At 49.8% G+C, this 115,343-nt stretch carries 93 protein-coding genes and 6 pseudogenes (1 of these 99 running past the window's edge); 56 read left to right on the top strand and 43 right to left on the bottom strand.

Going from position 1 to position 115,343, the window contains the following annotated elements; all coding sequences use genetic code 11:
• A protein-coding gene (locus tag EL645_RS14660; RefSeq protein ID WP_126551214.1) for a thiolase family protein crosses the window boundary here: on the top strand, window positions 1–884 show its 3' portion. Its footprint begins 325 nt before the window's first position; the window shows 884 of its 1,209 coding nt (coding positions 326–1,209); its start codon lies beyond the left edge, outside the window; it ends in the stop codon at window positions 882–884.
• A 2-nt stretch (window positions 885–886) separates the two neighbouring features.
• Window positions 887–3,292 (top strand): 3-hydroxyacyl-CoA dehydrogenase/enoyl-CoA hydratase family protein, encoded by a 2,406-nt coding sequence (locus EL645_RS14655; protein WP_126551213.1) that lies wholly within the window; start codon window positions 887–889, stop codon window positions 3,290–3,292.
• Between the two features lie 237 nt (window positions 3,293–3,529).
• Here EL645_RS14655 and EL645_RS14650 read toward each other — a convergent pair whose 3' ends face one another.
• Window positions 3,530–4,642 carry an ABC transporter ATP-binding protein gene (locus EL645_RS14650; RefSeq protein WP_126551211.1) on the bottom strand — a complete coding sequence of 371 codons (1,113 nt, stop codon included), beginning with the start codon at window positions 4,640–4,642 and terminating at the stop codon, window positions 3,530–3,532.
• A 1,515-nt stretch (window positions 4,643–6,157) separates the two neighbouring features.
• Here EL645_RS14650 and EL645_RS14645 point away from each other — a divergent pair.
• Window positions 6,158–6,391 (top strand): hypothetical protein, encoded by a 234-nt coding sequence (locus EL645_RS14645; RefSeq protein WP_126551209.1) that lies wholly within the window; start codon window positions 6,158–6,160, stop codon window positions 6,389–6,391.
• Between the two features lie 259 nt (window positions 6,392–6,650).
• On the opposite strand, the gene EL645_RS14640 is transcribed toward EL645_RS14645, so the two are convergent.
• A complete protein-coding gene (locus EL645_RS14640; RefSeq protein WP_161977373.1) occupies window positions 6,651–7,580 on the bottom strand; it encodes a methyltransferase domain-containing protein in 930 nt (309 codons plus the stop codon).
• A 426-nt stretch (window positions 7,581–8,006) separates the two neighbouring features.
• Between EL645_RS14640 and EL645_RS14635 the strand changes: the two genes are divergently transcribed.
• The 3 genes from EL645_RS14635 to EL645_RS14625 are packed head-to-tail and all read left to right on the top strand — an operon-like array spanning window position 8,007 to window position 10,173.
• Window positions 8,007–8,603 carry a hypothetical protein gene (locus EL645_RS14635; RefSeq protein WP_126551205.1) on the top strand — a complete coding sequence of 199 codons (597 nt, stop codon included), beginning with the start codon at window positions 8,007–8,009 and terminating at the stop codon, window positions 8,601–8,603.
• Window positions 8,604–8,623: 20 nt separating this feature from the next.
• Window positions 8,624–9,232: a GAF domain-containing protein gene (locus EL645_RS14630; RefSeq protein ID WP_126551203.1), complete on the top strand. Its 609-nt coding sequence runs from the start codon at window positions 8,624–8,626 to the stop codon at window positions 9,230–9,232.
• An 11-nt stretch (window positions 9,233–9,243) separates the two neighbouring features.
• The gene (locus tag EL645_RS14625; protein ID WP_126551201.1) at window positions 9,244–10,173 is read left to right on the top strand and encodes a hypothetical protein; all 930 of its coding nucleotides are present in this window, start codon (window positions 9,244–9,246) and stop codon (window positions 10,171–10,173) included.
• A 152-nt stretch (window positions 10,174–10,325) separates the two neighbouring features.
• Here EL645_RS14625 and EL645_RS14620 read toward each other — a convergent pair whose 3' ends face one another.
• The 3 genes from EL645_RS14620 to EL645_RS14610 form a co-directional block, all read right to left on the bottom strand.
• Window positions 10,326–10,541: a helix-turn-helix domain-containing protein gene (locus tag EL645_RS14620; RefSeq protein WP_218031850.1), complete on the bottom strand. Its 216-nt coding sequence runs from the start codon at window positions 10,539–10,541 to the stop codon at window positions 10,326–10,328.
• A gap of 328 nt (window positions 10,542–10,869) precedes the next feature.
• Window positions 10,870–11,874, bottom strand: a complete 1,005-nt coding sequence (locus EL645_RS14615) for a GspE/PulE/PilB domain-containing protein (RefSeq protein WP_136625213.1) — start codon at window positions 11,872–11,874, stop codon at window positions 10,870–10,872.
• 301 nt (window positions 11,875–12,175) lie between these two features.
• Window positions 12,176–12,865: a response regulator transcription factor gene (locus EL645_RS14610; RefSeq protein ID WP_246035543.1), complete on the bottom strand. Its 690-nt coding sequence runs from the start codon at window positions 12,863–12,865 to the stop codon at window positions 12,176–12,178.
• 409 nt (window positions 12,866–13,274) lie between these two features.
• On the opposite strand from EL645_RS14610, the gene EL645_RS14605 reads away from it, so the two are divergent.
• Together EL645_RS14605 and EL645_RS14600 are read left to right on the top strand one after the other, a co-directional pair.
• The gene (locus tag EL645_RS14605) at window positions 13,275–13,661 is read left to right on the top strand and encodes a cytidine deaminase (protein WP_218031849.1); all 387 of its coding nucleotides are present in this window, start codon (window positions 13,275–13,277) and stop codon (window positions 13,659–13,661) included.
• A 321-nt stretch (window positions 13,662–13,982) separates the two neighbouring features.
• Window positions 13,983–15,119 (top strand): carboxylate-amine ligase, encoded by a 1,137-nt coding sequence (locus EL645_RS14600; protein ID WP_126551196.1) that lies wholly within the window; start codon window positions 13,983–13,985, stop codon window positions 15,117–15,119.
• A gap of 168 nt (window positions 15,120–15,287) precedes the next feature.
• Here the strand turns inward: EL645_RS14600 and EL645_RS14595 are convergent, their stop codons facing one another.
• From EL645_RS14595 to EL645_RS14570, 6 genes are all read right to left on the bottom strand, one after another.
• Window positions 15,288–16,739: an acyltransferase family protein gene (locus tag EL645_RS14595; protein WP_136625212.1), complete on the bottom strand. Its 1,452-nt coding sequence runs from the start codon at window positions 16,737–16,739 to the stop codon at window positions 15,288–15,290.
• Window positions 16,740–16,981: 242 nt separating this feature from the next.
• On the bottom strand, window positions 16,982–17,944 hold the full coding sequence (locus EL645_RS14590; protein ID WP_126551192.1) for an aldo/keto reductase family protein: 963 nt from the start codon (window positions 17,942–17,944) through the stop codon (window positions 16,982–16,984).
• A 132-nt stretch (window positions 17,945–18,076) separates the two neighbouring features.
• Complete coding sequence (locus EL645_RS14585; protein ID WP_126551190.1) at window positions 18,077–19,201, bottom strand: sigma-70 family RNA polymerase sigma factor; 1,125 nt, start codon at window positions 19,199–19,201, stop codon at window positions 18,077–18,079.
• A gap of 513 nt (window positions 19,202–19,714) precedes the next feature.
• Window positions 19,715–20,002: a hypothetical protein gene (locus tag EL645_RS14580; protein ID WP_126551188.1), complete on the bottom strand. Its 288-nt coding sequence runs from the start codon at window positions 20,000–20,002 to the stop codon at window positions 19,715–19,717.
• The gene (locus EL645_RS14575; protein ID WP_126551187.1) at window positions 19,999–20,394 is read right to left on the bottom strand and encodes a zinc-ribbon domain-containing protein; all 396 of its coding nucleotides are present in this window, start codon (window positions 20,392–20,394) and stop codon (window positions 19,999–20,001) included. The genes EL645_RS14580 and EL645_RS14575 overlap by 4 nt, the downstream gene beginning before the upstream one ends.
• Before the next feature lie 319 nt (window positions 20,395–20,713).
• The gene (locus EL645_RS14570) at window positions 20,714–21,493 is read right to left on the bottom strand and encodes a TspO-related membrane protein (protein WP_126551185.1); all 780 of its coding nucleotides are present in this window, start codon (window positions 21,491–21,493) and stop codon (window positions 20,714–20,716) included.
• A 375-nt stretch (window positions 21,494–21,868) separates the two neighbouring features.
• Here EL645_RS14570 and EL645_RS14565 point away from each other — a divergent pair, with 375 nt between their 5' ends.
• Both EL645_RS14565 and EL645_RS14560 read left to right on the top strand, forming a co-directional pair.
• Window positions 21,869–22,306: a hypothetical protein gene (locus EL645_RS14565; protein ID WP_126551183.1), complete on the top strand. Its 438-nt coding sequence runs from the start codon at window positions 21,869–21,871 to the stop codon at window positions 22,304–22,306.
• A 256-nt stretch (window positions 22,307–22,562) separates the two neighbouring features.
• The gene (locus EL645_RS14560; protein WP_126551181.1) at window positions 22,563–23,105 is read left to right on the top strand and encodes a DUF3159 domain-containing protein; all 543 of its coding nucleotides are present in this window, start codon (window positions 22,563–22,565) and stop codon (window positions 23,103–23,105) included.
• A gap of 863 nt (window positions 23,106–23,968) precedes the next feature.
• On the opposite strand, the gene EL645_RS39300 is transcribed toward EL645_RS14560, so the two are convergent.
• From EL645_RS39300 to EL645_RS14550, 3 genes and pseudogenes are all read right to left on the bottom strand, one after another.
• Window positions 23,969–24,133 (bottom strand): hypothetical protein, encoded by a 165-nt coding sequence (locus tag EL645_RS39300; protein ID WP_161977372.1) that lies wholly within the window; start codon window positions 24,131–24,133, stop codon window positions 23,969–23,971.
• Window positions 24,134–24,213: 80 nt separating this feature from the next.
• A complete protein-coding gene (locus EL645_RS14555) occupies window positions 24,214–24,939 on the bottom strand; it encodes a hypothetical protein (protein ID WP_126551179.1) in 726 nt (241 codons plus the stop codon).
• An 823-nt stretch (window positions 24,940–25,762) separates the two neighbouring features.
• Window positions 25,763–28,473: pseudogene (locus EL645_RS14550) on the bottom strand (valine--tRNA ligase).
• Window positions 28,474–28,933: 460 nt separating this feature from the next.
• Between EL645_RS14550 and EL645_RS14545 the strand changes: the two are divergent.
• Window positions 28,934–29,281, top strand: coding sequence for a hypothetical protein (locus EL645_RS14545; protein ID WP_126549266.1), 348 nt, complete (start codon window positions 28,934–28,936; stop codon window positions 29,279–29,281).
• Window positions 29,229–30,458: an ISKra4 family transposase gene (locus tag EL645_RS14540; protein ID WP_126549265.1), complete on the top strand. Its 1,230-nt coding sequence runs from the start codon at window positions 29,229–29,231 to the stop codon at window positions 30,456–30,458. The genes EL645_RS14545 and EL645_RS14540 overlap by 53 nt, the downstream gene beginning before the upstream one ends.
• Window positions 30,459–30,473: 15 nt before the next feature.
• On the opposite strand, the gene EL645_RS14535 is transcribed toward EL645_RS14540, so the two are convergent.
• The 5 genes from EL645_RS14535 to EL645_RS14515 all read right to left on the bottom strand — a co-directional run bounded on the left by EL645_RS14535 (window position 30,474) and on the right by EL645_RS14515 (window position 37,383).
• Window positions 30,474–30,896 (bottom strand): hypothetical protein, encoded by a 423-nt coding sequence (locus tag EL645_RS14535; protein WP_126551177.1) that lies wholly within the window; start codon window positions 30,894–30,896, stop codon window positions 30,474–30,476.
• A gap of 196 nt (window positions 30,897–31,092) precedes the next feature.
• The gene (locus EL645_RS14530) at window positions 31,093–32,736 is read right to left on the bottom strand and encodes a double zinc ribbon and FHA domain-containing protein (RefSeq protein WP_126551175.1); all 1,644 of its coding nucleotides are present in this window, start codon (window positions 32,734–32,736) and stop codon (window positions 31,093–31,095) included.
• 348 nt (window positions 32,737–33,084) lie between these two features.
• Complete coding sequence (locus EL645_RS14525) at window positions 33,085–33,531, bottom strand: hypothetical protein (protein ID WP_126551173.1); 447 nt, start codon at window positions 33,529–33,531, stop codon at window positions 33,085–33,087.
• A 411-nt stretch (window positions 33,532–33,942) separates the two neighbouring features.
• Complete coding sequence (locus tag EL645_RS14520; RefSeq protein WP_126551171.1) at window positions 33,943–35,154, bottom strand: WD40/YVTN/BNR-like repeat-containing protein; 1,212 nt, start codon at window positions 35,152–35,154, stop codon at window positions 33,943–33,945.
• A gap of 204 nt (window positions 35,155–35,358) precedes the next feature.
• Window positions 35,359–37,383 carry an ABC transporter ATP-binding protein gene (locus EL645_RS14515; protein ID WP_126551169.1) on the bottom strand — a complete coding sequence of 675 codons (2,025 nt, stop codon included), beginning with the start codon at window positions 37,381–37,383 and terminating at the stop codon, window positions 35,359–35,361.
• Between the two features lie 787 nt (window positions 37,384–38,170).
• Between EL645_RS14515 and glmS the strand changes: the two genes are divergently transcribed.
• Window positions 38,171–40,039, top strand: a complete 1,869-nt coding sequence (gene glmS / locus EL645_RS14510; RefSeq protein ID WP_126551167.1) for a glutamine--fructose-6-phosphate transaminase (isomerizing) — start codon at window positions 38,171–38,173, stop codon at window positions 40,037–40,039.
• Window positions 40,040–40,200: 161 nt separating this feature from the next.
• Here glmS and EL645_RS14505 read toward each other — a convergent pair whose 3' ends face one another.
• The 3 genes and pseudogenes from EL645_RS14505 to EL645_RS14500 form a co-directional block, all read right to left on the bottom strand.
• The gene (locus tag EL645_RS14505; protein ID WP_218031846.1) at window positions 40,201–41,409 is read right to left on the bottom strand and encodes a serine hydrolase domain-containing protein; all 1,209 of its coding nucleotides are present in this window, start codon (window positions 41,407–41,409) and stop codon (window positions 40,201–40,203) included.
• Between the two features lie 218 nt (window positions 41,410–41,627).
• A pseudogene (locus EL645_RS46230) lies at window positions 41,628–41,754 on the bottom strand (SWIM zinc finger family protein); the annotation flags it as partial.
• 188 nt (window positions 41,755–41,942) lie between these two features.
• Window positions 41,943–42,862 (bottom strand): annotated as a pseudogene (locus EL645_RS14500) (DUF5996 family protein).
• A 233-nt stretch (window positions 42,863–43,095) separates the two neighbouring features.
• Between EL645_RS14500 and EL645_RS14495 the strand changes: the two are divergent.
• Entirely contained in the window at window positions 43,096–44,208 is a 1,113-nt protein-coding gene (locus EL645_RS14495) for a carboxylate-amine ligase (RefSeq protein WP_126551163.1), read from the top strand.
• A 172-nt stretch (window positions 44,209–44,380) separates the two neighbouring features.
• On the opposite strand, the gene EL645_RS14490 is transcribed toward EL645_RS14495, so the two are convergent.
• From EL645_RS14490 to EL645_RS40940, 8 genes are all read right to left on the bottom strand, one after another.
• Window positions 44,381–45,454 carry an ABC transporter ATP-binding protein gene (locus EL645_RS14490; RefSeq protein WP_126551161.1) on the bottom strand — a complete coding sequence of 358 codons (1,074 nt, stop codon included), beginning with the start codon at window positions 45,452–45,454 and terminating at the stop codon, window positions 44,381–44,383.
• Entirely contained in the window at window positions 45,451–46,593 is a 1,143-nt protein-coding gene (locus tag EL645_RS14485; RefSeq protein ID WP_126551159.1) for an ABC transporter ATP-binding protein, read from the bottom strand. Before EL645_RS14485 ends, EL645_RS14490 begins: the two co-directional genes overlap by 4 nt.
• Complete coding sequence (locus tag EL645_RS14480) at window positions 46,593–47,600, bottom strand: ABC transporter permease (RefSeq protein ID WP_126551157.1); 1,008 nt, start codon at window positions 47,598–47,600, stop codon at window positions 46,593–46,595. The genes EL645_RS14485 and EL645_RS14480 overlap by 1 nt, the downstream gene beginning before the upstream one ends.
• The gene (locus tag EL645_RS14475) at window positions 47,601–48,596 is read right to left on the bottom strand and encodes an ABC transporter permease (protein ID WP_126551156.1); all 996 of its coding nucleotides are present in this window, start codon (window positions 48,594–48,596) and stop codon (window positions 47,601–47,603) included.
• Window positions 48,597–48,804: 208 nt separating this feature from the next.
• Window positions 48,805–50,487: an ABC transporter substrate-binding protein gene (locus EL645_RS14470; protein WP_246035365.1), complete on the bottom strand. Its 1,683-nt coding sequence runs from the start codon at window positions 50,485–50,487 to the stop codon at window positions 48,805–48,807.
• Between the two features lie 575 nt (window positions 50,488–51,062).
• On the bottom strand, window positions 51,063–52,355 hold the full coding sequence (locus EL645_RS14465; protein WP_218031844.1) for a glycoside hydrolase family 10-like protein: 1,293 nt from the start codon (window positions 52,353–52,355) through the stop codon (window positions 51,063–51,065).
• Window positions 52,356–52,500: 145 nt separating this feature from the next.
• On the bottom strand, window positions 52,501–53,145 hold the full coding sequence (locus tag EL645_RS40945) for an N-acetylglucosamine-6-phosphate deacetylase (protein WP_218031843.1): 645 nt from the start codon (window positions 53,143–53,145) through the stop codon (window positions 52,501–52,503).
• A gap of 62 nt (window positions 53,146–53,207) precedes the next feature.
• The gene (locus tag EL645_RS40940; protein ID WP_218031842.1) at window positions 53,208–53,693 is read right to left on the bottom strand and encodes an amidohydrolase family protein; all 486 of its coding nucleotides are present in this window, start codon (window positions 53,691–53,693) and stop codon (window positions 53,208–53,210) included.
• A gap of 466 nt (window positions 53,694–54,159) precedes the next feature.
• Between EL645_RS40940 and EL645_RS14455 the strand changes: the two genes are divergently transcribed.
• The 6 genes from EL645_RS14455 (at window position 54,160) to EL645_RS14435 (ending at window position 59,519) form a co-directional block, all read left to right on the top strand.
• Window positions 54,160–54,906, top strand: a complete 747-nt coding sequence (locus EL645_RS14455) for a GntR family transcriptional regulator (protein ID WP_126551154.1) — start codon at window positions 54,160–54,162, stop codon at window positions 54,904–54,906.
• Between the two features lie 85 nt (window positions 54,907–54,991).
• Window positions 54,992–55,924: an N-acetylmuramic acid 6-phosphate etherase gene (murQ, locus tag EL645_RS14450; RefSeq protein ID WP_218031841.1), complete on the top strand. Its 933-nt coding sequence runs from the start codon at window positions 54,992–54,994 to the stop codon at window positions 55,922–55,924.
• Complete coding sequence (locus EL645_RS14445; RefSeq protein ID WP_126551152.1) at window positions 55,921–56,739, top strand: BadF/BadG/BcrA/BcrD ATPase family protein; 819 nt, start codon at window positions 55,921–55,923, stop codon at window positions 56,737–56,739. Before murQ ends, EL645_RS14445 begins: the two co-directional genes overlap by 4 nt.
• Window positions 56,739–56,879 carry a hypothetical protein gene (locus tag EL645_RS39295; RefSeq protein WP_161977371.1) on the top strand — a complete coding sequence of 47 codons (141 nt, stop codon included), beginning with the start codon at window positions 56,739–56,741 and terminating at the stop codon, window positions 56,877–56,879. The genes EL645_RS14445 and EL645_RS39295 overlap by 1 nt, the downstream gene beginning before the upstream one ends.
• Before the next feature lie 30 nt (window positions 56,880–56,909).
• Window positions 56,910–58,532 carry a glycoside hydrolase family 3 protein gene (locus EL645_RS14440; protein ID WP_126551150.1) on the top strand — a complete coding sequence of 541 codons (1,623 nt, stop codon included), beginning with the start codon at window positions 56,910–56,912 and terminating at the stop codon, window positions 58,530–58,532.
• Window positions 58,533–58,568: 36 nt separating this feature from the next.
• Window positions 58,569–59,519 (top strand): GNAT family N-acetyltransferase, encoded by a 951-nt coding sequence (locus EL645_RS14435; protein ID WP_161977370.1) that lies wholly within the window; start codon window positions 58,569–58,571, stop codon window positions 59,517–59,519.
• Window positions 59,520–59,675: 156 nt separating this feature from the next.
• On the opposite strand, the pseudogene EL645_RS45425 reads toward EL645_RS14435, so the two are convergent.
• Window positions 59,676–60,699, bottom strand: a pseudogene (locus EL645_RS45425) (alpha/beta hydrolase).
• A 366-nt stretch (window positions 60,700–61,065) separates the two neighbouring features.
• Between EL645_RS45425 and EL645_RS45420 the strand changes: the two are divergent.
• Both EL645_RS45420 and EL645_RS40015 read left to right on the top strand, forming a co-directional pair.
• Window positions 61,066–61,245, top strand: a pseudogene (locus EL645_RS45420) (methylated-DNA--[protein]-cysteine S-methyltransferase); the annotation flags it as partial.
• Between the two features lie 35 nt (window positions 61,246–61,280).
• A complete protein-coding gene (locus tag EL645_RS40015; RefSeq protein ID WP_281276304.1) occupies window positions 61,281–61,568 on the top strand; it encodes a methylated-DNA--[protein]-cysteine S-methyltransferase in 288 nt (95 codons plus the stop codon).
• Window positions 61,569–61,847: 279 nt separating this feature from the next.
• Here the strand turns inward: EL645_RS40015 and EL645_RS14420 are convergent, their stop codons facing one another.
• The 5 genes from EL645_RS14420 to EL645_RS14400 form a co-directional block, all read right to left on the bottom strand.
• Window positions 61,848–63,395 carry a phospholipase C gene (locus tag EL645_RS14420; RefSeq protein WP_126551146.1) on the bottom strand — a complete coding sequence of 516 codons (1,548 nt, stop codon included), beginning with the start codon at window positions 63,393–63,395 and terminating at the stop codon, window positions 61,848–61,850.
• A 184-nt stretch (window positions 63,396–63,579) separates the two neighbouring features.
• On the bottom strand, window positions 63,580–64,065 hold the full coding sequence (locus tag EL645_RS14415) for a hypothetical protein (RefSeq protein WP_126551145.1): 486 nt from the start codon (window positions 64,063–64,065) through the stop codon (window positions 63,580–63,582).
• A 69-nt stretch (window positions 64,066–64,134) separates the two neighbouring features.
• Window positions 64,135–65,412 (bottom strand): nickel-dependent lactate racemase, encoded by a 1,278-nt coding sequence (larA, locus tag EL645_RS14410; RefSeq protein WP_126551143.1) that lies wholly within the window; start codon window positions 65,410–65,412, stop codon window positions 64,135–64,137.
• A 41-nt stretch (window positions 65,413–65,453) separates the two neighbouring features.
• Window positions 65,454–66,323, bottom strand: a complete 870-nt coding sequence (locus EL645_RS14405) for an SMP-30/gluconolactonase/LRE family protein (protein ID WP_126551141.1) — start codon at window positions 66,321–66,323, stop codon at window positions 65,454–65,456.
• 100 nt (window positions 66,324–66,423) lie between these two features.
• Entirely contained in the window at window positions 66,424–67,053 is a 630-nt protein-coding gene (locus EL645_RS14400) for a bifunctional 4-hydroxy-2-oxoglutarate aldolase/2-dehydro-3-deoxy-phosphogluconate aldolase (RefSeq protein ID WP_170207715.1), read from the bottom strand.
• A gap of 134 nt (window positions 67,054–67,187) precedes the next feature.
• Here EL645_RS14400 and EL645_RS14395 point away from each other — a divergent pair, with 134 nt between their 5' ends.
• Window positions 67,188–68,153, top strand: coding sequence for a sugar kinase (locus EL645_RS14395; protein ID WP_126551139.1), 966 nt, complete (start codon window positions 67,188–67,190; stop codon window positions 68,151–68,153).
• Between the two features lie 124 nt (window positions 68,154–68,277).
• Here the strand turns inward: EL645_RS14395 and EL645_RS14390 are convergent, their stop codons facing one another.
• A complete protein-coding gene (locus EL645_RS14390) occupies window positions 68,278–69,027 on the bottom strand; it encodes an SDR family NAD(P)-dependent oxidoreductase (RefSeq protein WP_126551137.1) in 750 nt (249 codons plus the stop codon).
• A 218-nt stretch (window positions 69,028–69,245) separates the two neighbouring features.
• Between EL645_RS14390 and EL645_RS14385 the strand changes: the two genes are divergently transcribed.
• The 6 genes from EL645_RS14385 (at window position 69,246) to otsB (ending at window position 75,568) form a co-directional block, all read left to right on the top strand.
• Window positions 69,246–70,028 carry a HipA family kinase gene (locus tag EL645_RS14385; RefSeq protein ID WP_126551135.1) on the top strand — a complete coding sequence of 261 codons (783 nt, stop codon included), beginning with the start codon at window positions 69,246–69,248 and terminating at the stop codon, window positions 70,026–70,028.
• Window positions 70,006–70,389 carry a DUF3037 domain-containing protein gene (locus EL645_RS14380; RefSeq protein ID WP_126551133.1) on the top strand — a complete coding sequence of 128 codons (384 nt, stop codon included), beginning with the start codon at window positions 70,006–70,008 and terminating at the stop codon, window positions 70,387–70,389. The genes EL645_RS14385 and EL645_RS14380 overlap by 23 nt, the downstream gene beginning before the upstream one ends.
• A gap of 374 nt (window positions 70,390–70,763) precedes the next feature.
• Window positions 70,764–71,753 carry an aldo/keto reductase gene (locus tag EL645_RS14375; protein ID WP_126551131.1) on the top strand — a complete coding sequence of 330 codons (990 nt, stop codon included), beginning with the start codon at window positions 70,764–70,766 and terminating at the stop codon, window positions 71,751–71,753.
• 550 nt (window positions 71,754–72,303) lie between these two features.
• Window positions 72,304–73,971 (top strand): amylo-alpha-1,6-glucosidase, encoded by a 1,668-nt coding sequence (locus EL645_RS14370; protein WP_126551129.1) that lies wholly within the window; start codon window positions 72,304–72,306, stop codon window positions 73,969–73,971.
• Window positions 73,952–74,479: an amylo-alpha-1,6-glucosidase gene (locus tag EL645_RS14365; protein WP_126551127.1), complete on the top strand. Its 528-nt coding sequence runs from the start codon at window positions 73,952–73,954 to the stop codon at window positions 74,477–74,479. The genes EL645_RS14370 and EL645_RS14365 overlap by 20 nt, the downstream gene beginning before the upstream one ends.
• A gap of 318 nt (window positions 74,480–74,797) precedes the next feature.
• Window positions 74,798–75,568 carry a trehalose-phosphatase gene (gene otsB, locus EL645_RS14360; RefSeq protein ID WP_126551125.1) on the top strand — a complete coding sequence of 257 codons (771 nt, stop codon included), beginning with the start codon at window positions 74,798–74,800 and terminating at the stop codon, window positions 75,566–75,568.
• A 141-nt stretch (window positions 75,569–75,709) separates the two neighbouring features.
• Here the strand turns inward: otsB and EL645_RS14355 are convergent, their stop codons facing one another.
• Complete coding sequence (locus EL645_RS14355; protein ID WP_126551123.1) at window positions 75,710–77,308, bottom strand: alpha,alpha-trehalose-phosphate synthase (UDP-forming); 1,599 nt, start codon at window positions 77,306–77,308, stop codon at window positions 75,710–75,712.
• A 750-nt stretch (window positions 77,309–78,058) separates the two neighbouring features.
• Here EL645_RS14355 and EL645_RS14350 point away from each other — a divergent pair.
• The 8 genes from EL645_RS14350 to EL645_RS14315 all read left to right on the top strand — a co-directional run bounded on the left by EL645_RS14350 (window position 78,059) and on the right by EL645_RS14315 (window position 87,865).
• Complete coding sequence (locus EL645_RS14350; RefSeq protein ID WP_126551121.1) at window positions 78,059–79,213, top strand: hypothetical protein; 1,155 nt, start codon at window positions 78,059–78,061, stop codon at window positions 79,211–79,213.
• 8 nt (window positions 79,214–79,221) lie between these two features.
• The gene (gene hisC / locus EL645_RS14345) at window positions 79,222–80,337 is read left to right on the top strand and encodes a histidinol-phosphate transaminase (protein ID WP_126551119.1); all 1,116 of its coding nucleotides are present in this window, start codon (window positions 79,222–79,224) and stop codon (window positions 80,335–80,337) included.
• Between the two features lie 197 nt (window positions 80,338–80,534).
• The gene (eno, locus tag EL645_RS14340) at window positions 80,535–81,860 is read left to right on the top strand and encodes a phosphopyruvate hydratase (RefSeq protein WP_126551117.1); all 1,326 of its coding nucleotides are present in this window, start codon (window positions 80,535–80,537) and stop codon (window positions 81,858–81,860) included.
• A 217-nt stretch (window positions 81,861–82,077) separates the two neighbouring features.
• Window positions 82,078–82,956 carry an alpha/beta fold hydrolase gene (locus EL645_RS14335; protein WP_126551116.1) on the top strand — a complete coding sequence of 293 codons (879 nt, stop codon included), beginning with the start codon at window positions 82,078–82,080 and terminating at the stop codon, window positions 82,954–82,956.
• A gap of 192 nt (window positions 82,957–83,148) precedes the next feature.
• On the top strand, window positions 83,149–83,760 hold the full coding sequence (locus EL645_RS14330; protein WP_126551114.1) for a hypothetical protein: 612 nt from the start codon (window positions 83,149–83,151) through the stop codon (window positions 83,758–83,760).
• A 186-nt stretch (window positions 83,761–83,946) separates the two neighbouring features.
• Entirely contained in the window at window positions 83,947–84,945 is a 999-nt protein-coding gene (locus EL645_RS14325) for an AAA family ATPase (RefSeq protein WP_371865674.1), read from the top strand.
• 6 nt (window positions 84,946–84,951) lie between these two features.
• Window positions 84,952–86,376: a DUF58 domain-containing protein gene (locus EL645_RS14320; protein WP_126551110.1), complete on the top strand. Its 1,425-nt coding sequence runs from the start codon at window positions 84,952–84,954 to the stop codon at window positions 86,374–86,376.
• Complete coding sequence (locus EL645_RS14315) at window positions 86,300–87,865, top strand: DUF4129 domain-containing protein (RefSeq protein ID WP_126551108.1); 1,566 nt, start codon at window positions 86,300–86,302, stop codon at window positions 87,863–87,865. Before EL645_RS14320 ends, EL645_RS14315 begins: the two co-directional genes overlap by 77 nt.
• Before the next feature lie 216 nt (window positions 87,866–88,081).
• Here the strand turns inward: EL645_RS14315 and EL645_RS14310 are convergent, their stop codons facing one another.
• The 4 genes and pseudogenes from EL645_RS14310 to EL645_RS14295 form a co-directional block, all read right to left on the bottom strand.
• Window positions 88,082–88,285, bottom strand: coding sequence for a hypothetical protein (locus tag EL645_RS14310; protein ID WP_126551106.1), 204 nt, complete (start codon window positions 88,283–88,285; stop codon window positions 88,082–88,084).
• A gap of 14 nt (window positions 88,286–88,299) precedes the next feature.
• Window positions 88,300–88,965: a hypothetical protein gene (locus EL645_RS14305; RefSeq protein WP_126551104.1), complete on the bottom strand. Its 666-nt coding sequence runs from the start codon at window positions 88,963–88,965 to the stop codon at window positions 88,300–88,302.
• A 71-nt stretch (window positions 88,966–89,036) separates the two neighbouring features.
• A pseudogene (locus tag EL645_RS14300) lies at window positions 89,037–90,847 on the bottom strand (reverse transcriptase/maturase family protein).
• Between the two features lie 548 nt (window positions 90,848–91,395).
• Window positions 91,396–91,602 (bottom strand): hypothetical protein, encoded by a 207-nt coding sequence (locus EL645_RS14295; protein WP_126551102.1) that lies wholly within the window; start codon window positions 91,600–91,602, stop codon window positions 91,396–91,398.
• 548 nt (window positions 91,603–92,150) lie between these two features.
• Between EL645_RS14295 and EL645_RS14290 the strand changes: the two genes are divergently transcribed.
• From EL645_RS14290 to EL645_RS14275, 4 genes are all read left to right on the top strand, one after another.
• Window positions 92,151–93,242, top strand: coding sequence for a M4 family metallopeptidase (locus tag EL645_RS14290; protein WP_126551101.1), 1,092 nt, complete (start codon window positions 92,151–92,153; stop codon window positions 93,240–93,242).
• A gap of 1 nt (window position 93,243) precedes the next feature.
• Window positions 93,244–93,549 (top strand): protealysin inhibitor emfourin, encoded by a 306-nt coding sequence (locus tag EL645_RS14285; protein WP_126551099.1) that lies wholly within the window; start codon window positions 93,244–93,246, stop codon window positions 93,547–93,549.
• Between the two features lie 374 nt (window positions 93,550–93,923).
• Window positions 93,924–94,487 carry a hypothetical protein gene (locus EL645_RS14280; protein ID WP_126551097.1) on the top strand — a complete coding sequence of 188 codons (564 nt, stop codon included), beginning with the start codon at window positions 93,924–93,926 and terminating at the stop codon, window positions 94,485–94,487.
• A 34-nt stretch (window positions 94,488–94,521) separates the two neighbouring features.
• On the top strand, window positions 94,522–95,352 hold the full coding sequence (locus EL645_RS14275) for an XdhC family protein (RefSeq protein ID WP_126551095.1): 831 nt from the start codon (window positions 94,522–94,524) through the stop codon (window positions 95,350–95,352).
• A 42-nt stretch (window positions 95,353–95,394) separates the two neighbouring features.
• Here EL645_RS14275 and EL645_RS14270 read toward each other — a convergent pair whose 3' ends face one another.
• Window positions 95,395–96,915: an MFS transporter gene (locus EL645_RS14270; protein WP_126551093.1), complete on the bottom strand. Its 1,521-nt coding sequence runs from the start codon at window positions 96,913–96,915 to the stop codon at window positions 95,395–95,397.
• Between the two features lie 312 nt (window positions 96,916–97,227).
• Between EL645_RS14270 and EL645_RS14265 the strand changes: the two genes are divergently transcribed.
• From EL645_RS14265 to EL645_RS14195, 15 genes are all read left to right on the top strand, one after another.
• On the top strand, window positions 97,228–98,505 hold the full coding sequence (locus tag EL645_RS14265; protein WP_161977368.1) for a sigma-70 family RNA polymerase sigma factor: 1,278 nt from the start codon (window positions 97,228–97,230) through the stop codon (window positions 98,503–98,505).
• 65 nt (window positions 98,506–98,570) lie between these two features.
• Window positions 98,571–99,629, top strand: a complete 1,059-nt coding sequence (locus EL645_RS14260) for a P-loop NTPase family protein (protein ID WP_126551089.1) — start codon at window positions 98,571–98,573, stop codon at window positions 99,627–99,629.
• Window positions 99,630–99,861: 232 nt separating this feature from the next.
• Window positions 99,862–101,112, top strand: coding sequence for a prolipoprotein diacylglyceryl transferase (lgt, locus tag EL645_RS14255; RefSeq protein ID WP_126551087.1), 1,251 nt, complete (start codon window positions 99,862–99,864; stop codon window positions 101,110–101,112).
• A gap of 238 nt (window positions 101,113–101,350) precedes the next feature.
• Window positions 101,351–104,506: an AAA family ATPase gene (locus tag EL645_RS14250; RefSeq protein ID WP_126551085.1), complete on the top strand. Its 3,156-nt coding sequence runs from the start codon at window positions 101,351–101,353 to the stop codon at window positions 104,504–104,506.
• Window positions 104,507–104,521: 15 nt separating this feature from the next.
• Window positions 104,522–105,790 carry a DNA double-strand break repair nuclease NurA gene (locus EL645_RS14245; RefSeq protein WP_126551083.1) on the top strand — a complete coding sequence of 423 codons (1,269 nt, stop codon included), beginning with the start codon at window positions 104,522–104,524 and terminating at the stop codon, window positions 105,788–105,790.
• Window positions 105,791–105,965: 175 nt separating this feature from the next.
• Window positions 105,966–106,631: a CpXC domain-containing protein gene (locus tag EL645_RS14240; protein WP_126551081.1), complete on the top strand. Its 666-nt coding sequence runs from the start codon at window positions 105,966–105,968 to the stop codon at window positions 106,629–106,631.
• A gap of 3 nt (window positions 106,632–106,634) precedes the next feature.
• Window positions 106,635–107,120 carry a molybdopterin adenylyltransferase gene (gene mog / locus EL645_RS14235; RefSeq protein ID WP_126554184.1) on the top strand — a complete coding sequence of 162 codons (486 nt, stop codon included), beginning with the start codon at window positions 106,635–106,637 and terminating at the stop codon, window positions 107,118–107,120.
• 4 nt (window positions 107,121–107,124) lie between these two features.
• The gene (locus tag EL645_RS14230) at window positions 107,125–108,039 is read left to right on the top strand and encodes a WD40 repeat domain-containing protein (protein WP_161977367.1); all 915 of its coding nucleotides are present in this window, start codon (window positions 107,125–107,127) and stop codon (window positions 108,037–108,039) included.
• A 177-nt stretch (window positions 108,040–108,216) separates the two neighbouring features.
• Complete coding sequence (locus EL645_RS14225; RefSeq protein ID WP_126551077.1) at window positions 108,217–108,717, top strand: hypothetical protein; 501 nt, start codon at window positions 108,217–108,219, stop codon at window positions 108,715–108,717.
• Between the two features lie 280 nt (window positions 108,718–108,997).
• Window positions 108,998–109,924, top strand: a complete 927-nt coding sequence (locus tag EL645_RS14220) for a phosphate ABC transporter substrate-binding protein (RefSeq protein WP_126551075.1) — start codon at window positions 108,998–109,000, stop codon at window positions 109,922–109,924.
• A 245-nt stretch (window positions 109,925–110,169) separates the two neighbouring features.
• The gene (gene pstC, locus EL645_RS14215) at window positions 110,170–111,135 is read left to right on the top strand and encodes a phosphate ABC transporter permease subunit PstC (protein WP_136625211.1); all 966 of its coding nucleotides are present in this window, start codon (window positions 110,170–110,172) and stop codon (window positions 111,133–111,135) included.
• A complete protein-coding gene (gene pstA / locus EL645_RS14210) occupies window positions 111,132–112,058 on the top strand; it encodes a phosphate ABC transporter permease PstA (RefSeq protein ID WP_126551071.1) in 927 nt (308 codons plus the stop codon). Before pstC ends, pstA begins: the two co-directional genes overlap by 4 nt.
• Window positions 112,059–112,123: 65 nt before the next feature.
• Window positions 112,124–112,345: a hypothetical protein gene (locus EL645_RS14205; RefSeq protein WP_126551069.1), complete on the top strand. Its 222-nt coding sequence runs from the start codon at window positions 112,124–112,126 to the stop codon at window positions 112,343–112,345.
• Window positions 112,346–112,534: 189 nt separating this feature from the next.
• Window positions 112,535–113,326 carry a phosphate ABC transporter ATP-binding protein PstB gene (gene pstB, locus EL645_RS14200; protein WP_126554182.1) on the top strand — a complete coding sequence of 264 codons (792 nt, stop codon included), beginning with the start codon at window positions 112,535–112,537 and terminating at the stop codon, window positions 113,324–113,326.
• A 22-nt stretch (window positions 113,327–113,348) separates the two neighbouring features.
• Complete coding sequence (locus tag EL645_RS14195; RefSeq protein ID WP_126551067.1) at window positions 113,349–114,086, top strand: response regulator; 738 nt, start codon at window positions 113,349–113,351, stop codon at window positions 114,084–114,086.
• Window positions 114,087–115,343: the final 1,257 nt, after the last annotated feature.

Raw genomic sequence — 115,343 nt, 5'->3', positions numbered from 1 at the left:
TGGGTGAGATCGTGATTGCAGGCGGCGTTGAGAGCATGTCGCGCGTTCCGATGGGTGGCTTTAATCCTAGCTATAATCCTCGCCTGGTGAAACAACAGAATGATAAAGATCAACAGAAATTGGCTGCCTCTGCTTACCCTCCCTGTGAGTTAGAGTATGCTTATTCTAGCTATCTGCCGATGGGTATTACTGCGGAGAATGTGGCCCGCGAATATAATATCAGCCGAGCTGATCAGGATGCCTTTGCCTTCCGCAGCCACCAGCGAGCGCTTGCCGCGACCGAGCAGGGTATCTTCCGCAAAGAGATTGTACCTGTCCCTCTGCCACGTGGTGGCTTTTTAGAGGTGGACGAGGGTCCTCGCCGCGATACTTCATTAGAGAAACTGGCGAGCCTGGAGCCCGTTTTTATCAAAGGTGGTAGTGTCACCGCTGGCAACTCCAGCCCTCTGAATGATGGCGCTTCGGCTGTGGTGATAATGTCGGCTGAGCGTGCCCGTGATCTGGGTATTACTCCTCTGGCACGAATCCGCACGATGGCGGTTTCAGGCGTTCGACCAGATGTGATGGGCATTGGACCGATACCCGCTGTACGCAAGTTGCTTTCACGCGCACACCTTGAGATTGACGATATCGATATCATTGAGCTGAATGAGGCTTTTGCGGCCCAGAGCCTCGCGGTAGTACGCACGCTGGGTATCGATGAGGAGAAACTGAATCCTCATGGCGGTGCCATCGCGCTAGGCCATCCACTGGGAAGCAGCGGCGCTCGCTTGATCGCTACCCTGCTCAATGATCTGCAGACAAAGGATAAGACGTTAGGTATCGCCACACTCTGTGTCGGTGGTGGTCAGGGTCTGGCCACATTGATTGAGAGGATGTCGTAGTCATGCCATATGCTATTCGTAAAGCTGCTGTGATCGGAGCAGGTGTGATGGGTGCAGCAATCGCAGCCCACCTGGCCAATGTGGGCATCCCTAGCCTGCTCCTGGACATAGTGCCAGCCGATGCCAAGGATCGCAATATTATTGCTCGCACGGGCCTGGAAAAGACGCTAAAGAGCAAGCCGGCATCCTTCTATAGTAAACGCGGCGCACAATTAGTCACAATTGGCAATATTGAAGATGACCTGCCAAAATTAGCTGAGGTCGATTGGATCATTGAGGCTGTAGTTGAACGGCCCGATATTAAGCAGTCGCTCTATAGCAAGATTGAACAGGTGGCGCGGCCAGAGACGATTATCACTTCCAATACTTCGGGCTTGCCCGCACATCTATTAGTTGAGGGTCGTTCAGAGAACTTCCGCCGTCATTTTATGATCACGCACTTCTTCAATCCAGTCCGCTATATGCGCTTGCTTGAATTGGTGCCAACCGCCGATACCGATCCAGCCTTGCTCCCATTTATGCAGCAATTTGGCACTGAGACCCTGGGTAAAGGCGTCGTGATCTGTAAAGATACTCCTAACTTCATTGCCAATCGTATCGGCGCCTATGGCTTTCTCTCGACCATTCAGCGTGCCCTCGACGAGGGCTATACGGTAAGTGAGGTCGATACAATCCTTGGCCCTAATATGGGACGCCCCAAATCGGCTGTCTTCCGTACAGCAGACCTGTCTGGCCTGGATACATTGATGCATGTGGCCAACAATCTGTATAAAAATGCCCCTGAGGATGAGCAGCGTGCTACCTTCCAGATCCCAGAGGTGGTGCAGGAAATTATCAACCGTGGCTGGCTGGGCGAGAAAAGCGGGCAGGGCTTCTACAAACGCGTGAAAAATGCCGATGGCTCTTCAACTATTCTGGAGTTAAATTTTAAGACCCTGGAATATGAACCACAACCCAAGCATCGCTTTGACTCAATCGGCAAGGCCCGCAACCTGGAGACGCCAGAACAAAAAGTGAGTGCTGTACTGAATGGTGAGGATCGCGCCAGCCATCTGGCTCGCGAGACTACCGCTGATGCCCTGATCTACGCTGCCAATCGTGCCCATGAAATCGCGGATAACATTGTGGATATCGACCACGCGATGTGCTGGGGCTTTAATTTTGATCTGGGTAGCTTTGAAACCTGGGATGTCTTACTCAAAGATCAGGCGCTCCTGGACAAAGTGTTTGCCCAGCGCGAATTGCCTGCTCTGGTACAACAGGTACGCAGTCAGGGAGATGGTACATTCTATCGCACGGTCGAGGGTCAGAAACAATACTTTGATTATCACACCTCTACCTACCAGCCAGTTCCAACGGCTCAGGGCGTCATCTCGCTCAGTGCCCTTAAAGCCAGCCCTTCATCCACTGGGAGTTCCTCGGTGGTGCGTGATAATGGTTCGGCTTCATTGATCGATCTGGGCGATGGTATTGCCTGCCTGGAGTTCCATACCAAAATGAACTCGATCGATGAAGGTATCGTTGAGATGATACATTATGCGGTCGAAGAGGGTTCAAAACAATTCCGTGCCCTGGTCATTGGTAACGAGGCGCCCGACTTCTCAGCCGGAGCTAATCTGTTCCTGGTTTTGATGGGAGCGCGTCAGGGAGCCTGGGATATGCTGGATGGGGCGATCACAGGGCTCCAGCAGGCCCACCAGCTCTTGAAGTATAGTCCGATCCCCGTTGTCGCGGCCCCAGCGGGCAGAGCGCTGGGTGGCGGCTGTGAGATGATTTTACATACCCACCATACCCGCGCTCTGGCAGAGTCATACATCGGCCTGGTCGAGGTTGGTGTAGGCTTAATACCTGGCGGCGGTGGTTGTAAAGAATTTTTGCTCCGCCATGGTGCTAACGCTGAGAGTCAGAAGCCTGGCAAATCGAGCGGACCCTTTACGCCAGCGCGGCGAGCCTTTGAGATTATCGCGGTCGCGACCGTTTCCACCAGCGCCACCGAGGCCCAGGAGCTGCGTTTCTTGCGCAAAACGGACGCAATTACGGTCAATCGCGATGTGCTCTTGCGCGACGCTAAAGCGGATGCCATCAAACTGGCGGATGCTAAAGAGGCTGGTACCTGGCAGCCAGTCCAGCCACAGATGTTGTTGCTCCCAGGTGCCGGCGCGCGCCTGGTACTTGAACAGCAGATCGAGGGTATGCTTCTGACAGGAAAGATCAGCGAACATGATGCCGTGATCGGCAATCATCTGGCCAGAGTCCTCACAGGCGGCGATTGTTCACCAGTTACACCCGTCACTGAACAATATGTCCTGGACCTGGAACGCGAAGCCTTCCTCAGCCTCTGTGGCACGGAGAAAACCCAGGCCCGCATCCAATCCATCCTGCAAGGCGGCAAAACCTTGCGCAACTAATAACCACTCACCAAAAAGCAGCGGCAGGCTTTATAAGGTCTGCCGCTGCTTTTTTCTTTTTATTGTGTAAGGTAGAAAATGCGCGCCACGCGCATTTTCTACCTTACACAATAAAAAGAAATCGGGCGCGCATGCGCACGTACGCAATAAAAAAAAAGCGACCACGCACAAAATTGTGCATGGCCGCTAAACACCCATAGTACGTTACTCCTCACGTCACATGGATGAAGATTCTTCTTAGAAAATAGACTCGCCGGTATCGGAGTCAAACAGGTGAATCTGATCGCTATCAACATACAGACGCACTTTGTTACCAGCAGCCACACGAGCACGTGGGTCCAGGGTAGCAACAATGTTTTTACCACCGGTGGTGAGATAAACCTGCAGCTCGTTACCGAGGTTCTCAACTACATCAACGGAAGCGTCAATGGCGGACTGTAATTCACCACTCTCTGCGCTAACCAGGGCGGCATCTTCCAGGTGAACTGGACGAATACCAAAGGTGAGGTTGCGGCCAGCAGCGGCACGAGCACGCTCAGCATAAATCTGAGGCACAGCTACACGACCGATGCCATCCAGGGCTACAATTGTGTTGCCACCCTCGGTAACAACCTTGGCCTCTGGAATGAAGTTCATTGCAGGGGAACCAATAAAACCAGCAACGAACATATTCGCAGGATGATCATACAGCTCTTGTGGGGAACCCAACTGTTGGATAATACCACCATTCAAGACTGCAATACGGTCACCCATGGTCATGGCCTCAACCTGGTCGTGGGTTACGTAAATCATTGTGGTCTGGATACGCTGATGCAGTTTAATGATCTCAGCACGTGTAGCAACACGCAGTTTCGCATCCAGGTTCGAAAGGGGCTCGTCCATCAAGAAGACTTGTGCCTCACGGACGATTGCACGACCCAGAGCAACACGTTGGCGCTGACCACCAGACAGCTCTTTTGGCTTACGTTTGAGCAACTGCTGCAAACCAAGGATTTCAGCGGCATCTTCTACACGCTTCTTGATTTCATTTTTAGGGAAGTGGCGCAGTTTCAAACCAAAAGCCATGTTATCAAATACAGTCATATGGGGATACAACGCATAGTTCTGGAAAACCATTGCGATGTCGCGGTCTTTGGGGTCTACACCGTTAACAATACGGTCGCCAATGTAGATCTCACCATCGGTCGGCTCTTCCAGGCCAGCGATCATACGCAGGCAGGTACTTTTTCCACAACCAGAAGGACCAACCAGGACGAGGAATTCTTTGTCTTGAACATCCAAACTGATGTCGTGCACAACTTCAACTTTGTTGAAGGTTTTGTAGACGTGATTAAAACGCACTTGTGCCATGAAGGACTACTCCTTTTCGCTTCTGTAACAGGCCCATTCCTGTTACCCCTCACATTATTAGAGAAGCATTCGCTTAATGCCAACATTGCAACTAATATCATATCAGCTGGGAGCCAATGTGGCTTCTTAACATCAATACATAAGCATATAGAGCATCGAAGCTCTTGCCTGGTAGATGTTAAGCATGAGTATACCATAACTTTCAGTGAAAGTGAAGTGTAGCGATACGCAAAATTCACTTTTTTCGTGCGCACCCATAAAACACCAATCACTATTTCACACAGCTATTAAATTCAAAACCCATACAAACAAAACATCTACATAACATTGCACTGCAAAAATATTACCCACACCACATTGCACTGCGAAAATATTGCCCACACCACTCCTTTTCCCCCAACCTCTTCTTGATCGAGGATGCAAGGGGCTGCAACCGCTCGCGTAACCAGGCCTCCAAAGCTCCCTCCCTGCCACTCCTTTTAGATCCCCAACCTCTTCTCAAGGGATGCAAGGGGCAGTTACTCCCGTAACCAAAGTCTCCAGAGCTACCTCCTGCTACTCCTTTCTCTCCTCGAGCGGGGATGTAAGGGGCACAGGTACTCCTGTGATCAAAGCCTCCAGAGCTACCTCCTGCTACTCCTTTGCCCCCAACCTCTCCTCGAGCGGCGTACAAAAGCGACCAGCCCCTTGACAGAGCCTTCTGATTTCCCTCCCTGCCACTCCTTTGCCCCCAACCTCTCCTCGAGCGGCGTACAAAAGCGACCAGCCCCTTGACAGAGCCTTCTGATTTCCCTCCCTGCCACTCCTTTTCCCCCCAACCTCTCCTTGAGCGGCGTACAAAAGCGACCAGCCCCTTGACAGAGCCTTCTGATTTCCCTCCCTGCCACTCCTTTTCCCCCCCAACCTCTCCTCGAGCGGGGATGCAAGGGGCGGCCAGCCCCTTGACTGGGGCCCGGGGGCTGTGCCCCGCCTCCTCCTCCCCTTCCCTCCCGCCGCAGGCGGAGAGGGAAGAGATTCCCCACATTTTTTAAGTAAATCGCATATCACAGTCTATATAAGTAGAGAGGATGTAAAGAAAATATTAAAATCAACCACAAAAGATAAAAAAACAAAAACTTTAAGTGTTACACAGGCTTTAGATGCTTTTATCAATTCCAAAAGTACTAAGAACCCTGTAACATTTTTTTGCATTTGTATTCACAACAAGAAATCTACATTTTATACAACAAACACATCTCAAAGAGCCTGGGATGTATTATTATGTAGCGCACTCTTGTAATTACAAAGCCTGTAAAGCGTAAAAATTATATGAAGATCATAATATTTTATGTAATTATTGGCATTTTACCACTAGACAAGAACAGACATCTTCGTGCATACTAGTGATGTGCATTGTTAATGTTGTTCTTACAAACGATGTACAATGTATTTACATCGCGAGTGAGTCTGTTGTACGGAACACAACATAGAGATACACTTACCCACGGGTTCAGGGTTAGGAAGGAAAGGGATAACATGCTTGGAGCACACGAACAGCGCAGTGAAGTCGCCCGCCTATTATCGCAGATTAGTGATGAATATGAAGCTGCACAACGTGGCCTCGCAGGTCTATCTTTTGGGATGTCGCAACATGAATTTATTACAGCACGCATGGAAAATATGGGCCAATTACATACCCAACTACAATCTATTGTGGGGGATGTCGCAATTGCAATGATTGCGGACCGCTTAAATACCATTCATTCGTAACATATATGTACATTCATTATAGATCATGACTATATATCCAATCCTTATGTCATGGCTGTGCCCTTACCAGTCAGACAGGTAAACACAGCTACACATAAGTTATATCTCTACGCTGCAATTTCCTCGCTCAACATGGAGGGTATCCCCCAACGGATACCCTTTTTTATATCCCCAGGAACGCTCTACGCATAAATAGGTAGCTCCCCTGACAGTTTGACCAAACTGTCAGGGGAGCTACCTATTTATGCGTAACATTATGTTAATCATTTGTTATAAAAAGCGGCTCTCTATGTGAGATTCCTGTATGCATATCTGCGTAAAAGCAGGGTTTCGCAGCATCCCACACGCCGGAAACCACAAATTCGGTCTCTTCGCTTTCAAAATCAGGCTGATCTAATACATTGTTGGTGTCATCTGTAAAACATTGTAACCAGTTTGTCACATCATCAGGAGACAAATAAGGAGCTCCTTCACATATGAACCACTCTGCGATACCATGGAGATAAAAACGGAAGTTCCTGGGCAAGGGGCTTCGTCGAACGATACGATAAGCCTTTTCTTCGACATTTTTATAACCAGCAGCTTGCAAGTAACCAGCAAGCTTTGAACCAACCCAGCTATCCTCATAAGCGTAACCATGATCTACACGTTCCGCTTCCCACAATAGTCTTGCCTGGAATACACGCTCTTGCAAAAAGGGATCGACCCCATGGAATTTCATAGTGCCAAAGTCAATATCTTTAATCACAAGGCGCCCCCCTGATTTTAAAAATGGGCCCATGGCAGCAAAGGTCGCTACTGGATCAGATAAGTACTGGCTAACATTGGCGCTAAAAATCATATCCGCCGCTCCCGGCTCAATCGGTAATTGTTCTAAAGTCGCTCGCTTATATTGTACTTGCTGACGATACCAGGTATGATTGCTCCTCCGTTGTGCGGTAACCAACGCTTCGGTCGAAATATCAATACCTAACACATTCCCTCCCAGCCCAATTTCCTGGGCGAGGAGCGAAGTCCACAATCCGGGGCCACACCCGGCATCCACAACAAAACTCCCTTCCTCTAAACGCAGGTCACGGATCATCTGACCACGCTCTTGAAGCTTACTCTGGTGATGCTTCACCAACCACTCAATTGCGTTTAGTGGGAGCCCACACTCATTGACATGTACAACATTGTTGACCGCCATCTTTTGCCTTATCCTTCCAGCCATCAAGGGTACTAGAGCCTATTAATTATTATTCGTGATGATCATTAATATACATGCTATATTATGAAAAAGCAATATATTGTTTGACATTGGAGTACTTCCGTTTAAACATTGTAATGTATTAGCGTTTGAGATTGAAAATATTAAAAATAATTAATACTATCCAAACGTTAAGAAAGGTGGGAGTTTTACAAGCACTGCTTATGCTTGGGAAGAGGAGCTAGATCAACACGGTTTTAACATGTTTATTATGTAGCATAAGTTACATATTCTATACTCTTAACACATAAAAAACCGATTAAAATTTTTCTATTTTGTATAACATTCTGTATGTCATCTATGTTATAATAGTAACCATGCTGCTCGTGAAAATTGTACTATTATAAAATACATAAGGAATATATCATGGGTAATGGGTCGGTCCCTGATGAACAACAAAAAAAGAAGCGTGGCCGTCCACCGGGCACTCGCCCAAAGGGGTCGGAAGCCACGGCTAAAAAGGGTGGACACCGCAATAAGATTGCGGCAAACTCCCCAACATACACTTCAACTAAAGAGTCTGTGACCAGCACTGCAAACGTGGAAGAAAAGTCTTTACAGGACGCGGATGATGATGCGGCTACACCTTTTAGCTTATTGCTGCAAACTATTATGCATCGCGATAGAGCGGAGTTGTCACGCGTAGCCAGAGAATTAGTAGTGGCGGAAAATACCGTTTATCGTTGGATGAATGGTACCTCCGAACCACGCACCACCCATTTAAAAAGGCTGCCCGAAGTCATACCTGAACATCGAACACAATTGATAGCCGCCATTAATCAAACCTTTGGCGAGATCCTGGGCACACCGGTGCTAAATACACGGGAAGTGAGTAAAGAGGTCTACCAACGCGTGCTGGAACTGGTCGCCAATAGCCAGGACGATGATACACGCTTCTGGCAAATTTCTGAAATCATTTTTAGCGATGCACTGGAACATTTAGATACCAATAACCAGGGTTAGCAATTACCTACGCCAAACTGATGTCAACCCATGAAGATGGTATTCATTCTTTGCGTGAAGTCAAAATGCGTGGCCATTCTCCCTGGCCCGATACAGTTGATAGCAAGGCCTTTTTAGGAAGTACAACATTGGTAGGCTCAGCCGCGGTTCTTCAACGAATCCAAGTGTGGAATGATATGGATGATAATCGTGCATTGGTAGAAATCGATGAACATGAGCATAGTGCCTGTGCCGTTCCCATCCTACGGGGAAGCTTGCTAGCAGGCGTATTGATAGCCTCCAGTACGCAACCAGATTTCTTCAAAGATCCTACTGCTTGCCAAGCAGTGACAGAATATGCCTTACTGATGGGAGTAGCGTTGTGCGATCGAGAATTTCATCCCTCAGCCCTCTTACATCTCAGGCCGATGCCGCCACTACACTGGCAACGGGAAGAAATCAATCGAACGTATCTAAATCGCATTATTGCTTATGCTCATAAGCATTCGACTTCACGTCGAGATGCCGAGTTTTGGATTCAACATGAGATGGAATTAGAGTTTGAGGACGAAGCGCATAGGATACTAGAACAACAGAAATTTGTCCATGAAATATCGAATCCATCCAATCGTTCACGATTCTTTGGATAGAGTAAATAATTATGCAAAGTTCCGATCAATCACCAGAAGAAAAACAGCCGCTGATCGATCAGCCTCCTGTTGCTGGTTATAGTACTTCAGAGGCCTCCGTTGATGCTCCAATTGCTGGAACACATGAACAGGGGCAGCTGAACATAGCTACGCCAGAGAAGACAGCTGCTACTGAGGACAGTGAGGCAATCCGCCAGGGGCAGATCTATCCGCCGCCACCTTCATTCTATGAAAAGGCGCTGGCACAATCGTCGTCTCCAGATGCTCCGTGGACGCCGGCAGAGCGCCCGGCTTCTCCTTCTATGCCACCTGCTCGCCCTGCTGTACCTCCCGAATGGCAGAGACAGCCTATGCCACCTGACTATGGTCCGGGATATCAACAGCCGCCAGCTGGTCATCAAATGCCACCGCCAGGCTATCCCGCCTATCCACAAGGACAGCAGTATCCTGGAGTGCAAGCACCACCTTTTGTACCGGGTCCGCCTCCAGTCAAGCAATCACGTAAATGGACCTGGATTCTCATTTCGGTGCTGGCCGTTGTTCTTCTGGCAAGCTGTGGCTTATGTGCCTGGGCTGGCTCTTCATTCATTGGCAACACATACAGCCAGGCATACAATGCCGTCATTAATGGTAACCAGTTGATCAGTGACTATTATAGTGCAGTTCAGAATAAACAATATACCCAGGCTTATAACTATTTGAGTCTCCCAAACACTTCGAGAGATCAGTTTATTGCCCAGGCCAGCCGGCAAGACGAACTCTATGGTCCGCTCTTGCGCTACACACCAGGCCAACCGCAAATAACCAACTATGATGGCAGTAACCTGGATAGCTTTTCCATTAATGTTGATATATCCCGACAAAAAAAGTCATACACGGCCCATCTAAAATTAAAACTTATTAATAATCAATGGAAAATTATCAGCTACGATCAGCTTTAACTGCTCTCAGCATCCCCACAAGAAATCATAAATGAAAGACGGGTCACCTAAAAAAGGTGACCCGTCTTTCATTTATGATTTCTTGTTTGTAAGTTCTCTATGAACGAGATAGGTATTTTCTGATATAACGTATAAAATGGAGAGATAAATAATTAATTAGCAGAATTTGATACCGTCGCCATAGGAACCTCACGCCCGACACAGGCACGGAGATCTTCGCGATAAAAGCGCCAGGTACTCCCAACCTTATGTCCAGTAAGCTGTCCTGACCACATGAGGCGATAAAGAGTTGAGCGGCTAACACGCAGGTAACTCATTGCTTCTTTGAAAGTCAGCAGAACATCTTCCTGAAGCATCTGTACGACCATGGATCCTCTCCTTAAAAATAAACTAATAAATAAGTGCACTTGACACTAACAATGTAGCGCTGAGAACATTACTAATGATGCTGTTATTGTCTCATTGCATGTTATAGTAACCAATGTTGATACGCTTTCATGTTAAGGAATAGTTGCGATCTGGTTAATTTTAATCGTAGCCTGGTTCGATATTCACTACCTACCAATCCACACGGCTCAGGATTTAACAACCTTCTTTGTTTTATTACTCATAACATGAAGTTTCGTAACGTTTCATTTTGCTCTATCGTGTTTTAGTGCTCTCTCCCTTCTTTTATTATATGATGTTAAGATTTTTTTACCAGCCGTCGGTCAATAAATTGTTCAGTTCCTGTTCTTCACAAGCCACAGGAAAAATCGAACAACCAGTCAACTCTTGTAAGCGTGCGATATTTGCGACATTAGTCGGTTCACGCATAGCGACAGTCAAACATTGTTGTTCCTGACCAACAGGTACACAACAGAGCTCACAGGCAACCTGATGGGGAATCAATTGGGTTAAGCGGTCTGGCAGAGCCCGCGGCAATTCCATATACGGTATCCGTTGTTCTCTGGCAGCCTCCTCGTGTTGTGCATAGCTTAAATAGATCGGCGAAAGCTCCACCACTGGCATCGGCTTGACACCTCGAATGTGGGCATTAATAGCCGGACGCAGGGTTAGTGTATATCTGGCATTCCCTAGCTGATAATAGAATTGCTCAAATGAGGCAATTGACCTGGGATATGTGGCCCCTCCGAGAGCAATCGTTGTCTCTCTCGTCAATGGTGGCTCTGTTGTTTCAGCCTGCAATAAACAGACGCTATGATAGATGCGCTCCAGAATCTTTTGCTTTCCTGCCTGATCTACTCCCGGGAAAATGATAGCGGCCCCCGAGGCCTCTTGAATGAATAAATTGTCATCTACACGTAGGACGCGCCGCACATGGGTCAGTACTTGATGTAATAGACCTGCCGCGACATGGTAACGTTTCCGCCGATAAAGTACCTCAGATTGAGGTGCCAGTGGAGGAGCTTCTCTCTGTACTATGTGCAGCAAAATGACACTGATTGGCTCCTGCACAGGTAAAAATTCGTTCAAGATCGCCAGAACTTTCTGGCTTAGCTCTGGTGAAACAGGTACGCGCTGATCTTCATCATAGCCCTCGTCCTGTCTTGCTATACCTGCCGGAAAAACTTTATCAAACACTACACATGTGCATGGCTCGCAGGCCGCCATGGCCGGATCAACACGACGTTTTAACCTGGATGAAAGCTGCGAGATATTCGATGCCTGAAGAGATACAGCTTTTTTCTTCTGCGTCATTCTACTGCCCACACTTTATTCTCTTCCTGGCATAGCCAGAGAGTATCTTGCTCATAACCATTACATTTGCACACACAGATACAAGAACATTGATGATGATTTAAGTATAGGCGCCATTTCTGTCGAAAAGCCTGGGCATTATGTTATGGTATGGTTAAAATGCTCTAGTTACGGTTAAGTTCCCACAAATGCCGCCTGGTTGCTAAAAAAATTGGCAAGGTTTTTAGTTCAAGTGCCAATAAGCATCCTGGACTTCCTTGCCATTGGGATGAGCGACTCTTGTGCTTGCACAAAAATCTGCTTATGGTTCTATAGAGATCGGCGCCGTAAATGTATAGCCTACACCTGGTACGGTCATGATATATTGAGGTGAATTAGGATCAGGCTCAACCTTCTGCCGTAAGTGCCGAATATGCGTCTTTACCAGGCCGGAATCTCCAGCCTCATCATAACCCCAGACTCTCTCGATGATCATATCTGTGGTCAGTACCTGGCCCGTATGCGAAATTAATAAATGCAATAGGCGACTTTCGGTGGGTGTGAGGCGTACTTTTGTTCCGTCACGGGTAACTTCGTGTCTCATTGCATCGAGCGTGACAGGCCCTACCGTGATTGCCGATGAGCCGGCTGGACCACGGGTGTTGGAAGCACGCCGCATCACTGCCTTAATGCGAGCCAGCAATTGCCGCGGACTAAAAGGTTTGCGCAGATAATCGTCTGCCCCCATTTCCAGGCCTCTTACCTCGTCATCTTCACGGTCGTGCGCAGTCAAGATCATTACCATGGAGTTTGTTTCGGTACGCATCTGGCGGCAAACTTCAAAGCCATCAAGCTTGGGCATCTGAATATCTAAAATTACCAGATCTGGTAAGGTTTCCCTCCATCGCTTGATCGCTTGTTCCCCATCAAATGCTCGGACAACATCATAGCCGTGGCCTTTGAGCCAGTAGCTTAGCATGTCTACCATGTCGCGGTCATCATCCGCCACCATGATTTTCAATTCAGCCTCCTACTCGTCCTACATTACAATACTAGGATGTACCGATATGCTATGAAAGCAATCGTCAATGCCGCTATGATCTTAGCATTGCCATATAAAAAAATAAGTTCTAGATATGTATCCGTTTGTAGTAACGGGATGGAATAAAGCTCAGTAACATTATGATACAAAATGGGCTATAGAACGACAAAATTATGTTCTATATCTCTCTATAAAACACCCCTGGTCATACTGAAGTAATGGATAGTAATGATCGGCTTGACGTAGGTTGGCAAAAGAGTTAGATTGTAGCAGCGCGTAAATATGCATCTGATGCATAGGCTTCTGTGGGCTTGAGAAAACAAAATGCTGAAACAGGAAAGCGAGCGCAATGAAGATAGGATAGAAAGATGAGTTGTTGATGGAAAAAGAAACGCTGTTAGCCCTGGCTCGCGAAACAGCTCGCGGAGCACATTGTCCTTATTCTCATTTTCGAGTGGGAGCAGCCCTGGTGGCAGATGGGCAGCTTTATGTTGGCGTGAATATTGAGATCTCTAGCTTTGGCCTGACTTTGTGCGCTGAGCGCTCAGCCCTTTCAGCCGCAGTGACGGCCCAGGCAAAAAATATTACTCAGATTGCGATTGCCTGTATCGATGCCCCCGCTGAAGCTCCTGACTATGAGCGTATGCCCTGTGGCGCTTGCCGCCAATGGATCGCTGATCTGGCCCCTCGAGCAACAATTTATATTGATGGCTGCGACCAGGATTTCCAGGTCTCAGATCTGCTGCCGTTTGCCTTCAAATTGTGATCGTTTTGTGCTGCTTTACCCCCTTGACATATATAGGGCCCTTGTGTACGCTATAAGTCCCAATACTTTTTTAGTGTAGTGCCTGATCTAGTGCAACCTATGCTTGAAAGCGTTCTTTCAGAGGTGCTTTTATGCTGGTCTGGCGCAAGCGCGCACAATGGCCGCTACAACCATACACTCTCCCGCCAGCGGTAGCTGCTGTTATCTTTTCTGCCGCAGCTTCTCACTTCCGTTTTTCCCTGGGTTCTTCTTCTCCTGTAGGCGGCCCCATGTATATTCGCTCGACACCTGCACGCTGATATTATCCGAAAGGAGAAAGCGATGTCACCACGTTTTACTCTTGGCGTCGAAGAAGAGTTTCAAATGGTCGACAAAAATACAGGACAACTGGCATCTCATGTGCATACCGTTCTAGATAAGGGCATTCCAATCTTTGGAGAGCAAATAAAGGCTGAGATGCTGCAATCCATGGTAGAGATTATTACAGTAGTATGTAAGGATATTCATGCTTTGCGTCAAGATCTGTCTGCACGCCGTATAAAGTTGGCGCAGATCCTGGAAGGTGAAGGGCTGGCGATGATCAGTGCCGGTACTCACCCCAGCGCACATTGGAGTGATCAACTACGTACTATCAATCAACGTTATGAGGAACTTGAAGATGAGTTCCAGGATGTTGGTCGCTCAATTTTGATCTGCGGCCTGCATGTCCACGTTGGCATCGATGATCATGAGCTGGCGGTGCCACTGATGAACCAATTGCGTACCTGGATTCCTCATCTGCTCGCGCTTTCTTCTAATTCTCCTTTTTGGATCGATCGCAATACAGGTCTCAAATCTTATCGCTCTATTGTTTGGAAGCGCTTCCCTCGCTCCGGTATTCCCAATCTCTTTTCTTCCACCACGGATTTTGATTGTTACGTATCTAGCCTGATGCGCAATGGCTGCATTGATAATGCCAAGAAGATCTGGTGGGACATTCGCCCTCATCCTTTCTTCGATACAATTGAATTTCGTGTCTGCGATATGCCCTCTACGTTCGAAGATACTATGGCGATCGCGGCTCTCTGTCAGGCATTGGTCTGCAAATTGACCTGGCTCTATGAGCATAATATGTCAACGACAGTGCTGCCTAATAACTATATCGAAGAAAATAAATGGAAGGCAGCACGCTATGGGTTGGACGCGATAATTGTTGATTTCCATCAAAATCGCCGCCTGACCATGCGTGAATCGCTACACGAGACGCTGGATTTTGTTGAGGATGTCGTAGACCAATTGGATATTCGGCGCGAAGTTAACTATCTTCGGGCCCTATTGGATGATCCCTATGGGACAGGAGCTGACCGCCAGATCGCGGTTTATGATGAGACGAAGAGCGTTCAGGCGGTTACTAATTATCTAATGCAACGCACGATGTTGCACTGCTCGCCGGACTCTATTGTGGGTACACCACAATAAGATAACCCTTTCTCGCTGCTTCCTACATCAGGATGCCAGTATGAGAAGATCGAGTATCTGCACCTGCCCTCCTGCATAGTGTCAGGCTGCATGCAAAATACTAGAAGACCGCGACGAGGCGGTCTTCCAGCATTTATCATGTAGAGATGGGGAATAAAGTTTGGCTGGTCAGGCTTTGTTATCAACAGCAATGCTTTGATGCCCTCTTGCGGCGACCTCTGCGGGCAATGGCTCTTCTGTGCCAGGAGCATATTTCTTCGGCCGCTCAAAACGTTTACAGATTTTTTCCCCCAGACGCATCCCAGGTATCTCCACGACCTTATAAAGCACAATCGACAATGGAAATGCCGTGATGAGGATCCATAACCAATCCACTGTAAATAACGCTGGCTGACCCCAGTTCAAGGGCTGAAATCTTGGCAAGCAATACCCAATAAACAGTAAGCAAATAGAGTAATGCCAGATATACAAACTATAGGAAATCAAGCCCGTCCAACGCAGCGGTCCCCATTCAAAGGGGCGTTTAAGCCAGGTCGCTCCATAGAGTAGACCTTGAATGCATAGTGCAAAACTGATGCCATAAAGGAGTGGTTGGAAAATATCTTTGTAATAGTACAGAGATTCTTTATAGGGGTCCAGAAAGTGTAACGTTTTGCCAGGAAAAAGTAGATAAAAGTGCCAGAGGCTGATCATGTATAGCAGGGTCAGTCCAAGTAAGAAAAGAAATGGGCTGAGACGACGGATCAGGTGGCTGAGACGACCAATGGGAGCAATAATGTGTGTGTAGCTATAGATACCAGCAACTAGCATGCCACTGGCAAAGACTTCATAGTCTTTGCCGACAGAACCATAGCTATAAAGTTTTAACTGTTCAAGCCAGAAGGGCGAGAAAATCTGGCTCAGCGGACCCTCTCCCCCAAGTACAATCATCCAGTAACGCGTTCCTACCCCATAAACAAACAGCAACAGTAGACACCCAGCTAGCTTTATTAAACGCCCGCGTTGCTTCCCTCTGCGCACCAGGCATGCGATTGCCAGCGCCAACCACGGCAAAACCAGATAATATTGAAATTCCAACGCCAGCGTCCAGAATGGTGCATTGACTAACTGAAAGGTTAGTGGAAAGTCCATGCGGAAAGTGATAAATAGCCAGACGGCGTGGAGATGGCTCCAATTGAGATATTCCGGACTTAGAAAGATGAGCATCAAGAATAAGGCAACATAATAACCAGGAAAAATGCGAAAAGCACGGCGAAGATAGAAACGTCTCACAGAAGGCCAGGGGGTATCCGTTAACATAGCACGGCAATAGGGCAGAAATAAGAGAAAACCAGATAAGACAAAGAAGAGTATTACGCCCGCTTCTCCAAAGAGCGAGGCCGCACTGGCAAATGCCCCCGGCCCATCTAGCGCTGGAGTCCATATGCCATTGAAACGGGCAATCAGATTCATGTGGAACGTGATAATTGACAGACAGGCAATCCCACGAACTCCATCCAGGACGGGAATGGAGTTTTTGTGCTTGCCATCATCCAAAAATTGGCTGATTGACTGGCCTGCGCTATGCATTCTCTGACCTATAAGCGCCAGGATTGAGGAAAAGCTGCGTTCATCTCCCACATCAACACCATCCACTCTTTTGTAACACACTTCTTGTGCTTTTTAGTCAGTATAAACCGTTTCTAAAATGCCATATTCAGACTGATTTATACACATTGATGTGTCAGGAACAGGGAGATGTCGGGGAAGGAACACGAATGAACCTGCTGTTTCAGTAATATCCTAAAACAGCAGGTCCATTCATGCGAAAATGACATTTAATATATTATTTATTGCTTGCTTATTTATGATCCTCGTCAATCTTAGTAATGTACAACGCCTTCAAGGATGGAGTCGATGCGTTGCAGATCACTGTCGCTTAGTTTGATATCAGCGGCCTTGACGTTCTCTTCAACCTGGGCTGGACGCGATGCACCAATGATAGTCGAGCTGACATTCTTCTGGCGCAGAATCCAGGCCAGAGCCAGCTGGCTGACTTTGTAGCCACCCTCATTAGCCAGTTTCTGCAATTCCTGAACCGCTGTCAGGGTTTTGTCATTCATCATGTCGCCCATGAAACCGTTGATCTGGCTGTTGCCCGCACGTGTATCGGCTCCAGGCTGCTGACCCGACTTGTATTTACCTGTCAACACTCCCTGCGCTAATGGGGAGAAGACAACCTGTCCAATACCTTCGCGCTCGCACAATGGGATCACATCACGCTCAATATAGCGATTTAACATGTTATAGATTGGCTGGTTAGAAACGATCTTGTCCAGATTCATTTCGCGAGCGGTGTAAACGGCATCGGCAATATTGGTCGCCGACCATTCTGAGACACCAACATATAATACTTTACCCTGGGTAACCAGGTCGTCCAGCGCACGCAATACCTCATCGATCGGGGTCTCAGGATCATAGCGATGGCATTGATACAGGTCGATATAATCAGTGCCCAGTCGCTTCAAGCTGGCGTTACACTGCTCGATGATATGTTTACGCGAAAGCCCGCGATCGTTAGGGCCATCGCCCATCGGGAAAAATACTTTGGTGGCCAGCACATATGAATCACGGCGATACTCGCTCAGTCCGCGTCCAACGACTTTCTCGGCTTCGCCACGGTTGTAAACATTAGCGGTATCAAAGAAGTTTACTCCGCTTTCATAAGCACGATGGATACAATCGATCGCGGTCTGTTCTTCGGTTGAGTTGCCGTAGGTCAACCAGCTTCCAAGAGAAACAGCACTGACTTTTACGCCAGCACGTCCTAAATGGCGGTATTCCATGAGTAGATATCCTTCTAGTATCATCACCCTGGCGGGCGATTCTTTGCCTCCTCTATGTGACGGAGGTTCTTACGAAGAGTTAATATTGTATCTTTTACACATACGATATAACAGGACTTTTAGATGCGCTTGCTAACCCCTGTAATACGTAAAAAGAGCTTTCCAGGCCGAGGTGGAAAGCTCTTTTACAGCAAAATATGCGCTGAAACATAATGATAAAAATAGGGCTACTGACAGCCAGGGAAATACATTACGCCCTGGCAAGTTCGCGTACCCCTCGTAGCGTTCTGGGTAACGTAGCTTGCGCAGCGCTTTAACTTCAATCTGGCGGATACGCTCACGGGTCAGACGAAAAATAGTACCGACCTCGTCCAGGGAGAGTGAGTGTCCTTCTTTAAGTCCATAGCGCATCTCTATAATGGTGCGTTCACGAGGACTGAGCACGGTCAGGGCCTGCTCGATCTGGGATTGGAGTAACTGGTTGGCGGTCTGGTCGATGGGAACAGTTGTGTTGGTATTTTCGATGGCGTCGGCCAGGTGATACTCTTCATCGTCAGCCATCGGGGCATCCAGGGAGATCGGCTGTTCGGATGCATTGAGCAATTCCACAATCCGCTCACGCGGTAAACCCATTTCCGCTGCAATCTGCTCTGGTAAGGGCTCAATCCCCTGTTCTTGATACATACGACGGGCAATGCGCTTGATTTTATAAATAAGTTCTACGACATGCACTGGAATATGAATACTGCGTGAATGTTCCGCAATCGCACGGCTGATGGCCTGCCGAATCCACCAGGTCGCATAGGTGCTAAAACGAAATCCTCGCTGATAATCGAACTTTTGCGTTGCCCGCATTAAACCAATATTACCTTCCTGGATGAGGTCCAATAATGGCAGGCCTTGATTTGAATAACGCTTGGCAATACTTACAACTAAGCGCAGGTTAGCCTCGATAAGATGTTGGCGCGCCCGCAGATCTCCACGTGAAACCCGCTCGGCTAATTGCAATTCTTGCTCAGATGTCAACAAAGGATACATACCTATTTCTTTTAAATATTGCTTTACGGCATCATCCACTGCCATACGCTGGTCTTCTTCTATATCTTGTAGCTCTTCGTCAGTATCATAGAAGAAATCTTTTTCGTCTTCTAGCGGAGCCTCATCAAAAACGACTTCTTTGGTCCGGCGTTTCTTTTCTACTTTTTCAGAAACCCGCGTCTCGATATTTTTTGTTGCGTTGATTGTTCTTGCCGCCATACCACCTAACTCCTTCTGATCACGCATCATAGTGCAATACACACAACTCCAAGAAAACTCTATTGCTGGCTACCTCCAGCCTATCTGTTTGAATAGGTAGACCTTCAATGTTTTGTACATTGCTCTCTCACTATTACTACTTTGCAAGAATCATGCCAAATCCTCTCGAAGGCGCACAATTATACAGATACTCATTTATTTTTTTGATAAAAAGGTGATCTCAGCACTGCTTATAAGCTTGATAAGCGGCGAAATATCTATTTCAAAGCGAGTAAGACTCCATCAAAAAATCGAAAAATGTATCGGCAAAAGATGAAGATATTTCTAGAAATGTGGAATTTCACTCATTAGACTGGAGCGAGGAAGCTTATGAGGATGGTTCGCGCCTGTGGCACTCAAAAATCATAGAGGTGTGGTAGAAATTGTGTATCTGCGCAATTTCTACCACACCTCTATGAAACCTGTGAGGTAAGCATCCCGAGACGGAATAACAATACAATATACTCTACAATATTAAAGGAAAGCCAGCACAGCAACGACAAAGCCATAGAGACAGAGCGGTATGCCGAGATAGTAGTCAGTGACAGCTGGCTCTACTGAGGATGGTAGATGCTGGATCATCACCAGCCCTTCCGCGGCTATCAACACCAGAAAATCTAATACCGAAGCGACGAGAGTCCATATCAGCCGCCACCGGCTCCGTATACGCGCCTCTTTATAAAAAATAAGTAATAGAATCAGTACAATAATTCCGATAATAAAGACGCCCACAAGTATCACGGCATCAACATTCGGGGTCAAAGTTGCGGAGAAGGTACCAAATAAGCCAAAGGCCGCCCAGAAAATACCCCATAGATAGAGAAGGCTGCTGATAACGGAACCAATGGTACTGCGTTCATTTGTGGTCTCAGGAGAGACAGGAACTGTAGCGGCAAAGTCATAGGCATAGGGGCGTTATTAGACATAGGATAGCCATAGTTGTTGCCTTGTTGTGGTGGAGGATAAGCCGCTAATATGTCTGGAGGTGGCGGCGGCGGCGGTACCAGGGTCTCACTCTTGACGGTTCTATACATTGACTGCGCAGGGGTTGTGTACTCGATAGTGGTATAATCATTATCCAGCGAGGCCCCGCACCGTTCGCAATACATACTTTCAGGAGCATTTTCATACTGGCAATTCTTACAACGCTTCATGCATTTCTTCTCCTCTATCATCCCTTTATCGCGTATCTAAAATATCACAGACCAGCTTACTTGAACAAACAAATATATTGCTCTGCTATTCTTTATTGAGATCAAAATAAAGGCATTGGTATACACATATATTACCTATACTGTTCTGCTTCCACGCTATAATGGCATACAAAGCAGAACAGTGAGGGGCATGCGCTTGCTCTTCAATATTATTTGCATACATTCTATAATAACGCACAAGTCTGGTAAAACTCCATTGGCCCATGCTATGTGCGTCCCTCTTATGCAAATGAGAGAAAGAAGAAAAAGAGACTATCGATTAAGAGTAAACTGGCGCCCCGGCCCAACGTAACAGGCTCTTTCTGCGTAGGGCAATCGTAAGGATAGTTGCCAGAATAATTATGACCATGATAGCGGCAGTAATAGTGATGGCAGGAGTACCGCTATTCTTGACCAGTATCGCTATATATGCCCAGACAATTACTGCCAGGAAAGCTATATCTACGCATGTCAGGCCCACATAAACAGCTACCGCCGTTCCAATCACCAGCAATATTGCTGTCCAGGCGATAGGACTGATGCCGGCACCATTCCAACCCAGATTAGCCAGCACTACGGCGGTATTAACGATGCTGGCAACTGTAATCCAACCCAGATATAGACCAAAGGGTGCGTTCAGACACCAGCTTTCGAGTGGCGATGCACTCTCTTTGTTGATGTTCGTCCGAATATAGATAACCAGTAACGAAAGCAACAAAATAGCCATCAGCAGCAGGCTCAGGTTTATCCGTTCATTCAGCCACACATATTCCCAGCCTACATTGGCAATACAGCTCAGTGCATACCAGTAACCGATACGCCGTAAACGTGGATTTGTCCTTTGTGCTGGCAACGCCTGATAGATAGCAAAAGCGATCAAACCCAGGTAAATAATGCCCCAGATGGCAAAAGCATAGTTAGCAGGGGTAATGGACACGGGATACTGTCGCGAAACTTCACCAACACTGCGCCCAAAGACATTACTGCTAAAAACATTTAGTAAAACGGTTGCAATAGTCACCACTACATTGATGATCTGCCTGGTAATATCTTTTGTCATATACAACTCTCCTTAACCCTGACCATTTATCAAATTTGAACCATCTACTTACATTGTTGATGCAAGAAATGGCCGGATCGTATAGCTTTGCAAAAAAACTACAGAAGGTCATCGACCAAAAAAACAGGGCAGATGCTTCTGGAGCTCATTTTTTGACTTATTAACCATAGATATTATCCAGGTTCGTGTCTTATTGCGTCATAGTAGTGTTTATTAGATATATTCCCTTGAATGTATACAGTCAGGAATATTGCTTGCTTGTACAATGAAACCAGGAACAATTGTTGTCCGTGCTAGCCATAGAAATACTTCCTATGGCCGAATTATTCCTTTCTACCTATCTCACCCTAAACAATCAGGGAGGTTGCACTGTATATGTCGGATCAGATGCTGGCAGAGGCGTGTCAACTCGGTGAGCAGCATAAACTGGATCAATTTGTAGTTACATTGAAGGTAGATTATCAGTCTTCTGATCTCTTTTATGCGCTCTATTTGAGCATGGCAATTCCAGGTATGATTATTATGCTCATAGTTGGTTTCATTTTTTCTATGAGCTTTGAAATGAGTAGCACTACCTACTATATACTGGTAAGTATTGTTTCTCTTCTATATCTATCCATTCTTTCGGTTAGCTGGTTACGTGACTATAAACCATTGCGTCTACCTTTTCGTCGCAACCTGCATGTACATATTTACACAGCTGGCATTGTGCGGATTCTAAATGGGCGGGCCGAGGTAATACGCTGGGAACAGATGAAGAAGGTGCACTATAAACGAGCCTCCAACGTCGGAGGAGTGAGCCCACATCAGTAGTTAAGATCTGGCGTCAGGATGGAAAGAAGTTTGTTTTTAATGCTACGATGAAACGAGTCGATATTCTGGGCCACTTAGCCGAACGTGAATATCTGAAACGTCAGTTAGAGACAGCCTCTACGCACGTGAAGAAAAATATGAGCCTCCACTAAATGGACATACGATATAGAGGGGTGTTGCCGCGCAGAAGGGTCCGTGTCATACTGTAATCAATATATGTTGTTCACATTGTCGGCAGTATAAAGGAGATTATGGCATGGCTAATGAACGGAGCACGCCCAGGCGCCTGAATTTTTCAAATGTTATTCCCAGCACCATTTTACAAACCATCGCCATCGATGTGGTCTTTCCCTATATGGTGTATCAACTATTTGCTGCTCGCCTGGCAGGCCCGGCAGCATTATTGCTGGTGGCCCTATTTCCTCTCAGCCATATGATATGGCAATACAATCAGCAGCGAAGTCTGGATCTGATCGCCCTGGCCGCTCTGTACGTAATATTCTGGGTCATGCTTGGTGCCCTGTTGCCAGATGTTTCTCCATTACTGGCAACAATTCTACATTATGTACTACCCATCGCTATTCTGGGGCTATTGACGCTACTCACACGCTGGATGCGTATGCCACTGCTCTTCTACATTGATCGTTATTGCCATGCCCATACCCCAGATCATATTGCGGACTATACAGATTATTGGCAGGAAAGCGCCGAATATCGCCAGCTGATTTTCCGCATGAATAACGTCTGGGGCTGGGACAACTTCTCCTTTCGCTCGTTGTGTTACTGCTCTTCCTGCTAATCCCGCTAGACTTCTCGGCCTCAACTATCCTGGTGGTCACCTGCCTCTTCTATATTGTGCTCACTATGTGGAGTGTGCAACAGGCAAATGACCACGCAGAGCAATGGGATAAGCTCAATAGCGAGCAAGATCCTCCTGCCTACGGGTCTTAATAGCATCTACTAAAAAGCATGAAACAATGGTCATTCAAGGGCACCGATGCAATGAAAGTCTGCTCATAAAATCGAAGACGGTATGGGTTCTCACCGAGCCTTTGTGCTAAACAAAGGCCCGATTCGTTAAATAGATGTTGTATTTGCTATTATTACAACTTTTAAATATTTAAAAAGTTAAGAATAATTAAACAAGAAAAATATAGATTTTTACTATAGCACATGTTATACTCTCATCGAGGGTTGGGGAAGAAGCAATTGCCACTTGTCACTACTACTTGTTCAAACCATCGTCTCCATTGCTCTTCGCTCATCCCATTTTTTAAAGTATCTGGTGTATAACGGTGTAGAATTTATAGTGCAGGGAAGGTTGGTAGGGAGTAATAATGGTCGTTAATATATGCGGAACGATGACACTTCCTCGTTCTCTGTAAACGAGCACGCAGAGCAATCCTGGTCTTCTGGAGTGTGTTGGGCTGTCATGGATGTGGGGTTATGCCGGGTGGATGGGATATGACAGCAAACATAGGTGATGTGAGGGGAAAGCAGGGGGGTATCCAGGGATTTTTGATTGCTGGACGTGGCTTTTCTTCCAAGGAAAGTTTGAAGGTTGGCTACAATTGAGGGTTGTGTGGTTGTGTGAGGGTAGCCAGTAACACCGTCCCGTTATCATAGTCAGGCCCACTGAATAAGCATTCAGTGGGCCTGATGCTATTTTGGGCAGTGGAATAAATCCTCTTCCAGCTGCTGCCAGGCAATCTTTTCGGCCTGCACACGGGTCATGGTGCGATTCTCCTGGGCCGCCAGGACAATCTGTTGTGTCACACGGGTTTGAAAAGTAATCAAAATAGGTAACTGCTGCTCATGTGACGGCATAACGCCTAAAGAAATATCCGATAATAAATAAAATTCGTTCTTGTCAAAAGCCAGGCACATCAATTCGACATACTTTTGAATTAAGGATAGATAGTTGGCGAGAAAAAATTCCTCTGGGTACTGGCAATGTAAATACCACCAACAGTCTGATTGGCCAGTAAGATAGGCGCTGCGACGACGCTCTTCACTTCATCAATCTGTTCATCAGGAAAGATACGCTGGATCTCTTCAGGACTCTGTAGGGGCGTTAGATGCCCCAGAGAGACCGCATAACCCACCAGCGATTCAGCACCGAAAAATTGCTGATGATATTCAACATAGGTACTCCAGGGCGGAGTACCTCTACCGTAAACCACACGCAAACTACGAATCTTCTGCCCTTCTGCTGGAGGGACACATTGCGCTACATATATCAACATCCCATCCAGATTGGGATCAAGCTGCTTCAACATCTGCTGCAAAATCAAATTACTTACATTTGAGGATCGCAGGTGCTGGGAGACGCTGACATATGCGGTCATGACCTGGACATAAAATGTGGCTGGGATCAACGCTGACTGCTCATCCTGTAGCATGTTTTCCTGATTAAGAAAGGGAAATTCTACTGCGAGCAACATCAATAGTTGTTTTCGATACTGGGGTAAGGCATTCAAGAGTAAACGTACATTCTGGGGGCGGGGATTGGTTTCACCATTAATCCAGCGTCTTAAAGTCATCGAGTTGATATTCAAGGCATCAAGTATTTTTTGCTGTTCCAGAGGATCGCTGGCCACTTTTCCAAGTAGTTCACGCCATGTTATTTCCATATTTTACCACCAGCAAATATAGTATTATGCGTTTCTATAGCACGCCGCTCAATCGTATGAGCATAGCCGCCAGGGGATTTAATGCGTTTCTTCTATGATGCTGCTCAAAAAGTCTGAGCTGTGGCGGCAAAGCTAGCCGCGACTTAGCGGCGTTTACGATTGCTTTTAGAGCTTGAGATATGCTAACACATTAGCTATAGCATATCTCTTATGCTGGTTAATAGTCAATATATGCTTCTGATGGATTAGAGCTTTTTAATTTTCCTCTTTGGCGCCTGCGGCGCCGGGTTGAACGTGTGGAGTGTGGTTGGTGGGCGGCTGCGGCCGCCCACCAACCACACTCCACACATGAGATAATGTACATATTGATGGCTCACTGCAAAGAAATATGACCAATTTTCATATTAGTTGACTTAGTTTGTCAATTTAGTCAAGAAAAACCTTGACAGACTGCCTTGCGATAGATTATGCTCTTAACAACAGAGAAAACTGATCACAACGTCGGAAGAAACAAAAAACAGCTATTGCCTGCTATTCAAATCTGAAAGGCATGTAGAGCTTTTGGGAGAGATGATCGTCCGCTCATGTGGATGACGGCATATCAGTGAAGAAGCGTAACGTGAAGCAGTTAAATGGAGTTGAGCCTGGTGAAGAACTGGAATTTTTGCAGATAGATCCGGTTCATGCTTGTGTCTCCTCTGTTCGTGCTTGTGTCTAATGGAAACGGTCAGAATGGCAACAATTGGAGGGTGCCATTCCGACCGTTTCTTTTGTCTACAAACCTGCTGAGACAATGAGATGCGAGTTGCTTTTCTACCTACAGCTACTTCAGGCTGGCCAGTTCCGCGCTACGGGCCTGGAGCTTACTGATGCGCTCTTCTTGCGCAACTAGCTTCTCACGCTCTTTCTCGACTACTTCGGGCTTAGCCCTGGTAACAAAGTTTTGATTAGAGAGCTTGCTTTTGATACGCTCAGACTCCTGCGTAGCCTGGGCTATCTCTTTCTCCAAACGCTCTAACTCTTTGCCAAGATCCAGCAAACCAGCCAGTGGTAGATAGATCTCTACCGCGCCTGCCAGCAGACTCATAGCCTGCTCAGGTTTCTGAGGCAGCTCTGTATGCAGTTGTGGCTGCTCGGTGCGTGCCAGAAACTCAATCAGCGGCGACTGAGCGGTGAACATCTCTACGTTGTTACCCACAGCCATGATGGCTGGAATACGACGTGCAGGCTCAACATTCATCTGGTTGCGGGCGTCACGGATCAAGGTGATGACCTGCTGGACCAGGTTGAATTGCTGCTCAGCCTCTTCATCTACAAAGGCCTCGTTATATTGTGGCCAGGGTGCGATGATCAGCGCCGAGGCTGGCCAGGCTTCCTTATTGGGCTCACTGAAATGATACAGATATTGCCAGACCTCTTCAGTCACAAATGGCATGAACGGGTGCAGGAGGCGTAGACTTTGATCAAGCACGGCGCGTAGGATCAAAGCAGTGTTCTGCCTGGCCTGCTCATCCCTTGCATCTGTACTTTAGCAATCTCTACATACCAGTCACAATAATCTGACCAGAAGAAGTCATTGATCTGGCGACCAGCTTCACCAAACTGGAATTCGTCGATCAGGCGTGTAACGGATTTCGTCAGGCGCGCAAATCGATTGAGAATCCAGCGATCGGCCAGGGTTTGTGGCTGCAGAGCGTCGATAGTGGGTATGCCACCACTGATGCCAGCGGTCGTCATGAGCACAAAACGTGAGGCGTTCCAGATCTTATTGGCAAAGTTGCGGTTACCTACGATGCGCTCATCGATCAATTTCATGTCGTTGCCCGGTGTACTGCTGGTCGCCAGGGTAAACCTTAGAGCATCGGTGCCAAATTTATCCATCACTTCTAATGGATCAACCACATTGCTCTTGGACTTACTCATCTTCTCACCTTTGGCGTCGCGCACCAGGCCATGCAGGTAGATGGTTGAGAAAGGCGCGTTACCCATAAAGTGGATGCCAGCCATGACCATGCGGGCAACCCAGAAGAAGATGATGTCGTAACCGGTCTCCATCACGGCATTTGGATAATAGCGTTGCAGATCGGCTGTATTATCAGGCCAGCCCAGGGTGCTGAAAGGCCACAACCAGGAACTGAACCAGGTATCCAATACATCTTCGTCCTGCCGAATCTGGGTGTTCCCACAATGAGGACAGGCGGTCACGTCTTCGCGGCTGACTGTCATCTCACCACAAGTATCACAATACCAGACCGGAATGCGATGGCCCCACCAGAGTTGGCGCGAGATACACCAGTCGTGGATGTTTTCCAGCCAGTCAAAGTAGGTCTTATTAAAACGTTCAGGGATGATTTTGATCTGACCATATTTGACTGCGTTGAGCGCAGGAGTGGCCAGGGGCATCATTTTAATGAACCACTGTTTCGAGATCAAGGGCTCGACTACGGTATCACTGCGTTGGCAGCGTCCCAAAGGAACTACGTAGTCTTCAACTTTAATGATCAGGCCCATTTTCTCTAGATCGGCAACCAGATTTTTGCGCGCCTCATAGCGGTCCTGGCCCATGTAAGGTCCAGCCTCGCTGGTCATTCTGGCATCGAAGCCAATTACCTGGACTCGTGGCAGATTATGGCGGGCACCAATTTCAAAGTCCACCGGATCATGAGCGGGCGTGACTTTGACAGCACCGGTACCGAAGCCAAGCTCAACGGCTTCGTCTGCGACAATTGGAATCTCACGCTCAACCACCGGGACAATCGCGATACGACCTATCAGGTCTTTGTAGCGTGGATCTTTGGGGTTGACGGCAATACCAGTATCACCAAGAATCGTCTCGGGACGTGTGGTAGCTACGCTGATATATTCGGTCGCTCCACCTGTCTGCCCATCCAAAGGCTTCAGTGGATAGCGCACATAGGTCAATTTGCCAGGCGTATTGACGTGGTTGACCTCAAGATCTGAGAGTGCGCTCATGCAGAAAGGACACCAGTTGATGATGCGCTCACCGCGATAAATTAGCCCTTCTTCATACAAACGTACAAAGACTTCGCGAACAGCTTTGGAAAGACCTTCATCCAGAGTAAAACGCTCACGCGACCAATCGCATGAAGCTCCCAGGCGACGGTGCTGGTCCTGAATGCGGCTCTTATATTGCTGCACCCATTGCCAGACACGCTCTAGAAAGGCTTCACGCCCAACTTTATGGCGATCGGTCCCTTCTTTCGCCAGCAAGCGCTCAACCACAGTCTGGGTAGCGATACCGGCGTGGTCCTCGCCAGGCACCCAGAGGGTTTCATCGCCTTGCATGCGATGATAACGAACCATAATATCTTCAAGTGTTGCCGTAATGGCATGCCCCAGGTGTAGAGCCCCGGTTACGTTGGGGGGAGGCATACTGATAACAAACGGCTTGCGCGAAGGATTGGGGCGGGGCTTAAAATAGCCGCCCTCTTCCCAGAAGCGATACCACCTGGCCTCTACCGCCTGTGGCTCATACGCCTTGGGCAAAGCTGCAACATCGGTGATCGGCGTTATCTCTGTTGTCTTTTCTTGCTCGATCATATCCACCTCTCATAACACATAAAAAAAGCCCTTCCCGTCAAGGACGAGAAAGGACGTAACTCGTGGTACCACCTTGTTTCAATCAACCGGTCTGCGCACACGTGTGGCGACCCTGAGGTTGATCCTCAGCAGTGCTGTATCGGGCACCCCCGTGGAAATTAGTTAGACCATTGGTTTCCAGGCTCACAGGCGACCTTCGTTTGCGCTCATTCCGAGGAAGACTTTCAGCCTTCGGATCTTCCCTCTCTAACGGGAGTCGCACCTACTCCTCCTGATCGTGGCCAGTATAAAATTATTGTTCATCTCAGTCTATCGAGTCGAGCTACAAATGTCAAGCCCATCCTACGCCTAGGGTGTCATTCATTTTTTTGCAGAGCCAAAATGGTAAGATAGAAACAGCTCAAACGCAAGGAAGAGAAAGGTGGGCACGATCATGAAGTCAGAAGACCTGGAGCAACGCTGGCAGCAACAAAGTCAAGAAGCCTTTCATACGCTTGCTCAATGGCAGAAGGAGCATCCCAAAGCCACCCTGGCCGAAATTGAAGCCGCCATTGATGCCCAACTCGATCAGGTACGGGCTCGCATCATTGAAGAGATGGCCCAAGCAGAGAGGGAAACCACCCAGCAGGGGCCACGATCGTGTCCGCAATGCGGCACACGCATGCATCAACGAGGGGCACGTACCCGAACCTTTCAAACACGAGGACAGCAAGAAGTGAACGTGAGCCGTGACTACCAGAGCTGTCCCGCCTGCGGATACAGCTTTTTTCCCCCTCGATGAGCAACTGCAACTGCCTCCCACCGCGTTGTTACCTCACGCCCATCAAAGTCTGGTTCGCTTAGGAACGCATCTGCCTTTTGGGCAAGCCGCCAAAGAAGTGCAGGCGTTGCTTGGCATTCGCATCAGTGAGGCTAGCGTCCGGCGCTGTACCTTGCAGGCAGGACAGATCGCCGAGGCGATCCAGAGCGAACAAGCCCATCCCGAAGCCGCCCGACCTCGTTTCCCTCTTCCTGCCGCTCCAGTGGTGGAGCAGATGGCGATGGGCAGTGATGGCGGGATGGTGCCCTTGCGCGGCGGGATCTGGGGTGAAGTGAAAATGGCCGTATTTGCTCAGGTGAACCCCTCAACAGCGAAAACCGAGCAGCATAGCTACTTTGCGCGGTTGGCGGATGCATCAATCTTTGCGGATCTGGCTTCGGCGGAAGTGACGCGGCGAGGGATCGCACAGGCCAGGCAGGTATGTGCCATCCAGGATGGCGCCGAGTGGCTGCAAGGCTTTGTGGATGGACATCGCCATGATGCGGTGCGCATCTTAGATTTTGCCCATGCTGCCCACTACCTTGGTCAGGTCGCCGAACAGGGACAACAGCAGGGTTATCATGTCCCTGCTCGCTGGCTCAATGTGGTTCTTCATGAGCTCAAACATGCGGGGCCAGAACGCATCATGAGGCATCTGCAGTGGTGGAAACGTGCTCGGCCGTTGCCCGCGGTCACCGATGCGCTCCGTTACTTCGGCAAGCGTTTGGCGCAGATGAACTATCCGCAGTTTCAAGCCCAGGGATGGCCCATTGGCTCAGGAATGGTCGAAAGCGCCAACAAAGTGGTGATGCAAGCCCGTCTCAAGGGAGCAGGAATGCATTGGGAGCCGGGCAATGTCAATCCCATGCTCGCCTTACGGGGAGAGATGTGTAACGAGCGCTGGGAAGAGAGTTGGCAGTATCAGCAACGCTGGCGCAACGATCATCACCATGGCCAACGACAGCAGCGAAGTCTCCAGCGACGCGCTCGCTGCGCGCAAGAACTGCGAGCGCTCATTCTGCACATCTGTTTGCGGTTGCCTTCCTCTACGTTTGCTCCACAACCTTCTTCTCGCAAAGGACGAACCGAGGGACAAAAACGCTGGGGAAGGCAAACCTTTTCGCATCGCATGCTTCAAGATGGCTCTGCAAAAAAATGAATGACACCCCTACGCCTAAGGGATCTCGCTGACAATGGAAGAGAGCAGGCTATCTTCAAATGTTACTTTGCCATACAAAAACCTGGCCGTCACATAACATCCCATCGCCAGGCCAACGATGGCTCCTCCGACCAATAATGGAAATAAAGGCAATGGTATCTGACCTATTAGCGATCCTATATACAGGGCAGCTATCAGCGGAACGCTACCCAGCAAAAATGAGCAGAGAAAGGCCAGTAAAGTGTAGACCAGATAATCCAACAAGATCAGCCACGCATTATAGCTGCGCGCCTCATCGGGTCTTTTTTCGGCCAGCAGCCGCAGTTTGCGCACCCGTTGCCAGAAAAAAGAGAGGGCCAATAAAATAGATATAATTAAAATAGTGCCACCGGTGAAATAAAGAAGCTGGTGTGTCTGTGGATCGGTAAAAACGTCCATGGCGTTCGTTATCCTTTACAAAGTAGGTTCGAGTCTTGCTCCCGATTTCCTATCCACAAGCATATCACACTTCTTCAATATAACAGCACGGCATGGTAGATTCGGCCCTCGCAACCAAACCTTTTCGCTAAAAGCAACAAAAAAGCATTCCCAGGGGCATCTTTTTGGCGGCTCCTGAGAATGCTTGCTAATGCTATTAGATCTTCTTGAAGGTACAGGTTATCTTACCGAATTGTAGCGTGTCTCCATCGTTGATGGGAGTCGGATTGTCAGGCTCCAGGCGCTTACCGTTGATGCGCGTGGAGTTGGTGCTATTCAGGTCAGTGAGTGTATAGCTGTCGCCTGAGCGTTCGATAGCTGCATGGAGACGCGAGACGGTGTCTGCACCATCAAATTTGCTCAGGTCCACTTCTGGCTGAACTCCACCCAGATCATGATCGTAGCGACCAACGGCGGCACGTTCACCACTCAGTAGGATCTGCTGTCCGTTGTTGCCAAATGTCAGTGCTCCCCAGGGTCCACTGAGCTGGGCTGGTTGGGCGGGCAGCGTCGGCTGTTGCCCGATAGCCTGTGAGGCTGTACTCGGCAGCGTTGGTTGTGTCAACGTATCCTGCTCAGCTTTGGCTGCATCCGGATTGGAGGGAATATAATATTGCTTCTGTGGCCGTGGCTTCTGCGGTGGCGGTGGGGTCTGGTGTGGTGTGCTGGGCACCATCGTCACTTTGGGCTGCGGCTTGACAGACGGATCTTGCGTCACCGGCGGCACATAGTATTGTTCGGGCGCCTGCTGCGGCTTAGGCTGGGCATCGGCCGGCGCTTGCTGGCTCGATGGCGTATAGTATACCTGTGGCTGCGGGACGGACGCCGGTGTCTGCGGCGTTGGCGGCGTATAAACAGGTGCAGGCGGCGGGGTATACGTCGGTGTCGGTGGCGGCGCTGGTGGTGTATAGGTTGGCTGCGGTGGCTGCGCTACCGGCGGCGTATAGGTTGGCGTTGGTGGTGTATAGGTTGGCTGCGGTGCCGGCGGTGTGTAGGTTGGCGGCTTAGGCGATGGGCCTGGCCTGGGTATCGCAGACTGAGAAGCTGAAACAGTAAAGGTTGAAGCACCACACTTCGGGCAGAAAGATGTACCCGCCTTCAGTTCAGAATTGCAGTTGGAGCAATAGACTCTAGGAGCCGCCAGGGCGCGCCCACAGCCTGAACAGAAGGTGTCCCCCGGCTCATAAGGTGTATTACAATTTGCGCAGCGTAAGCCTGATGCAGGGGCCGCTGGCACCGGTGCAGGAGATGGTGACGCTGCGAATGGTAACAGTTGCTGGGGAGCCTCTTCGACTACCGTGTTTGAAGGAATATAGTAAGGGATCTGTTGCTGGGGCTGATTTGGCTGTCCCCACTGCTGCTGTAACTGCGGCACAATATAAGAGGGGATCGGGCCAGCCTGAATCCCAGGCCGTTGCTGGCGCACCAGGCCATCTACTATATTTAATGCCTGATTACCCAGGCTTGCCTGGCGTAATGCACCTGCGCCCGCCGTTAAGGCCAGAGGCCAGAGTACAGGAAAAGCTACCAGTCCGACCGCGCCAACAGCTGCTTTGTCAACCCAGCGCTGCCGACCAATCATCGCCAGTACCCCACCCGCCGTACGCTGGATGGTCAGCGAGATTGCTGCCTGCATACCAATAATTGCCTCGAAATCACCGCCCTTTTTTAACTGAACCAGCATCTGGTCTCGATTGCCAAAATGCTGAGCCTGATAGCCCTGGGCAATATAGACGTTAGCGATGTCACTAGCTAATCGCTCCAAATCTATATCATCTGAATTATAAAAGCGGGCATCCATCCGTTATCCTCCAACGTAGCTTTACTTCGTTATCTGCTTGCATACATATAATCGTATGAGCACAGCCTCTTAATGGCTGATACGTCTCTCAAATTAGCCTGGTTTCTTCTAGCCTGGATAAACTTACTTTAAACACTCTATTCAGGCCGCTTACTCTTATCTACGCATGTGGTGGCTGAGAGTTGAACACTAGAAAGTAGATCTGCCCTCTTCTCGATAAAGTATAACATATATTTATGTTGTTGTAGAAAATGTGCGCAACACATTTTCTACAACAACATAAATAGCGTTTTTATGCTTATATTTCATGCCTGCAAAGCATGGAGAGCATGAAAATCAGGCGCATCCTTAGAATGTAGTTTCCTGGGCCTGAGCAGCCGTAGGATTGATCTCTACATTTGGATACTGCTGACGTACCAGGCCATCTAGCATGGAAAAGATCTGTCCGGCCAGGTTAAACTGGCGGAATGCACCAAAGCCAGCGGTGAATAGCAAAGGAGCTAGCACCGGGATAAAGACGCTGGCAGCACCTACAGCCAGTTTATCGATCCATTTCTGCTGCCCCACAGTCGCCATAATACCACCCGAAGTACGTTGCAGCGAAAGGGATAGGGCAGCCTGGAGGCCAAGTACAGCCTCGATATCGCTCCCCTTCTTAAACTGCACCAGCACATGGTCTTGATTGCCAATATATTGTGCTTTATATCCTTGAGTTTGATAAGCATTTACCAGATTATTTGCGAGAGACTCGATATTAACTTCCTGGTCGCGCAGGTTATAAAATCGTGCATCCATGGCTTGATCCTCCAATATTGCTTTTTCTATTCCATAAAGTATGCATGAGATAGTTTTTTAAAGTTCTTCCGTATCTATTTACGCTCTTCCGATCAGAAAGTTGGATATACTTTCTACATTATTATTCTGTGTCGATTCAGGCGCCCGGGCCACGCCTGCGGCGCGGCCCGGGTATTAAAGGGGTGTTGGGTGTGGGTGGCAGTCGCCACCCACACCCAACACCCCTTTAATAAACCCTATGCTGGCAATCACGAGATGCAAATCCACACCTCTAACCAGCTCTAGCTAGTTAACGAGCTGCAAGCGTACGCCTCTAATCAGTCTTTTTATAATGAAGCGCGAAAAATATGCCAGGCACATTTTTCGCGCTTCATTATAAAAAGAGGGTAGCAATACTATCGATAGTATTAACTAAGAGGAGGCACTGGTATCAACAACAGCCCAACTTTTACCCCCATCAGTGCTCTGGTAGAGTTGGGTGGTATCGGCTTTGGTGGTTGCAATAGCCCAACCATTGGTAGCAGAAACAAACTGCAGGTCTTCAATTTTGGCCACATCCCCTCCGAGCTGCGAGAGTCGGCTCCAGGTTTTGCCACTGTCATTGGTACTGTAGATATTACTCTCCTTAACATTACTACCAATGGCCCATCCCTGGGCAGCGCTGGTAAAACTGACGGTCGAGGTAATATTGGCATCAGGGGTGTTACCACTCCAGGTTTTGCCGCCATCATGGGTAGTGTAAATAACCACTCCCTGGCTGTTGTCAACTAGCTGCGCTGGCAAGATGCCATCGTTTTGATTGAAGAAGACTGGTGCAAAAGTACGGACAGGTCGCTCGTTTGGCAAAGTTAACTTCTGGGCAGTCCAGGTATAGCCAGCATCATTACTTGCATAGAAAACCGGGACTTTCTCATCAGGCGCATATCCTGTCACCCAACCCTGAGTCGTAGATTTAAAACCTATGCCAGTTTTTTCATTGTTAGCTGGCAGGGCACTGAGGCTGGCATTACTCGATTGGCCTGCGTTATCTATTTGATACCAGTTGTTTCCACCATCCGTGGTCGAGAAAACAGCCACTGGCTCGTTGTTGGCTTTGGCGCTGGCGGTTTTAAGCAGCAACCAACCATTCAGCGGATCAATAAAATTGATATTAACTACACCCTGGCCTGAAACTGGCAATGGAGACTCTAGCCAGAAATCACCGCCCGTGTAGGTGCGCCAGATTGATACTTTGTCATTAACCTGGGCTGTAATCCAGGCGTTCTGGGCGTCCAGAAAGGTTGCCGTGCTAAAGGTTGGTTGTGGAGCACCGGCCGTTGGGGTAATATCACGCCACTTTGCGGTTCCCTGGGTAGTGTGCAGTACACGCCCATCATGGGTAATAGCCCAGCCATTTTTTTGATCAAGCATATGAATAGTCTGCAAGGAGACAGCCTGACTGGGACCCGGCGTCGGTGTCGGCAGTGGAACCAGGGATGTGTTATTTGTATTCCCATTATCTGAAGAGCCGCAACCGGCCAGAGCAAGTAGTATACAAATGATAAACAGCCCAAAGGAGAACCGGGACCAGAGGATACGACCATTCCTGGCTCGCCATGGCTTACGATCACGTGAAGTGTGCATATGTTAATTCCTCTAGCTATAAAATATCATGTGTGGCTAATAGTAACTTCTCAGTATTGTATGTGCCATTCAATATAATTACAATGCTTCAGGAATGATATATAACAAACTAAAGCTGACTGAGATAAAGGCGATTAAAGCAAAGATGGCAAACATCCATTCAGGTATGCTTGCCATCTGTATTACAACTTATTGAGGATCTACTCAAGCAATCGTTTCTTCTTCTTCGGTTAGTGCAGGAGCTCCAAACTGTTCATTATAGAGGCGGGCATAGAGTCCACCCTCTTCCAGGAGTTCCTGGTGAGTGCCGCGCTCGACGATTTCTCCTCTGTCTACGACCAGGATGATGTCGGCCGAAAGGATGGTGGAGAGGCGGTGAGCTATGGCCAGTGTGGTGCGCCCCTTCATTAAAGGCTCCAGCGCGGCCTGGATCAAGCGCTCGGAATGGGTATCCAATGCGCTGGTGGCCTCGTCGAGGATCAGGATGCGTGGATTCTTCAGAATGACACGGGCAATGGCGATACGCTGTTTTTCGCCGCCTGACAGTCTATAGCCGCGCTCACCTACGATAGTATCATAGCCATCGGTCAGTTCCATGATGCGATCATGAATGGCGGCGGCCCTGGTGGCTGCGATCATCTCTTCATCGGTAGCATCTGCGCGCGCATAGAGCAAGTTCTCACGCACCGTTGAATGTAATAGATAGGTCTCCTGGGTCACGACACCGACCAATTCGCCAAGTGAAGATAGCGAGACATCTTTCACATTATGACCATCGATCTCTACCGCCCCGTCATCCACATCATAGAGTCTAGGCACCATATAGGTCATCGTCGTCTTACCTGCGCCGCTGGGTCCAACCAGTGCCGCCAGCTGGCCCGGCTTAATCTCAAAGGAGATATCTCTTAAGGTCTGGCGCGGCTCGTCTACTAGCTGCCTGCCTACTCCATTGGTAGCCTCTCCTAACGCTTCCAGTTTCATCGCTTCATAATCTGGCGCAACGGCTGTAGCAGAACGGCGGAAAGGATTCATGCCAGACCATTTGCCATTGCCATTTTTGGCTTCGGGCAAGGGCTTCAATACATCTGGTATATCGCGCTTGTAGGTAAATGAAACATTTTTAAAGGTTACGCGACCTTGCGATTTTTCGGAGGAGAGGCGGAGTGCATTAGATTTATCTTTAATCTCAATGGGGATATCAAGATATTCAAATATCCGATCAAAAAAAGCCAGCGCACCCTGTACCTCAACTTGCAGCGACATCAGTTGTCCGATGGGAAAGAAGATCCGGCTCTGCAAGGTGGTAAAAGCTACGATTTTACCAAATGTCATAAAGGGATCTTCATGCGAAATGATCTGCCAGCCGGCAACCAGGTAAACGACGGCGGGAATAATTGAGAAGAAGATGTTGATGGCCATAAAGAACCAGCGCCCAATCATCTGCTGGCGCACTTCCAGGTTGGTTAACTTCTGATTTTCTTTCTCGAACATCTCCTGGGCGTATTGCTGACGCCCAAAGGTCTTCATCAGTAGAATGCCGCTGACTGAGAGGGTCTCTTGCATCATGGCGGTCAGTGAGGCCATCGTTTGCTGCGTCTCTTTGCTGGTCGTGCGGCGGATATTGCCGACTTTAGTGGTGATCCAGAGAAAAAGTGGCAGGAGCCCCAATGAGATCAAGGTGAGCAGTGGACTGATCACCAGCATGGCGATAATCGTGCTTACCACGATAGAGATATTAGAAACTATGCTGGTCGCTGTATTTGTGACCACCGATTGTACACCATTGACGTCATTTGAGAGCCGCGATTGAATTTCACCTGTGCGCGTGGCGGTAAAGAAACGCAACGACATACTCTGCAGGTGCCGGTAGAGTCGATTGCGGAAGTCACGCATCACATTCTGGCCAATCATATTATTGAGATAAGATTGCCAGACCCCAATCATTCCAGTGATAATAGGGGTGATAATCATAATGCTCACGTAAATGACCAGCAAACGGAAGTTATTTTTGGCGATAGCATCGTCGAAAATGCGCTGAATTAAGAGTGGATTGACCAGGCCTAAGACGGTGGTTAATAGGATCGCGATCAATACCATTATGACTTGAAATTTATACGGCTGGAAGGCTTCTATAACGCGCCTGACTGTGCGTGCATCCGTTTTGCGCCCCCGCAGTTTCTGTTCCTCTAAATAAGAGGACATCCCACCACCCATACGATGAAATCCCATACCTGTTCTTCTCCCCAAACATAGATACTTATTGCTACATGATATGTCATCGATATAATATCGATATATCTATAATATATCGGTGAACACGAGTTTGTCAAGGCCCGCACCGCTAAACATCTCAACCTCTCAGGCAGCACTCATCCAAATGAGAGGCATGTTTTTATAGCGTGGTGCCGGGCTCAATACTAATTATTCTCTGGCTTATACAAAGTATAGAAGATTTTTTCCATGAGTGCACTGTCCAACAAGACGGTTTTTAACCCTGTTCATTCTAACAGTATCCACTCAATCGTATGGGTGCGGCTGCCTGGGAAGCATGATCGTTCATAAAAAATGATCTATTCAAATAACTGAGGTAGGGGCACAATTTTGGCTTCTGTGCATGGTTGGTAAAGGAAATAACACTATCTCCAATCGCCATAATAAAAAAGGCTCATCCCCAGGGACCTGCCTGAGTGTGCTACAAACACCAACCTGAACCAGATTTCCTAGTGTACACAACCTTAACCGAGCAAACACCCAATCTTAACCAGGGTAATGATATACTTGTTTACGTAATTATATGCAGATGTTTCTAGTAGCGCATGGGCCGGACTAGAGGAGGAAGTTCCGGTTGACGAGGAGGGGGCCGTTCGGAATTGTCAGCGGGGAGCCCCCAGGGTCGATCACAACCCTGAAAAGAGAACACACAACGCCTGCCGGTAACGACCAGGACAAACCGTTCTCAGTGATGTAGTAGAACAACATAGTTTTATTACTACAATGTAGAAAGGTACCCAACTCCATGTGCGGTATCATAGGATACGTCGGCTCAAAAGAGACCGATGTCACTTCCATATTGCTTGATGGCCTCTCCAAACTCGAATATCGCGGCTATGACTCCGCTGGTATCGCGGTTTTAAGTTCCACTGGTAAGATTGATCTCCATCGTCAGGCCGGCAAAATTGCTAATCTCGTTGCGACCGTTGATAATGGTTCCCGCCCCGGCGATAGCACGCTCGGTATTGGACATACACGCTGGGCAACCCATGGACGGCCAAACGATACTAACGCCCATCCCCATCCCGATTGCACTGGCAGCTTGACTGTTGTGCACAATGGCATTATTGAGAATTATGCCGAGCTGCGTCGTGAGCTACAACAAGATGGTCATATCTTCAAGTCCGAGACGGATAGCGAGGTCCTGGCCCACTTGATTGAGCGCGAATACTTTGGTGCAGCCGATCATGATTTAACCCTGGCTGTACGTAGCGCGCTGCAACATGTAACAGGCTCATATTCCATTGGTGTGGTTAGCCGCGAACATCCTGATCTGCTGGTCGGTGCCCGTTGCGCCGGACCATTGATCGTTGGACTGGGCGAAAATGAGCAGTTCCTGGCCTCCGACATTCCAGCCATCCTGAAACACACGCGCCGTATCCTGATCCTCGAAGAGGGTGAAGTAGTTGAGTTGCGTCCTGAGGGTGTTAAATTGACAACCTTGTATGGCACGCCAATTGAGCGCGAACCCATGACCATTGATTGGGATATCCAGGCGGCTGAAAAAGGTGGCTATCCACATTTTGTGATCAAGGAGATCAATGAGCAGCCTGATGCCCTGCGCCGCGCCCTGACTGGCCGCAGCCGTGATGGCCAGCTGCACCTGCCGGAACTTGAACGGATGGAACATGCGGGCCTGCTCAATAATATTCAGCGCATCCTTGTTGTAGCCTGTGGCACCTCCTACCACGCCGGTATGATCGCCAAGTACGCCATCGAGAAATGGGCACGTATCCCGGTTGAGACCATTACGGCCGCCGAGTTCCGCTACTGCGATCCTATTGTCGGACCCGAGACCCTCTGTATCGCTGTCACCCAGTCTGGTGAGACCGCCGATACGCTGGTCGGTATCCGCCAGGCCCGCGAACATGGTGCCCCGGTAATTGCCGTCACCAACATCGTCTCCAGCGCCATTACCCGCCTGGCCGACGCGGTCCTCTACTTGCAGGCAGGCCCTGAGATCGGTGTGGTCGCGACCAAGACCTTTGTTAGCTCGGTGGCGGTCCTCTACATGCTCGGCCTCTACCTGGGTCAGGCCCGTGGTCGCATCCAGGACGAGCAGATGCGTGAATTCCTGGCGGCCCTTGAGCAACTACCCGGACAGATCCAGCATATTCTCGATCAAGCCAATAGCGAAAGCGACATCATCGAACCACTTGCCAAACGCATGGCGGCCGTCAAAAGCATCATGTTTATTGGCCGTGGTGTTGGCTATCCCACTGCCCTGGAAGGCGCCTTAAAGCTCAAAGAGATCTCATACATCCATGCCGAAGGCTTCCCGGCCGGCGAACTCAAACACGGCTCGATCGCCCTGCTTGACAATGAAACGCCCCTGATCGGTATCGCCACCGCCTCGCATGTCTATGAGAAAGTGGTCAGCAACATCCAGGAGGTGCGCGCGCGCGACGCCTACATCATCGTCGTCGCCACCGAAGGAGACGAAAACATTCGCCAGCACGCCGACGACATCATGTATGTCCCGGCCACGCTCGAAGTCTTCAGTCCCCTGCTGGCCTCGGTACCGTTGCAGCTCTTCGCCTACCACGTCGCGGTCGCCCGTGGCTGTAACGTCGATCAGCCCCGCAACCTGGCCAAATCCGTGACCGTAGAATAAACCACAAGTCCATGGGCGCACATATGTAGAATTCTAATAAAGTGTTCCCATGTCCCATGAAAAGGGAGACACATAAAACACAATAGTAGTGTTTTATGTGTCTCCCTTTTTTACGTTTGAAGAAGGCTGCTATTTTGGAGTGAGTCCCCCATGGAGATATCTCAGTCGTCGATAGCCTGGTAGGCCAGAGTCCAGAAATTGATGTTGGGTGGGTTGGGGGAAGTCAGAAAGCATGGGGTCATGAGGATGGTGACCATCTCCTCTTTGGGGTCAGAATACCAGGAGGTGCCCATGCCGCCATCCCAGCCGTAGCGACCAGGTACCGATGCGATGTCATCGCGCCTGGTGAACATGGAGACGCCGAAGCCCCAGCCGTGGTTGTCAAAGAAGCCAGGAAACAGACTGGATACCGCTTTCTGCTCAGGCGTCAACTGGTCGGTTGTCATGGTCTCGATCGTGAGCCTCGATAGGATGCGCTCAATACCATGTTTGCCCTGCGCAAGCATCATCTGACCAAAGGCCAGATAGTCGTCAATGGTCGAAACCAATCCCCCAGCACCCGATGGAAAAGCAGGGGGCTGGCTCCATTGGCTGTCCGCAGCCTGGTCATAAACGACAAGCTCCCCACTCTCCGCATCGGGCCAGTAACTGGTCGCCAACCGATCAAGCGAGGCCTCTGGCACGCTAAACCTTGTATCCTTCATACCTAACGGCTCGAAGAGGCGTTTGCGCAAAAATTTCTCAAGCGGTTGACCCGAGACGCGTGCAACCAGCACACCCAGCACGTCCGCCCCTGTGTTGTACATCCACTGCTCACCTGGCTGATGCATGAGCGGGAGTTCGCCCAGGCGGCGCATCCACTCATCCGGCTCAGGCATCGTCGCTGGACTCGGCGGTCCCATGCCAATCTGCCGTTCGTTCGCAGCCTCCAGAATCGGACAGGTGTCTGGCGGTGACATTATCTGCCCGAATCCCATGCGAAAGGTGAGCAGGTCACGCACCGTGATTGATCGATGCGCAGGTACGGTATCATCCAGAGGTGCATCTAAGCGCTTCAACACCTTGCGCTCAGCCAGTTCGGGTAACCACCGCTCTACTGCTTCGTCCAGCCGCAGCTGGCATTCCTCTATCAGGATCATCGTTGCCGCGGCCATGATTGGCTTGGTCATGGAAGAAATGCGGAAGATGGTGTCGCGTTTCATGGGGACAGAATCATCGATCGACTTCTTGCCAATCACATCGACATGCACCTCACCCCGCCGACTGACGAGCGTGATCAGACCAGGTACTTCGCCACGCTCGATATAGCCGGACATGTAGTCGTGCATGCGAACGAGTCGCGCCCTGGATAATCCTGCTGTGTTGTCCATTACTTTTTCCTCCATCCTTTCACCTCAAGAGACGTCTGTTGCATGAGTATGGATATAACCGTGCCGTCAACAGCTACACTTGTCAATAAAGAAAGCGTAGCATGCCGATGACTTATGTTCTTCTTCAATCTTGCTTTTTCAGCTGTGGCTGGTCACGTTCACCCTGCATGCGTTGGAAATAAGCATTGATATGTTTCCTAGCCTCTTCGCGATAGGCTTTATTTCATTTGTTTATTTTTGGTGCGAACGCGCTCGTAGAATTCTTCCATGGTACGAATGAATGAGGTGTTTTTGTGCCAGAATGCAGGATAAGTCTCCTTGCTTTTTGATCATGAGCGCAGGGATTACTTTTAAATAACGCCCCAATCGTACTCACTAGACGTTGCTATGGAATTTTTTCGTACAGCATAGCATATCGACTCCATTATTGTCGAATAGCAAGCAAATTGATGTACTTCAGCGTTATTCTTGCGCTATTGCGTAATAATCCAGCCTGTGCGATAGAAGTATTCTTAATCATCCTCTATTCGCTTTTAGAGGGCCCGTTCCAGTGCCTGACGATCCCAGTGGGCGAGATTAGCGGCGGCGTCATAAGTGCTCTGGAGGAAATCCAGCAGCGCTTGCTCGGGATTGCTCTCCTGTCGCATGTCGTCGTAGAGGTAGAAGGTTTCGGCCATCTCGGGATTGTGAAAAGCTTTGGCTGGTCGAATGGGTACATTGTCGAGTCCAGCCGGTTCCGGGCCGCATAGGCATAAAATGCAGCTTTAGGCGAGCTGGCGATACCAGGCCAGAAACCACAACTGATGACCTCGTGTGAGTAGGCTTCACGGGTAATGCTATCCGCCCCTTTTCTTTCGGGAGCTTTCCTACCGGAGAAACGGGTGACGGCCAGATCAAAACTCCCCCAGAAGAAATGGACCGGACTACATTTGCCAATGAAGCGGCCACGAAATTCTTTAAAGATGGTATCGATCTGACATAATATGTGCCAGAAGCGTTCTACATACACTGCATCATAAGCATCATGGCTGAGATCCTGATTAAAGGGGATAGCATTCGGAATCTCACAGGGATGTAGATTGATAGTGACCTGGATACCCAGAGCATGCAGGGCAGCCATGAATTCCTGATAGAAATTGGCGACAGAACGTGGATATAATGGCAGTGTCTTGTTGCTGCCTTCGCTGGTGACGATCGACAGGTTGTGATCAATAAAATCAAAGGTAATCTCAAAATCGCCATGCTGATAGGGAATCGGTGATGTCGTCAAGCCGCGCGCACAGATATAGAGCGGTACATGCCACCAATGATTAACGGGCGGGCTTAATTGCAGGCGTACTTTCCCAACAATCTGGGTCCATAAATGCAGGGTCTCGCAGGTATCTTTCCAATCTTCAAATGGTAGGGCTGGCCATTTCTCAATGGTCGCATTCACAGGATTATTATTCTGCATAATTCCTCATTTCCTCCCAATCACAACAAACACAAGCTTTACTAGAATTATTCAGATACTGGTGTCCTAGCACGCATTAATCCTATCATATTTTTTGCTGCGACTTCTATACTCCATCCTCTACAATAAGAATAGAGCTTTTATCTCTACCTTATACTGTATACTTATTGGGCAGGGTTTCGTATTGTATGTAATATGTTCCTACCCATAATCGTTGCAAGGAGGCTTTGTCCATGTCCCTGCAATCTAATAACTTTACCATTGGCGTTGAGGAAGAGTATCAGATTATCGATCCCCATACACGTGAGTTAAGTCAGACAGCCCATCTGATTTTACCGAAGGCGCAGGCTATTTTAGGGGTTGAAACGGTTCAACATGAGATGATTTTATCTCAGATTGAGATCGCGACCCCTATTTGCCATTCATTGACGGAGGTACAGCATGAGTTGATGCGCTTGCGTGGTGGGATAATCACTGCTGCCAACAATGTAGGGCAGCAGATTGGTGCCGCGGGAACTCACCCTTTTTCGCAGTGGAATGAGCAGCAGGTGACCCCAAAAGAGCGCTATCGCACACTGATTGAGACATATCAGCAGTTGATTCGTGAACAGGTAATCTTTGGGTGTCACGTACATATCGGAGTAGAGGATCGGGAAATTGCAACCCAGATTCTCAATCATGCTCGTGCCTGGCTATCTCCGATTATTGCCCTGACCGCCAATTCACCATTCTGGTTGGGGGCCGATACCGGCTATCAGGATTACCGCACCGGCCTCTGGTGGACCGTGCCGCTGGCGGGTCCCCCTCCTTCTTTCGCCTCTTATGATGCGTATCGCGGGACCATCAAAGATTTAATTGAGACGGAGAGCATCGATGACGCGACCAAAATTTATTGGGACTTACGTCTTTCGGAGCGCTTCCCTACCCTTGAGTTTCGTGTGATGGATGTCTGCATGACCATTGACGAAGCAGTGATGGTTACTGGCATGATCCGTGGCCTGGTCCATACCTGCTATGATCTGGTGCTGCGGAAAATACCTTTTCCAGATGTCACAACTGACCAGTTGCGAGCAATGCATTGGCGCGCGGCACGCTATGGTCTGAATGCTCGCTTGATTGATATACAAGCAAAACGCAGTGTGCCTGCCCGACAATGCATTGAGCAGTTTCTGGCTTTTATACAGCCAGCCTTGGAGGCTGAGGGCGAATGGCACAGCGTCTCGACCAGTGCCTACCGGATATTGAGCGAGGGCAATGGCGCTCATCGCCAGTACGACATTTATCGCCGCACCGGCGATTTTCGTACGCTGGTGGATTATATCGTAGCCCAAACCAGTAGCTTTTAAAGCTGGCGCTCTTACCACTACCAATCTCCCGTCCACCTGAACAAAGAGCTACCAGCCAGAACCTGCCCTGCATTGCTCCGCTGGCAACGTCGGCACGGAGCATTTCTTATTTCTGAGCTATACCTCCCTCCCCTCTTTCTTACTCCAGCAAAAGACGAGAGCGGTATGTTGCTTATTTGCTTGCGGCTGACTGTGCTTCGCTGGCCGTTTCTTTGGTGTAGAGGAAGCAGTTGGTCCAATGACCGTTGCCCAGGTCGGTGCGCTGGGGAAATTGCTGCTTACAGATAGGCATGGCGTGCGGACAGCGTGGATGGAAGCGACATCCCTGGGGTGGGTTGATCAGGCTGGGAATTTCACCACGCGCCGCTACATCGGTCACGCCTTTACTTGTGATGCGATCAGGATCAGGAGCGGCAGACAGCAATAGCTGGGTATAGGGATGCTTAGGAGCCTGGATGATCTCTTCGCTGGGACCACCTTCAACCATCTGGCCGGCATACATTACCAGCGTATTCTCGGCGAAATAGCGGGCACTGGCAATATCGTGGGTGATAAACAAGAGGGCCAGGCGCTCTTCGTCTTTGAGTCGTAGCAACAGGTTGAGTATATCCAGCCGAATCGAGACGTCGAGCATGGATACTGGCTCATCGGCCAGCAGGACCTCTGGCTGGACCGCCAGGGCGCGGGCGATAGCGATACGCTGTCTTTGTCCACCACTCAATTGGTGTGGGAACTTCTGGATAAACTGTTCGGCCGGGCTCAAACTGACACGGCGCAGCAGGGCCAGTACCTGTTCGGTAACCTCTTCTTCGCTCCGCGCATGCCCAAACAGTTTAACCGGCCGGCTCAAGTGATAGCGTACATCGTGAATCGGGTTGAGCGAGCCGAAGGGGTCCTGGAAGATCAGCTGCACATGGCGCCGGTACTCGCGTAGGGCCGCGCTACCGCCTTTGAGGCTGATGGGAGCACCACGAAAACGAATGGTACCCGAAGTTGGATCATAGAGGCGCGCCAGCATACGAGCGACCGTAGTTTTGCCGCTACCACTCTCACCCACCAGGGCCGTGGCCTGTCCCGGATAGAGCGCAAAGGAGGCATCCTCAACCGCATGTACCACGCTGCGCGCCTTGAAGGGATTGCCACCATTGAGCGGAAATTCTTTGCGCAAGTGTTCAGCCTCCAACACGGGTCGGCTGTTATCCTCAAAATTGGGCAGTGAACGATGAGACGGATTCAAAGAATTCATTCGAGGCTCCCTTCCAGGCTGAGTTCGGCTAGCTTATCATAGCCACGTGCCAGGTCCGCCGTAGCAGGCATATGCCCGCTATAGGCTGGATCATACAGATGACAGGCAGCCAGTTGCTCGGGATCATCACTCGCAACGATACGCAGCGGTGGTGTGATCTCGCGGCACGCATCAAAGACAAAAGGGCAGCGCTCCTGAAAGGGACAGCCCTGTGGCAACATACGCAGGTCAGGTGGCGAACCCGGAATACCCGCCATAACCTTGCGTGGTCCATGCAAGGTCGGGAAAGAATTGAGCAGGCCATAACTATAGGGATGGCGTGGGTGCTGGTAGATATCTACACTTTGAGCCTTTTCAATCATAGTACCGGCATACATGATGGCGATCTTATCCGCCAGTTCGATCAGCAGGGAGAGATCATGGGTGATAAAAATCATGGCGGTCGAGATCTCTTTGCACAATCCACTGATCAACTGCAGAATTTCACGCTGCACCACCACATCCAGGGCCGTCGTTGGCTCATCCATGATGATCAGCTCTGGTTGCAGGGCCAGCGCGATCGCGATCACGGCACGCTGACGCATCCCACCACTCAATTCGTGAGGATAACTCCTCAAACGATCGGGGGAGATGCCAACCATTTCAAACAGCTCAGCCGCACGTCGCTTGCGTGAATCGACCTTCATATCTGGCCGATGCGTGGAGAGTACATCCATAATCTGATCACCCACACGCATGACCGGGTTCAAGGCATTCATAGCGCTCTGGAAGACAATCGAGAGCTCGTTCCAGCGAAAGGCGCGTAGCTCCCTCGGACTCAATTTTAAGATATCGATCGCGCCCTGCTCATTGGCCTGTTGCCCACGCCGGGGCAGCCGGGATATCACCACATCGCGCTTGGCCGGATAATAAAGAACCTCACCGCCGGTAATATAGGCAGGCGGGCGCAACAGGCGCGCAATGGCATAGGCCAGGGTTGATTTGCCACAACCGCTCTCGCCAGCCAGGCCCATTATTTCTCCCCGTTTGAGATCAAAACTGACCTTGCGAGCAGCATGCACCGCGCCGTTGGCCGCCAGGTAGTCAACGCTCAGCTCTTTGACTTCGAGCAACGTTGCGCTTTCTATAGCTGTTCCCATTATGCCACCACCTTTTTCTCTTTAACCAGCTTCGGCGTCTTTTCTTTACGCAGGCGCGGATCAGCAATTTCATCGATACCGAAGTTGATCAGAGATAAGCCTGCGCCCAGGACCGCGATACAGAGGCCCGGCGGGATAAACCACCACCAGAGTCCCGAGATCAGGGCATTGGCTTTCTGCGCCCAGTAGAACATGCCGCCCCAGCTGATACCATTGGGATCGCCCAATCCCAGAAATTCAAGTGAGGCCGAGGCCAGAATAACGTACAGGGTGGTGCTAACAAAGTTGGCGGCCACAATCGAGATCTCATTGGGGAAAATCTCGAAGAAAATGATGCGCCAGGTGGTCTCACCATTGGCACGCGCGGCAGTAACAAACTCACGGCTACGCATCGAGAGGGTTTGCGATCTCAGTACGCGCGCTCCCCACGACCAGCTGGTAAAGACAATCACCAGCGCGACGGTAGCGGGTCCGCGGGGAAAATACGATGCCAGGACGATCGCCAATGGTAACGCCGGTAACACCAGAAACACATTGGTGAGCAAGGATAGAATATCATCGATGAAGCCACCAAAGTAGCCGCTGACCAATCCAACGGTAATAGATAATAAGGTCACAGCGATACCCGTCGCAAAGCCCCAGAAAATAGAGGAACGCGTTCCGACGACCAGCTGGCTAAAGATATCCTGTCCGACCGCTGTGGTGCCCAGCCAGTGGGCCGCCGATGGCGCGGCCTGCGCATCATCAGATAACCGATTAGGATCGGTATGGATGAAAAAGGGTCCAAAGGTAGCCAGCAAAATAAAGAAGAGAACGATCACCGAACCAAGGGCGACCTTCTTATTTTTTGTCAGCTGGTACCAGACATTCTGCAATCCATTTCCCAGTCGCTCATACCAGGGGCGGCGCAGAGCTTTGAGCGTCGCGGCATCTGGCAATGGTGGCTGCCGCTTCCGCTTAAGACCATTGGCAGCCGATCCGCTGAATTGGGATGATGATGTACCCATTTAAGCGCTCCTCTCCTGACGTACACGTGGATCTAGCGCCACATAGACCAGATCAGCAATAAAATTAGCCCCCAGCACAGCCAGCGCGATAATCAAAAAGATGCCTTGCAATAGCGGATAATCTTGTCCCTGTACCGCCTGTAAGAGGGAGAAACCGATGCCAGGGTAAGAAAAGACGATCTCAGTCAATAGCTGGCCACCTACGATGGAGCCAATCGCCAGGGCAAACCCGGTTACATTGGGGAGGATGGCGTTACGCGCAGCATAGAGAAACATCACGCGCCCTCTGGCCAATCCTTTGGCATTGGCCATCAGGACATAATCTTCTGAGAGGGTGGTGATCATTGAGTTGCGCATAACCAGCATCCAACCGGCGATTGATGACAGCACGATCGTCAGGGCAGGCAGGATGGCATGATAGATGGCGCTGATGATAAAATCAGGGCTCCAGCCAATATCCAATGTGGTATCGTAGCCATCGGCGAAGGGGAACCAGTTGAGGGTGAAACCAAAGAAATAAAGGATAATCAGGGCCAACCAGAAATACGGAATGGCCGACAGAAAGGTCATCGCTGGCGAGAGTACGGTGTCTAATATAGAGCCACGCTTCCAGGCCATCACAATACCAAACAGACAACCGAGGAGGAAGCTGATCATGACAGCGACCGCGCCCAGGATAATGGTCCAGACGATGTTCTGGGCAATGATTGAAGTTACCGGGATTGGATATTGGACATAAGAAATACCAAAATCACCGTGTAACATATTGTTCAAATACTTGAAATATTGTATCCAGATTGAATCGGTGGTATTGACCCCAAAGGCTGCCTCAAGCGCTTTCTCAGCGGCCGGACTGATAGGACCGCGCCTCTCCAATCGCGTGAGCATCGCTTGTGCTGGATTTCCAGGAGCCAGGCGCGGGATAAAAAAATTGAGGGTGATCGATATCCAGATCGCCACCAGATAGAAGAAAATGCGACGAAACAAATGGCGCATTCTAGTACTCCTTTGACACGTAACGCGTTTGTTTCAACAATGAGTGCAACTTCATCAGCGTTGCTCGCATCGCACAGAAATATCTGGGAACTTTGCCTACCCTCATTGTTGATCAGGGGAAACGATAGCTAATTATTTCTTCGCCTCCCCTGCTCAATTAATGCGCCCTCCCTGTTGTTGACAAGAGGAAGGACGCAAACACGGTGTTTTAAGCGACTGGTTTTAAGTTAAGCACAACCATCAGGTTGTCAGGGGTTGAGTAAGCTGCACCAACGGCATAGGGATTATCCTGGTTGGGCCAGCCAGTGAAATGCTTGGTGCTGTACTCATACCAGGAAGCTGCATTCACCAGGGGAATGTTCGGCAGTTTGTCTGCGTAGATTTTTTCCAGTCCCATGATCGCCTGCTTCTGTTTAGCAGGATCGACAGTGCTGGAGTAGGCCTGCAGCAGTTTATCGGTCGCGCTGTCATTCCATTTACCCCAGTTGAAACCTTTAGGTGACAGATTAACACTGTTCAGATGGGTGTCGTACAGGTAGAACGGGGTAGGACCACCAAAGAGACCACCAATCAGGGCATCGAAGTTGCCATTGTTACGGGCATCGAAGTAGGCGGTATCCTGGATATCATCAACCGAGGCATCAATACCGGCATCTTTCAGGTTCTGTTTGATCACTGAAGCCATGGTCTCCCAGTCGGTCCAGCCATTAACCACCTTAATGCTGAAGCTCAGCTTCTTACCAGCTTTGGCATAGATACCGTCAGAACCCTTGGTATAACCTGCAGCCTGCAGATATTGATCAGCTTTAGAAATGTCAGCCGCGGACTGTACATTCTGGTAATTGGGGTCCAGGTAATCTTTCGCATTCGGCAAGATCAATCCAGTCGTGCTGGCGGGAGCGACATAGCCACTTTCAGCCTGCTTGGAGAGCTGGGAGCGGTCAATGGCGGCACTGATAGCCTGGCGCACATTAACATCATTGAATGGAGCTTTGGTCAGATTAACGTACAGGGTGAAGATATCAGTAGGAGCCATCCAATAATGGTTGTGGGCGGTATCTTTCTGCACATAGGTCTTGTCCAGGTCAGGAGCAAAGAAGCTGCCCCAGTCAATCTCGCCTTTCATCAGTTTCAGCTGCAAGGTCTGATTGTCTTTCACCGCTGGATATTGCAGTTCGTCGATCTGGATCTTATCGGCCTGCCAGTAGGTTGGATTCTTGGTGTAGGTCAATAATTGGGGCGAGAACCTGGCAAACTTGAAGGGACCAGTCCCCACGGGGTTGCTGTTATCGAACTTGGTCGGGTCAACGTTCTGGAAAATATGCTGTGGAACGATAAATGTCTGTCCGCCAATATACCATAACAATGGAGGGTTGGGGGTTTTGAAGTTCAGCACAACAGTATTGGCATCCGGAGCCGAGACGCTGCTCAAATAGGTCCACAGGCCTTTGGAATCGGCGGTTGGGTATTGTTTGAGCATGTTGAAGGTGAAGGCTACGTCCGCAGCGCTGAATGGCTTGCCATCAGACCACTTAACGTTATCACGGGTGGTGAAGGTCAATTGCTTCTGATCGGCGCTCCATTTGTAATCAGTGGCCAGCAGTTTGGTCACGGAGCCATCATTGCGGTTAAAGAAGAGCAGGGTTTCATAGACCATACCCTGAATACCTTCGTTGACCAGGGTAGGATTGTATGGGCTCAAAGCTTTGGTGAAGTCACCACCAACATGTGCGCCAATAGTCAAAATATGCTTCGTACTCGTCGAACCTGTGCTACCACTGCCATTTCCACAGGCGGCCAGGACGAGAGCCAGGATAATCAGGAATGAAAATAAAGCCATCCCGGCCTTGCTTTTCTTCCCAGCGATCGATGAGACTAAAGTTGGAGCCACGCTAAACCTCCTAAAGGTTAAAAGAACAGCGCGTCAAAGAATGATAAAACCATGTACTTCAGACAAATAATGAGAGAGATACTTTACGTTCTTCTCGCTGCTAGTCTGAATTATCGCCATTGACTATACAAATCCACTAGTCGTCTAGACTACTAGACCATGGGTGTGGCAAATAAAGCCACTCCAACAAACAATTCCTGTACCATCGGTCTGATTATGCAGTATATGCCAGATACAACTTTCGTTTATCGCGTTCCATCTGCATACATCCAACACTACCACTATAGCCAAAAGCTTATATGCGTTCTTTGTCTCCCCGGCATGAAACAATCTGGATGAAAAGCATACAAAAAATATACATTCAGGCTAAGAGAAATACTAGTGGTGTGTCTATGAAAAACATTACACTGAATTAACGACATTGTCAAGTCATCTAGACCACTAGACCAAAAATTCATCGGAATCAGTAATTCCGATGAATTTTTGGTCTAGTGGTCTATGAAAGATATTTAAAATACGTTCCACTGTAACTAAATTTCTCAAGCCAGGAGGAGATTTTATAGACTTGTCGAATTTCATGTAAGAGGTCCAGCAACGGGGTACTGATAGAATTCGTGACGGAGCCGATCCAGAATATCTAGAGGATTGCGCAAGAGGCTTTTTAAGCGAAAAAAGAGGCTACCACGGACCAGTTCATAGCGCTGATTAATCCTGAGTTGATCAGGCAATTGTTCAGGGTCGGCCCAGGCTCCGGTCCCGCCCGGGTTAATTTTGTAGGCTGCCTGCCCGATATAAAGTTGTACATGGCTCCCTTTAACCTCGTTGACCCACCAGCGTACCAGCGTTTCATAATCGGCCACCGTAAAGCCAATATTCCAATAAAGCTGGGGCGCAATATAATCGAGCCAGTTATGCTTGATCCAGGTCCGCGTGTCCGCATAGAGGCTATCATAATCCGTCACCGTCGCCCGGGTAGATGATCCAGTAGGATCGACTGCTCGATTTCGCCACACGCCAAAGGGGCTGATACCCAGAGCCACAGTTGGCTTTACCTGCTTGATCTGTCGCGACAGTTGCTGGATAAACTGGTTGATATTGTCGCGCCTCCAGTCAGCCTTGCGAGCAAACAGGTGAGCTCCATAGTGCAGATAAATGCTTTGATCGGGGAAATCCTGCTGACCCACTGGATAGGGATAGAAGTAATCATCCAGGTGCACTGCGTCAACAGCGTAGTTGTGTACAACCTCAACAATGCTGTTGATGATAAAATCGCGCACGTCCGGTAAGCCAGGATTATAATAAAGCTGGCCCCCATAAGTGACAAGCCAATCGGGATGCTGGCGGGCGGGGTTATTGGCAGCTAGCTTGAGCACATTCTCCTGGTTACTGACCCGAAAGGGATTGAACCAGGCATGGAAGGCCAGCCGGCGTTGGTGGGCCTGCGCGATCATAAAGGCCAGGGGATCATAACCAGGGTCCTGGCCCTGCGTGCCGGTGAGGTACTGCGACCATGGCGCATAATGGGAAGGATAGAAAGCATCGGCCAGCGGCCTCACCTGAACCACAACTGTATTTAAATGCAGCCCCTGTATCTGATCCAGTAAAGCCGTAAACTCCTGTTGTTGGATGGCGGCTGGCAAGCCCGGGCGTGAGGGCCAATCCAGATTAGCCACCGTCGCCAGCCAGACCCCACGCATCTCTGGTCGCCTGGCTGATGTTTTCGCAGGCATGACCAGCAGGGCTGGCCTTTGGACTACGATGGGTAACATAGGCAGTACAGCCAATGGTCCATGCAGTAATATAAAACCCACTACAATGCCTGCTAAAATACAGATCTGCGCCCGGATTAACTTTTTCTTCCACCACATAGCCCCTCCAACCTCCGCTCTTAATACCACATTACAATAAGTTGTCCTTATCCTATACTAGCCACTAAAGCAAAAAAAACGAGCTACCAGGTTGGAAACAAATTATATGCACTGGTAGCCCGTCTATTAGTTATATCGGTATATTTTACTGGATATTTAAACGTTGGCGCCAGGCATCGGTAGCATAGCTAATCTGACCCCGACAGATAGTTGCCTGCAGCTGCAAGGAGCGATCATAGATAACCAGGTCGGCATCGTAGCCCACTTTGAGTAGACCTTTATGGTCCGCCACATGGGCTGAGCGGGCGGGATTAAACGATAGCATACTGGAAACCTCAGATAGCGAGACGTGGGTAATTTCTAGCATGTTGCGTAGAGCCTGGTCCATGGTCAACACACTACCGGTCAGGGTTCCATCAGAGAGACGGGCGGCTCCACAAATAACGCGCGCTTGCTGCCCCGCAAATTCGAAGGTCGCATCGGCGATGCCAGCTCCAGCCAGTGCATCGGTCACCACAATCGTACGCTGTGGTCCAAGCATGCGCACTAAAATATCCATCATTGCGGGATGCACATGCACGCCATCACTGATCAGCTCACCCAATACTTGCTCGGCTTGCACGATCGCGGCCAGAGGGCCTGGATTGCGGTGTTCAAGCTGGCGCATCGCGTTGAAACAATGTGTGGCATGGGTAATACCTAGCTGGATTGCTTCGCGCGCCTGGTCATAGTCACTATCGGTATGGCCAATGCTAACGGTCACGCCAGCCTCTACCAACTGTCGAATCATGTTATGTGCCCCTGGCAATTCTGGCGCCAGCGTAATCAGTTGTAGGTGCCCATGTGTAACTTCTAAAATATGTTCAGTCTCTTTTTCGTCAGGAATACGCAACCAGATCGGTGATGGGCACCACGCTTTTTAACACTGATATAAGGGCCTTCCAGGAAAATACCTACCGGCTCAGCGCCAGGCTCACACAAATGTTGCCTGGCCTGCTCAATCGCGGCTACAGCCGTCTGCAATTGTTCTTCAGGCAAGGCATTTGGCGTCCCAACTACAGTTACCAGAAAAGAGGTTACACCAGTCGCTGGAATCCAATGTCGATATGAGTCAATCTCTTCCACATCGGTCGTGTGTAGATTGAATCCACCACCACCATGCGTATGTACCTCAATAAACCCTGGCAGAATGATACTATCTGTGGCATCGACGATCTGCGTCTCCTGGCTATCACTTTGTTCTATGGCCTGGATCTGCGCACCGTCAACAACGACATTTCCTCGCTCAACATCCATTGTTGCATCTACAAGGTGAGCACCATGTAATGTAAACCGCATTGAGTTTCCCTCTTTTCACAGACTTTCTCTTCACGCGCACACTTTACTCAGCATGCAAAAACATGTAAGCCTCCAGTGGTCTATACAATATGCCAATTATACCACTTCTCTCTTCTTATTCTACCCTGCTCTAGCAGAAAATTCATTACTAAAATCTTTATTTCGTCTATTTTATCATTGCAAAAGAGCGCACCGAAACGTGATGCCAAAAAATTGATTTTTTAAAGTTGCGTCTCAAACCTTGACGTTTGCGAGAATATCTGTGATTATCTAAGATAGAGATGTGGTATAGACGATATACCAATTATACCAGCATGTCTTTGCTCATGGGAGCATCTACGGTCGCCTATGCCTGGCGCATAGGGACAAAATAGCTATTCGTTGCCACGGTACTGCCGTTTTGTGCGTATCTGTTACGATAGAACAGTATGTCGAAACAGAAGCACCAAAGGATTGGAAACAATACATGAGCACAGTTTTTCGCAAAGGCCCTCTACCTCGCTATTACCAGTTGAAAGAGATTATGCGCGAGAAAATTCGCCTTGGAGAATGGAAACCAGGAGATCTAATTCCTTCTGAGCGTGAGCTAGGTGAGCAATATGGCATCAGTCGCATGACTGCTCGCCAGGCCATTACAGAGTTGGTGAACGAGGGTCTTTTTTACCGTGAACAGGGAAAAGGGACCTTTGTGAGCCGCCATAAGATTACCCAGCAGTTGATCCATCTGACCGGGTTTACGGAGGATATCCGCGCCCGTGGCCAGCGTCCAGGCACCAAGGTTCTGGCCGCTAAGATGTGTCCAGCTGATGAGACGACGGCTGAACGCTTGCGCATCAAACAGGGACAGCCCATCTTTTATCTACAACGCCTGCGCCTGGCCGATGGCGAACCGCTGGCGGTCGAGATCTCCCATTTGAGCTTTATGGGGTGCGAAAGGCTGCTAGAAGAAGATCTGGAACAGAATTCTCTTTATCGCTTGTTAGAGACGCGCTATGGATTGCCACTGGTAGAGGCGGAGCAAGAGATCGAGGCGGGTCTGTTTGATGAGTCCTCGGCCCAGTTGCTAAAGGTGCCCGTCAATAGTGCCGCACTCTTCACACGCCGTACCACCTACACCGAACGAGATACTCCCATTGAATATGCCCGGGCTATGTATTGTGGCAACAAATATACCTACTATACAAACCTGAAACGCGAACAGTTGATGCCTTAAGCAGCGACTGTTCCCGCGATCTTTTCACTACACCACGGGAATCACGATTGCTCATTGTGACTTTTTTCATAGGGAGGTGAATAACATGTCTGACTTACCTCATCCAGATGGAATGCCCGCTATTAGCGCCCTGGCCACCGAGACCAGTAATCCGGCCACCACTGACATCGATCGCATGAGTCCATTAGAGATTGTTCAGGCCCTTAATGCGGAGGACGCGAAAGTGGCGCGGGCGGTTGAACTGGTGCTGCCGGCCATCGCACAGGCTATCGAGGCGATCGCAAAACGCATGCGTCAGGGCGGGCGCCTGATCTATATCGGTGCTGGCACATCGGGCCGCCTGGGTATCCTGGATGCCTCGGAATGTCCCCCTACCTTTGGCACTGCGCCAGATCAGATTGTCGGCTTGATCGCTGGTGGACCCATTGCGACCGCTAATGCGGTTGAAGATGCTGAGGATAGTCCCGTGGCTGGCCAGGCCGAACTGGAACAATTGCGCCTATCGAGCACCGATACAGTAGTTGGGATCGCGGCCAGTGGTCGCACCCCCTATGTATTGGGAGCCATTGAGTATGCCAGAAGCCAGCACGCACTGACCATTGGCATTGTCTGTAATCAAGCCTCTCCCCTTGAGCAGCAGGTAGATATTCCCATTATTCCCCTGGTCGGACCCGAGGCGATCACAGGTTCGACCCGCCTGAAATCTGGTACCGCCCAGAAAATGGTTCTGAATATGCTCAGCACAGGCACTATGGTTCTGCTCGGTAAAACCTATGGCAATGCGATGGTCGATGTGATCGCGACCAACTATAAGCTGGAGCAACGCGCCAGCAGCATTGTCCAACGGGCAACTGGCCTGGACCGAGAGCAGGCGACGGCCCTTTTGCGCGCCACCAACGGGGAGACAAAAACGGCGATTGTCGTTGGTCGCTTACATGTCTCTCCCGAGGTCGCGCGCGAACAACTGGCGGCCCATGATCATATCTTGCGTACCACACTTGAGGCAATGCAATCATGACGATGTATGACGATACTCCACTACAGGCTACCACTTCGGCTGAAAGCTATTATTTAGGGGTAGATGGTGGGGGCAGCAAGACCCTGGCGGTACTGGTCAATGCACAGGGCGAAGAGGTTGGACGTGGCCTGGCCGGTAGCTCGAATTATACTGGCGTGGGATTAGAGAGTGCCGTCTCCAATATTTATGCGGCGGTTCAACAGGCCCGCAACGTTCTCGATCCTCACAGCCCAATCGCGAAGGCCTGGCTGGGTATTTCTGGGCTCGACCGGCCAGCCGATCACGCCGCGCTAATTCCGCTGTTGAAGGACCTGGCGGCAACGGTCTATCTCACAAATGATGGGGAACTGGGATTAAGTGTGCTACCTGACGCCGTCGGTGTGGTGTTGATCGCGGGTACGGGCTCTATTGCGCTGGGTCGCAATGCAAGAGGCCTGACCGGCCGCGCTGGCGGCTGGGGCTATCTACTGGGTGATGAGGGAAGTGGCTATGCACTGGGCATCCAGGCCTTACAGGCCGCCGTCCGCGCAGCCGATGGTCGCGGACCGAGCACGATCCTGCTGGAACGTATTTTGCAGTTCTGGCAGTTCCAACAGCCCGAGGAGCTGATTGGCGCAGTTTATCTCAATACAGATAAAGCGCAAATCGCGCGCCTCTCAACCTGCGTCTTGCAGGCCGAACGCGATGGGGATGCGCTGGCCAGCGCAATAGTGCAGAATGCGATCACCGAATTGGTGCTGGTAGTTAGAACGGTCGCCGCCAAACTTGATTTTACAGTTGAGCAAGCCTTGCCCTGGCATTGGGTGGAGGATTAGTGCTTAACGAGACCAGTTTTCGGACCCGCTTCCTCGATCAATTAGGCAAAATACAACCGGTAGGCCCGTTGGTCCACATTGAGCAGCCTGCCTTGAGCGCGGCCCGCACAGTGATTCATTTAACCGGCTTCCAGAATTAGATTCGTGTATAGACAAGGAAGAAACAAGCTATGCAACATCTTACCGATGGTCTGAGCCTTGAAGAACAGATCGGCCAGTTATTTGTGGTTGGATTTCCCGGCCCAACGGTGACCCCTGAGATCATTGAGCTGATCCAGCGTTATCACGTAGGCGGCATTGTGCTATTTAAGCGCAATCTGCAAAATATACAGCAGATTCAAGAGCTGACACAATCGCTGCAGCGGATAGCACGCGCGGCCGGCCAGCGCTATCCGCTCTTGATCAGTATCGATCAGGAAAATGGCATGGTGCGCCGCTTTGGCGATAGCACGACCGTTTTTCCGGGAAATATGACGCTGGGAGCAATCAATTCGACGGCATTGACGCGCGAGGTGGCTCAGGCCACGGGTCGTGAATTGAAGGCCCTGGGCATCAATATGAATCTGGCCCCGGTAGCGGATGTCAATAATAATCCGGCTAATCCGGTAATTGGTATCCGTTCATTTGGCGAAGATCCACAGCAGGTAGCCCAACACATAGCTGCAATGGTTCAGGGCTACCGCGATACTGGCGTGATTACCAGCCTGAAACACTTTCCTGGCCATGGCGATACCGCCGTCGATTCGCATCTGGCCCTCCCCAGCCTCCCTTATACACTCGAGCGCCTGGAGAGCCTGGAGCTCTTACCATTCTATGAAGGGATCAAAGCCGGGGCAGACAGCATTATGATAGGACACCTCTATCTGCCTGCATTGATGCCAGCTAATGAGATGCTGCCAGCGACGGTCTCGCCCGCCATTGTACGTGAGCTCTTGCGCCATAAACTGGACTATAAAGGACTGATCATTACTGATTGCATGGAGATGAATGCGGTTGCTGAAACCATTGGCGTTGAACGTGGCGCGCTCATGGCCCTGCAGGCGGGCAATGACCTGATATTGATTTCGCATCAGTACACACGCCAGAAAGGTGGCATAGAGGCCACCAGGCAAGCGCTGGAAACAGGTGAGCTGGCAGTACAGGATATTCAGGAAGCCTGTGAGCGTGTCTTAAAGCTGAAACAGCAACTGCTCTCATGGGATGACCTTCCGACAGCTGAACAGCTGGCAACGATTAGTCGGCCCGACCATCTTGAGTTACGTGATCGCGCCTATGCCCTCTCTACGACCGTGGTACGCGATGAACAACAGCTCCTACCGCTTGCTCTTAATCCAGATCAACGTGTGCTTGTAACTATCTTACAGCCATCCACCTATACCTTTGCAGCCGATAAAACAGAGGCCACCCAGTCATTTGTAACAGAACTGCGCAAACGACATGCGAATATAGAGAGTTTGACTATTACAGCACAAAATGTTGTAGAAACCATGCAAGGGATTGACCAGAAGGTTAGTGATTTTGCTATGATTATAGTAGTGACAGTGAATGCAAATCTGGATCGCTATCAAGGAGATTTTGTCCGACACTTGCTGCAATACGGAAAACCTGTCGTGGGACTGGCTGTTTATAATCCATACGATTTGCTGGCCATGCCTCAGCTGGAAACCTATCTGGTTACATATGAATGTACACCACCGGCATTGCTAGCGGCGGCGCGCGTGCTCTTTGGCGAGATTGTCGCCCAGGGGCAACTTCCTGTTAGTATCCCTGGCTTGTATGCTCTGACTTCGTAATCTACTGCTTAGATCATGCTAGATAGGACACACAAAATGCAAGTCACAACTGAACACATTCAGCATTATGACGCGAACCGCGATGCTGCGGACGTCTATGCGCTCTGGCAAGCTGCCCTCTCATCTGTATGGCCTCTGACTCAACCACGCTTGCAAAAAGTGCTTCATGGAACCGAACCGCAGCATTTTGTGGCCCGCATCAACGGCCAGATCGTTGGTTTTGTTGCCACATTCAAACGCTCCTATGGTGCAGAAAAAGTAGGGCAACTGGCCGCCCTGCTGATTCATCCAGATGCACATAGACAAGGGATTGGTAGCGCGCTACATGATGCGGCCCTGGATCATTTTCGCTCCAGTGGCCTGAAGTCGGTACGCCTGGGTAGCGTCAGTCCACGCTTCTGGTGCGGTGTACCCGATAATCTTCCTGCTGCCATGGCCTTCTTTCAAGCAAAGGGCTGGGATCTCTCCGCTACTGTCTATGATCTGGCACAGGATTTGACAGCATATCGGACCCCTGAACGCATCATTGAGCGTTTAAACACGGAAAAAATCACGATTACCAGTGCAAAGAGCCAGAATGTTACGGATGTGCTGACCTTTGAGGCTAAACATTTCGCTAACTGGCTCCCTCAGTATGAGCAATGTGCCGACCTTGGTGATTATCGTGACTTGCTGGTGGCACGGGATGAAGATGGTCGTATTCTGGGTACGCTGATTATGTACTCACCCCAATCACATCCTGAACGCACCGATATGATCTGGCAGGATCTACTGGGAGAGACCGCCGGGGCCATGGGAGCCGTGGGCGTCGCCGAAAGCGAACGAGGGCGCGGCATCGGCCTGGCCCTGGTGGCCGGCGCCTCAGAAGTGTTGAAAGAACGCGGTGTGAAGAACTGCTTCATCGACTGGGTTGAATTAACCGATTTTTATGCCAAAGTTGGCTACGACAAGTGGCGCGCCTATCATCCCTGCGTGCGCGACATTTAAGTTACTGGAAACGGCAAGAAAGCCAGTAAAAAAGCTGGAGACACATCCTTGTGCCTCCAGCCTCGGGACTTGAATTCCGATAAGAGCATTCAATCCCCTATCGGTAGAGACGGATAGAACTTAGCTTGTATCAAAGGATCACCAGCTAGCACTCGGCTATGGAGTCAGCCGTTCCGCCAGGTACTTCAAGCTGATGGGATAGCGATATTCGATGGCGGAATGGGTGCCATCAAATAGCTCAAAGGAGACCTCGTTCACGCCGAGCTGCTTCAACACTTTATAGAATGCCCTGGCTCCCAGGTCCAAAAAGTATTGGTCTCGATTGCCAGCATCGATATAGATGGCCTTCATGCTACGCAAAGCATCTGCATGTTGCGGGCCATGCGCACCGGGTCCCAGGCCAGCCAGCGTTCCCACACCTCTGGAATCAGTTCCCCGGTCTCTAAATCATAGGGCAAGTGTACAGTGCCATCCGGATCAGCTGAATAACAGGCGGCCATACACCAATCGTTCATAGGCGCTTCATCACCTGGTTGGGTGAATGGGATACGATTGCGGAAGCTTTCCCAGAATTTCTCGTAGGAACCTTCATAGCGGCTCTGCAAGGTACGAATAGAGTGGCGAAAATCTGGTAAATAGCACATCTCAAACAAAGCATCGCCAGCATGTGTAGCCAGTCCGCCCCATAGATCGGGACGCAACATAGGCGTGATCATCGCGCCATAACCACCACTCGATTTACCGGCGATCCCCGATGCTCACGAGCAGGCAGGGTACGATAATGGGCATCGATCCATGGCACAATCTCATTACAGAGATAGGTATGATATTTCCCGGTCGCTGGCGAATCCACAAACTGACTACCGCCATATGAGGTCCAGCAATCTACCCATACAATAATACAGGGGGGCGCCTCTTTACGCGTAAAGAGCTCATCGGCCAGTTCAGGAAAATTCTTGCGAAATGCCGAACGATTGCGCCACATATCCAGCTGGCCCGTCAGCCCCTGGATCATATATACCGAGGGGTAGCGCCGTTCTGGCTCCTCATCATAACCGGGCGGCAAATAAATCCATAATGGACGCTGATAGGGATCGTGTAATGGATTATCTTTGAGGACCTGGCTCTCAAACACTACTTCATCAAAACGCCCGCTCAACGGTGCGGACCATGGCAACATAATATTCTCCTCTCATAGGTGCGTCTGTCACCTGTCACTAATTTCGTTATTATCTGTTCGACGCATATCCCCTTAAGCATAACATCCTTGCCTTAGCTCTGACAAAAAACGGGTCGAGAGCAGGGCTTTTTCATGTTCCTCTTTGGCGCCTGCGGCGCCGGGTTGGGAGTGTGGAGTGTGTTTGGTGGGCGGGCCGTGGTCCGCCCACCAAACACACTCCACACATGAAAGAATGTCTATCTTCTCGCTTGCTCGTGATCTCTGGACGAACATCAAAGCTTATGTCTGTATCCGAAAACCGCCAGCCACTATTTGATGTGTGAGGTATGATGAAGGCTACCAACCATCTTTGAAAGGCAGATACAGATGAAAGAACTACGCTACGACACACTCGACTCCCCGATTGGAAAGGTTGTGCTGGTAGTTGATGGAGAGAGGCTATGCTCCTTAGACTATTCAGATTATGAACAACGTATGCTAACCCTGTTACGGAAGCGCTATGGAGAGGTCCAGTTGACACGCGTTGCAGATCCCTGTGGTTTTAGTAGTCAGCTCCGCTCATATTTCGCAGGCGACTACCATTGCCTGGATACAATTCCAGTGAATACGGGAGCACAACCTTTCAACAAAAGGTCTGGTTGGCCTTACGTACCATTCCAGCCGGGACCACAAAGACCTATGGACAGCTGGCTATGCAGCTGGGTAAACCAACAGCCTATCGCGCAGTTGGGGCGGCCAACACCCTTAATCCTGTCGCCATTGTACTGCCCTGCCACCGTGTCATTGGCGCCGACACCTCTCTAACAGGCTACGCCGGCGGCCTGCAACGCAAACACTGGCTCCTACAACACGAAACCAGAAAAATCTAAAAACATACGGCCCGCGCCAACAGCACTCATACTCTATTTCTTCTGTTGGCACAAACCGTACGCTCGGCGTACTGTTCTCGCCAATAGCGCTCATACTCTATTTGTGTGCTGCAAGCAGTGCGCCGAGCGCACTGCTTGCAGCACACAAATAGTTGCGGGCGCGCCAGCGCACGTCCGCACAGCAGCGATACACCTAACTATGAATACAAAAAAAGGCCATATCCATGTTAATGATGGATATGGCCTTTGATAGAGCGCATCATACTTATTGACGCAACCTTAGCGGCGCGTGGGCTTCCCTGTTTGTGGATCAAGGAAAAGATTGCGATCATCCCCATCGCGATGTGCTGAGAAGTCAAACATGTTTGACAAACTACCAGCGATCGAATCGAAAGATTGATCACCGATGCGACCCAGCTGCCAGTTGTCTTCGATAAATTTCAAGATCGAGGACTGGTCAGTAAGTGTGTTATCGACGAAGTTCTGTTTGGCATATGGTGAGATCACCAGCAAAGGCAGGCGTGGGCCATAGCCACAGCGACCAGTATAAGCACCAGCTTTAGGTGTGCCACACTGTCCAGCTCCGGTTAAGGCATCGTTAGGATCATTAGACTGGCTCAAGATTGGTCCCATGACATGGTCGTACCAGCCATCGGAGTCATCATAAGCGATAACGACTGCGGTATTTTTCCAGGTAGGCAGCTTCTGCAAGCGATTGATGGTATCCACCACAAAATGCTGCTCATCCAATGGATCGGAATAACCAGCATGGCCATCCTGGTAGGCAGCGGCCTTCAGGAAACTGACCTGAGGCATATGACCAGCATCAGTAGCAGCCCAGAAGTTCTGCAGATCATACTGATGGTTTGCCTGGTCAGTTTTACCAATCATCGCAGTGGAAGTTGGTGGCAAATGCTGTGGATTGGAAGTAGATTTGTAGTATTGGAATGGCTCGTGGTGAGGAATATAATCCTTTACAGCGGTACCACCAATATTGTTATGGGTCGTGCCACAAACTACTTGTCCATTAGCGCTAGAGGATGGTGCGAAACCGCCCTCAAACCAGCCCCAGGTAACGTTTTTCGCATTGAGCAGATCACCTACGTTGGTGCCAGACATGGCAATGGTTGTGCCTTTGGCAGAGCAAGCATCATAGGTTGGATCACCATCGTTCAGGAAAGTACCATTGGAGGTCACCGGGTAGCCAGGATAACCGAAGTCTGCTGGCGTTGCACCATGGGTCTGTCCAGAAACCAGGTTCAGAGCACCAGGGGTCGAAGGGCCAAAGGTGGTTCCAAAGGAGTTATCGCTCATGGCATAGTGCTGGGCGTAGTTCCATAAACCAGTGACGGTGTTGCCGTCGTAATAATCCATAACAATAGATTTATCTTTACAACTTCCACCACTTGCCGACTCCACAAATTTATCCATTAAACCGCGGTCAAAGGCCTTCTGCTCATCCGTGTAAGCATGATCCTGGTCACAGGTCAGAGCCTGTGAGCGATCCAGGCGCTGTGGGTTGGCCGCATTAGGATTGTTGGTAAGCAGACCACCCGTTAAACCATTCACTGTTGGCGTATTGTTTGCTGCCTTAAAAGTAGGCTCGCCAGCAGGATTGGTGGCATTAGGATATGTGCCAAAATAGTGATCAAAGGACACATTTTCTTGAAACAAAACAACCACATGCTTAATTGGTGTGGTTGTTTTTGCCTGTACAGCGGCATCCACAGGCGTGGGGCTCGAGGCCGCGTTAGCAGCAGCGACGCCACCCACCAGCACCGATCCTAGAGCCAGGATGGTAGCTGTTGTGCGCAAAAATTTAAACATTAATACATTATCCCCTTTTTTTAAATAGTATTACTTTATTCTATAGGGGCTCTACCAACAAGATGATAACATTCAATTATTAACTAAATGTAAATTCATGTTAATTTGTGCTTAAGTGTTCGCAATATTATATATTTATATATTTTATGTAACTTTTTTAGGCAATGCCTCTATTTTTGCTTCATTATGGTTGATTGAGGTGAGGTTTTGCGCCTGCGGCGCAAAACCTCAGGGTTGTGGTGGTGTGGATGGAAGCAGGCGGCCGCGGCCGCCTGCTTCCATCCACACGGGCAATTGAGGATAGGGGTACCTGCGGCCGCCTGCTTCCATCCACACGGGCAATTGAGGATAGGGGTACCTGCGGCCGCCTGCTTCCATCCACACGGGCAATTGAGGATAGGGGTACCTGCGGCCGCCTGCTTCCATCCACACGGGCAATTGAGGATAGGGGTACCTGCGGCCGCCTGCTTCCATCCACACGGGCAATTGAGGATAGGGGTACCTGCGGCCGCCTGCTTCCATCCACACGGGCAATTGAGGATAGGGGTACCTGCGGCCGCCTGCTTCCATCCACACGGGCAATTGAGGATAGGGGTACCTGCGGCCGCCTGCTTCCATCCACACGGGCAATTGAGGATAGGGGTACCTGCGGCCGCCTGCTTCCATCCACACGGGCAATTGAGGATAGGGGTACATATGGATATGGAGGCTGTTCACATACCCATATGCTGTTCTGCAATTATGCAGGGGTGGTTGGGGCCGCTACGTATGGGACCATCACGGGGCCTTCGGGGAGGATGGCGATGGTGGGTTGGGGCCCGTAGCGTTGAATGAGCTGGTCAAGGGTACCCTGCAGGTCTGGGGCGGGCAGTAGTTGGGCAGAGTGTACGACTTCATTGGGCAGACTGGAATGCAGATAGACATCAGCTTGAATCTGTACTAGAGCCTGCTTCTGAACCTGCCATTGATCGTGCATCTGGAAATCCGGCTGGTTGATCAATTCTAGTAGTGCAGCCGGATTGTCACGCATCTGTAATAAGGTTTTGAAGTTACCATGTTCGGGCAGGCCATCCCGGCACTCGGCGACGGCAATGATGGCTCCTCCCTGGCGTACAATCTGGGCTGCTGCCGTCATGCCTTTGACGCTCTGATAAAGATTCTGGTCGAGCGGATAGCCATTGTTGCTGGTAATCACAATATCAAAGGGTTTATCGACTGCTTGTGTGGCTGTGCGCGCAACCTCGGCACAACCGACATAATGGGCTCGAATATAGTCGCCAGCAAAAACTCCGGTGATATGCCTCTCCAGATCCAGCGTTACATTGACCAGGAATTCTGGTGGGCACAGTTTGACTGCATCTTGAATGCCCTGGTGAATGGGATTCCCTTCCAGCAAAGCCCAGGTCGAATGTTGATCTCCAATCAGGGGCGCGCTATGCAGGGCCTGGATGGTCTGGATACCGGCCAGGCCGGGAATAATCCCCTTTGGACCGCCAGAAAAACCAGCGAAAAAGTGGGGCTCAATAAAACCGGTGACGATCCGGAAGTCAGCTTCCAGATAGCGCCGATTCACCCAGATAGGGACACCAGATGCGCTGTCTCCCAGGGAGACTAATTCCTCCGGAGCAAAAGCATTGTGATTGACTATCTCAATGCTGTCTACAATCTCTTGACCCAGCATCCGGATCAACTCTTCACGTGTGTTGGCCCGGTGCGAGCCGGTACCATTGAGGATGACTATCTGGGAGCGGGGAATAAAAGATAGCTCTTCCAGCAGCCAGGGCACGATACGCTCGTTGGGAGTGGGGCGTGTAATATCCGAGATAACAATGGCCACATGATCATTTGAGCTCAACCGCTCTGATAGCGGAACGCTGGCAATCGGATGGCGCAATGCCTTGAGGAACGTTCCTCGCTCATCTTCCAACGGAGGAATGGGATGTGAATGTAACACTAGCGCCTGCTCTGGCACGGTAATGGTACGAGCAGCACTTCCATATGGAATCTGGACACGCATGAGCAATCCTCTTTTCAGCTATGCAAAGCCTATGAGCATACTTAACCGGCGAATTTATATTTGGCCAATCCCTTAACTTCAACCTTGACGCGAAAGAGATCACCCGACAGTGGATAAGCTGCTCTCTGATCCTCTTCTGGCAAGGCGGAGGTGATATACAATTCATCCAGATACTGGCCCCCAAAGGCCGGAGCGGTTGGACGCAATACTGGTAGCTGAATAACCTGGTCAACCTGGCCCTGCGGATCATAGCGCACCACTTTGGACCCATTCCAGTAAGCGCTCCAGATATAACCCTCGCTATCCACGGTCAGTCCATCCGGATCACCTTCTTCAGCTGGTGTTTCGACAAAAATACGGCGATTAGAGATAGTCCCAGTCTCAGCATCAAAATCATAGGCTACGATGGTATAAGTTGGTGAGTCAGTAAAATACATGGTTCGATTATCGGGACTCCAACCAATACCGTTAGAAACGCCAATATCGGTGATCATCGCATGTACAGAACCATCTGGATCTAACCGATAGAGCGTGCCACGCTCCTGCACATTCTCTCCATCAGCCATGGTACCAGCCCAGAAACGTCCACGGCAATCGACGGCACCATCATTGAAGCGCAGGTCAGGATTTTCTCCGAAAGGGCGAGCGATATAGGTAAGTTTCTTTTCCTCTTCATCCCACAGTGCAAAGCCTTTTTTAGTGGCCATGACCAGGCCACCAGAGGTTCGCAATGCCAGCACGCCAATCGGTACACCGACAGGAATAACATCGTGCTTATCTGACAGCGGGTCCAGTCGATGATAACAATCATTTTCAATGTCCACCCAGTAGAGGACCTGTTCATCTACACTCCAGACAGGTCCCTCCCCCAGTTTATTTCGACATGGTAATATATGCTCGACATTGCTCATGGTGCGACATCCTTTCAACCCCAACGCTGACACGAGATATAAAATCAATAAAATTAATAAAGTTAGCCGTGCTTAAGATATTCAGGCGAGCTCATTTGAATTATTGACATGCCTCACTATACTGGCGTGCCAGTGTGGTCAGTCCAGCCCAATCTTTGTTATTAACGATCTCTTTGCTAACAAGCTGGCTACCTACGGCTACAGTATAAGCACCAGCCTTTAAGAAAGCAGCACATGTCTGCAAATTAACGCCCCCGGTCGGGACCAGTTTGAGATCAGGCAATGGAGCCAGGACGTCTTTGAAATAAGTCGGTCCCAGTTGACTGGCTGGAAAGACTTTGACCAGGGAGGCACCAGCCTTCCATGCGGTCCAGATCTCGGTTGGGGTATAAGATCCACACACCACCGGGATAGCATGTTCTTTGCCCTTCTCAATCACATCCAGGGCCAGGATCGGTGTGACGAGGAATTGCGCACCGGCATCAATAGAGGCCTGCCCCATCGCTCCGTCCAGGACCGTACCAGCACCAACGATTAAGCGCTCGCCAAACTCGTGCCGCACCTTTGTAATGACCTCGTTGGCCTGCGCATTGGTCAACGTAAATTCAAGCGTGGTAATACCACCCTCTAGTAACGCGCCGCTGATCTCAAGCGCATCCTCAAGGTTATCTAAGCGTACAATAGCGATTGGCATACGAGGTTTAAGGGTTTTTATGCTTTGTTGTGACATAACAACAGTCCTTTTTTGTAGTTGTCTTCTGCAGTTAACTCATTATATCATGTACAAAAGTGTATCTAATCTGCTATGGGTTTGATGCTGGGCTTGGGGGAATAGAAGTAGATGTTAAAGGAAGGTGGCAGACTATGCCGGTAGATGTTGTTAGTTTCGGTGAAACGATGTTTCGCCTGACCACGACTGGTGGTAGCAGGCTTGAGATAGCACCAGCCTTGAATATTTATGTTGGTGGTAGCGAATCCAATACGCTGGCTAGTCTGGCCCGTCTCAATTATCGAGTCACATGGCTGTCAGGCTTGCCCGATAACCCAATGGGAAAACATGTGGAGACTGAGCTACGCAGTCATGGCATCGATACTGGCGCCATTAGCTGGGCGTCCGCGACTGCACGCCTGGGTACTTTTTACGTTGAGGAGGCACCGCTGCCACTTGGACTACAGGTCTACTATGATCGTGCCAATTCGGCCTGTGCCCTGATTGATCCTGAGGCGGTTGCATACAACATGGTAGATGAGGCACGCATGCTCCATCTTACGGGCATCACGCCGGCGCTCAGTGCCAACACACGGCAAGTTTTTCAGCGATTGCTGGAACGGGCTCAGGCCAGACAGGTACCACTCTCATTCGATGTCAATTACCGCGCCAAACTCTGGTCGCCAGGCGAAGCAACCAGACAGATTGAGCAGGCCTGCCAACAGGCGCGTATCCTCTTCTGTGCCAGCGCCGATGCCAGTGAGCTATGGGGCTTTCACGGGAACGCCGAGACAGTTTTACATCAGATGGCTGAGCGCTTTGGAATCGATAAGACGCTGGTATTAACTATGGGAAGTGAGGGGTCAGCCCAGCTAGACCATGGGAAATATGCCCAGGCAGCCATCTTCCCTACCGAGGGCAAGGCTCGCTTTGGTTCGGGGGATGCCTTTGATGCGGGTTATCTTTATGCATATCTGGGTGGGCCACTCTACCAGGATCTGGCAGCCCAACGCGGCAGCGCTGGTCTTACCCCCTCGAATTCGGCAACGCCCTGGCTACGCTTAAACGCTGCACCCCGGGCGACATCGCCATCTTTACCCCGTCCGACATTAAAGCCCTGATCCAAACAGAAACCAACAAACGCTTCCGCTAAAAGCACTTGTATCGCACCGGGCACAAAGCCTGGTGCGATACAAGTGCTTTTAATACTTCTTCATACATTTTTCGAGTAGTTAAAAAATAATATTAGCGATCCTGGCCGGTGGGGCGGATCAAGATCTCGTTGACATTGACACGCTCAGGCTGGGTTACAGCATAGACGATCGCAGCAGCAATATCTTCACTCTCTAAGGGGGTCAGCCCTTGCAACCACTCACCCTGCTGTTTTTTGGCATTCTCATCGGTAATATGGTCAGTCAATTCAGTCGCCACAGCCCCAGGCTCAATCACAGTCACACGGATATTATTTTTATAGCTCTCCTGCCTTAATGCCTCTGAAAACGCTACCACCCCCCATTTAGTGACATTATAGACGCCGCTACCAGCCCGCGCGACCCGGCCTGCCACGGATGAAATATTGACGATATGGCCTCTATTTTGTTCTTTCATAATAGGCAAAACAGCATGTGTGGTATACATCAGGCCCATGACGTTGATGGCTACCATACGGCGCCAGTCTTCAGTATTGGCACCATCGATCTGGCCCAGCAGCATCACACCAGCATTATTAACAAGGATATCGATACGGCCCAGCTTATTTTTGACATGTTTAACCATCTCTTTGACCTGCTGCTCGTCAGCGACATCTGCTACGATTGGCAAAGCCTGGCCACCAAGATCATGAATACGGTGAATAAGTTCCTGTAGGCGATCTCCACGTCGTGCCACCACAGCTACATGTGCTCCCTCGGCTGCCAACGAGAGGGCAGATGCTTCGCCAATACCTGATGATGCTCCGGTGATAAGGGCAACTTTACCCTGTAGTGAGTTTGCCATATATTATTGTAAACCTCTTCTGTACAGAATATATTCTCTAGCCTTTTAAATTCATCCATTGGATATATAGCTATAACACGAATAGAAGACGACAAAAGTTCACTGAGGGGATCAAATTAGGATACTTATCTCATTGGAACAGCTAGCTTTCTGTTATCTAGCAGATTCCAGTATGTTTTCGGCGTACAGATGAGGCAAACCTATGCTAGAATAAATATATGCTGAGAACAATTACCGCCACACGCTACGTGACCCCATTGCGAGAAGGAGGATCACTGCCAGCAATTGTAGAGGCCGATGACGATGGACTATATGTCCTGAAGTTTCGCGGCGCCGGTCAAGGCCTGAAAGCTCTGATTGCTGAACTGGTAGCAGGAGAAATAGCTCGCGCCCTGGGGCTTCCTGTCCCCGAAATTGTCTTTATGGAACTGGACCCGGTGTTGGGTCGTTCGGAACCTGATTTTGAGATTCAGGAGTTGCTGAAAGCAAGCGCGGGCCTGAACCTGGCGCTGGATTTTCTGCCGGGCGCCCTGGCCTTTGACGCCCTGGACACCGTCGATCTAGATCCACTGCTGGCCTCCTCTATCGTCTGGTTTGACGCCTTTGTGACCAATGTGGATCGCACACCCCGCAATACGAATATGCTCTGGTGGCATCGTCGTCTGATGTTGATTGATCATGGAGCCTCTCTCTATTTCCATCACGTCAACGCGGATTACATGGCACGTAGCCGCATCCCATTTACTACTATTAAAAGCCATGTCCTATTGCCGGTAGCAAGCAAGCTAGCGGAAGCTGATCAATCGGCAAGAAACCAGCTAGCAGCCGATCAGCTCAAAACGATTATCGATCTGATCCCAGAATCCTGGTTGGAACAGGATGCGACCTTTGCCACACCAACACTCCATCGACAAGCATATCTGAATTATCTGCTGGATCGCCTGGAGCATTCGTCAATCTTTGTAGAGGAGGCCCTGCGTGCCCGCGACCAGCTCATATGATTATGCCATCATCCGCATCGTGCCCGGCGTCGAGCGCGGTGAATGTATCAATGTAGGGGTGATTTTGTTCTGTCGCACTCGCCGCTTTCTAGGAGCCCGCATCCATCTGGATGAGGCTCGCATTAATGCGTTCGCACCTCACTTAGATTTAAAGGCGGTCCAGATTCAACTTGATCATCTACTACTTGTCTGCTCAGGCAAAGAGGGGAGCGGCCCCCTTGGTCAGCTTTCTCAATCTGAACGCTTCCACTGGCTGGTCTCGCCACGAAGCACAATTATTCAAACCTCGCCAGTCCATTCAGGACTCTGCCAGCAGCCTGAAAGCGCACTCGATAGCCTGCTACAAAAATTGGTGCTCTAAGCATCTCCAGCATGCACACGAGATTTCTTCCGGGCTTTTTACTGTTCGGCCAGAGAGAGCACTAACAAGCGATAAGGGATCCATTATTTCAGATGTGGAGTGTGTGTGCTCGGCGGCCGCAGCCTCCTCCCTCCTGCAAACATGGAGAGTACGAGCAAACGAGAAGATGCCCATTCTTTCAGGTGTGGAGTGTGTGGTGGGCGGCCGCAGCCGCCCATCACACACTCCACACGCCCAACCCGGCGCCGCAGGCGCCAAAGAGGAACATTAAAAAATCCTGAGATTTCTTTTGTCGATTTGGCATTGTCCTCTACTCTGCGATAAGCTATAGGGAAACGATGATGATAGGATGCAATTCCAGAAAGGACAATGAAATGCATTATCGTGCACTTGGACGCACAGGTTGGAATACCTCTGAGATTGGCTTTGGCTCCTGGGGTATCGGTGGCGATGCCTGGGGACAAACAGATGATACCACCGCATTGGCGGCTTTACATAAAGCGATCGATGAAGGTGTCAATTTTATTGATACTGCCGATGTCTATGGCGATGGCCATTCGGAACAGCTGGTGGCCCGGGTACGCAAGGAGCGCAGCGAGCCTTTGTTTATTGCCACCAAAGCTGGTCGCAGACTGAATCCGCATGTGGCCGCAGGCTATAACAATATTCAGAACCTAAGAGGCTTTGTGGAACGCAGCCTGCGCAACCTGGATGTTGAGGCATTGGATCTATTACAACTCCATTGTCCACCATCTGAGGTCTATGATATCCCAGAAGTCTTTGGCCATCTGGATACCCTGGTTCAAGAAGGAAAACTCCGCAACTACGGCGTCAGCGTTGAGAAGGTTGAAGAGGCACTTAAAGCTATTCAATATCCTAACGTGAAAACGGTACAGATTATCTTCAACATCTTCCGGCTCAAACCCGCTGAAGAATTCTTTGCCGCCGCTCGTGAGCGTAACGTTGGCATCATTGTGCGCGTCCCACTGGCCAGTGGTCTCTTGACCGGCAAATTCAAGGCAGATACGCAGTTTGGCCCCAATGATCATCGCAATTACAACCGTCACGGTGAATCCTTTGACCAGGGCGAAACATTCTCTGGCGTTGATTATGAGACTGGCCTGCAGGCAGTCGAGGAATTGCGCGACCTGGTTCCAGAAGGGACCACGCTAGCCCAATTCGCCTTGCGCTGGATTCTCATGTTCCCTGAGGTTTCGACCACTATTCCGGGAGCTAAAAATCCAGATCAGGCCCTCAGCAATACCCAGGCCTCAAATCTGGCTCCTCTGAGCGACGAGACAATGCGCCGCATCCAGGAGCTCTACGACAGCCGCATCCGTGCCCAGGTTCATTCTCGCTGGTAAACCAGTCATTGCTGCCATTAATGTTAGCTCATCAATGGCAGCACACTTTTCAGCTCCAGCTATCCGAAATGCAGCTCGATTCCACAATTAATCTAGCTATATGTCAAATCCGCATACTCGCTTTATATATGCAATCTTATTTCTACCAGATAGCCAAATCGTTCCAGTGACTACCGCTATAATTCATAGCCCGACTACACTATGGTACTATAAGAGATACTAAATGTCCTAATACTATGGACTATGAATTACTCTCCTGCTGTATAGTAGTAGGTAGCATGAGGTACGATAAGTATCAAAGGGTACTTAAACATAGAGGTAGAAGTACACCCACAGCGGCTTCACCAGGAACCGTGACAGGGAGGCAGAGACGCCCCGAGATGCATGTGCATCCTATACTTTTTCTGGACACATCGCATTTCCTTTGGTGCACCCCCTTTGTGGTAGACCTCTCAGTGTAGCAAGCCAACGCGCCACTGTTACCCATTTTTGCATTTCACCCACACTAATACGTGGGCATTTTCATTATTACTAGGTAGGGAAAACTGTCATGATAGATGACAAAATGCATGTGGCCCTGCTACCTATCGTTGAAGGTGAGCAGGTACAATCAGAGGCAATCAAGCTCATTGAGGAAAAAGAACAGGTTAATGCAACATCGATTACGCTTAAATGCGGGGATAGTTTTCTCCTCTTAGATGTGTGTGGTGACCTACTCTCGACACGCCAGGAAATGGGATTGTTCCGCCATGGGACGCGTTTCCTGCGTACATGTAATCTCTTTCTGGAAGGGAAAAAACTGGTTGCTCTTTCACATCAAACCTCGCAGATGAGCGACGCATGTCATATCGATCTCACCAATATGCCACTACAATTGACAGCAGATACACTCCTGGAACAGGGTGTGGTACATGTGGATCGCTTTATCGATTTAGAACAAGATTATCTTAAACAGACTTTTACTATTACCAATTTTCATACTACCGATCTCTCTCTTACATTGAGCCTGGCGGTGGGAGCCGATTATTGTGATATGTTTGAGGTACGCGGGACTGTACGTGAGCAGCGTGGTGTGCAGCAACCGGTCAAAATTGGTCAGAATGGTATGCAACTTAGCTACCAGGGACTCGACCAGGTAATGCGTTCTACGGCAATTCAGGCATCCCCTTCACCATCATCAGTGCAAGCAGACCAGTTGGACTGGAAATTACAACTCAAACGTGGTGAGCCGGTAGAGATTACCTTGCTATTACACCTGGATGAGTCGAGTCAGGAAAAATTAGCGACCGCTCAGGCCGCCACCCTGTGGCGCGAAACTGAGCATCCCACCATCGAGACCGATCATCCTTTCTTTAACCGCTTGCTGGAGCGTGGCATCCAGGACCTTATGATGCTGAGCACGATGACGCCTTATGGCTATTATCCTTATGCAGGTATCCCCTGGTTCAATTGTCCTTTTGGACGCGATGGTCTGATTGCGGCCCTGGAATTCCTACCATTGTATCCACAGGTGGCTCGCGGCACCCTGGCCCTGCTGGCTGCCTATCAGGGTACCAAAATCGATGCATTTACAGATGAAGAACCTGGTAAAATTCTGCATGAATTCAGAAAAGGTGAGATGGCCGCTTGCCGTGAGATTCCCTATATTCCTTACTATGGAACGATTGATGCGACCCCACTATTCTTAATTTTGTTTGAAGCCTATATGCGCTGGACCAATGATACGGTCTTTTTAGATCAGCACTGGTCTAACATCCAGGCGGCAATCGACTGGATGACCAACTATGGGGACCGCGATGGAGATTCGTTCCTGGAATATCGCCGTGCGGCCAAAACAGGCCTGGGCAATCAGTGTTGGAAAGATGCCTGGGATAGTATGTCGCATAGCGATGGACGGCTTGCCGATGCACCGCTGGCGGTATGTGAGGTCCAGGGCTACGCCTATGCCGCTTACCGCGCAGGGAGCTATCTGGCGCGCCGCACCAATCGGCAAGAAATGTCCCAGGATTGGGACCAAAAGGCCGAGACATTGCAGAAAAACTTCCTGGAACACTATTGGTGGGAAGCCGAACAGAGTCTCTATATGGCACTGGCCGAAAATAAAGAGCCATGCGCTGTGGTATCCTCGAATGCTGGACAGTGTCTCTGGAGTGGTATTCTGCCTGATGATAAAGCCCGACAGGTCATTGAGCGCCCTGATGCGCAAGGATATGTTTAGTGGCTGGGGTATGCGTACCCTCTCAACCCAGGCCGCCCGCTATAATCCTTTGAGCTATCACAATGGCTCGGTCTGGCCCCATGATACGGCCCTGGTTGGTACCGGTTTTGCTCTTTATGATGGTAAAGAGGAAGCAGGCCAGTTGCTTAAGAGCCTCTTCGATGCCAGCCAGCATTTCGCTGACGCCCGACTGCCTGAGCTCTATTGCGGTTTTGAGCGCCGCGAAGGCTATGGCCCGACCCGTTATCCGGTCTCTTGTTCACCTCAGGCCTGGGCCGCTGGCGCACCTGTTGCCCTGCTCTTCTCTTTGCTAGGCTTGCATCCCAATGCCGCTGAGAGCCGCCTGACCATACATCAGCCGACCCTACCAGACTGGCTTACCAGCCTGGAGATCAATGGCCTCTCTGTAGGCTCACAACGCCTGCATCTACGTTTCAATCGCCAGGGTAGCCAGACCGATGTCTCTATCGGCCGCGATAACTCCGTCGATGTGCGCGTTCTTTACTAATATCCATCACCACCGCATCTGAGGGATAGTCAGGAGTGGTGCATATTTCAATTATATGCACCACTCCTGACTATCCCCCCTCTCTCTTTTCTTTAGTGCAAAAAAGTGCTCCTCCTCTCTCTTTTCTTTAGTGCAAAAAAAGTGCGCGCTGCGCACTTTTTTTGCACTAAAGAAAAATCGAGTGCGAATGCACCCGCCCGCCTCTATGCTCGGAGGCTCCATTGACAAACTTCAGCTAGATCAGACATAGTAAGCAAGAATAGTCAGTATTCATCAGCCTATATACATGCATATAAACTAGAAGATGGAGAAGATGCGATGGTATCAAAGGATATCTCCCACGTGCTCAGTCAACATCCCCTTGGATTGGTATTTGATATAGATGGTACATTAAGCCCGATTGCCCCGACACCCGATGAGGCACATCTCTACCCGGAGGCCGCACATTATTTACAGCAAGCCAGCCAGTTTGCGCATGCCGGCATCATTACCGGCCGAGCCGTAGCAGATGGGGCGCGCATAGTCAATGTAGAGGGGTTAACTTATATAGGGACCCATGGGCTGGAATGGTGCGACGGATTACCAGGCACACACAAAATAGAGCTGATTCCAGAGGCGGAACCATATATACAACCAGGTAAGGAGCTGCTGGACCTGGCCGAAAAAGTACTGGTACCTCAGATACCAGGCTTGATTGTGCAACGCAAAAGTATCGGTGGAACGCTACATTATCGTCTCGCCCCAGATCCAGAGCAGGCTCGTGAAATAATCCTTGAGGCGCTAAAAGAGCCTGCTGCCAGATTGCATATGCATATCGACGAAGGCAAACGAGCGGTTGAAATACTTGCACCGCTCACAATAAATAAAGGGAAAGCGCTCCGTCGCTTCGTCGAACACTTTGCCTTACAGGGAGTCATCTTCGCTGGTGACGATCGAACAGATCTGCACGGTATGATAGAAATTGAACGACTACGCCAGGACGGCTATGCCACCCACGGAATTGTGGTCCAACATCCAGATACACCGCCAGCGCTCCTCGAACATGCGGACACCATTGTCCAGGGGTTGAGGCGATGGTGGAGCTATTGAAAAAAATAACCATCGACATCAGTAGCCAGAAGGCTTAGAACTCTCATACGGAGGCAATCGTAGGGGTACCATTCAGGTACCTCTACAGTTGCATCGCTATACATCAGTTTTAGCAAGCACTGCTATTATCAGTGACACACACTAGGCCATATTGGCAACGATGGGTGTGCCTGAGGTAGGATCGATATTTGATGATACAACAGGTGTTGGTGCGGTGCTTGAAAAGACGCGCTCCAACAACTCATTGATATCAGAAATCTGTCGAGCCATCCATACGTTTAGATCACTGCGTTCAACCGCCTGGCGGGCCAGGGTTGCCTTCAAATGTCTCTCTTCAGCTGGCAAAGTCAAAGCCTGATATAAAGCCTGAGAGGTTTCGAAGATATCGGTTGGAGAGGTAGGAATAGAACCCTTGGCCAGTTGCTGAAATGCTCCAGCAGTACGTGATAAGACCAGCACCCCATCACTCTGATTGACAGCCGGACCTTCCTTAGCAACCAGGTTCATGCCGTCGATGATCGGATTAACGAGCAGCACATCATAATACTGCATCGCGGCCAATGCTCTTACACGGTCATTACCAAAGAATGCCTGGATGGGCGTCCATTCTTCCGTACCATATTTATTGTTGATCTCCTCAATTATCGCACGCACATCTCCGTCGAAACGGCGATAAGTGGGGAGGGTCTGGCGCGAGGGCACCAGGAAGGCGAGGAAAGTAACTTTCCCATGTAGTTCTGGATGTTTCTCAAGCACATCTTCATAGGCTTGAAAGCCGCGTACAATGTTTTTGGTTGGCTCAACACGATCAACCCGCATAATGGTGTAGTCACAAAGTAATTTCTTCATTTGCTCGGCCGCCCGGCGTCCAGCAGCACTGTTGACCACACGGCGCTCTTCCGAGACCGAAATTGAGATAGGATATGACCTCGTCTGGGTACGATGCCCCTGCCACCAGATCGCTCCTTCCTCGAAGTCCACTACCGCCCCATCTAAGAGGGTGCGAGCCCCTTCCAGGAAGTTGCGCGCATCGCGCTCGGTCTGAAAACCGATGATATCGTTACCAACCAGACCACTGTAAATGGCCTGGGCAATATTGCTGGGTAAGAAATGCCAGCAGCGCACGTCCGGCCAGGGGATATGGATGAACTGCTGCATAATAATGGTTGGGTGCCGCTGGCGAATCATCAGTGGCGCCAGATAGAGATGATAGTCCTGCAACATCACGACAGGCACGGTATCTTCACTCTCGATCTCGACACAGACAGCATCAGCGATAGCCTGGTTGGCCACGGTATACCCGTTCTGCCAGGCATCCTGTAGCTGGTCTGCTGAAGCGGAATCCTGCGTAGGATCATACATATAGTGTTGCAGAAACCAGAGCAGCTCATTACTGATTTTTTCATAGTGTTTACGGTATGCTTCTTTAGATACAGAAACATAGCGCAGTTGCATTTTTTGACCAGGGATAGGCGATTGTAGAATGCCATTATTCTCTTGCTGGGCTTTCTTCACAGCCAGGCGGTCCCCATCAGTCATGGTCATTGCAACCCACGAGACCTCCATACGGTTACCGGCATCAATCAATGCCGTCACCATACCGCCAGCACCGCGCCTCGCTTTAAGCGTCTTATCTTGCTTGAGCTGAAATTCAACTGGACCTCGGTTTGAAGCAATGATCAGACGTTGAGCGTGCGATAACTGCGGAGGAGGGACCTTTGTCGTCTTCCGCGTGGGCATGGGTATATCCTTTCTAACAGGTGTTTACTGTTCTTGTCTTCGGTACCGTGTATCGATTGGCTCAAAAGTCCATCGCTTCTTTTAGAGGTCTGTACCTCTCTCTGACACGGTTTGACCTACTAACAAACCTAATCATGCATGACGGAGCTATGCAAGTCCCCAAGAATAATGTTACCATACAATAAAGCAGAATGCCTAGGCTCTGCTTGTGATGGCCTTCTAACAGATTTATGGAGACAACACCTGAAGTCTCTTTTGTGATCTAACTGCTCCCAGGCTTTATTTACCTCATGGCAGCGTTGAGTTCTCACACATGACACGAATGATAGGCAGTTAATCGACTCAATTTTTGTTGCATGTTTGTGCGTTTTGATTTCCTTACTCTAAATAAGACGCATTTCATCCACAAAAAATTGCTCGTCACGGTTATCCTCATTTAGACAAGATGAGACAATAGTCCCACCTATATCAAGACTCGACGAAGTACTCGTTTTGATTAATGAAAAGCGATCAGGATGTTGGTTTACCTTATCTCCGGCTGCCTGATATTCTCAATTGTCGCTATTCATGTCGTATATACTTATTTACTGGTAACCCTTTATCAGATACTATATAGATATAACCCATAACTACTATCCGTTGAGTAAAACTTTGCGGTGCTATGGGGCATCATGCTAGAATTGCCCTGCGAGAAGCAGAGAGAATTACGTGTTTTACCTGACCCGTGGCACTATTGAGAGGAGCGCAAATTTGGAAGAGACGACCGGTAGGAAATGGTTTTGGCGTATACTGGATTTCATCAATCCGTTGCGCGATCCCAGCCTCACTGTCGCAGCCGTACTAACTTTTATTGAGGAGGCGGGACAGCAAAACCCATGGTATATCATTATTGTTATAGCGCTCGTCAACTGGTTAGCGGTGCGTGGTATTGTCTGGCTGGTAGTAAATTTTACATTTGCAAGCGTTTTTATTGGCCGCCGCGTCTGGTGGTCTATACAACATCCACACCTCGCCTGGCGCATCCTTGATGCGGTCGGGCATGAGGAAATTGTCATTGGTGGAAACTCTGGCATGAGCGATAGTATTATGCTACAAGATGGCACGACCATTATGAGCCCTTTGTTGGGTGCGAATGGAATTCATGTCATCGGCGAATTGCCAGCTGGTACTGAGCTGCCTATGCTAGGTATGCCCGGTGGCCAGATGCCAGGCGAAGGTATGCAGCCATTTAATGGCTCAGGATTCTTTCCTGGAGCACATGATTTCTCTCCCAATGGCTTCGCAGGTCAACCCGCGATGAATTATCAGCCCGGGGCAAATAACACTTATAATAACGAATTCGTAAGTACTCAGAGTACCGATGGTTTGCCACAAAGCTTTTCACAACGACCCTCACAAGAGGAGGAACAGTTGCGTCAACAAGTGGCTGCTTTCAACCGTTTATTAGAGGACTGGATTCAATTCACCGAAGAGAAATGGCGTACCATTAGTGATAGCCAGCTAGGCTGGAAGCCACTACGTGGTCGCTGGGGCAACTGGGATGATATCTTCCAGGACGCCTATGCAGCTAAAACCTCCGATCCGATGGCGGAGGCGGCTCAATTGGCTGGTGAAGCTACTGCCCGTCGCTATGAGACGTCAAAGGAAAAAGGTTCGGCAGCATCTGCTGTCGCCTGCTTTATGCGCGATATGATGACTTTACGTCGGGGCTTAGATATGATCCAACAAACAACAGAGCAACGCCCGGAGACTCCGAAAGGGCAACCTTCGGTTCAGTCTTCCCGGCAGTTCGGTGGAACGAACAGTGGCTCGCTCATGAATGGTTCGACTGGCAATACTGCGGCTCGGAGCTCACTTATTCGTCGACCTGCACAGATTTTTGTGGACGCCGACTCTAAAAAATAGGACAAACCATGTATACGTATTCCCCTCGTCCTGTTCACGTGCGCCCAGAATTGGACCGAATGGCTGAATATATACCTGGTGAGTCTCAGGAAACATTCAGTGCACGTACAGGAATACCAGTCGATCAGTTAATTAAACTGAACGCAAACGAGAGTCCATATGGACCCGCACCCCAGGTGGTGGCCGCTTTAGGCAATCACTTTGCTTACAATAATTATCCCGATACAGACTCGCGCGCTCTAAAAGAGGCGCTCGCTGAGTATACGGGTGTTGATAGCCGTCATATCGTGGTAAGCCACGGTAGCAATGAGCTGATTAATCTGCTCTGGCATATCTTTCTTTCCGTTGGTGACAACATTATCTGTTGTCCACCAACGTTCTCTCTGTATACGTTCATCACGACATTCTGTGGTGCGTATGTGTTAGAGGTGCCACGCACAGATGATTATGAGGTGGATGTTGAGGCCATTATTAAGGCCCTGACCCCTGAAACCAAAATGATCGTCCTTTGCTCACCGAATAATCCAACGGGCAACCCTGTCAGCGAACAGGATATTCTGGCTTTGCTGGATACTGGTCGCATTGTGATGGTCGATGAAGCCTATACCGAGTTCTCGGATAATCCTGGTGGCCTGGCCCATCTGGTACCTCAGTATCGCAATCTGGTCGTGATGCGAACATTTAGCAAATGGGCTGGCCTGGCCGGTCTGCGCATTGGCTACGGCATCTTCCCAGAGTGGATTGTTTCGTATATGCGCCGCGCCCAATGCCCATTTGAGGTCAATATGGCCGGTCATATCGCGGCCATCGAAACACTTAAAAATTTGGATTATACCCTTGACAAGGTACGCTTGCTAAAAGAGGAACGGGAGCGCCTGTTCCAGATGCTGGCTAAACGTCCGTATCTGCGCCCCTTGCCTTCACAGGGAAATTTCATCTTAACCGAGGTAGATGTGGAAGAAGTGCGGATGGAACGCATTAAACATGCCGTTGAATCACGTGGCGTTATGCTTCGCTATTTCAATCATCCCTACTTGAGCAATTTTGTCCGCCTGACCGTGGGACGCCCCGAACATACAGACCTCATTGCCTGTGCCTTAGACAACATTGATGAACATGTATAAAAACACTTATAGATAGAAATCAAACCCTATCATCATCCATAGAAGAAGAGATAATCTGCACGGCATAGCTGTGCAGATTATCTCTTCTTCTATGGATTTAATACCCTTGCTCAACTCCCTCTCTGCGATGTACAATAGCCGCGCAAGGATGTGCAGAAAAGTGCACATATATGGTTTTGTGGAGGAAATTACTATTTATGCCATACAATACAGACGATCTGACGACTATTGAGGCTGTCACTGCCCGTGAAATCCTCGATTCACGTGGTAATCCAACCGTGCAGGTTGAGGTACTTTTGATGGGTGGCGCACAGGGCACTGCAGCGGTGCCGTCAGGCGCATCAACCGGTGCCCACGAGGCCGTTGAGCTACGCGATGGCGATAAGAGTCGCTATGGCGGCAAAGGGGTCCTGAAGGCGGTAGCTAATGTTCAGGATACGATCGGGGATGCCCTGGTTGGATTGGATGCCACAGACCAGGCAACAATCGATGATGTGATGATTTCATTGGATGGGACTCCTAATAAGGCGAATTTAGGGGCTAACGCGATTCTGGGCGCTTCTCTGGCGGTGGCCAAGGCGGCTGCACAGGCACAGCAGCAGCCGCTCTATCGCTATCTAGGCGGCGTTTCAGCACGTACCTTGCCTGTACCAATGATGAATATCCTCAATGGTGGCAAACACGCCGATAATTCGACCGACTTCCAGGAATATATGGTGCTCCCCATTGGCGCGTCTTCTTTCCATGAGGCTTTACGCATGGGTGCTGAGGTTTATCAGGCACTTAAAAAGGTACTGCATGATAAAAAGTTGAATACAAATGTCGGCGATGAGGGTGGCTTCGCGCCTTCCCTGGGCAATAATCGCGCCGCATTAGAAGTACTGGTAGCCGCTATTGAGACCGCTGGCTATAAACCAGGTAAAGATATTTATCTGGGTATGGATGCCGCTGCTACCGAACTGTACGAACATGGCAAATATTCCCTGGCTCGCGAAGGTCGTACCTTATCCTCTAAAGAGATGGTGGACCTCTATGAGCAGTGGATCAATGAGTATCCTCTGGTAACCATTGAAGATGGCCTGGCTGAAGATGACTGGGAGGGCTGGTCCCTGTTCCGTCAGCGCGTCGGCAATCGGGTTCAGATCGTTGGTGATGATCTGTTTGTCACTAATACCGAACGCTTGAAACGTGGTATAAAAGAGCAGTCCGCCAATTCAATCTTGATCAAGTTAAATCAGATTGGTAGCCTGACCGAGACCCTGGATGCGATTGAGATGGCTAAACGGGCACAGTTTACCGCTGTCGTTTCACATCGTTCTGGTGAAACTGAGGATACAACCATTGCTGACCTAGTAGTGGCCACCAATGCCGGTCAGATTAAAACTGGAGCACCTGCACGCAGTGAGCGCGTCGCCAAATATAATCGTTTGTTAGTGATTGAAGATGAACTGGGTGCTGAGACAGCTCGCTATGCTGGTTATAGCGCCTTTTATAATGTTCCTGAGCTCTATGCTAAAGCCTAGTATCGTGAACATTGTGTCCAACGTACAGAGTACTCTTTCTAAAAAGAGGCTCTGTACGCTACGCTTCAGATGCGCTATAGTATTAGGGGGCATATGGGCAACCACAGGTGGACGAGGGCAGATATAGCAGTTATCGCATGACCATCCATGGCCTTCGATCTATCCTCGCCCGTCTGTGATCGCCCGCTCACGATGAACGCAACTAAAGAGAGGATTTATGGCAAGCAATACATCTGACGTTCTGGGTACACGCGAACGACGCTCGGGACGTTCTGTTCACTATAACATCAGCTACCTGCTACAGGGTGCAGAATATGGCACAGATGGCGCGATCGTGCTTCTGCATGATATCCCGGCGGGGGCTTTTACCTGGGAAAGCATTATGGGCCAGCTCGCCGGATTACAGCGCGCAGTCTATGCCTTCGATATGCTCGGCTTCGGTCAGTCGGAACACCCCTGGCCCGCCGATACATCTGTCTGGGGACAGGCAGACGTGCTGACTTATTTGATTAAAGATCTCCAGCTTACCAATATTGTGCTGGTCGGTCATGGTCTGGGCGGTGGTGTTGCTCAGGTACTGGCAACGCGCCTGTTACGCGCTCAGACACAGGCACTGGTACTGGTCGATACGAACTGCTACTTGCATACGTTCGCGGAAAACTGGCCATTGACAGAGATGGAGAAGCGCCGCGATTTCGATGCTCCCCACAATACTGATTTAGCGGATTTGATTAAAGATCTGAGTGAGACCTTACCCCGTGCCACTGTTAACCCCAGGGCCTTTGCTGAGGTCATCAAGGATTATATTGAGCCCTGGAATAACAAGCTCGGAAAAGAAGTCCTCTTCCAGCAGGTGCGCAATCTTATTCCTTACTACCTGAACTCGGTCTCCAGCGACCTGCGCACATTAGGCAAGCCAACCCTGATTATCTGGGGTGAGAAAGATGAGCAGACGCCACTGTCATATGCTGAGCGCCTCCATCGCGAAATTCCACAGTCCCAACTGGTTGTGCTCCCCAATGCAGGCCACCTTTCCTTGTTTGATGCTCCCGACGGGGTTGCGAATGCCCTGGTCGACTTTGTAAAAAATATCTAACACCAGATCAACAAGCAAGCCCCCGCTTTTGGCCAAAAGTGGGGGCTTGCTTTCCATCCCTCTTTTCTATCTTTAAGGCAGCCCCATAAGTATATTCTTGTATCATTATGCTTGCATTACTCGCTGCAAATCAGTATAATGAACAACGTATATGAAAGGGTTTTGAAGGGATTGTAGAGGGGGATTATATACATGCCACGTCTGAAGAAAGTATCACTGATTAAAGCGACCGCTAGCACGAGCGGGCAACAGCTACCACAGATACCAGTCACTACTGATATGCTACCACCATCATTGCTCGCTCCCGTGACCGGTGAGCTTGAGTCACCAGATATATATCCGCTTTTTAGTACACTACCGACCACGGATAAGGGGATTCCCAATGTACAGCTTGAGCATGTGCGGAAGGTGCTAGCACAAACATGTCCACAGCCAGTGCCCATCACAACACATCAGCCACCAGCATCTCGCTGGCAGACACTCTTCGCAGGCAAACCAATCGCCCTTGCCGGCAATACACTCCTGCTAGGCTTTATCAGCTATTTGCTCTTCCGGCATCAACGTGCTTATCTCTTTCTATCCTGGTATATGCTCCTCTTGCTCTGGTCGTATCTGACCTTTAAACCGGTGCGCCTGCTCTTTGCGCAGGGGATACAGGGACTGCGCCTGCTCAGGCAGCAACCCGCCCCATCTGCCGAGCCGGCCTCAAAAACCTATCGCTCCGAATATATGCGTCAGTTGCAGGGCGATACAGCCGCTTATATGCAAGCCCTACGCGGCTTGCACAACAAAGAAAAACGCTAACAGAGGCGCTGCTGATCATTTCTTCTAACTATTTCTGGACCACTGCAGCATTTTCATGTTACACTTGTATAACTATAGCAGTATCTCATTATTCTCTGAAGAAACCAGCCATTGAGATAGCAATGAATGCTCAAAGCTTCTTGTGATGCAAGAGGCTTTTTGGCTCATATAACCAAGATTGGAGCTATGGGAATGGGAAATGAGGCTTTTGTTCCGTCATTGGCCACCGTTCGACAATATGCGGAACAGATTCGTGCCAATGTTGCGCGAGTAATTATAGGCAAACTTGATGTTATCGATCTTTTATTGGTGGCGCTCTTAAGCGATGGCCATGTTTTGCTGGAAGATGTACCAGGCATGGGTAAAACAGTGTTGGCCAAGGCGCTGGCCCGTTCGTTGGGCGCAACTTTTCAGCGCGTCCAGGGCACACCAGATCTGCTCCCGACCGATATCATTGGCGTTAGCTACTATGATCAAAAACAGAATGAGTTTGTCTTCCGCAATGGTCCGCTTTTCGCCCAGATTCTCCTGGTCGATGAGATCAATCGTACTACTCCACGTACCCAGTCGGCACTACTGGAGGCAATGGCCGAGAGACAAGTCACAGTCGAGCGTGAGAGCAAACAACTGCCACGCCCTTTCCTGGTGCTGGCAACGCAGAATCCAGTCGAACTTGAGGGTACCTTCCCGCTGCCTGAGGCTCAGCTCGATCGCTTCCTTTTACGGGTGCAGATGGGCTATCCAGAGGAACAGGAAGAGCAGGAGATCCTGCATCGCTTTAAATTAAACGAGCCACTGGATACGTTGCAGCCGGTAGTGAGTGCGGACGAATTTGTGGCTTTGCAGCGTGCGATCCGCGGGGTCCAATGGCAGCCAGAGGTTGAGCGCTATTTACTGGCCATTGTGCGTGCGACACGCCAGCACGATGCCATTCAATTGGGCGTTAGTCCCCGGGGCACACTGGCACTGTATCGAGCTTGCGAAGCTTACGCTGCTATCCAGGGACGTGACTTTGTACAGCCAGATGATATCAAGTATCTGGCGCCCTTTGTCTTAGGTCACCGCATCTTGACGACCAATCGCAATCGCATGCGTGGCCGGCGTAGCCAGGAAATCATTATGGAGATTGTTCAGGCGATCGAGGTCCCGGTTGAGACTATCGCGTCACCGCCAGCTACAAGGTAGTTTTTCATGAGCATAGAGGAAGAGACACGTCTACAAGCAGATGAATCGACCAACCAGTTGCTCAAAAAGCGGCGGCCCTGGTATTACCTGGCACTGGGCTTAATTGGCCTCAGTGTGATTACGCGCCAGCCGTTAATGGTGTTGGCCGCTATTTTTACCTTCCTGGTAGGTTTTGTCCCAGAGATCTGGTATCGCTATTCATTAAAGCATCTCTTGCTGCGTCAGAAGGTTGATCACCAGCACCTCTTCTTTGGAGAACAGGTTACACTGTCTGTTACAGTTGAGAATCGCAAATTTCTACCACTTCCCTGGCTGCAACTGGAAAATTCGATCTCGCCTCCCTTGACCGTAGCAGGCACACGCAGTAGCCGATTACAGACAATCAAGCGTGATACCTTGATCAGCACCTGGCTGCTCTGGTCATATCAGCGTGTCACACGCCGCTATCGAATGCGCTGCCAGGCGCGCGGCTTTCATCTCTTTGGTCCTATTCACCTGAACTGTAGCGATCCCTTTGGCTGGCTGGAGCGTGAGATTGTCTTGCCAGTCAATGAAACGTTACTGGTCTATCCATTGCTGGCTCCCCTTGAGAGTCTGGGGCTTCCTTCGGTATTTCCAATGGGCGAATATGTGGGTTCACGTCAGTTGTTGGAAGATCCGCTCTGGTTTGCTGGCAACCGCGAATACCAATTGGGAGATGATCCACGCCGTATCGATTGGAAGGCAACAGCTCGCGTGGGTGAACTACGTAGCAAGATTTATGAATCGACTACCGAACGTCGTCTATTGATCCTGCTCGATACCTGGACCTACTCAAATATACAAAAGGGGATGGATGAAGAGTTGCAGGAATATTGCATCTCTGCCGCCGCTTCTCTGGCCACCTGGGGATTGGATGAAGGCTATATGGTTGGTATATTGACCAATAGCTCGATGATTACAGCCGACCATACAAACAGTACAGATGTGAATACCGATCAGGTACTCGATGAGGAGGCTGCGCGCAAATCTAATGCCACTACCATCTCCCCGCCGGGTGTCAGCATTCCCTTTGCCCGCGACTATACGCAGTACGAACAGGTTTTAAGTACCCTGGCCCGGCTGGTTCCTACGTATAATACCCCGATTGAACGTATGATTGAATTGGAAGACAATATGTTCCAGCAAGGTACCACCATCTTATTGATCAGTCCAGTCAATACGCTGAGTGCTAATACTATCAGCTACCTGCAGGAACGGCGGCGCCACGGTACGGCTGTCGCCATCGTCCTGGCTGGCGATCTGGAAGCGGGAAAAGAAATTCCTGATACCGAAAATCTAGTTACCTATAGCATTGGAGGAAAGGAGCAATGGCATGAGCTTATCCAGGCCATCGGCGACGGAGGGAACACAACCGTCGGTACCAGCGCGCGTAGCCTCCAATTGGATTGAATTTTTTGCGGTTCCCATAGCTTCAGCACTAATGGAAGCCCAACCCATCTACCTGGTATTACAGCTATTTTTTACACGCTTAACATTGAGCATTAATTATCTCGATGTTGGTAGCATCACCCTCCTCTTGTTACTGTTCCATTGGTGGGCTATCTGGGGCTATTATCGACGTGAACGGCGTGGTGAACAACTGGATTTTCAAGTTGGGATGCATGTTACCTGGTTCGATGTGTTGGGTATAGCTCTGGGACTACTGATCCTGGCTCTGAGCCGCTATTATGCGCTTGGGGATACATTAACGGTAATCATGATAATTATCCTGACCGGCTGGGCCTGGAAAAGAGGCGTTGATCGGGCCAGAGCTGGCTTCAGTGAAGATCAATTAATCCTCTTCTTCAAACTTGGTCTGGGCGCCATCATGGTTGTGTTGCTCTTTTCTCTGCTGGGAGATATTGGCTCAACCTATAGCTTGAATGATGAATTGCTCAGAGATCTTCCCATCTTCTTTCTCTCGGGCTTTGTAGCGCTCTCCTTTACCCGCATCGGGGCGGCCCGCAGAGAACAGGCCAAACATCCACAGGCAGCTATTCAAGAAGGTACAAACAGGTGGGTGGTCGCCCTGACAATTACCTGGTTTGTCCTGATTGCATTGTGCGTCGTCCTGGAAATCCTACCTAATGATGTATTGATCATGCTACTGAGTCCCCTCTGGTCATTGATCGGATGGCTGGCTCAACTGCTCCTGCTTGTGATCAATTGGATTATCTATGGGTTTTTCTTTCTTTTAAACTGGTTATTGAGCGGCTTCCCACACCTGCTGGGTGGCGCGCTTACGCCACAACAAGCAGCCAAACAAACATCCAGTGCCCACAACATACTCACTAACAAACACCAACCACCAGCATCGCCAACTACTATGTTGATCTTGCGCCTCCTTGTCATTGCTATCGCAGTAGCGATCTTGATCACAATCGTACTGGTTGTCAGAAATAAACAGAAAAACACCCCGGAAAATACATTGCTGGAAGAAGAGGAGGTGCGTGAGGGGTTAGACATGCAACAGATTCGCAAGGAGCGGCGGCAAGAACGGCGGCGTCAATTGTCAGGCACTAAACTGGCCCCGTTAGAGCCCGATTCGGTACGAGTACGCTATCGCTCATTTTTGCAATCCATGGCCGAAAAGGGAGGCGATTTCGCTCACCGCAACAATGAGACGCCTGGCGAGTATCAAAAACGCCTGTTATTGCTGGCCGAACATAAATTGCCTGCCAATACTGCCGAAACTCCATCTGATCCCGCCATCCTGAATGAATTCACCCATGCCTATGCTCGGGAACGCTACGGAGGGCAAAAACCGCTCGACGAGCAGCAAAGCTACTTACGCCAGTGGGTCCCCCACTTACTACAAAGGCTGGCAACCCACCTCAACCCGCCACCCCAGCCCACCCAAAAACGCCCCTACCAGCCCTCCCGCTGGGGCGAAGATTAATATTTTTATTGCATTATTTGGGGATGGGGCTAATGCCCCCATCCCCAAATAATGCAATAAAAATATTACCTATATTATAATGCTTTTTCATATAAAATGTGCTTTGCACATTTTATATGAAAAAGCATTATAATAAGAAAAAAAATCGGGCGCGGATGCGCACGCACGCAAGCAAAAAACAAGGTACTCGACCATTGAACATGGTCGAGTACCTTTCTATGCCACACCAGGAAACCTACGCTCCTGATATTTTACCGGGCAGGATTTAGAGCCCTGATTATATACCTCTACTGAACGCATATACCTATCATAGAGGCGCTCAAGCTCATGGGTCGAGGCTCCTTGCTGCTCAGCCTGCACTAATTCATACCACCTCTGTTGCATACGTTGATGAGCATGCTCTAGTTCAGCTGGGGTCATGGGTATCTCTTCCTCTAGGAAGCCTTGTTGTTCTGTTTCGACTCCCTATATTCTGCGGTCAACTGCTGGATCATCTTACGAGCGCCTGCATAACTCAAGGTGGCAGTTTCAGCTGGCAAAGACTTGCCGAGATGATCACATAATTTACGAATACTTGAGAGCTGCTGCTCTGTCGCATTAACCGGTGCCTCGTTCTCAGCCGGCTGACGATTATTGCCATTAGTGTTATTGCTCTGCCCATTCCCGTTCGCACCATTGCTAACCGGGCGTACAGAAACTAATGAGGGATTATGTCCACCTGAGCTGGCCCCGTTAGAGGCGGTAGCAGGTTGGCGCTCAACCGGGCTATCAACGATGCGGTGAGCCTCTTCCCATTCATCGCCGGTGAACTGGGTCCCATACCCGAGCGCGGCCAGGGCACGACCAATAGCTCCCGTCTCAGCTTTTTCAATAAAGTCGCCAAAACTAGCAGCCTTTTCGGATTTGGTTCCGGTGGCCATACCACCCACCCCATCCTTTACTGTAGCACGGAAAACACAGAAGCCTTTGGCCTGCTTGGTGACTTTCTCACTGCGTCGCCGCTCAGCATTCCACACGTAAGCATCTTCTTCGGTCTCGCGATCCATATCCAGGTGGTAGAGTAGATAGCTAACGAGTTGCCATTTCTGGTACTTTTTCAACTATCCCTCCCCGAACCGTGCTTGCGACTTTCACCGCACACGGCTCTCTAGTATCATCACATTTTCTGTGTTCATGAGCTTGATTTTTGTCGTTTCATTGGTCGTCCAAATGTAACGTCCAAATGACACGTTCGACAGAGGATCATTGTTTTTCTTTTTCTGGCACTCATGAATTTCACCCATGCGGGCTTTTCTCGTCCTGTATATTGTTGCAGGTCGCTTAATTTCCGTATATGGTGAACTTCAAGATCTTCTGTGGAAGCACAGTGCTCACACAGTTGCGCTTGGAGTCTTTTTTCTAGCTCCGTACGTCCAGCGTAAAGTTTCTTTGGATTATCCTCTAAGGTTGCCTTTATATCCCATATGAGCGGTATTCCTCCCCATATTGCTATGAGAGGATCTTTTCCTTCTCTGGGTACGATTACTCGTAACCCTTTGTAGGTTTTATCTCCAACCACTATATCCGTGCCAAACTTGTCATATATCTGATTCACTGAAACCTTCAGCTTGTGTGCTAACGTCTTTGTGAGCGATGTTTGCATCACCCATTTTAGATAGTTAAGCGTATGCAAGTTATGGGCAAGTTTGTAGTAGTTTACTATTCCCCGATATTCCAGTTGATATTTGGTGATAATGTCATAGACACTATCCTTAACTATCTCTGGTCGGTGAGTAGCTTTTCCATATTTCATATACCGTTCACTGTACTTATTTCTTACGCCATGTGGTATTTCTAGCGATATCTGTCCATTGATGCTTCTGCGATTAACTGGAACTCCGTCTCTGACTTCAAAAACTCGCTTGCCATCAGTTTGATTGACATGTATCTCATACCCAAGAAATTTTGCTTTTTCACTCTTCGCATGTGTGATGAGTGTTTTGGCGTCAGACAATTCCAACTTGAGTTCCTCATGTAGGAATTCTTTAACGTCTTTTTTAATTTCTTCTGCTTCCTCTTTTGGTCCGCAAAAACCAAGTAGGAAGTCATCGGCGTAGCGTACATACCGTAAGCGTCGGAAATTCGGATCATACACATCCTTGGAAGGTAGCTTCTGATACCGCTTTTTAAGTAGCGCGGATTTTTCCCCTTCACCGCGTTTCTTAGCCCTACGCGCACGTCGTACTTCGTTTCGGTAAACAGGGTTTGGTCGCCGTTGTTTACCTTTTGTGTACTTTGGGATAAGTGTTGTTTCAACATACTTATCTAACTTGTCTAGCAGCACGTTTGAAAGTATTGGACTAATTATTCCCCCTTGTGGTGTACCACTCAGGGTTCTATTGAATTTCCAATTTTCCATGTATCCTGCATCAAGCATATTTTTGATAAGTTGTATTATTCTCCCATCATGGATTTTCTCTTGAAGTGTTTTCAGGATTAACTCATGATTGAGTCTGTCGAAACATTCTGAGATGTCTCCCTCAATGAACCAATTGGTTCCCCGCCAGTCGTAGTGTATTTCTCGTAATGCTGTATGGCATCCACGTCCTGGTCTGAAACCATGTGAGTGATCAGAGAATTGTGGCTCGTAATACGCTTCAAGTATGGAGCGAACTACTTCTTGAACCAATTTATCTGACCATGTAGGCATGCCTAATGGCGTTTCTTCCCATTTTGTTTGGGTATGTAGACCCGTTTTACTGGCGTCCATTGATAACGTTCATCTCGAATAACTTTGATGATTGCGTCAATTTTTTCCAGAGACATACCATCTGCGGTTTCATCTGTTATACCTGGTGTCATGGCTCCTGCATTACAATAAATTTTTCCGTAGGCTGTGAGGTACAGATTCCGATTGAATAACTGTCGATACACACGTTCTACGGGCAATCCTTTTTTGCCTCGCTCATGAATAAGTTCCAAGTATGCTCTAGTTTCCTGCATTACGCATCCCTTTGCATTTGTGAACTCACTGATACCTACCCTGCTAGCCATTATCAGTGGCTAACTCTGGCCCTTTTTCAAGGGCTGCTCCTTCGCCATGTATCAGGTTTTCCCTGACTCGGACTACTACGAGGGTTCCGTTGCCATAGGACTCGCGTCCCTTAGACAATCCTGCATTTACACACATTAGACGTTTAGTACGTTTAGGTGCCCATTTCGTTCCCTTGAACTACCTCACTGGTAGTCACTCACCGTAGAGAGCGTTCCGTCAGAATGCTCCAATCTGACGTATTTCCACATTTATCATGTGTTTTAACGGTGTCATCGTCTACAGATATGCTGCGATGGATGACCGATTCATCGTTGGAAACTTGGGTTCAATCAATCCAGACTTCACCATGCGTACAGGACTTGCGGATCTTCCACCTACATATCTTCAGTGTCATCCGCTTTCCCAACATGCTACTTTCCCTTTTATCTTTCGACTCCAGGTAGGTTGGGTGTCCTTGAGGTCATTTGCCCTCAACCCCATCTCCTTTTGGAGAAATCTAATATGTGCCGAAGCAGCGCACGAGCATCTCTGTTTCGATCACGCCATGGGGAAAGGCAGAACGGAACCAGACAAGCCTCCATTGGACGGGCAAATAGTCCTTTGACGTTTGACCGGACCTGATTTGCATAAGATGTTCGTTAGGATTGAAAACACGGGTCGTTGTCTGTTCTTCTTGAACTTGCCCGTTGGTTTGATCGTCCATACTATGCTCCTTTTCGAAAATTTGTTCTACTATTCTAGAACACAAGACCTATATTGTCAAGTGTCTTTTTATGCCACCCGGTGTCAGACATATGAATATTCTTTTTTGGTATGGTGGAAATGGTAGTAAGCAAGCAAGATCTTTTTTTTTAGTATCGATCTGTGCCATTTTTAGGAATAACTGGGATATAATGAGAAGAGGGAAGCTTTTTTGTCTCCTATTTATAATGGCAATGGGAAACAAGATTTATTGCGTCTCAGTTATACTTGTAGTAGAAGCATGGATAGGCTGTTTTTGTATACAGTTTCACACCATTTCTTAATGCAGCGCAAAAAGTGTTTGAGCGCATAAGGGATGCCTGAGCTTCTCGTACTGTAGAGACCCTGTAGCAAACTTGTAGGTGCCGGCGCTTGAAATATCAATCGCGGGGGGAGTACTACTCTCTCCTGCGTATTTGTATTTGTAAGCGACATGGCTCTGTAGTACACATAGTGTTAACTCGTGGATGCTTGGCAAGAAGACGTTGTGAGAAAAAAGGAGACACTATAATGAGACAATCGATATCTCATCGTTCAATTTTTTATATTCTCCCGCCGCATATGTTGACCTCACTGGCACAACATGGCACTCCAGAACAGCGAACCATGGCCTTGCAAATGCTGGGTCACGATCACTCTATCCGTACAGTGCGTATGGCTCAGGGACTGCTCAGCAGTAAGTATGCTGGCGCACGAGCATCGCTTAACACCGATAATGCGCTCCAGCGTACCGTTTATGATGTTCATGGCTCTATGCACCTCCCAGGCGAGTTGGAACGTGCAGAAGGACAGCCTCCCGTCCAGGACATCGCTGCCAACGAAGCTTATGATGGCATCGGCTGGACACATGCATTATACCTGCAGATCTATGGCCGCAATTCAATCGACGACGCGGGCCTACCATTGGACGCCTCAGTGCATTATGGCACCCAATATAATAATGCTTTCTGGAATGGCGAACGCATGATCTTCGGCGATGGTGATGGTCAGCTGTTCAACCGCTTCACCTGCGCCATCGATGTAATCGGACACGAATTAACTCACGGTGTGACCGAAGATGAGAGCCACCTGGCCTATGTTGGCCAATCAGGTGCCTTGAACGAGTCAATCTCGGACGTCTTTGGCTCTCTGGTTAAGCAATATGCCTTACGCCAGACCGCCGATCAGGCTGACTGGCTTATCGGTCGAGGGCTCTTCACACAGAACGTCCATGGTGAGGGGCTGCGCTCGATGCGGGCTCCTGGTACCGCCTACGACGATCAGCTGCTGGGACAAGATCCACAACCGGCTCATATGCATGGTTATGTACAGACCGTTGAGGATAATGGCGGCGTGCATATCAACTCGGGTATTCCCAACCATGTATTCTACCTGGTGGCAACACGCATCGGTGGCTTTGCCTGGGAAAAAGCTGGACGCATCTGGTATGAGACCCTGCGCGATCCTCGCTTACGCCCAACCGCAACCTTCCGCATGTTCGCTCGCCTGACCCTGGCCAATGCTGAGCGCTTGTTTGGCTCAAACAGCCACGAGTGGTCCGCCGTCCATGACGCCTGGGAGAATGTCGGAGTTCAGATCCCTGCTCTGGCAAAGGAGTACTAATATGCAGATCCAGGTGCAAACTGAGGGAGGATTAGCCTATCTACCAGGTTTGGCCGCGCCCAAAACCCTGGATAGCGCAAGCCTTTCCCCTCAAGATGCCAACAAGATGCAACAACTGGTGCAGGCTGCCAACTTCTTTGAGCTTCCTGCCGTACAGGACAGGCCTGCCAGAGGAGCGGATTATCGCACCTATCATATCACTGTGCAAGAAGATCATGGTAAAAGCCATTCTATCCAGGTGAGCGATCCCGTCACTAATACCCAGCTCCAGGCTTTGCTATCATTTGTACAGCAGCACATCCTGTAGGCAAACAACACCTGAAAATTCATATTGGATCAAAAATAGTGGCCCGGTTTTATACGCTTGATGATCGCGTATAAAACCGGGCCCTTTCTGTCCCTCTTCATCTTTTTCAGCACAATTCTCCATATAGATCGCAAAGCAAGAATACATATCATTTAATACAAATAATTTTTTACATAATATACAAATTTTTTTATATAATATATAACCAGTTGACCATATGCGTATTAAATTCTATAATAATCTTAGAGTACATTAACACCAATTCATGCTTCAATATTATATAAACATCAAAATATTGTTTTTATTGATGTTTATATAATCACCGCGCTTATTGGGGAAGTAGTGTTTTTCATTCGTAGAAAGGGAGAAATATTATGTTTACATCACGTCTCGCACTCTTTGCCTGCTACGTTATAATAGGAGCGCTCCTGCTTGAGCCCCTGCGTACCTATGCAATGACTGGTCAATCTTCCACGAGCCTATTAGAGAGGGAAAATATTCCAGTGGCCTCCATTGCTGTGTTTATCTCACACTCAACGAATACCTGTTCGGTGACAATGAGGGTTCATGCAAATGGTATCGTTACTGTTTTATTATGTAAAACATCGCTTATAAGACAGATTCCTCGTGTGCTTGCGACAAATTTTTTTCAAGATGTTGCTAATGCTGAACCATTGATTGATCTGCCAAAGCCGCTGGGATGCATAAAATCAGCGAGTTTCGGTACCACAATTACCATTGTTTTTGCAGGGGAAACTTCTCCTGATGTTTCTTGTTCGCATGATCAGCTCGGCCAAAAGTTGTATCAAGACGTACTCGCAATCAAAGTGGCCCTGCAACTCCCATACGGATCCTATAACATGTATGAGCATCACAGTATGTTGGACTCTGAGAAGAGCGGTAAAAGCCCTAATTCTTGTGATATACTCAATGATTGACTGTGTGCTAGCGCTATGAGCCAGAGGGACAATCATGAGCACAATTACAATTTACAATGAGATTCAAGCCGCTTTGTCTCGTGGGGAAAAAGTAGTCATTGCGACTGTGGTGAAAACGATGGGGGCCGCACCTTGTCCGATTGGTAGCAAGGCCTTAATCCATCAAGACGGATCAATCCAAGGTAGTTTTGCTGGCCCCCAGACCGATGGTAAGGTTGTGCAAGAGGCCCTCAAGGTATTGCGCGATGGCCATCCGGCGGCGATCCATGTTCATCTGGATGCCGATCAAGGCGAGGCAGTCGGTAGCTGTGGTGCTACGTTAGAAGTGTTCTTTGAAATTCTGCGTCCCGAACCGCGCTTAATTGTCGCTGGCGCTGGCTACGTGGCTCAGGCCCTATCACGGCTGGTCTCCAAACTGGATTTCCGTACGATTGTGGTAGATGATCGCCGCGATCTAGCAGAATCGCAAGCCTTCGATAGTAAAATTCAAATGACCTTCGGTGATATTCCCCAAACTATTCGCGCTCTGGAGCCTGATGATGCCTCCTGGATCGTTATTGTGACTCGGGGACATAATCTGGATAAAGATGCCTTACGGGCCGCACTGGAAACCAAAGCTGCCTATGTGGGCATGATTGGCAGTCCCAGTAAGGTGAAACGTATCTTCCGTGAACTGCTGGAGGAAGGATTTGAGCGCGCACGCCTGGAACAGGTTCATGCTCCTATTGGCCTGGATCTCGGTGCCGAAACGCCCGATGAGATCGCCCTGAGCATCGCGGCAGAGATCATGATGCTACGCAAAAATGCGACTGGTGCCTCTCTAAAAAATATGCATCACCTTATTGAGGAAGCAATCACTGCCTGAAACGAAGGAAGCGGGTAGCAGGCCCGCTTCCTTCGAGATCAATCAGCGCGTGACGCCCCGAATGTAGCGTACGGTGATGGTACCCAGCACGCAATAGACGATCGCCATGAGAAACAGAATCTGATAGCCTTGTACGGTATGCCCGCTCCTGGCAAACGCATCTATCAGCGGTCCTCCCAGGACAGGAGCGATAATCTGCGGTAGCGCAAGTGAGATATTCCAGACGCCCATATCGCGGGCATAGTTTTGTCTGGATGGGAGTACATCAGCGACCAGGGCCCAGTCTACACTTTGATAAGCGCCGTAGCCCAGCCCAAAGATGGCTCCAGAGATGGTCACGATCAGCAGCGAATGGGTAACCACAAATACCAGTCCCACCAGCGCCATAAAGCTGCCTGAGAGATAGACCATGCGCTTGCGTCCATAGTGATCCGATAGCCAGCCTGCCGCAAAGGCGCTAATCAAACTGGTCAATGCGACCACAATCGTAAAATTGCTGGTCTGCTGCTCTGGATGGGCAGCCTGCACAACGTCACGCATATAGTATTGCAGGAAGGTCTGAATCGTATAAATGCCCATCATCATCAAGAGGCGTGTAAACAGCACCCAGGCAAAATCAGGATTGCTGCGTGGCCGAAATTCAAAGAGCCGCAAGATGCCCACCGTGGCCACTAATTCAAGCACAACCTGCAAGATATCGTTGTTGATCTGCAGGCCACCAATATGCACGGCATTCCAACCTGCAATCAATCCCCAGGTCAGGAGAGCCGCCAGCAGTGTGCCGCCCACAGTCACTATGCGAGCACGCGTCAACCAACCAGGGAACCGGCTGCCTGGCGCTGTTTCACTTCTTTCTTTATAAGGAGTAGTTGTAGCCGAAGAGAGGGCGCGCTCTTTTACTACCAGAATAGTTATTAACATAAATGCGACTAGCACAATGATGATGATGGTATAGATCATCCACAGGCTCTGCTGGTACTGGCTGAGTGGTTTGGAGGCATCTACAAACATACTGGCGGTCAATACGCCACCAATATTGCCGGTAATTAATAAGAAACCCATAATGCCAGAAGCCAGGCCACGCTGGTTGGAAGGGACGATATCGGGCAATAGTGCATGAAAAGGAGCCTGGGCCATATTGCTGGAAAACTGGACCAGAATATAGGCCAGGGCCAGCGAAGGGATATCAGGGGCCAGTGCCATCCAGATCAAGCCGCCTATATTCAAAAGTGTTCCCGCCAGGATATATGGCCGTCTTCTACCCCAGCGCGCCAGCCTGCCACGGGTATGGTCGCTCACCATACCCCAGAGAGGATTAGTAATTAACGCCACAAATGCGCCCGGCACCAGGATATAGGCCAGCGCCTCACCCTGATGCAGCTGTCCTACCAGCTTAAAAACCTGGCTGGGAAGAATAATAGTGCCTATCGCCGCCCAGTGAAAATTAAGGGCAAACCAGAATATGCTAATAGCAATAATCTGTCCCCAATGCAATTCAGCCAATGAAGACCCTGCCTCTGGCTGAGAAGAGAGTGTATCTCCTCCTTGATCTACCACTGTCATCCTCTATTGGCCCTTTCCTTGTCGCTTGCGACTGTATTGCAAAATTATTCATGCAATAATTTTTTGTAATCAGCTTCTATTATTGAGGAGCTTCACTATTATTCAGGCAATGATAGCAGGCTAAGTCTTCTAATATACAGTGTCATTTGTACCATTAGAGCTAATTTAGCTACAATTATTCATGTGGAATAACTATTTCTGTTGTATCGTCAAAAAAAGGCCTCAATTATGGTAACCTTTGGCCAAAATATTGGGACTTATCTATGAAGAACAAAAAAGATATGTCAGCGGTACAGCTAAATGATAAAGGCAATGATAATAGAAACACTTCTTGAACAGGTAACGGCAGCCCAACAAGGAAACCTGGAGGCATTTAGTCAAATTGTAGAACGCTTTCGGGCTATGGCTTATGCCACCGCGTATACATTGCTACACGATGCCCAGCTTGCTGAAGATGCGACTCAAGAGGCATTTATAGAGGCCTACCTTCAGCTGCCAAAACTGCACATTCCTGCAGCGTTTCCAGGCTGGTTGCGCCGCATCATCTTTAAACAAGCGGATCGCCTGACCCGTAAACAGCAGGTTACCCTGGTGCCGCTTGAAGTGGGTGCAGCATCTGATATTGCGTTGGATGAGCTTAATCCCGCTCAGTTGATTGAGAATATAGAAACCCAGGGGGTGATCCAGCAAGCCATCCAGGCATTACCAGAGCATGAGCGTATGGCGATATTGCTCTTTTACGGCAACAGCTATAGCCAGCACGATGTCGCTACTTTTCTAGAAGTGCCGCTCTCAACAGTCAAAAAACGTCTTTTTGATGGCCGTAAACATCTGAAAAAGTATCTGGTCGAAAAAGCTTTGGATACGGTCCATGAAAGTACACAACTATCAATAGAGCGCTTTCCAGAAAAGCTACGGCTCTTAATTGCGCTCCGCACTGGCGATATGGCACAGGTCAAAGCTATCATTGAACACAATCCTTTCCTGATTAACGGCAATCTGGGGGCCAAAACGATCAAACACGAATACATTCAACGCTACGCACCAGGACTGCCAGCTAACTGGAGCGCCTTGAATGAGGCCATCGCCAACCATCAAACACAGCTGGTGATTTTTTTGCTGGATGCCGGGGCAAATATTAATAGTAAGGGTTATTATGGTTTAAGCCCTCTGTTGGAAGCGGTACGTAGCGAACAGGTCGAGCTGGTGGAGATCTTGCTCAAGCGTGGGGCCCAGATAGACGCGGCAACGAGTGTCGGTCTGACCGCGTTGCACTACGCGGTCATAAGTAATAATTTATCACTCACCGGCCTGCTACTGGCACACGGTGCCAGCCCTGATGGCAACACACATTCACCTAAGAGTCCCTTGCACTGGGCCGCCCTCAAAGGCTATAGCACCATCACGCAAGTCCTGGTAGAACATGGAGCCGATCTCTATCAGCGCGATGATCTGCACCGGCGTCCACTTGATTGGGCACTGGCCCATGGTCATCAGCCAATTGTAGAGCTTCTCCTGGAATCCATGGACACCACGCTAACTCGCACAGATCAGTCTGACGACCTTAAATCAACTATCTCGTTGGTTTAAGAAATACAACAATAGATCACGGTCAAACAAAATATCCATATACAGCATTAAGAAAGGACAAGCATATGTCTGCACAAGTCTATATCCCAAATGGCACAGCGGCCCTCCACAGGGTTTTCAATAAACAGGGGCAGCCCATTGATGGCAAGGGGGTAATCCCTCAGCAAGATCTCATAGCGTTGGAGACACTCAACCTGAACGTCAGCGCGCCTGTAGCAGAAAAAGAACTCGGCTTCTATGAAACGGGCATCAAATCAATCGATCTCCTGGCGCCCATTCCCTATGGGGGCATCTACAATCTCATTGGTCCCCTCGGCCTGGGCAAGCTAGTGATAGTGGAGGAGTTAATACATAATTTGGTGACGCGCAAGCATGGTTTTACAGTCGCCGTCACGATGGGTGAGACCTCATACGAGGCAACCAATCTGGGCACCAGCATTGTTGAGATCCATACCCAGGCGCAGACAGCGGTAATCTTTGAGCCTCAATCCGAGAAGCCAGAGGTCAGTCTGCAATTAATTCAGGTTGGCCTGGGCGTTGCCCGGCAATTGCGTAGCCAGGGCCATGAAGTCCTGCTCTTAATTGATGAGCAAGTGACCAAATATGCCCGCGCGCTACATTTGCCAGGCCTCGCCGCCGCGGTACGGGCAGCGGGAATTACGACGTTGCTGTTAAACCAGGACGAGGAGGAAGGTCAGGCAGCGGATGGACAGATTGTGATGAGCCGTCCGCTGGCTGAACAGCGACTCTATCCAGCCGTCGACCGCCAGTTGTCCACCTCGACCTTATTGCAGAGCAATATCACTGATTTGGAACACCAGCATACGGCACAACAGGTACGTGCCCTGCTCCAGCAGGCCGCAGCCTTACAACAGCAAACCACACACTCCCCACAGGATCTGCAATTGTTGCATCGAGCCACCCGCTTGAATCTCTTTTTGACCCAGCCATTCTTCGTGGCAGAAACTTTTAGTGGCATTCCAGGCGAGTACTTGAGCTTAGCCGAAACGCTAAGCAGCATCCAGGGCCTGCTCAGCGGTCGGTACGATAGCTTACCCGAGGCAACCTTCAGCTTTGTCGGGGCCATCGATCAAGTAGTAGCTAAGAACCAGATCATTCAATAGTTAGCACATATAAAAATAGGGTGGGCGGGCTCAACATTGAGTAAGCCCGCCCTATTTTGCTAGCCTATACTTATTTTTTCTCTCCCTCGTGTATGCCTTCCGTGGCCCACCAGAACCTGCATGTAGGATACAAATTAGCGCGATCAGTGACCCTCCCTCTTGCATGTATTCTTGAAGCATACTATCATACACAGTGTGCGCTTAAAGAAGTGTTTTTTAATTGGAGTCAAAGATGAATACTCTCCTACTTGCCTATCTCTTAAGCGGGGGCTGGCTGCATATCGGCCCACCGTACATCTACATTAATATCGATCCAGTCCTCGTACATCTGGGACCATTGCTGGCGGTACGCTGGTATGGCTTGATGTATGTGGTGGGCATCATGGTCGGTTTATGGGTTATCAAAGGTTACACTACCCGTAAGGGCATTGATCAGGATATGGTCTATCGTATCGTCTGGTGGTGTATCGCAGCTGGACTTATCGGCGGACGCCTTTATTTTGTTATTCAACAACCCGACCTGGTAAACGGCTATCTCCTACAGCCACAACGTATCCTGGCAACCTGGGAAGGTGGTATGGCCTTCTATGGTGCCATTTTCCTGGTGATTCCAACCCTGATCTGGCGCGCGAAAGTCGAGCGCATCAATCCGCTGGTGCTTATCGACGCCGGAGTACTGTTTGGCGCGGCCGGCCAGATTTTCGGGCGCATCGGCAATCTGATTAATGGTGATATTATCGGTTATCCTAGCACCCTGCCCTGGTCAACCGTCTATCAGAATCCTAATAGCTGGGCCTGCCTTAATCCAGCCACCTGTAATGTGCCTGTTCAGCCAGCCGCCGGCTATGAACTGATTATCAATCTGTTTGTACTCGGCACTATGCTCTACCTCGCGCGCCGTGTACGGCGTCCAGGCATCTTGATGCTTGTTTATCTCTTCAGCTATACCATTTCACAGTTCTTGATCTTCTTTACGCGCCAGAATGATATTGTCAGCTTCCTGGGCATCGACATTGGTCTCAAACAGGCTCAATGGACCTCATTAATCGTCTTTATCCTGCTCTTTCCATTAACTTACTGGGTATTGCGGTACTCCAGGCCGATCCCGGATGGAGAGGTGGCCGCCACCTATGGCATTCCTCAGAAGCCAAAACCTGCGTTGGAAACAAAGGTACTGACAGAAGAGTTGAGTGAAACTCCTCCCCTGGATTCAAAAAGCACACTCGTTTCACCAGCCGATGAAGCCAGTACAACCACTGAGGACGTAGAGACTACCCCGGCCAGCGTTACTGCCACTCCTGCTGCTACGGAGGGTGACGAAACGGTACCTGTCGCACAAACGCCAGATGAGCCAGTAACATCCGCTCCTGCTAACGCAGAGGAGGTCAGCTCGACAGCGGAACAGCCGGAAACAACCAGTTCTGACACAGAATCGGAAATCTCAGCGACATCAGAGAAGAGCGAAAGCAGGCGCAAAGCCTGAGTTATTCATTTTTGTACTCTTAATAAAAAGGGTCTTCTGGCATAATTATGTGCCGGAAGACCCTTTTTCGTTATGCAGCGAAATGGCGCTACAAGAGGATATATCAAACCGTACGATGCTTCCCAGTCGTGTTATAATGCGCCTGAATGTTTCCACTTTTGGTATCCCGAAACAGAATGGTTGAAGTAGGTGTCTCTTTATTTCGCATTTGCATGCAGGGAAGGCTGGCCACTGTACTATGCTCATCACTCGTATTGAGTTGGAGAATATAAAAAGTTATCGTCAGGTCTCGGTGGATTTTCGTCGTGGTACGACGGCTATCAGTGGCTCCAATGGCGCGGGAAAAACTACGCTGGTTGAGGCCATTGGCTTCGCGCTCTTTGGTTATCTACCCTATAATCAAGAACAATTTGTGCGTGAGGGTGAAAAGGGCGGCAAAGTGGTGGTGCACTTGATTGGTAGCGATGATAGACCCTATACCGTTGAGCGTCGCTGCGGTACAGGTGCGCGCTGGCTCGTTTATGACGAAGAGGCCGATATGCGCCTTGAGCAACGTGCCGATGTCATGGATAAACTGCATGAGCTCTTTGGCATCGACAATGAGCGCTCATTAGAAGCCCTGTTCCGCGATGCCCTCGGCGTTCCACAGGGAACCTTTACCTCCATTTTCCTGGATACTGCCACCAAGCGTAAACAAACTTTTGATGCGCTTCTACAGATTGAGGATTATCAGACGGCCGCGAAATATCTGCTGGGCACGCAAAATTATTATAAGGAACAGAAGCAGGCACAGCAGGTAATCATCGATCGCTTGCAATATGAGACACGTGAGCTGGATGATTGGCGAACGCTACTCCACTCCCAACGCCTGGTTGAGCAGGCTAATACTGAAAAGAATTTACAATTCAGTGAGCAACTGAGCCATTATGAGAAACGCAGAACGATCCTGGAACAACAGGCGGAACAGGTAAGAAATCTGGGCACCCAGTATGACCAGGCCCGTTCTAGTTATGAATTTGCCCATTCTCGGTTACAGGACCGCCAGCAAAGCTTTCAAACCGCACGCGAGGCTCAGCAGATTGTGCTGGAAAACCAGGATGCCTACCAGAGCCATGAACAGGCCAATGCAACCCTGCGTCAACTGCGACGGGATGCCACTAACCGTGATGCTTTACGCCAGCAACAGGCGCAGACGCAGAGCTTACTGATACAGGTAAACGAACGCATCACCCATCAAAAAAAATATTTACAAGAAGTGGAGCATGCCCGACGCCGCATCGCCGATCTGGCCCCCCAGGTGGAGCAGCAAGTTGAATTAGAGCGCCAGCGCGACGAGGCACGCCAGCAACGCCAGCGTTACAACGATGTCTATACGGCAGGGGCCCAGCGTAAAAATCAGCTCAGTGCGCTACGGCAAGAACAGGAACAAAGCCAGCGCAAAATCGCAGCGATCGAACCTTTGCTCCCACTGGCCGAGCTGCTTGATGTGCGTACCGAGGCGCATACACAATTGCGCTTGCAGGCCAATACGCGCACTGAGAAGCAGCGCCAGTTCAAAGAAAAAAGCGTTCTATTGCGTGAGCGGCAGGCTGAACGAGAGCCGCTGATGGAACTACTGCGCAAAGCTGAAAATAATGTCAAACTGATTGAGGAGCATCGCCAGGAAGCTGAGGAGATGCCCCAGCTAGAGCAAGAGTTGAAAACACTGGATGCCCAGCGCATTCGCCTGGAGGGCAATATCGAGGGCTACGCCCGCTCCAAGGCTGAATCGGCCGGTGGGCAGTGTCCTTTGCTTAATGAGAGTTGCTTGAATATTCGCCAGCGCGGTATCGTCAGCCTTGAGTCCTATTTCGAGAATCTTTTGACTGAAGAGCAGGACAAGATCGAGACGATTACGATCCAGCAACGAACTCTGACCCGGCGTAAAAATCAGATACAGAGGTTCGCCGATGCCTTGCTGCGCTTCTCTGAATATGTAGAGCGCCGTGACGAGCGAGCAGCCAATGTACAACGCCTGGAGCGCGACCTGGTCCGGCTGACAGAAGAGTTCACGGTCCTGAAACAGGATCTACTGGCGATCGATCAGGTTGAACAGCAACTCAAGCAGGCTGAAATAGCACTGCGCGAAAGTAAGCAGGCCGATGCACAGGTGCGCGAGTTAGATGGCCTGAAACGCCAGTCTGAGCAGCTACAGAAACAGATTGAGCAGGTTGAGGCTGAGATTGCTGAACTGCGGCAAGAGGCTAATCAGCTACAGGGAAGTGCAGCCAGGCTTAAACAATTAGAAGATGAATTAGTCGCCCTCAATGATCCTCGTTCTGAAAGTCGGGCCAAACAAGATATTCTCGCTCGTGAGTCTTCGTACCAGCAGCAATTACATGAGGAACAGCAACGGCTGCAGGAAATTCAACAGCGGCTGCAGAAGCTGGATGAAGAGCTAGTAAGCTATGCCGCCCTGGATAAAGATATTGCGTTTCATGAGGCCCTGATCCAGCAGAGCCAGGCTGGCTACCATCGCTATCTGCAGTACCAGAATGAGGCCAGCAATCTACCAGAACGGGAGCAGGCTTATCAACAGCAGCAGGCCCTGACTACGGAGGCTGAACAGCATTTACAGACCATCCAGCGAGCCTTTGAGGAGGCCCAGACAGCCTTCCAGCAACAGGAGCTACAAGATCTGCGCACTGATATTGAACGTATTCGCAGCGAGCAAATTCAACTGGTAGAGCAGATGAAAACCCTGCAAGCAGAAATCACCCGCCTGGAACAGAAGATTGAACAGACGGAAAAGTTGCTGGTTGAATTGGAGTCCGCCCAGGCTGAGTATCAGACGTTGGATGATCTACATAAAATGATGGGACAATTCCGCGATTTAATTAAGGATGCGGCTCCCCATGTGTTAAAAGCTATGCTAGCGGATATCTCGGCCGAGGCCAACCGTATCTTCGGCGAGGTTATGGGAGATCGACGCGCCCAGCTCGCGTGGCGCAATGATTATGAGATTATATTACGCCAGCAGGGCGTCGATCGCAGCTTTGCCCAGCTCAGTGGTGGCGAGCAGATGAGCGCGGCCCTCGCTGTACGCCTGGCACTGCTCAAGAAGCTTTCCACGCTGAATATTGCTTTCTTTGATGAGCCAACCCAGAACATGGATGAATTGCGCCGCATGAACCTGGCCGAGCAGATCCGCCGCGTGCGCGGCTTCGATCAGCTTATCGTGATCAGCCATGATGATACATTTGAGCAGGGATTAGATAGCCTGGTACGTCTGAATAAAGTGAATGGCGAGACACGTATCCTAGATGACGACGATGGCACGCTACCACAAACAGATTTTGGGCAGGCCTGGCCTAACGCTGATACAGGAAGTTCCCAGCTTCAACCAACCAATTAGTCAGGGAGGAAGATTATGCTGCATAAAGGCAAATTGCAGGCAGCGCTCAATGCCAAGAAGGGTCAGTTCTCTCTCTTCGATGGCTCGTTCAATGAACAATTGTTGATGTACCAGCATGCACTGGAGCATCTTTATGAGCGCTACCCCTCCAGTTCTCAGCTGGAAAATATGCTTCCACCCGATGAGATAGGGATGCCTTCCGCTGGCGCGCGCCCGACGATGGAGTTTGATCGCTGGTTGGTAAATGCGGTTAACCAGTCTTATCATGGTCCGGTCTTTCCTTTTGGACGCGACTTTGGCAGCCATGAGCAGGCACGTTTATGGGCGGAGTGTATCGAGGGCATTACGACAATCGCGGTGGATGGTAGCCAATTGATGCCCTGGCGCGATGCCTCGATCCCGGTAGGTCTGGTACAGGTAGGCTTCTTTGTGAATCCACATGCCCGGGGTCGTAACTATACGAAAGATGTGCGCATGGAGGTGCTGGCTCCAGAGGAGCTGATGGAAGAGACAAATAAGGAGACCGAAGACCCAGATAGCTATCCCTATTCTGAGATGCAGGTCACCCAGCGTCGCTATCTCCTGGAAGTCGAGACGCTCTGTGATCTGATGCGCCAGCAAGCCGCCAGCCGCCGCGCAGAAGATCCGATCTATAGTCCGGTGGTCTTCTTTGATGGTTCGCTGGTCGTCTCTTTTGCCCTGACCATGCCCAATCCCTATCGCCAGCGCTATATTGATGCCGCACTCTCTCTGCTACGCACATCGGAAGAGCTACGGGTCCCTTTGATTGGTTATATTGACACCAGTTATGCTCGTGATATGATTACCATGTTGCGTCGTTTGGATGCGGCCCTCCCCAGGCCAGTTTTGCGAGATACGAAAAAGATTCATGATGCCTTGCTCTGGCGGGGCCATCTGCGCTGGGGTGATCGCACGCCGGCGATGCTCTGTGCTCGTAATGATGTGCTGGAGAGCTATGGACCATACCATGATAGTGTGGCCTTCTGCTATCTACAGACGACCGCTGTACGTCCCCCTACCAGGCTTGAATTCCCACGCTGGATGCTCGATGATGGTGTGCTTGAGCCTGTATTGGATGCCGTAAGAGCGGAAATTATCGCTGGCAATGGCTATCCCTATGCCATTGAGACGGCCGATGCGGTGTCTGTAATCACGATGCAAGATCGCACTGAGTTCTATGGTCAATTCCAGACTTTTATGGAGCGTCAGGGAGTAAATTTCACCTATTCAACCAAATCATTAAGTAAGAACAGACGGCGCTAATGTATAGCGGCACTGCCGACAACACAAAACACAGCAATTGCCTTCCAACAAATCCAATAACGGTAAGAGCGGAATCTCTTCTAGTAAGCATACAATTGCGCGTAAACAATATGTTATACTTGCTATAATATTGATTGGAGTCTGTTCCCTAGAAATTACAGCGAAGAATTGTCTTATGTCACGTTCGACAACACAAACATTTACCTGTCCTTGTGGACAAGTTTTTACTGGCCAGGCCTATGAATACGTCAACGTCGCAGATGATGCACATCTGCGCTATGTTGTGCTGGCCGGCCTGATTAATGTCTCGACCTGCCCCAATTGTGGAAGAAGGGCGGCCGTTTCAATACCATTTGTTTATTCAGATCCAGCCTATAATCTGCTGGCTTATGTTCATCCACGAGCTGACGCTCCTGAAGATGCGCGTTTACTGATCCTGGAGAAGTTACGTGATGTCTATATGGATGCCTCCAAGCTACAGCATGAACAACAGGATAAAAATGGCGAGTCCAATGGCAATAATGGGGGCCGCGTCGTCTCTCTTTCAGCTTCAGAAGCCAAAGATATGCCTCCTCTGAAGGTTGTCTTTGGCATGGATCAGTTGGGCGAGCTTATCAATAACGAGCTCAGCCAGGAAGATCGCCTGGGACGCCTGGCCTTGAGTACGCAGAGTCGGAGTGAGGCGGAGCGCGGACAGTTCCACGATATTACACGCAAACTGGCAACCGAGATGGGCTGCTGTATCGAGGTAGAAGATCTGCCCGATGAGTATACTGTCTGGCTGTATGGATCGCGTCGCCAGGTTGGTGCTTTGATGCGCGAATTGGCGACCCGAGGATAAATGATGATTACGATTGGGATACTAACCGTGAGCGATGGGGCCGCGCGAGGCGAGCGTGAGGATCTCAGTGGGGCACGCGCCCGCGCATTGGCGACACAATTACCTGATGCTGTCATTCAACAACAAAGCATCGTTCCTGATGAACAGGAACAGATCGCCGCGCTGCTCCGTAGCTGGTGTGATGAGCATAAGCTCAATCTGATTCTGACCACGGGCGGCACTGGCATGTCTCCACGCGATGTGACACCAGAGGCAACCAGGGCGATCATCGAGCGCGAGGCCCCGGGTATCGCAGAGGCTTTGCGCACGATCAGTCTGAAATACACACCGATGGCTATGTTATCCCGGGGTATTGCTGGCATTCGTGGTCGTACCCTCATTATCAATCTCCCTGGCAGTCCAAAGGCCGTTCAAGAGTGTCTGGAATATGCACTGCCTGTTCTCCCACACGCGATCAATCTCCTCGTTGAGGGCCCAAAGGAACATTGACACTATGGGCGCATCTAATAGGGTGGATGGGGGATTTGCAGAATACAGCGGCCATACTGATAATGTGTTCGCTGTCGCCTGGTCACCAGATGGCACGCGGATCGCCTCTGGCGGTCGCGACAATACGGTACAGATCTGGGACCCTCTAAGTGGTCAACATTTCCTCACCTTTCGTGGCCATCCAACCTGCATCCTGGCGCTTGCCTGGTCTCCCGATAGCCAATATCTGGCCAGCAGTTGTACCAGCGGTCTCGTTCACGTCTGGCAGGCCAGTACAGGAACGATCATCCATACCTATCGCGGCCATGTCCGCTTTGTGCGCAGTGTCTCCTGGTCTCCAGACGGCACGTGCATTGCTTCTGGTGGTGATTTTGGTGATAACTCGGTTCAGGTCTGGCGAGCATTTGATGGCAAGCAATTGTACACCCATAGTCAGTATCGTGTCTTTTCCGCCTTGTGGTCGCCATCTGGAACACGGATAGTATCCAGTTGCTTTGAGGAGAGTGTGCAGGTCTGGGATGCTATGACCGGCGATAAGCAGATTGAGTACCATGGCCATCATGGCCCTGTTTATGCAACGTCCTGGTCACCCGACGGTACTCGCATCGCCTCGGCGGGACACGATCGCCAGGCGCATATCTGGGATGCCGCGACCGGCCAGCAGTTGTGTGTCTATCGGGAACATACCCACTTCATCAAAGCCATTGCCTGGTCACCTAATGGGGATTTTTTGACCTCCGCTGGCAATGATACGATTCTACAGGTCTGGACGGCCGAGACAGGACAACGGCTGGTTGCTGAATATCGACAACACCAGAGTTGGATTCGAACCCTGGCCTGGTCTCCTGATAGTACTATCATTGCTTCAGCCAGCAAACACACTGTTCATCTCTGGCCCTGGCAGCATTCACGCTATTAAGCAGCAGTGGATTCTGCATCTATTTTTTAACGTCATGCGTACTAAAAACGTGTCGCGGGCTGAACTAGCATATGTCGATTGAGGTGGATACCTCCCGGATACGACACAAAGTGCAGGTGCTGTCTGGCATAGAAGCTATCTCGCATATCCAGGGAGGGTAGACTGAAAGGAGATTGTATGACAACATATCAGACACCACTCGTGATAGGTATTTTTCAAGATGAGGTACAGGCCAAGAATGCGGTCGATGCCTTACGGAACGCGGGGTTCCGCTACGACCAGGTGGGTGTAGCCATCCACTCTTCCAACAATGCTACCCCAGATTTACAGGCTGACCTCGTTAATCTCGGCGTTTCAGAGGAACAGGCAAGTTTTTATGATGAAGCCTATAAAGCTGGCAAAATAGTTGTCTCGATTCGCCACGATGGTCGCGAGGACGAGGTGCAGGATATTTTGACTAACAATGGCGCATACGATTATAACCATCGTGAGTCAGTTGCTACTGCCAATACTACATCTACCACCCCAGAGACGCAGCCCGCTGAACCCGGCACTGAAGCACAGGATTCAGCCACCACTGAGCCCGAGGCCGCTGCTGATGCACAGGATTCAGCCACCACTGAGCCCGAGGCCAGCCAGAATAGCGCCGCTACTTCCAGCCAGGTAACCGAAGAATAAATATTAAACCGGGCGAGCCCATATTATTCGCTATCATTTATACGAGGAGCACCAGTGGTGCTCCTCTTTTATGCTTAATACTATAATATTATTTTAGCCCAACCTATCCCAATGGATTTCTTAACATACTTTTAACATATCCATAAAGAATGGTTAATCGGTCGATGCTATTTTGATGGGGGTAATACATTAAGTAGAAACGGCTACCATTAATATACTTCAACTACTCCACCAGAAAAAAGCTCGTAGTTTACACACCCTTTCGGTGTCAGGGGTATTTATGAAAAATAAATGGCATTTGGCCCTTATCATAACGCTATTAGCCATGCTCAGCGCATCGATTAGTGCCTGTGGCAATACAGACGCCAGCCAGCCATCAACCACTGCTAATCCAGGAACCGCCAAAAAGACGGGCAATCTGACCTGCGTCCAGGGCAATTTACAGGTAACCGGTTCAACCGCGCTACAGCCGTTGGCTAAAGATGTGGCAACCGCTTATCAGCAGCAGTGTAGTGGCGCCAACATCACGGTTGGTGGAGGTGGTAGTAGTACCGGTTTGAAGAATGTCCAGGACGGAAGTTCTCAAATTGGCAATTCAGATATCTTTGCGGATAAACATAAATATCCGAATCTGGTTAGTAATCAGGTGGCGGTTGTGACCTTTGCCGTAGTCATTAATGGCGATGTTAAAAATATCAGTGACCTGACGACCCAACAATTGCGCGATATCTATTCAGGCAAAGCCAAAAATTGGAATAAATTTGGCGGCCCTAATCTGCCAATCGTGGCGGTAAGCCGTCCCGCTGGCTCTGGTACACGCATCACTTTTGAACAATATGTCCTGGGGCAAAAAGAGACCATCACGGGGAATGCAGTTGCCAATGCTTCTGGTGAAGTGAGCACTACGGTTAGTCAGACCTCGGGTGCTGTCTCTTATATCGCGGCGGACTTCGCCCATAAGAATAACTTGCATGTGGTCAAACTCAATGGCGTCGATGATACAGACACCAATGTTGTCAACAACACTTATAAATTCTGGAACATCGAGCATATGTACACCAAAGGCCCGGCCACAGGACTAGCCAGAGCGTACATCGATTATGTGAAGAGTCCAGATGTTGAGCCTATTCGCCAGAAACAAGGCTTCCTGGATATTTCAAAAATGAGCCCGGCGGCACTGGCCGCGAAAACGCCAGAGAATGCATAGCCGTACACAGGATCAAAGGCCTCCATCGTGCCTCCCTTGTGCGGACGTGCGCTGGCGCGCCCGAACTTTTTTCTTGTGTGGTGCAAAAAGTGCGCCGTACGCACTTTTTGCACCACACAAGAAGGCTCCTTGAGCGCCTTTGGCGCTCAAACGCAGGCATGGTGATCAGGATGATCATGGACGATAAGGAACATTCTAAGAAACTGTATGTACTAACCTGACATAGCCAGAAAAAAGGTGCTATTGTGGCGGATACATCATTCATCGGCCAACAACAGAGACAAATTAGAAATATGAGAACCAGGAAGAGCCGCACTGTAGATCAGGGCGTTCGTGGTCTTTTCTTTCTATGCGCGGCCCTAATTGTGGCGATCATTTTCGGCATTTTCTTCTTTATCGGGCTCAACGCCTTTCGCATGTTTAGTGCAGACCCCCATTCAAGTAATTTCCTTTCAACCACCATCTGGGACCCCGAGGGCAATCTGGGCGCCCCCAGTTATGGTATGCTGGGCTTTATCCTGGGCTCCATCGTGACAACCATGCTGGCAGTAGTTATCGCGACACCGCTCTCTTTCGGCATGGCCCTCTTTATGACTGAGGTTTGTCCCAGGTGGTTAGAAAATGTATTGCGACCACTGCTGGAGATCTTCACTGGTATGCCATCAGTGGTCATTGGTTTTCTGGCCCTGGTGGCTCTGGTACCAATCATCCGCGATATCGCAGGACCGCTGACACCGATTCCTGCCCTGGCCGGCTATGGTTGGGCCGCCGCTACGGTGGTCCTGATCTTAATGATCCTGCCAACCATTATTAGTATCTCTATCGATGCTTTGCGCTCTATCCCAACCGATATTCGTGAGGCGAGCCTGGCACTCGGGTCCACGCGCTGGCAAATGATGAGAAGAGCGATATTGCCAGCCGCGACAACCGGGCTAGCAACGGCTGTGATTCTGGGCATGTCGCGTGCGATTGGTGAGGCTCTGGCGGTGAGCCTGGTGCTGAAGGGGAAGACCTTGCCGGTCAACGTTTTGACGCCGGCCATCTTTTTTCAGCCCAATGTGAACATGACCCAACCGATTGTGATTAACTTTCCCGAGGCGGTCGGCGCTGAGCGCGATGCATACTTTATGCTAGGCTTCCTGCTGCTCGTCGTTTCTTTTCTCTTTATCTGCCTTAGCCGGTATATTGCCAGTAGGAGCGTCTACAAATGAGTTCACAACAACTTTCTCAGTATGCGCCCGAACCTGATACACAAAAAAAAGACGCACTACGACAGTTGGTACGGCGCTTACACACTACCAACCATATAGCACTATCTATATTATGGGTAGTGGCCATTGCGGTTGCCCTGATCTTTATCGCAATCATTCTACGCCTGCTGATTCAGGGTTTCCCATCTTTGATCGATCCACGCTTCTATGCCCCGACCGGCGAAGCCTCGGTCGGAGCGCAAATCTTCAATACATTTTATATTTTGATCCTCTCGGAGATCATTTTAGTCCCTATCTCGCTAGCCGCGGCTATCTTCCTGGCCGAATATGCGCCACAGGGTCGGATGGTAACAGGGATCCATTTTGCGGCAGAGACGCTCTCGGGCGTGCCTTCAATTGTGCTTGGACTGTTTGGCTATGCCTTCTTCTGCACCTTCTTTGGCTTTGGTCTGAGCCGCATTGCGGGGGCTCTGACCTTGCTCTGCCTCAATTTTCCCAATACCCTGCGCCTCTTTGAGGATGCGTTGGTCTCGGTTTCGGGGGATATGCGCGAGGGTGGCATGGCTCTGGGCAGCACTAAATGGCATATGGTGCATACCGTTGTGCTCCCTTCAGCACTGGCAGGCATTGTCACAGGCATTGTACTCTCGGCTGGCAAAATCATCGGTGAGGCGGCGGCCTTGATCTTTACCATGGGCGCCAGCAATCCAGCCAATGTTTTTACCCTGAATCCGTTTATCGGTAGCGACAATCTGACAATTAACATCTACAATATTCAGAGCACCGGTGGTGGTCTGACCAAAGCATTAGCCGATGCCGTGACATCTGGCTCATCCGCGCTATTGATCGTGATTCTGCTCCTCATCAATCTAGGTGCGCGCTCAATAGGCAATACCGTCCATCGTCATATGACGGCGACTTGATTTGTAGGGGTATTCATTCTTTAGCCAATCCAGGAAGATATGTTTACATGAGAGGATACAATGAGATGAACGTTTCGTTGAATATCGCTACAGATCCACGACCCATTCCTGAAGGTGCTAGCATCTACTCACGTAAAGTAGCGAGAAGCGGACATATCTCGTACGAGGGTCGTCCTTACTTTATCAGTAAAAATTTGGCGGGCCAGTACATTCGATTCATGGTAATTGAGGGCCGCTTGATTGTTGATGCGGCTATCCCGCTACACAAAGAATATCCGCTATGCTAACCAGTGCATAGCGCGGATAATACACACTTACACACACATAAAGGAGATATGATGGAGCAACATAGTTTGCAAAATTCTCAACCCCTATCGCAGGCAGAAATACAGGCTCGCAAACAGGGAAAACTTCCTTTTCAGGATCTCGATACGTCCACGCCCAATATTAATGAGGTCGAAAAAGAAGCTGAACACATGGGTCATTTTGATCCAGCTAAAACGTTAAACGCACGGGCTGCGGTTAAAATAGATGTCAAAAATACAGACTTCTTCTATGGTTCCAAGCAAGCCCTGTATGATGTCTCATTACCAATTCTGAACCGCCAGGTAACCGCCTTAATTGGCCCATCTGGCTGTGGTAAATCGACTTTCTTGCGTACATTGAATCGTATGAATGATCTAATTCCAGGTACTAAGGTTACCGGGCAGGCCATATTCGACGACTTCAATATTTATGAAAAGAAAACCGATGTGGTGCTGCTAAGACAGCGCATTGGTATGGTCTTCCAGCGTGCCAATCCTTTTCCAAAATCTATTTTTGACAATGTCGCTTATGGTCTGCGCGTTCAGGGTAAATCCAGGAAAGTTATTGAGGAGCGCGTGGAGTATAGTCTGCGTGGCGCGGCCCTCTGGGAGGAAGTGAAAGATCGCTTGCATACCTCGGCCCTGGGACTTTCGGGTGGTCAGCAGCAACGGCTTTGCATAGCGCGTGCGCTGGCTGTCGAGCCAGAAGTGCTATTGATGGATGAGCCTTGTTCGGCCCTGGACCCGATTGCCACTCTGAAAATTGAGGAGCTGATTACAGAGCTTGTAAAAGAGTATACTATTGTTATAGTGACACACAATATGCAACAGGCAGCGCGTGTTTCACACTATACGGGCTTCTTTCTGAGCGGCAAATTAATTGAGTATGCGCCTACGGTTCAACTCTTTGCACGGCCCGAACGGAAAGAAACAGAGGATTACATCAGCGGCCGTTTCGGCTAGGCATTGAGGCGGGGGAGCTCCTGTGGTACGAAAAATATTGGTTGTCGATGATGAGGCGGTTCTACTCGATACCATCTCTTATAACCTGGAACAAGCTGGCTACCAGGTAACGAAGGCGGCAGATGGTTTGAGTGCGTTGGATGCGGCCCGCACGGAGACTCCCGACCTGGTGATTCTGGATATTATGTTGCCTGGCATCGATGGCCTGGAGGTATGCCGCCAGCTGCGACGTGAGCGCCTGACAGCGGTGGTCCCTATTATTATGTTGACGGCTAAAGGCGACGAGATCGATAAGGTGGTGGGGCTGGAAGTAGGGGCGGATGACTATATGACCAAACCCTTTGGGCGGCGCGAACTGCTGGCACGGGTGCGTGCCCTGTTGCGTCGCGCTGATTATCCAATCACTAATAGTGGCAATCAGGATACTACCAATAACAGACAGGAAAGCCTTCCCCGGCGCAAGGATTTACATTCAGGGGATCTCTCCATCGATCAGGCCGGACGCAGGGTGACGAACCGTGGGCAGAATATTGAACTACAACCCAAACAATTCGATCTGCTCACCTACCTGGTCCGCAATCGCGGTACCGTCTTAACACGCGATCAACTACTACATCACGTCTGGGGCTACGACTATGCTGGAGATACCCGTACAGTGGATGTACATATTCGCTGGCTACGCGAAAAATTAGAAGAAGAAGCCGCCAACCCCAAATTAATCCAGACCGTACGTGGCGTAGGCTATGTATTTCGCGGCTAAGTATTCGGGCTCTCCGCCCTTTGGGGGAAAGCGGGGTGCAGAGGCGGCAGCCCTGACGGAGCACGAGGCATCCTCGCAACCCTCCCTCTCCGTCCTTCCTCCAATACCGTTGAAATACGAAGAATTGGAGATCAGAAACATAGGATTGGAGCCTGCTCCTTTTTACCCTCCCTACACAAAAAATCAACAATAATAACGAATTGCATAGATTCGGCCCTCAGCGGCCGATTGCCGCCCTCCGCAGAGCCGGCGGCCCCGTATCCTAGCGATATGGTGCCTCCTGGCATGGCCTTTCCCTTCACGCGGTGCCCAAAAGCAGCGTCGGTGTTTGGGCACCGCGTGGGCCGAGGTGTAGGTTCGGCCCTCAGCGGCCGATTGCCGCCCTCCGCAGAGCCGGCGGCCCTGTATCCCAGCGATAGGGTGCCTCCTGGCATGTCCCTTTCCTTCACGCGGTACCCAAAAGCAGCGTCGGTGTTTGGGCACCGCGTGGGCCGAGGTGTAGGTTCGGCCCTCAGCGGCCGATTGCCGCCCTCCGCAGAGCCGGCGGCCCTGTATCCAGCGATAGGGTGCCTCCTGGCATGTCCCTTTCCTTCACGCGGTACCCAAAAGCAGCGTCGGTGTTTGGGCACCGCGTGGGCCGAGGTATAGGTTCGGCCCTCAGCGGCCGATTGCCGCCCTCCGCAGAGCCGGCGGCCCTGTATCCCAGCGATAGGGTGCCTCCTGGCATGTCCCTTTCCTTCACGCGGTACCCAAAAGCAGCGTCGGTGTTTGGGCACCGCGTGGGCCGAAGTTCCTGAGACAAGCGACCATATGGTGAGGATACCGGGCCGCCCTACCGGGGCGGCAATCGGCCGCTGAGGGCCGAACCTATACGATTCTCTTTTCTTGCTGCCTGGTTGCTCAATGAACGGAATGGGGGCTTGTCCTCATCCAGGTGGAATTTTAGGTTTTAAATATTCTCTTGCATAATTTTGTTACTATATATCTACTATATTATATATATTATATCCTCTTTTGTGAAAGAAGATATGCTTATTTCACATTAAAAACATTAGATAAAGATTAGAATTTTGAATATACTCATGCATGCAATTGACTTTTAGCTGCATTATTTTTTATACTAATTAATGTGTTTACTGCCCTTGTTGATATACAAGTATCAATGTTATTTCCATCAATAAATAACCTGATTAGACTTATAGTGTATATATCGAAATTAGTATCACATTTAGTTATCACTATTAAACAAGAGTTCCA

Origin of the sequence: Dictyobacter kobayashii (genome assembly GCF_003967555.1) — a bacterium.
Classification (GTDB): Bacteria; Chloroflexota; Ktedonobacteria; order Ktedonobacterales; family Ktedonobacteraceae; genus Dictyobacter; species Dictyobacter kobayashii.
This window is presented reverse-complemented; position numbering and strand designations above follow the sequence as displayed.

Excerpts from the sequence above, each read along its gene's own strand:
- EL645_RS14370 (WP_126551129.1), top strand. The coding sequence starts at position 72,304 with ATGATAGATGACAAAATGCATGTGGCCCTGCTACCTATCGTTGAAGGT.
- EL645_RS14530 (WP_126551175.1), bottom strand. The coding sequence starts at position 32,736 with ATGGATGCCCGCTTTTATAATTCAGATGATATAGATTTGGAGCGATTA.
- EL645_RS14220 (WP_126551075.1), top strand. The coding sequence starts at position 108,998 with ATGAAAAATAAATGGCATTTGGCCCTTATCATAACGCTATTAGCCATG.
- EL645_RS14555 (WP_126551179.1), bottom strand. The coding sequence starts at position 24,939 with ATGGAAATAACATGGCGTGAACTACTTGGAAAAGTGGCCAGCGATCCT.
- EL645_RS14610 (WP_246035543.1), bottom strand. The coding sequence starts at position 12,865 with ATGGTGGCGGATGATGACCGCGACATGGTAGACATGCTAAGCTACTGG.
- EL645_RS14385 (WP_126551135.1), top strand. The coding sequence starts at position 69,246 with ATGCTGAGAACAATTACCGCCACACGCTACGTGACCCCATTGCGAGAA.
- EL645_RS14310 (WP_126551106.1), bottom strand. The coding sequence starts at position 88,285 with ATGACCCCAGCTGAACTAGAGCATGCTCATCAACGTATGCAACAGAGG.
- EL645_RS14270 (WP_126551093.1), bottom strand. The coding sequence starts at position 96,915 with ATGACAGTGGTAGATCAAGGAGGAGATACACTCTCTTCTCAGCCAGAG.
- EL645_RS14325 (WP_371865674.1), top strand. The coding sequence starts at position 83,947 with ATGGGAATGGGAAATGAGGCTTTTGTTCCGTCATTGGCCACCGTTCGA.
- EL645_RS14600 (WP_126551196.1), top strand. The coding sequence starts at position 13,983 with ATGTCACCACGTTTTACTCTTGGCGTCGAAGAAGAGTTTCAAATGGTC.
- EL645_RS14495 (WP_126551163.1), top strand. The coding sequence starts at position 43,096 with ATGTCCCTGCAATCTAATAACTTTACCATTGGCGTTGAGGAAGAGTAT.
- EL645_RS14645 (WP_126551209.1), top strand. The coding sequence starts at position 6,158 with ATGCTTGGAGCACACGAACAGCGCAGTGAAGTCGCCCGCCTATTATCG.
- EL645_RS40945 (WP_218031843.1), bottom strand. The coding sequence starts at position 53,145 with ATGATTCGACAGTTGGTAGAGGCTGGCGTGACCGTTAGCATTGGCCAT.
- EL645_RS14435 (WP_161977370.1), top strand. The coding sequence starts at position 58,569 with ATGCAAGTCACAACTGAACACATTCAGCATTATGACGCGAACCGCGAT.
- pstB (WP_126554182.1), top strand. The coding sequence starts at position 112,535 with ATGGGTCATTTTGATCCAGCTAAAACGTTAAACGCACGGGCTGCGGTT.
- EL645_RS14225 (WP_126551077.1), top strand. The coding sequence starts at position 108,217 with ATGACAACATATCAGACACCACTCGTGATAGGTATTTTTCAAGATGAG.
- EL645_RS14240 (WP_126551081.1), top strand. The coding sequence starts at position 105,966 with ATGTCACGTTCGACAACACAAACATTTACCTGTCCTTGTGGACAAGTT.
- EL645_RS14480 (WP_126551157.1), bottom strand. The coding sequence starts at position 47,600 with ATGGGTACATCATCATCCCAATTCAGCGGATCGGCTGCCAATGGTCTT.
- EL645_RS14545 (WP_126549266.1), top strand. The coding sequence starts at position 28,934 with ATGAAGTCAGAAGACCTGGAGCAACGCTGGCAGCAACAAAGTCAAGAA.
- EL645_RS14265 (WP_161977368.1), top strand. The coding sequence starts at position 97,228 with ATGATAATAGAAACACTTCTTGAACAGGTAACGGCAGCCCAACAAGGA.
- EL645_RS14295 (WP_126551102.1), bottom strand. The coding sequence starts at position 91,602 with ATGGACGATCAAACCAACGGGCAAGTTCAAGAAGAACAGACAACGACC.
- EL645_RS14245 (WP_126551083.1), top strand. The coding sequence starts at position 104,522 with ATGCTGCATAAAGGCAAATTGCAGGCAGCGCTCAATGCCAAGAAGGGT.
- EL645_RS14525 (WP_126551173.1), bottom strand. The coding sequence starts at position 33,531 with ATGGATGCACGATTTTATAACCTGCGCGACCAGGAAGTTAATATCGAG.
- EL645_RS14640 (WP_161977373.1), bottom strand. The coding sequence starts at position 7,580 with ATGGCGGTCAACAATGTTGTACATGTCAATGAGTGTGGGCTCCCACTA.
- pstA (WP_126551071.1), top strand. The coding sequence starts at position 111,132 with ATGAGTTCACAACAACTTTCTCAGTATGCGCCCGAACCTGATACACAA.
- EL645_RS14285 (WP_126551099.1), top strand. The coding sequence starts at position 93,244 with ATGCAGATCCAGGTGCAAACTGAGGGAGGATTAGCCTATCTACCAGGT.
- EL645_RS14440 (WP_126551150.1), top strand. The coding sequence starts at position 56,910 with ATGCAACATCTTACCGATGGTCTGAGCCTTGAAGAACAGATCGGCCAG.
- EL645_RS14475 (WP_126551156.1), bottom strand. The coding sequence starts at position 48,596 with ATGCGCCATTTGTTTCGTCGCATTTTCTTCTATCTGGTGGCGATCTGG.
- EL645_RS14405 (WP_126551141.1), bottom strand. The coding sequence starts at position 66,323 with ATGAGCAATGTCGAGCATATATTACCATGTCGAAATAAACTGGGGGAG.
- EL645_RS14330 (WP_126551114.1), top strand. The coding sequence starts at position 83,149 with ATGCCACGTCTGAAGAAAGTATCACTGATTAAAGCGACCGCTAGCACG.
- EL645_RS14605 (WP_218031849.1), top strand. The coding sequence starts at position 13,275 with ATGGAAAAAGAAACGCTGTTAGCCCTGGCTCGCGAAACAGCTCGCGGA.
- EL645_RS14465 (WP_218031844.1), bottom strand. The coding sequence starts at position 52,355 with ATGTGGTGGAAGAAAAAGTTAATCCGGGCGCAGATCTGTATTTTAGCA.
- EL645_RS14635 (WP_126551205.1), top strand. The coding sequence starts at position 8,007 with ATGGGTAATGGGTCGGTCCCTGATGAACAACAAAAAAAGAAGCGTGGC.
- EL645_RS14400 (WP_170207715.1), bottom strand. The coding sequence starts at position 67,053 with ATGTCACAACAAAGCATAAAAACCCTTAAACCTCGTATGCCAATCGCT.
- EL645_RS14630 (WP_126551203.1), top strand. The coding sequence starts at position 8,624 with ATGTCAACCCATGAAGATGGTATTCATTCTTTGCGTGAAGTCAAAATG.
- lgt (WP_126551087.1), top strand. The coding sequence starts at position 99,862 with ATGAATACTCTCCTACTTGCCTATCTCTTAAGCGGGGGCTGGCTGCAT.
- EL645_RS14390 (WP_126551137.1), bottom strand. The coding sequence starts at position 69,027 with ATGGCAAACTCACTACAGGGTAAAGTTGCCCTTATCACCGGAGCATCA.
- EL645_RS14590 (WP_126551192.1), bottom strand. The coding sequence starts at position 17,944 with ATGGAATACCGCCATTTAGGACGTGCTGGCGTAAAAGTCAGTGCTGTT.
- EL645_RS14615 (WP_136625213.1), bottom strand. The coding sequence starts at position 11,874 with ATGACGCAGAAGAAAAAAGCTGTATCTCTTCAGGCATCGAATATCTCG.
- EL645_RS14485 (WP_126551159.1), bottom strand. The coding sequence starts at position 46,593 with ATGGGAACAGCTATAGAAAGCGCAACGTTGCTCGAAGTCAAAGAGCTG.
- EL645_RS14505 (WP_218031846.1), bottom strand. The coding sequence starts at position 41,409 with ATGGACAACACAGCAGGATTATCCAGGGCGCGACTCGTTCGCATGCAC.
- hisC (WP_126551119.1), top strand. The coding sequence starts at position 79,222 with ATGTATACGTATTCCCCTCGTCCTGTTCACGTGCGCCCAGAATTGGAC.
- EL645_RS14625 (WP_126551201.1), top strand. The coding sequence starts at position 9,244 with ATGCAAAGTTCCGATCAATCACCAGAAGAAAAACAGCCGCTGATCGAT.
- EL645_RS40940 (WP_218031842.1), bottom strand. The coding sequence starts at position 53,693 with ATGCGGTTTACATTACATGGTGCTCACCTTGTAGATGCAACAATGGAT.
- EL645_RS14280 (WP_126551097.1), top strand. The coding sequence starts at position 93,924 with ATGTTTACATCACGTCTCGCACTCTTTGCCTGCTACGTTATAATAGGA.
- EL645_RS14335 (WP_126551116.1), top strand. The coding sequence starts at position 82,078 with ATGGCAAGCAATACATCTGACGTTCTGGGTACACGCGAACGACGCTCG.
- EL645_RS14650 (WP_126551211.1), bottom strand. The coding sequence starts at position 4,642 with ATGGCACAAGTGCGTTTTAATCACGTCTACAAAACCTTCAACAAAGTT.
- EL645_RS14535 (WP_126551177.1), bottom strand. The coding sequence starts at position 30,896 with ATGGACGTTTTTACCGATCCACAGACACACCAGCTTCTTTATTTCACC.
- EL645_RS14315 (WP_126551108.1), top strand. The coding sequence starts at position 86,300 with ATGAGCTTATCCAGGCCATCGGCGACGGAGGGAACACAACCGTCGGTA.
- EL645_RS14620 (WP_218031850.1), bottom strand. The coding sequence starts at position 10,541 with ATGGTCGTACAGATGCTTCAGGAAGATGTTCTGCTGACTTTCAAAGAA.
- EL645_RS14290 (WP_126551101.1), top strand. The coding sequence starts at position 92,151 with ATGAGACAATCGATATCTCATCGTTCAATTTTTTATATTCTCCCGCCG.
- EL645_RS14365 (WP_126551127.1), top strand. The coding sequence starts at position 73,952 with ATGCGCAAGGATATGTTTAGTGGCTGGGGTATGCGTACCCTCTCAACC.
- EL645_RS14565 (WP_126551183.1), top strand. The coding sequence starts at position 21,869 with ATGTCGGATCAGATGCTGGCAGAGGCGTGTCAACTCGGTGAGCAGCAT.
- EL645_RS14320 (WP_126551110.1), top strand. The coding sequence starts at position 84,952 with ATGAGCATAGAGGAAGAGACACGTCTACAAGCAGATGAATCGACCAAC.
- EL645_RS14455 (WP_126551154.1), top strand. The coding sequence starts at position 54,160 with ATGAGCACAGTTTTTCGCAAAGGCCCTCTACCTCGCTATTACCAGTTG.
- EL645_RS14655 (WP_126551213.1), top strand. The coding sequence starts at position 887 with ATGCCATATGCTATTCGTAAAGCTGCTGTGATCGGAGCAGGTGTGATG.
- EL645_RS14560 (WP_126551181.1), top strand. The coding sequence starts at position 22,563 with ATGGCTAATGAACGGAGCACGCCCAGGCGCCTGAATTTTTCAAATGTT.
- murQ (WP_218031841.1), top strand. The coding sequence starts at position 54,992 with ATGTCTGACTTACCTCATCCAGATGGAATGCCCGCTATTAGCGCCCTG.
- otsB (WP_126551125.1), top strand. The coding sequence starts at position 74,798 with ATGGTATCAAAGGATATCTCCCACGTGCTCAGTCAACATCCCCTTGGA.
- EL645_RS14260 (WP_126551089.1), top strand. The coding sequence starts at position 98,571 with ATGTCTGCACAAGTCTATATCCCAAATGGCACAGCGGCCCTCCACAGG.
- EL645_RS14585 (WP_126551190.1), bottom strand. The coding sequence starts at position 19,201 with ATGGCGGCAAGAACAATCAACGCAACAAAAAATATCGAGACGCGGGTT.
- EL645_RS14275 (WP_126551095.1), top strand. The coding sequence starts at position 94,522 with ATGAGCACAATTACAATTTACAATGAGATTCAAGCCGCTTTGTCTCGT.
- larA (WP_126551143.1), bottom strand. The coding sequence starts at position 65,412 with ATGCGTGTCCAGATTCCATATGGAAGTGCTGCTCGTACCATTACCGTG.
- mog (WP_126554184.1), top strand. The coding sequence starts at position 106,635 with ATGATTACGATTGGGATACTAACCGTGAGCGATGGGGCCGCGCGAGGC.
- EL645_RS14355 (WP_126551123.1), bottom strand. The coding sequence starts at position 77,308 with ATGCCCACGCGGAAGACGACAAAGGTCCCTCCTCCGCAGTTATCGCAC.
- EL645_RS14205 (WP_126551069.1), top strand. The coding sequence starts at position 112,124 with ATGAACGTTTCGTTGAATATCGCTACAGATCCACGACCCATTCCTGAA.
- EL645_RS14445 (WP_126551152.1), top strand. The coding sequence starts at position 55,921 with ATGACGATGTATGACGATACTCCACTACAGGCTACCACTTCGGCTGAA.
- EL645_RS14520 (WP_126551171.1), bottom strand. The coding sequence starts at position 35,154 with ATGCACACTTCACGTGATCGTAAGCCATGGCGAGCCAGGAATGGTCGT.
- EL645_RS14490 (WP_126551161.1), bottom strand. The coding sequence starts at position 45,454 with ATGAATTCTTTGAATCCGTCTCATCGTTCACTGCCCAATTTTGAGGAT.
- EL645_RS14250 (WP_126551085.1), top strand. The coding sequence starts at position 101,351 with ATGCTCATCACTCGTATTGAGTTGGAGAATATAAAAAGTTATCGTCAG.
- eno (WP_126551117.1), top strand. The coding sequence starts at position 80,535 with ATGCCATACAATACAGACGATCTGACGACTATTGAGGCTGTCACTGCC.
- EL645_RS14420 (WP_126551146.1), bottom strand. The coding sequence starts at position 63,395 with ATGTTTAAATTTTTGCGCACAACAGCTACCATCCTGGCTCTAGGATCG.
- EL645_RS14515 (WP_126551169.1), bottom strand. The coding sequence starts at position 37,383 with ATGGGATTTCATCGTATGGGTGGTGGGATGTCCTCTTATTTAGAGGAA.
- EL645_RS14375 (WP_126551131.1), top strand. The coding sequence starts at position 70,764 with ATGCATTATCGTGCACTTGGACGCACAGGTTGGAATACCTCTGAGATT.
- EL645_RS14230 (WP_161977367.1), top strand. The coding sequence starts at position 107,125 with ATGGGCGCATCTAATAGGGTGGATGGGGGATTTGCAGAATACAGCGGC.
- EL645_RS14395 (WP_126551139.1), top strand. The coding sequence starts at position 67,188 with ATGCCGGTAGATGTTGTTAGTTTCGGTGAAACGATGTTTCGCCTGACC.
- EL645_RS39300 (WP_161977372.1), bottom strand. The coding sequence starts at position 24,133 with ATGCCGTCACATGAGCAGCAGTTACCTATTTTGATTACTTTTCAAACC.
- glmS (WP_126551167.1), top strand. The coding sequence starts at position 38,171 with ATGTGCGGTATCATAGGATACGTCGGCTCAAAAGAGACCGATGTCACT.
- EL645_RS14575 (WP_126551187.1), bottom strand. The coding sequence starts at position 20,394 with ATGAAGCGTTGTAAGAATTGCCAGTATGAAAATGCTCCTGAAAGTATG.
- EL645_RS14570 (WP_126551185.1), bottom strand. The coding sequence starts at position 21,493 with ATGACAAAAGATATTACCAGGCAGATCATCAATGTAGTGGTGACTATT.